Genomic DNA, 112876 nt, shown 5'->3' on the forward strand with positions numbered 1-112876 from the left:
CAGCATGGCCTTCTCTCCTGACGTGGCTCACGTGCCTTAACCAAACGCAAGAGCGCTACCTGGCATAAGGGACTTGACGCGGAAGATAACGGCGATCCCGTGCGCCATGCCGGTGTTCGCGTGCCCGCCCGGGAACTCGGCGGAGAGGCGTCCCGAGGGCGCGAGGGTGGTCCACCAGCCGGGCAGCGGCTCGTCGTGATCCTGGACGGGTTCCGTGAGCCGAACTAGGTAGGCCAAGGTCTCGGCGAGTAGCTGGCCGTTCGTATCGCGCTGCCGCAGGTACGCGCCGATACTGGTCAGACCACGGATGGCGTCGAATTCGGCCAAGGCGGGAAGCTGGCCGGCGTCCATGCGGGCGTGTGCGGCGTCCAGGCGGCGGCGCGTTTCAGCGGCGATGTGGCGGTCGAGGGTCTCCAGGGCGCGGGCATACCTGCCGAGTTCACAGCTGGCCGCGTGCAGGGCGAACGCGACCGCTGGTGCTCCGTAGTGCAGGTGGGAGCCATTGCCCGCATCGATACCGTCGACCGCCGCAGCGTCGAGCCACTCGTGGGCCCGCTGCCACGGTCCCAGCCCGGCGTAGGCACGTTCGATGTGCAGCAGCGCGACACCGGCTGCGCCGACCGCGAGGGACTGGGGCCACCACCCGCCACGCAGTCCCATGGAGCGGACGACGGAAGGTGAGGAGAGCCGCTCAGCGATGCCGTCGGCTGCGGCTTGGGCCGCCTCCCTAGTCAGCGGCGTCATGCTTGTCGCCTCAGGCGGCGAGCCGTCCACGCTTGGGCAGCAGCGCGGGCAAGCCGAAGAGAAGTGCGTTCATCGTCGGGATCGAGCCCAACAGCTCGCATGTGGTGGGCGTGCAGCAGTGAAGCAAGGACGGTGTCAGGATCGACGCTTTCGGTCTCGTGAAGAAGAGCGCGGTACGCCGCCAACGCCCGATCCCGAGTTCTCCATGCGTCGACGATGGCTCGGCCGCCGGCAAGCGCACGCAACCTTGCCCAGTCGTCCGTCGGGTCGGCCAGGCACACGGCTTCGTTCAGGACGTCGCGAGGTGTCGGCATGGGTGCCTTGGCCGTCGTGTGCCGCGCCACCCATGACGCCCCGAGTTCCGCACTGCCCGTGAAAGCGATGGCTATCGCCAGGAACTGGGCAGCCGCGAGGGCTTGAGGGTGGGCTCCGGACCGTTCGGTGAGCTGGGCTATTACAGCGTGCGAGTCGGCGCTGAACACGGCCTCTGCCGCCGCCATCAGCGGTCCGACTCCCCAGCGTCCGGTCTCGGGGTAGTAGGTGGCGAACTCGACGTCACGCAGAAGGCCAAGGCGTCGAAGTTGCTGCGCCCACGTGCCTACGCGGGCGGCAGCCGGCCCGAACTCCGACGCGTCGGACAAGGCGATCCGGAGGCGTACGTGCGGCTCAGGGGCGTGGTAGCGGATGAACCACCAGCCGGGCTCTTCATCCCACGCGGCAAGAAGGGCGGGAACATGCCGGGCCATCAGTTCCGATTGGTGCTCTGGAGACCCGTACAGCTTGGCGAGCAGCCAGGCCGATGCTCCGGGCACATGCCCATCGCCGCGTCCGGCCACCTGCACGCCGATGGGCTGGCGCGCCTTCGCGGCGCGGGTGGTTGTCAGCTGGACGACGATTTCGTGGGCGCGTCCGTCGCACCATCCGTGGGCATCGGATTCCGCGGCCTCTTCGAGGACCACCCTCCTCGCCGTCCGCAGGCTGGCACGGAGCAGCGCGAGTTGGCCTCGGTCAGCGAAATCCAGCGGCAGCCGACGATCCCCTTGCACCAGCAGACCCGCACGAGGAAGCCGCCGACGGACGCTCCACCGCTGGAAGGCGGCTCTCCACTGTGGCCACGGGACGTCTTCCGCAGGGAGATCCGCCGCATCGAGGGTCCAGCGCGCCGGCGAGAGAATCGTGCGTCGGTATCGAATCCGTGGCAGGAACGGCAGGCAACCGACCGAGCCCCAGTCGAACCCTGTGACCACGGCGGTCTGTGCTCTGCTGATCTCCGCAAGGAAACGGGCGATCGGTGGTGTGTGTGCCCGTAGGTCGAGAGCATGCGGCACCACCGGTTCAACACGCCGCCCCAGACTCCTGGAGGTCAGGTAGAGCCTTTCGCCGTCGCAGCCGACCGCAAGGTCGTCCAGCGGAACGTGCGTGCTGGCTCCCGTCGGGTGCTCGGCCAGGCTGACGACGTACGGCAGCAACTCGGGGACGCGGCTGACGTTTTCAGCGCTGTCGTTGAGCGGGGCGAACGAGAGCTGGACGGGCAGCGCATCGGCCTCTTGCGTTGAAAGCTTCTCGAACACGCGTCTCACAGGTGCTTGGTCGGCGTGGCTGAGCGTGCCGATGAACCGGCCGGTCATGGTGGCCGCGCCTCGGGAGACGCCGGTAACGGCGAGGGAGAAGTCACCGTCGTTAGCCGCCGTCACCGATGCCGCACGCAGCTGAAAGGACATCTCCAGGTGGGCCGGCCATTGAGGCGTTCCGTCCGACGCAAGCTGTTCGAGCGCCCCCTCGTCCAGGACGACCTCGTCATGTCCCTCGAGGACGGCGGCCTGCGCCAGCGCCATCATTCGCTCATCACGCTCGGACAAACGCGGACGAGGCTGGGTCGCAGCGCCCAGATATCCGGCCGGGAGCCCGAGCCCGACGTCCGGATTCACCAATTCCAGGACGGGCACGAGCGTGCCGATGCCATAACGCTCGAAGAAGCGGGTGTGGTACGTCTGCCATGCCCGTGTTCCGTGCGGATGGGCGGTCAACCGGGCGAGCGCGGAAGCTGCGGCTTCAGCCTCGCGTGCAACGTGGCGGGGGAGAACGAGGCGGCTGTCGAGATGCAGGTCCAAGACAATCAGCGGGGCGGGCTCGGCGCTGAGCTCCCTCATCCGGGACGTGACATCGGTCCGCATGCGTCGCCTGGTCGCAGGTTCGGCAGTGTCGTTGTGCCGCGTGAGTTCACCCTGGATTTGGCGTAGCGGAGCCAGTTGGTCCCTTGCCCGCGGAATGTCGTCCACCGGGGCGGCGTCGAGCTGCCCGATCACATGCCCGAGCACGTCGACGACCGTGGAAGCCGGACGGAAGCTGCTGATCAGGACGTGCTGTTTCGCCAGGTCAGCCAGCATCCCGGCGATCGATGGCAACGACACCGAAGGAAACTCCGCGGCGAGTTTCGCGGCGAGTTCGCCGCACCGAATCGGCGACCGGGCAGCTTCGACGGCCAACTGGACTGCCGTCGTGTGTCGAACCGAGACCTCGGCTGTAGGAGGGCGGTGCCGGTCATGGTTCCGAGACGGATACGGCACGATCAATCGATCACCGCGCTGAAAGCACAAGGCGTTGGTCACCAAGTGGAGTCGTAGGAAGAGTTCCGGACACGATTCCAACTGCATGATCACGTCCGCCAGCCAAGCCCCGCTGGGGCGCGCGACAACGCGGTGATGATCGCCCCAGCGGCAGGTCAGCCTCTTGCCGAACGATGCCGGGGCCACCCCGGCGAACAGGCCGAAGGGGGTGGCCCGGCCCGTCATCCGCAGGACGTATCGAGCCACAGACGACGCTGCCCGCCGTACCCGTCGAGCATCGGGAGCCTCCGCCGCGAATACCGTTCGCACTTCCTGCGCGAGCACAGGGCTGGCATGGCCGATCGCTTCGGTGACCGCGTCGATCGCCCAGACGTTCCGCAGCCACGTGAGCCACTGGGCAACATGTCTTGGAGAGTCCGCAGAGAGATCAGGGCACGCTGGCACCGGTAGTTCCGTCAACGCGGCGGCACGCAGGAACGCAGAGTCGTCGCATCGATACAACCGGCCGTCCACCGTGCCCCTTCCTCGTCCGAACATCCATGCCTTGGCCAGCCCGCCGAGAGCCTGAACTCTCCGGTGCCGGTGCGTCAGCGTCAGCCGACGTTGGTGGCGCAGGCCTTGGGGCACGAGCTGCCGCAGTTGTCGTCCGTCAGGTTGATCAGGGAGGCGGCGGCGTCGCTGGACTCGAGGATCCGGATGTCCAGGTCGAACGGGTCCTCGTGCGCCGTCTGCCCGGCGGACGGGAGGGGCTCCATCGTGCTGTGGCTCATCTGCTGGTCCTTCCGTTCGTTGGAACGCTCGGTAGGTACACGCCCCCGGTGCCGCTGACGGTCGGTGATGGCCGCTGTTCGGTCGCCGCTGGGCGATGCAGTGCGACGTTAAGAGCAGTGGAATCGGCGCGGCGATGAGTGTGACCAGATGTGACAGGTCACTTCTGGTCATCCAGGAATTCGACGGCGTCTTCGAGGAGCCTCCGGGCGTGTGCCCCGTAGACGGCTTCGTCCGCCAGCGAGCCGAAGACCTGCCCGTACATGGCGATCTCGCGCGGGTTGGTGATGGTCAGGTAGCCGGAGACGAGCTCGACGCTGACCTGCTCGCCGTCGTAGATCCAGAAGTCCTCGGCCGGGCGGATGTCGCGGTCAGGCCTCATCGGGACGATCCCCAGCGACACCGCCGGCTGGGAGGCCGCCTCAGCGAGGTAGGCGAGCTGCCCCCGCATCACATCCATGCCGCCGATCCCCGTCCGCAGAACCGACTCCTCGACCAGGAACGCGAATGTACGTCCTGGCCGGTGGAGAAGCTGCTTGCGTTCCATGCGGACGGCGACAGCGGCCTCGACATCGTCAATCAGCCCGCGGCGCCGCCGCACCGCCCGCAACACGGCCCGGGTGTAGTCCTCGGTCTGGAGGAGGCCAGGGAGCAACCACGACGAGTAAGACCGGAATACGCGGGTCCGCTCGAACAACGGGAGGACGGACTCCTGCGCCCGCTTCAGCCCGCTGCGCTCCATACGGCGCCACTCGACCCACATGCCCTCGGCGGTCCGCAACGACGCGACCAGGTCGCCGGCCTGGTCGTCGGCCCGGCACACGCGACACCACGTCCTGATGTCCTCGGCGGACGGCGGGCGGCGAGCGTGCTCGATCTGGGAGACCTTCGTCCGATCCCATCCGGCTTCCGCGGCGAGCGCCTTGGCGGTCAGCCCGGCATCGGTGCGGATCTCCTTCAGCTGATCGGCGAGCGCCTGCCGGGCGGCCTGTGCTGACGACGAGGGCGAGCTGGGCACGATGGCGGGTCCAGTGGTATCGGTCAGGCCGGCCTGTAGTCCTCGTGCGGGATCGCCCGTTCCCAGACGGCTTCGAACGCCGTCAAGCACAGCGACACCAGTGCCGGCTCGTCGCGATTCTCAGGCTGTTTCAGCGACGAGCCGTCCCCGGCGAAATGGTTGAACTGCACCACCCGGTCGTCGAACACCCAGTAGTCGTTCAGCGGCACGGCCAGATCGAGCGCCCGGCGGCGGGGTAGCCACCGCACCTGCTCACCGGCGGCCACGTTCATCGGCGTGACGCCGTGCTCGAACCAGATGTAGTCGGTGACCGGCTCGGAGACGATCCGGGCCCGACGAACAGACACGCCACGCGCGACCAACGGCGCCACGAGGTCGATCCAGTCGCGTCCCCACTCGATCGGGTCAAAGCGATCGCCGTCCCGCCACCTCAGGAAGTCGGGATTGGCCGGGGTGTAGACATCCCGCTGCTCCAAGTGCACGGCGGAGAACCGGCACCCGGTCAGCAGAGAGGTGAACGACTCGGGAACCGACGCTCCGGTCTCCTCATTCGCCGTGGCGGCCTGGCCCGCGCCTCCCTCGCTCGTAAGTGCCATTGATCGCCTCCAGGATGATGTCCTTCATCACCGGCGGCAGCTTCACCACCACCTCGTGCTCGCCGATCGGGCTGTGCCCAGCGACCTCGGCCAGCGCTCGCGGGTCGGTGACCTGCTCGCCCTGGAACCAGACGTCGCCGGTGTCCTCATCGACGTAGACGGCCGGGCACTCATTGGTCGGGGTGTCCGGCGTGATACCAACGAAACTTAGTCGCACGACAGCCTCCAGCGTCGCGAGTGTGACCAAGGGTGACGCCCGCCTGCTCGACTTTCACCCGCACCCCGGAACACCGTCAAGTTTCCAGACGGACGGACCCTGCAACCGTCGTGGAACACTCGTAAGGCAATCGGGTAGCGCGGAAGACGAGGTCTTCAAGCCACGTAACCCCAGGTCGGATGGACTGATTACGGCGAAAGATCGGGGACAAGGCGGACGGCCGCGATGAGATGCGAAGCGGCCCCCGGGATGTCAGCGACGGGGCACAGCGGCTCGAACCAACCGCCGACATCGACGCCGCCACGGGACGCCGTTCGCCTCCATTGCCAGTACAGGACGTGCCGGCCGGGCCACGGCAGGCACCAGACGGTCCGGTTGGAACGCGGATCGGTGCCGACGAGGCGGGCCGACACCGAGACGGTGGACGGCACCCATTCCCATGTGCTGGCCGCGCACAGGCCAGCATCGCTGAGGTTGTCGACGAGATCGCGCGCCAACTCGAAACGGTCGGGCGAACCGAACTGAGGCTCACAGATCGGCCACACGCCACCGGCTCCCAGGTCGTAACGCCTTCCCACAGCGCTCAACTCCCTGGCAGCGCGAAGGCCACGGCCTTGCCCGGTCGCCCGGTTGAGGAGACGACAGTGGGATACGCCTTGCACCGGCCGCCTGAAATCCGGTGGACGATGGCAAGGCCATGGCCGCTCTCCTGCGGCACCTCGTCCGGAACGCAGTCCGACGTCTCGGTTCGGCGCAGCTTCTCGAAGATCTCCGGAATGCCGAACAGTCCAGCATCACCATCAACGACCTCGCACCAGGCCGGACGTCCGGCGATGATCACGAAGCGGATCTCGTAAGGCCCGACGGCGTAGGAGACGGCGTTGGCGGCAAGCTCACCAACGGCCAGCTCGGCATCGTCGACATCGCCTTCGTCCGCACCGACGTTCCGCAGGACCTCCCGGACAGCCGCCCTAGCGTGACGCGCGGTCCGTTCGTCCGGAAGGCCATGGGCCTCCAGACGCAGACCGGCGCACTCCGTCCCTTCGATGACGAGTTCGTCGGTCTGTTCGGATATCACCTCCCGCTCGGACCCGGGGGACTCCGCCACAACCACACCTCCTGAACGGTTCTGGCTGCCTCGCAGCCCGCTGACCACGTCTGAGTGCCAGAACAGTGACGCAGAGTCAGCGGGCCGCCAATCGCGGGCAATCCACGAATCCGCAGAAACCGTGGAGCAAACACGGAAACCGACTTCGAACCCGTGGACAATCCGCCAGACCATCATGCGCGCCGGTCAGGCAGCGGTTCGGGCCGATCAGGGCCGTCTACGCTGAAGGCACTGGCACCCGGCCTCAGCGGAACAGCATGGGGAGAAGCGAATGGCGCGAGGAGAGCATGCACCGTCCTGCGCACGCCGGTGGCGCGAGCGGGCCCAGGCCGAGGAATGGCGAACGTGGGAACTGGTGCAGGCCATCCACCGCTGCTGCGGAGTGAGCCTGCTCAAGGCCCATCGCCTCGCCCATGGCTGGACGGCCCAAGCCGCCATCGACCACCTGACCGAACTGTGCGAACACGAGCACCTCGGAGAGCCGCACGCCAATATCGATCTGCTGAACGTGTGGGAGAACGGCCGAGGTCGTCCACGGCCCGACACTGTCGACCGGCTCTCTAGGCTGTACCGGGCGAACCCCATCCGCCTCGGCCTGGCCGCCGACTATTCAGACGATGCCGTCGCCGACGAGGCCGCAATCGTCCCCGGCCCACGCACTCCACCACCCTCGCTTCCCACCCCGCACGTGCCGGTGCTCACCCCCAGCGCCCTGCATAATCCCGGGCCGCTCCACGAACCCAAGGACGAGACCAGTCGTCGAGCTCTGTTCAACGACGTCATGATCGGGAACGCCCGGGTCTCCCGCGGGCGCCTGATGGCGGAAGTGGACACGCTTCGGCAGCAGATGGACCGGACCCTGGCTTCCGGCACGGTCACCGAGGAACAGATGGACCATCTTGAGCAGACGGTTCTGCGCTGCCGCCGTGACTACCTGACCACGCCGCCCTTGCCGATGCTGTGCCAGCTCATGCTGGAGTTCAGCGATGTCCGCAGCCTCGCCTCCCAGCGGCAATCGGGCCCGATCCAATGCCGGCTCTCGCGGGTCGCCGCCACATTGGCGATCCTCAGCGCAGACGCCCTGATGAAGCTGGGAGACATCCGCCAAGCGCGCGCCTGGTACGGGACCGCCAAGACGGCCGCCGACGACACCGGCGACCCTCAGCTCCGCGCCTTAGTCCGTGCGCAGGAGGCGATGCTGCCTTACTACTACGGCGATCCAGCCGAGACGGTGAGCCTCGCGAGAGAGGCCCAAGCCCTCGGCCGTGCCAAGCCCTCGTCGCCCACGGCACTCGCCGCAGCCGCCGAAGGGCGTGCTCTGGCCCGTATCGGCGACCAAAAGGGCGCCACCGCCGCGCTCGCCCAGGCCCAGCGGCTCTTCTCCCAGATCAAAGGCCGCAACACCGGGGCGCTGGCTTTCGACTTCACCGAGCAGCGCCTCTACCTGTACATGAGCGGCGCCCACGCGCACCTACCCGACCTGCAACGCGCTCAAGCAGTACACGACACGGCCTCGGCATTGTGCCGCCCGACCAGTCCGGGAATCGACCCCGCACTGATCAGACTCGACCGGGCGACGACACTCGCCCGCAGTGCGAGGGAGGCCGAGGCATGCGAACTCGCGACGCAGACCCTCCTGGCGCTGCCGCCGGAACAGCGAACGACCATCGTGTTCGTTCGCGCCCGAGACGTCCGCTCCGCCATCCCCTCCAGCCGCCGACGTGACAAGGCCCTGAACACCTTTGAAGAGGCATTGGCCCTGGACACCGCCGCGATCCCCGGTCACTGAGATGCCCAACCAACTCACCGGTGCGACCAACCTCCGCCAGCGCGCCCACCAGATACTCGACGACGCCTGCAACCGAGCCGGCCTCGACCCGACCGGCGCCGAACTCCTACGGCTGCGCAGCAACGCGGTATTCAAACTCCGCGCGCCGATCATCGCTCGGATCGCCACGGCCCCCACCGCTGCCGAGCGGCTCCCCACTGTCCTAGCGGTCACGCGCTGGCTCGCCGACCGCGGTTTCCCGACCGTACGGCCAGCCGACGGAATCATCGGTCAACCGATGAACGTCGACGGCGCCACCGTCACCTTCTGGCACTACGTCCCCACCGCACCGGCCCCCGCCACCACAACCGACCTCGGCCGACTACTCCGAGCCCTCCACACCGGCCCAACGCCACCATTTCAGCTCCGGAAACTGACAGATCCGCTGGCGAGCATCCGCACAACCGTCCAGCACCAACTCGGCGTCCTCAACGACGACGATCGAGCTTGGCTCACCGACCGCATCGCCGACCTCACCAACGCCTGGCTCGCCCTGCCGTTCCGCGAGCCCCCGGCACTTCTGCACGGCGACGCGTGGATAGACAACCTGCTCCGCCACGAGGACGGCCGCGTGATCCTCGGCGACTGGGACAGCGTCGCCCTCGGCCCCCGCGAGTGGGACCTGATCCACAGCTACCACGGCGAACGCCGCTTCGGCCTCTCACCCGCAGACGTCAACAACTTCGCCGCCGCCTACAGCGACGACCTCCGCGAATGGGCCGGCTACGAAACCCTCATGCAGATCCGCGACACCTACGCCATCGGCATCCACATCCGCAACGCCCCCGGCGACCCTTTTTCCCGCCAAGAACTAGCTCACCGCCTCAGTTGCCTAAGAGCCGGCGACACCCGCATCCACTGGCACATGAAAGATGACAGCAACTCGTGAAGCACTGGGGATTGTGCGAGCCTCGATGGTCGATGTCCGACCTCAGTAGTGCCCTCATGTGATCAACGCAGACATTTCCGCTGGAGCCGCGCCCTCTGATGGGGTCAAAGGTCATCGAGGCTGACTTCGTGCAACTTCCCGTCCGGCCCTACCTGGAAGGCCTGTAGCGGCCCCATGTTCTCGACTGCCTCGGCATAGGCGGCTTCACGTTCGGCCTGTTCACATCCGGTCGGGTCAGTCACTCGGAACCCGTGCATGGGGATCTCGTGGCGGATGATGTCGTCGGCTTCGGGATAACCTTCGATGACGAAACCGAACAGGGCGCGCAAGGAATCCTCTCCCAATTCCAGCGGATGGAACGGCAGCGGATACGGGTCCTCGTCCCACTCCGGATCCAGTTCGACGGCGCGTTCGCCCGCCCAGTAGGGCCGCTCGAACTCCAGCGGTTCGCCGATGTTCTCCATGATCCCGCTGTCCGGAGACAGGCTCAGCGACCGCACCAGGTTCCCGTTCTCCCAGATCGCGAACGCCAGCCAGTCGACGACCGAGTGCATCCCGTGCATGATGATCCGCCGGCCCTCACCGAGCTGGAATAGGTGCATGGGCAGCGCCGATGGGTTGTCGTGCACGAGCCTGCGGTCGATGATCAGATCGATTCCGGGCAGCGCGGCGGCGTAGGTCACGTCGTCGGGCGGGTAGGTGTTGTCGAGGGTGCTGTCCGCGATCGCCTCGACTGCGTAGTCCGGATGAACTTGCCGGACCAGGTTCTCGGCAGCGGCCCGGTCCGAGCGCGATGCTCCAGCCAGCACTGAACGGATGTCGCCTTCCGCGAATGCCAGTAGCGCCGTCTTGGCTCCCATGCCGCTGCTCCTCAGGACTCTTCATGTCGGAACGGGCCCGTACCTGCGCCCGCGCCGAGAACTCTAAGGAGTACCCCCGACATAGCTCATCGGCCGAGGGCTTGGCATAGGCGGGCGAGTTTCCACTGTTCCTCCCCCACCTCTCGAACCAGGTTTGCCAAGCCCATACCGAGGCCCCGATACCAGGAGGGCTGACCAGGTCAGGCGGCTTTTGAGCACGGAGGGTGGCTTTACCTTCGAAGCTGCAACTGAAGCTCGATCCGGAGTCTTCGCAGTTCAGGGCGATTCTGAGCAGTCCATGAGCACTCCGTAAGCACGCTCGGTGCCTACGAAGTGCTCATGAAGTGCTCATGGCGGGGCGGACAACTGACGCCATCGATCCGTCACGACCTTCGGGGGCGTCATGAACAACCACCAGAGCAACCACCAGCGTCCGATCCGCGCGACCGCCGGCGAGTACGGCCAGAACGCGCTGAGCATCGCCGAGCGATCCTTCCAGTTGCTGACCACCGGTCCGAGTCCGTTGGCGGTCGACGGAGAAGCCGTCGGACACGGCCTGCCCGATCGGGCCATCGACCTGAGGGAACTTCGCATGCTGCTGCTGGAGACGTCCGCATCGGACGAACTCAAGGACGCCGCGTGGCGGGAGCTCGTTCGCAGAGCGCGGGCCGGTGATCCTGCTTGGGTCGTGGGCTGTGTCGGTGTGGCGATGCCGGGTCTGAAGAGCACCGCCGCGCGGGTGATCCGGTCGAGCCCGAGCCGGCTCGTCGACGACATCGTGTCGGAGCTGCTCACGGAGTTCGTCGCGCAGCTGGCGCGCATCGACATCGACCGTCCGCACATCGCAGCGCGGCTGATGCTGTGGGCGCGCAAGGGAGCCCTGCGAGCTCGCGGACGGGACGCCCGCCAGGTCCCATGCGACCCGAGCGAGCTGCCCGCTCGCCCACCGGTCTCCGACATCGACCCGGTCGCCCTGTTGTTGGAAGCCGCGCGGCAGGAGATCGTCACCTCGGCCGCTGCCGAGCTCATCATCGCGACGCGACTGGACGGCCTGTCCGTCCAGTGCCTGGCCAAGGACAACGGGGTGCCGGCGAGCCGCTTGTACAAGCAGCGACAGGTTGCGGAGGACCGTCTCCTGGCTGCAATTCGGGATGGCCGAATCTCGGCGGTGTCCATCGCCCCTGACGCGGAAATGTGAGCTCCAAGGAGGACCTGTTCCGGTACCGGTCTGTTGGCGTACAGATCGCATTTCGACCATATGGGACAGATGGTCGAGCCGACCAATGTCTCTTGGCCTCGCCTGTGCGGGGATTTACCCTCATCGCGGCGTGACTCGGAGTCAAAATGCTTCGCTTGCGCCTACGATCGCTCGACGTCGTCTTGCCGGTGCTGTCGCTATGAAGATCGCGGCAGCACCGGCGGGTGACCCAAATCACGGAGGTGTGACGTTGACCGGAATCGACCGACAGGCAGCGCATCGGCTCTGCTGGATCGGTGCCGCATGCGCTGTGCTAGCGCTGGCGGGTTGTAAGAGCGATAGTCAGGCCGTCGCCCTGCCATCGCCGAGCAACGTGCCCGCCTCCCCGCAGTCTCCCGTTTCGGAAGACGAGGCGGTCAAGCGCGTCTACACGTCCTTCATCGCCATACTCGACCATGCCGACTCCCTTCCCGAGAGCTCTCGGAAGCAGCAATTGACCACACTGATGGTCGAGCCCCAGCTTTCGCGCGTTCTGAAACGAGCCGAGGAACTGGAAAGCAAGAACCTCACCTCATACGGGAAGGTCATCGTTCACATCACGAGCGTGGATGTCACCGGGAATGATGCGACCCTGCGTGACTGCCAGGACTCCAGCAAGGCCGGCATCATGAACAAGGGCACGCGCAAGAAGATCAACCGAGGGGTCGAGAAGGGGAACACCAAGGCGTACCTGGTTAGGTCCGCCGATGGGAAGTGGCGCGTCAGCAAGTACGTTGTCCTGGGCGAGGGCTGCTGACATGGTATCCGTCTCCTCTGCTGTGCTAACCAGTGGCGCACTCCTGATGCAGCCTATTTTGGCTCCTCCGCCCCGCGACCCGATTCCTCCTGAAGCCAACCTGAACGGATATGGCTTCGGAGCGAAGGATGATGGGCGCCCTGGGAGCAGCAAATCCGGCTCGCACCCGACCGGGGCAAGTGCCCCCGTCGACGAATCGCACGACATCGGACCGCACGATTGCCGGACGTTGAGCGATGACGTGGAGGTATGCACACCGGTCCGCAAGAAGTCCGCAAAGGTGTCCCCGGCAGAGTTGGCATTGAGCAGATGGACGCGGATGCCGATCCCCACACCGGTGGTGCGGACGGCACCACCTCGCCGATCAGCCGGACTCGTGGGTCTGCCGGAGTGGTTCTGGGTGACGAATTCCCGGCCGATCAGCGGCCGGACGACAGCGCGCGACGTGTGGGTGGAAGTGACGGCCAAGCCGCAGAGCCTGACGATCGATCCCGGCTACGGACATCGCGTCGTGCGCTGCGCCGGAGTGGGCACCGCGTACGACAAGTCTCGTCCGGCGTCAGCGCAGCGCACCGATTGCTCGTACACGTTCCAGCGGTCGTCGGCGCATGAGCCGGGTGGCGCGTATCGAGTGCGGGTGACGGTGACGTGGGGCGGTACGTGGCGGGGTTCCGACGGGTCGGGCGGGGCGCTGCCGCCGTTGACGCGTTCAACGAGTTTCCGGCTGCGAGTGGCCGAGGCACAGGGTCTATACGGATGAGGAGCACGATGAGATTCAGCGGCGGCACGCTGCCCAAGCCGGCGGTTCCGAAGCTGACCGGCGGACCGTTGCCCACGTCGTCGAAGCGACTGGCGCGGCAGCGGCGGCCCGGCTGGATCGCGTCCGGGGTGATGCTGCTGGTGTTCGCCATGGCGGCGAATGTCTACCTGTTCCGTTCAGCCGGAGAGCGGATGCCGGTGGTACGAGTGGCACGCGACGTTCCGGTAGGGCACAGCATCGTCCAAGCCGATCTGGACGTGGTACGGGTGGCGACGGATTCTCCCGGGGCGACGATTCCGCAGTCTCAGCTACGGGAGGTGATCGGGCAGCGCGCCGCCGTGGGGTTGCGGAAGGGGACGTTCCTGGCGGCTTCACAGCTGACAGCCCAGCAGAGTCCGCAGCGCGGGCAGGCGCTGGTGACGGTGCCGCTGAAGGCCGGCGCCGTACCGCCAGGCCTGGCGCCTGGGTGGCACGTCCGTGTGGTCTTCGCCTCCGGCGAGCAGAGCGCTGATGCCGGTTCGGTGCGGAGCCGCGCCCAGGCCGGTGTGCTGCAGGACGTCACGGGCGTGGTCGACCAGGTGGAGCGCCCGGACGCCGAGGGAGCGGTGGCGGTGTCGCTACTTGTGGCCGATTCGGACAGCAGCACGGTGGCTCGGCAGGCAGCGGCCGGATCGGTCGTGCTCGTGGTGACCGAAAGGAGAGGTTGAAGCGATGGGGCTGTGCTGCCTGATCTCTCCCGGTGGTGCTCCCGGGGTATCCACAACGGCCCTCGGTCTGTCGTTGCTGTGGCCGGGGCGGGTGCTGTTGGCCGAATGCGACCCGATGGGACGCCGCGTACTGCCGGGGTTCATGGCGGACCGTATGCGTGAATCAGCCGGTCCGGGGCTGCTCGGGCTGGCGATGGCGGTCGAAGCCGACCAAGAAGCGGCGATACCGCTGAAGGAGTACGTGGTGCCGATCGTGGACGACGGGCACGTGGAGCTGCTGCATGGTGTCCGTGATCCGCGGCATGGAACGCGGTTGGCTCCGGTGTGGCGCAGGCTGGCCGAGGCGCTGACGGCTTGGGACGGCGATGTGATCGCCGACCTGGGCCGAGTCGGCGGTGCTGACACGCCCACCGAGCTGCTGAAGGCGGCTGACGCCGTGGTCATGATCCTCAAGCCGACGTTGCCGCAGGTTGATGCTGCCAAACCGCGGCTGGACACGCTCAAGGGGTTGGTCGGTGAGCACGCGACACTCGGGTTGGGTCTGATCGTCGATGGGCCTTACAGGGCAGCCGAGGTCGAACGTGCCCTGGACGTCCCGGTACTGGCTGAGCTTCCATCCTCGCCGGTGGACGCCAAGGTGCTGTCGGATGGTGCGCGTCCTCGGCTGACGTTCAGAACTTCGCTGCTGATCCGTTCGCTAGAACACCTGGGACGACGACTCCACGCCGCCGTCGTCGCCTCGGACTCGATGGGCGCCCCTCCGAAGAACCGAGCAGCGCGGTCGGAGCCTCTAGCGACAGCGGGGGCTCACAAGTGACCGCCCCGGGCTGGAGCTCCACCGGTATGGACACCTCGGTACCGTTCGCGCTTCCTCTGCCGCGAAGCGGCGAAGCAAACATGTGGGCAGCGGTCCGTGACGTGTCGGCGCAGCTCGTTGACGTCCTGGGTGACGGAGTCGACCGGGTTCGATCGCGGCAGTTGATCGATACGCAAGTCCAGGCATGGGCCCATGAGCAGATGACCGCCGGGCGGGTCGTGTCGGCGTCCGAGCAGCAGCAGGTTGCGCGACTGGTGTTCGACCGCCGTTTCGGGCTCGGGGCCCTGCAGCCCTACCTGGAACGTTCCGACGTAGAGAACATCGTGGTCAACGGCTGCCGCCAGACCTGGATCAGCTACACCAACGGCGCGAAGGAGCCGGGCCCACCGGTCGCGGAAACCGACGAGGACCTGATCGAGTGGGTGCAGTTGCTGGCGCGGCGCGGCAACACCGGCCGCGAGTTCTCCCACGCATCCCCGCTGCTGGACGTCGCACTCAACGACGGGCTCCGGCTCGCCGTGGTCGGATGGGTGTCCCGGCAGCCGCATTTGGCGATCCGAGTGCACCGCCTCGTTGACATCTCCTTGCGGCAACTCACCGGACTCGGCACCCTCACACCGCCGCTGGAGCAGTTCCTGCGAGCCGCGATCGCCGCGCGCCGCAACATCATCGTGTGCGGAGAGGTCAACACCGGTAAGACCACCCTGGTCCGGGCTCTGGCCGGCGAGATCGCCCCGCAGGAGCGAATCATCACCCTGGAAAGCGACTTCGAGCTGTTCCTGGACGACCCGAGGCTGGCCCACCGGCATCACGACGTAGTCGCCCTCGAAGCGCGCCAGGCCAACTCCGAAGGCGCGGGCGAGGTGCGGTTGCAGGATCTTGTGCCGGCTTGCCTGCGTCTTAACCCCGACCGCGTCATCGTCGGTGAAGCCCGGCACGGGGAACTCGCTCCGATGCTGGAGGTGATGTACTCCGGGGCGCGCGGCTCCATGTGCACGCTGCACGTCCACCGCCCAGAGCACGTCTTCAGCCGCGTCATCCAGCTCGGCCGCCGCGCCGACCTCGGCTTGAGCGCTGACGACGTGCATCTGATGTTCGGACTGGCCGAACCCCTCATCGTCTACTTGGAGCGCGACCAAGCCAGCAACGGCAGATACGTGTCCCAGGTGATGGAGATCGGGCCGCCCGCGGACTCGGCCGAACCCACTCGCAACTTCGTGTTCACTCCTGGCCCGGACGGACGTGCCGCACCAGCAGGCGGGCACATCAGCCCCCGCTTGCTGGACGAACTCCTTGAGCACGGCTTCGACCCCGAGCTCCTGACACCCGCACCAGCGGATGGGGGTTGGGCATGACGGGGCTGCTGGCCGCATTCGCCGGCCTGTGCACCGCTGGAAGCGTCCTCGCGCTCGTGGGCGCAGTCCGGGGCGTCGGGTTCGGCGAACAGGACGACCGTCCGCCGTCCCGGTTCCAGACGATGCTGCGGTCACCGGCATGGCCTGGGCGTCGCAACCGGCTGCTCGGCGCTATCGCCGGCGCGGCAGCGGTCTTGCTGCTGTCGGGATGGCCGGTGGCGGCGCTGGCGGCCGGAGCCGCGGTGTACGCGCTGCCACCGATGCTGTCGGGCCGCGCGCCGCAGCGACGCATCGCGCGGCTGGAAGCCCTCGCGCAGTGGTCACGGCGGCTGGCGGAGATGATCGGGGCCAGCAGGGGCCTGGAGCAGGCATTGGCCGACAGCGCGCGAGTCGCCCCCGCCGCGATCCGCGAACCGGTCGCGCTGCTGGCCGGACGCCTGAACAACCACGCCAACACCGAGCAGGCGCTGCGGGCGTTCGCCGATCAGCTCGACGACCCCATTGCCGACCTGATTGCCTGTGCTCTGCTTCTGGCCACCCGCCGCCGTGGCCCAGGTACGCGGGAGGCGTTGGGGTTGCTAGCCGACGCGGTCGAGCACGAGGTGATCGTGCGCCGCGACGTCGAAGCCGAACGGGCCGGACTGCGGACGACCCTGATCGTGATCGTCGCCTCCGTCGAGGCGCTGAGCGTGCTGTTCGCGTCCTCGCAAACACTTGCCGGCCCCTACGACACCCCGCTCGGCCAGACCGTCCTGGCGGTCGTCGCCAGCATCTACGCGGCCGGGCTGTGGTGGATGCAGCGGCTGGCCGTCCTGTCGACCGGCTCCAGATTCCTGCACGTCACCCGCCGCACCGTCGAACAGGGGGCGGCACGGTGACGCTCATCGCCGCTTTCGCCGCATGCCTGGGCGCCACCGGACTCATCGTGCTCGTCCGGGAGTTGCGGCCTGCGCCGCCGCGCCTAGACACGGCGTTGGCCCGTCTCCAGGCCGTACCGCTCGCGCCTTCCGCTGTCTCGGCTGGCACCGCGACGCCGGGCGAGCGGGCGGGACGGTGGCTGGCCGAACGGGTCGCGCGGCCGACCGGCATGGTGGCCGTCCCCAGAGCCGATCTCGCCCTGCTGGGACGGTCGGTCGAGCGGTTCATGCTCGACAAACTGGCTCTGTTCATCACCGGTCTGACCGCCCCTGCGGTGCTCGGTGCACTCATGGCTCTCACCGGAGGTTCGCTGCCCTGGTCATTTCCGATGCTGGCCGGGCTGATGCTCGCGGCGGTGCTGTCCTTGATCCCGGACTGGAGCATTCGGTCCCAGGCCCGGCAGCGGCGCCGGGACTTCCGCTACGCCTTCACCTCCTACCTGCAACTGGTCGTCCTGGAACGGCAGGCAGGCGCCGCCCTCAACTCCGCCCTGGAGAACCCCGCGAAGATCACTGACGGGTGGCCGTTTCAGCGCATCCACCAAGCCCTTACCCGTGCTCGGCACGCGCAGCAGCAGCCCTGGCGTGCGCTCGCCGACCTCGGCGCCGACATCGACGTCCGGGACCTGATCGACCTGGCCCACACCGCCGAGATCGCCGGAGCCGAGGGCGCCAAGATGCACGACGTGCTCATCGCCAAGATCACTTCGATGCGGCATGAGGCGTCCGCCGCCGCGCGCTCCGAGGCCAACGCCCGCACCACTGCGATGTGGGTGCCGACCTCCCTGCTGATGCTCGGCTTCGTGATCCTGATCGGCTTCCCGTTCTTCTCCAAGCTTCTTTCATCTGGCTGAGGCCCACTTCGCATCATCGACTCGGGGGACCATGAACGCGCTCAACACCGCTGCAGCACGCTTGACGATCGCCCTTCTCAACCGACTCGCAGATCTCGATGTCCGGCGCGACAGGGGGTCGGGTGTGGTGGAGACGATCATCATCGTGGCCGGGTTCGCCGGCCTGGCCTTCACCGTCTACCTCGCCGTCGCCGGGAAGGTGAACGGCTGGATCAGCAAGATCCCCGGTTCCAGCGGCCCATGACCCGGCGCAACCTGGCCAAGGGCCCTGGACGGGACACCGGATCGGCGACCGTCACGGCCGCCATCGTCTTCCCCGCCGTCGGCGTGCTGTTCCTGGCACTGCTGCAGACGGTCATGATCTCGGTAGCCCGTGACGTGGCCCTGTCGTCCGCTGAGGAAGGACTTCGTGCGGCTCGCGCCCGTCATGGCAGCGCGGCCGACGGCCGATCCGCCGCCATGGCCTTCGCCCGTGCCGAACCTGTTCTGCGTGCACCGGAGGTGACCGTGTCCGGGAGTACGACCATCGCCGTCCAGGTGTCCGGAAGTGCTCCCTCGATTCTGCCCGGCGTTGACATCGCCATCAGCCGCACGGCACGGGGCGCAAGAGAACGCTTCACCACCGAGCAGCCATGAGGAAACGCCTCAGACGGAGGACGCTGCTGCGCACCGAGGACGAGGGGAACGCAGCCGTGGAGGTGGCGATCCTCGCCCCGTTGTTCATCACGTTCCTGGCCGGGTTGTTGTTGGTGATGCGCGTCCAGCACGGCAGCGCCGTCGTCGCCCAGGCCGCCGCCGACGCGGCCCGGCACGCCTCCATCGCCCGCACCGCCACCCAAGCCCGCGCGGACGCAACAGCCAGCGCCATGGCAACGTTGAGTGACCGCGGACTGCACTGCCGCCCGACCATCCAGCTCGACCTATCCGGCTTCCGCCGCCCGGTGGGTCAGGTCGGGACGGTATCGGCGCGGGTCACCTGTGTCATCCGGCTCGCCGACGTGGCGCTACCGGGCATGCCCGGATCACGAACCGTGACCAAGACTCACCGGTCTCCCATCGATCCCTACCGAGGAAGAGACCGGTGACCGGCTTGGGCTCAAGGACCGGCCGCCGCCGACAGCGCCTCACCGATGCGGGCAGCGTGAGCATATTCGCCGTCATCCTCACCCTGGTCGTGGTGGTGCTCTTCGGTGCCGTCGTTGATTTCGAGCAGAAACTCGAAGCCCGCCAGGACGCCAACACAGCGGCCCAAGAAGCCGCCCGCGCCGGAGCCGGACGTGTCGACCTCAACCGCGCCTACAGCGACGGCGAGTTCACCGTTGACCGCCGTGCCGCGATCGGCGCTGCGCGGGACTACCTGCGGGCGGGCGGTTACACCGGCACGGTGACGACGTCCGGAACGCGCGCCATACACGTCCACGTCACCATCACCCGGCCCGCACTGTTCCTGCCCGTCATCGGCATCAGCCACCTGCGCGCCAACGGCGACGCGACCGCGAACCTGACCACCGGAGTGGAAGGACCTCACCAGCCGTGACCTACACCGGACGCAGCCGCCTCGCCGACTTCGCGCGGGGGCTCACCGCTCTCGTGGTCTTCCTGTTCTTCCTGGTCGGATGTCCGGTCGCGATGTACGCCATGGGCGGCTCGCCCATTCCGGACCGGATTCCATCGTGGGAGGAGATCAGCGCGACCTTGATGCGGCAGGACACCGACCAGAGCCTGTTCCTGGCCACGATCTTCCTGATCGGCTGGGGCGCGTGGTGCCTGTTCATCATCACCGTCTGCTCCGAGGCGGTGAACTATCTGGCCGGACGATCCAGGTCCGCCGCGTCGCGCCCCGTCCGACCGCTCCAAGAACTGGTCCGAACCCTGGTCGCCACAGCCACCCTCACCTTCAGCGCCGCCGCTTCTCTGGCCAGTTCGGCCTCCGCCGCGACCACCATGCACGCTGTGACCGGAGTCCATGCCGCTGCCGACCCCGAATCCGGCGGACAAGGGCATCTATCTCCCGAGCAAGACGCACAACCGCAGGGGGCAGCCGAATACGAGTGGAATCCACTACTTGCCGACGAGCCCGCGGCCCGGCCGAGGTCTGACCATCACGAGCGAACCCACGTCGTCAAGCGAGGCGAAACCCTCTGGGGCCTCGCCCGCCGCACCTACGGCTCCGGCGACCGCTACTCCGAAATCTTCGAGAGCAGCCGAAACATCGACCAGCCCGATGGAATCCCCGCCCTCACCGACCCCGACATTATCCACCCGGGCCAGCGCGTCCGGCTTCCGCGCCTCAGCACGCCGGACAAGGCGTCTTCATCCTCGCCAGCAGTCTCACCGCGGCTGATGCCGCGCGAAGCTCCGCCTGAACAAGAGACGCAAAGCCGTACTCGCACACCCGCTCCGCCCGGCTCAACGACCAGCAGAGCGACCACGTCGCCGGTGCCGAGCCCCGTCGTGGCACCGCCCGCCGACCACTCCGCCAACCCGGCGCCCTCGCCACCGAACGACCAGGATGATGCGGACTCACCCCTGGCGATCTCCCTGCCATCCGGCTCGCTCATCGGCCTCGGTCTCGCCGCCGCGCTCAGCGTGGCCGTAGCCGCCACCCGCCTGCACCGACGCCGCCGGCATCCGCTGCAAACCGATCCCGAGGCCGCCGAATACGTTCCTGAATCCCCGATCCCGGCCCCGGTCCTCAAAGCCCACAAGGCGCACCTGGACACCTACACCGACCGTGAGGCGTCCGTCCCATCCGACCCGGAACTCGTCCGCAAGGACCTACTCACCCCGGAACCCGACCACCTCGTCGTAGGCACCCGCGACGGCCAGGCCGTCAGCATCCCACTGGCGGGTCTCAGCCTCGGCCTGACCGGAGACGGCGCGCACGCCGCCGCACGAGCCATCACCACCGAACTCCTGCCCAAGTCCCGCCGCTACCGCGCCGAGATCGTCATCCCCCGAGCTGACGCCGAAGCACTCTTCCCCGGCGCCGACATCACCGGCCTGGCCAGGGCAGTCGAGGGCCTGATCACCACGCCGTCCCTGAACGAAGCCGTCGAACACCTCGAGGCCGAACTCCTGCGCCGCAGCCGAATGCGCCAGACGGCCGAATTGCCGGACGTAGCCGCTCTGCGCATCGACGACCCCGCCGAACCGCTGCCGACGATGCTTCTGGTGGCAGCAGCCCCCACGCACGACGCGACGAAGGTGTACAACTCCGCCACCGTGCACGCCCTCGCCATGCTCGGCCGCCGCTACAGCATCGGCGCACTACTCCTCGGCACCTGGGAAGTCGGTACCGGCCTGGCACTCGCCGACGACGGAACCGTCACCGTAGCCAACGGCCCCTGCTCCGACCAGTTCACCGGAGCGCACCTGTTCCACCTGACCGCCGACGACGCCGCCGGCATGCTGCAGACCATTCAGACCGCCACCGGCAGCGAACCCATTATTCCCGCACCCGTAGGGAGCACCGGCACCCCGCATGAACCCGCCCCAGAGAGTGCTCACTCTCTTGTCCCGCCGCCCCGCTCCTCCACCGAAGGCCACCAGGCTCCAGCCCGACTTCAGGTACTCGGACCGATCCTCCTCCATACCGCGGACGGCCCCATCACTTCTGGCATGCGCACGTGCGCCAAACAACTGCTCGCCTACCTCGCCCTGCATCCCAAGGGCGCCACCCGCGACCAAGCCATCGGCGCCCTGTGGCCCGATCTCGTACCCGAGTCCGCGGTCATCCAGTTCAACACCGCCACCACCAACATCCGCAAAGCCCTGCGCGCCGCAACCGGGCTCGTCGAACCCAAGTACGTTCTCCACACCGCCGGCCACTACCGCATCGACCCCGACCTCATCGACGTCGACCTCTGGCAGCTGACCACCACCCTCACGGACGCCGAACAGGCCGACGACGACACCGAACGCATCGACGCTCTCGCGCCGGTCAGCGACCTCTACACCGGGGAGTTCGCCAGCGGTCTCGAGTACGAGTGGGCCAATGCCCACCGCGAATACCTTCGCCGCACCGTCATCGACGCCCTCGGATGCTTCGTCCAACTCACCCAGCTAGAGCAGCCGGACCGAGCACTCGCCACCCTCGAACGAGCACTCACTTACGACCCATACTCCGAGCCTCTTTACCGTGAGGTCATGCGCCTCCAAGCCCGGCTCGGCCGTCCAGACGCCGTCCGGCGCACCTACCAACTCCTGGGAAGCCGCCTCGACGAGATCGACGCAGAACCCAACGAAGACACCCACCAACTCATGACCAGCCTCAACCAACCGACGCGCCCGTCCGGAGGTCGCGACACCGGAAGTCGGTGAAGGGTCGGCTCGAATGCTTACGCGGCGCCGGACCGTCCGTCGACCAGGGCTTTGATGAGCTGGGTGGTGGGATGGCCGTCGGGCAGCCGGTCGGCGAGTCTGATGGCGGACGCAAGGGCCTGCTGAGCGGCATCGTGATCGTCGGCGCGACCGTGCAAGTCTGCCCGTAGGTACTGCAGGTAGGCGTCGTGGGCGGTCGATCTATGGGACACGATCTGCTCGGCCCGGTCCAGGTGAGCCAGCGCTTCGTCGACCAGGCCGGCTCTGGCGGCTGCTTCGGCGTAATTCACGGCGAGCCGGGACTGCGGGTAGGGCTCGTCGAGGGCGCGGAACACCGATGCGGCGGCGTCGAACTCGGCCTTGGCCTTGTCGTGGTCCCCGAGCTGACTCCACGTGATGCCGAGCTGGCGCCGCAGCAGTGCTTCACCTCGCGGATGTGACGGGACGGCCTGGTACAGGGCGAGCCCAGCCAGCAGAACCTGGTATGCCTCGTCGGGGCATCCCATTCGCAGCAGGGTTGCGCCGTGGTGCTCGGCGGAGGACGCCTCGGCCAGGGTGTCACCGGCCAGGTGGGACAGGCGTTTGGTCTCGATGTGGTGGCGCTCGGCGTCGTCGAGGTTGCCCAGCCAGCGTTCCAGCAGCCCGGTGAGAGAGTGCACGCGGGCCAAGGCGCCAGGGTCGCCGATGCGGGCTGCGGAGTCCAGCGCAATGTCGCAGACTTGCCTCCAGGCGGCGTAGTCCTGCCGCCGACTCACGTATCCCCAGAGGGCCTCGGCGTACTGCCAGGCCAGTTCGTCCAGTCCCGCGTCCGCAGCCGCCGCCTGGACCGCGAGGAGCGTCGGGACCCAGATCTGCATCAGAGCGAGCGCGTCCTGGGCCCCGGTAGCCGAGGGGGCACGTTCGGGAAGCCAGCCAAAGACGGCGGCGTGGCGGCGGCGGCCGGGCGTGATGAGGGTGTCGAGCCGGGCGGCCCACATCAGCCAGTGGCGGGTGAGGCGGGCTACAGCGGCGGTCCGTTCGTCAGCGGAAAGGTCGACTACCAGGCCGGTGGCGTGGGTGCGGACGCGGCTGGGCATCTCCCACTGGTCGTGCTCGTATTCCAGCAGGTGAGCCTGTTGGAGCCGGGCCAGTGCCGTGTCGGTGGCCTCGTCGTCGAGTTGCAAGAGTGCGGCAGCCGCGGCGGCGGTGAAGGCGGGATGGGGCATGAGCGCCAGGCTCCGGTAGGCATCCTGATGGCCGGGTGGCAGGTCGTTGTAGACGGTGTCGAGCGTGGTCACGATGATCTCCTCCTCGGTGATGGGGCGGGGCGCGCCCCGGGGCGACGGCCGGGTCAGGCGTTCGGCCAGCTCGGTGATCGGACGGTGCGGGCGGGCGGCCACGTAGGTCGCACCGGCGATGACCGCGCCGGGAAGCGCGTTGCACACGGCCACCAGTGCACGCACTCCGTCGGGGTCTTCGGAGGCGCGGGCGCCGATTAGGTCTACGGCCAGCTGCATCGCGGCGTCGTCTGGCAGCGGTGGCACGTCGAGGTGTTGGGCGCCGTCGGCCGCCAGCTCCGGGAGCTGGAGTCTGCTGGTCACCACGACCAGGCCCGTGGCAGGTAGCAGCGCCCGCACCTGAGCGGCCGTGGCAGCGTGCTCGATGACCGCGACGACCGGCCGGGACGCGGTCAGCGAGCGCAGCAGCGCGGTGGCTTGGTCGGGGCGGTCAGGTATCCAGGCCGCGCCTAGGACCCGCAGCCAGCACGTCACGGCGGCATCGACGCCGTTTCGGGCTTCGCGATCCGGGTCTTGGTCCTGCCCTGTGGTCGGGTCGCTCGCTAGGCCGGGGGTCAGGTCGGCCCACAGCGCGCCGCCCGGGGCGGTACCGGCATGTACCGCGCGGTGCGCGACGTCCAGCGCCAGCGCGGTCGCTCCGGCGCCGGACGGGCCGCTGATGACCAGCAGGTCCGGCCGCGCCGGGTGACGGCGCGTGGCGGCGATCCTGTTCAACCGCGTGCGTTCGGCGTCCCGGTCGCACATCCGGTGGGGCGGGGCGGGCAGCATCATCGGTGGCCCCGCCGAGACGGGCGCCGGAGGGTGCAGGTGCACGTCGCCGTGCACCTGGCCGGCCTGTACGACGGTGCCGATCCGGCCTTCACCCTCGACCTGGTTTCGGGTCAGCATCGCCCCTCGCTGGTGATGAGGGAAGTGAACGGGTCGACATTCAATGAATCCATCGCGATCACAGCGCAGGGCCCTTCACTAAGGGACTGGGCGGTGGGCGATGTAGTCGGCCAGGGCCGCGCGCAGCGCCATCGGTGGGTGGGTTGGTGCCAGGATGGCGGTGAGGGCGCCGGTGAGGCGGGCTCGGCCGGTACGGGTGGGGCGGGCGGCGCGCCGCATCGTCCAGAAGCTGCGGGCGGCATCGGGGCCGGTGGGGCGGGCGGCGATGTCGGCTGCGAGTTCGTTGACCCAGTTCAGGACGATGGTCGTTGCCCACACGGCCGGGGCGACGATGCCCAGGGTGGGCAGGGGAAGGAGCAGGCCCATTACCAGCCAGCCCGCCAGGGTGACCGCTTGCAGCAGGAGGCTGATGTGCAGCCAGGGGCGGCGGACGTGGTTGACCTCGTGCGCCAGGACGTAGGCCAGCGCGGCGGGGTGTTCCAGGAGGCGGTCGCCAACCAGGATGACCGGGTGCTGCAGACTGGGCAGCACCGCGGCGTTGAAGCGTATGCGGGCGCAGTCGCAGCCGGTGGTGTCCAGGGTGCACGCGTGTTCGGGCAGCCGGTCCGGGGAGTACAGGTGGACGCGGTCGGCGGCGGGGAACCGCTTGCGGACCGCATCTTGGATACGGGCCAGGGCGGCGCGGGTGTCGGGGTGCACGCCGGTGGTGAGCTGCTGCTCGTAGGTGTCGGCGGTGGCCCAGTCCACGTCCCGTAGCGGGCCGACGCGGAAGGTCACGCTGACGGCCAGGACAGTCCAGGCGCTGATCAGGGCGGCCAGGGTACCGGTCACCGCCGAGGCCAACGTCGGGGACAGACCGGCTCGGGCTGCGGCGCCCAGGCCGGCGCCGATGGTAAGGAGCATGAGGGGGACGATCAGGATCTTGTGCTTGCCGACCTTGTGGGCGTCCTTGGCGACGTAGTTGGCGTGCATCGCCTCAGCAAAGTCGCGCCGTTGCCGCGAACCCTTTACCGGGGCGCTTGGGGAAGTCGTATCGGCCACTTCTCGTCTTTTCCTGTCGGTTGTGTGGAGCGTGGTGCAGGAGGGGCGGGGCTCCCCGCCCAGGCACCGGGCGGGGAGGGGCGATCGGAGCCGGGTGGTCTGCGCAGCGCGCGGTCAGGCGGCGTGCTCTGGGGCCCGGGCTTGGGTGTCTGCGCGCGCCAGGGCGGTCACGTGGACGAGGCGCTGCGACCACTGGCCCCTGCCCTCACCGCGGGCGGACTCGGCCAGGCGGCGCAGTTGGACATCACCAGTGCCGGCGGGCGCGTCGATGTGGAAAGCGTCGCGGACGAGTCGTTCGAGGGGCCGGTCACGGCGGAGCCCGGCAGCCGCGTGGATCTTCATCGCGTCCAGGACCGATTCCATCAGCGATTCCACGCCCCGGTACTTGGCGCCGATCAGCTCGTCGTCGCAGGGCCGCCCGTGGTCGAGCATGTGAACGGCCTGATAGGCCAGCGCGCGGGCGGTCATCAGCCGCTCCTTGATCTGCCCGATCCGCCGCTCGATCGTGGGGAGTCGGGTAAGCGGCTGATCTCGGCGATGGCGTTGCCCGGCGAAGGCGATGGTCTCCTCCAGCAGGGCCTGATGGATGCCCAGCGCGACGGCCGTCAGGTTGGGGCGCCCGTACAGGACCGACGAGCTGTAGGCGACGTCCAGGCCGTCGCCCTGGGCGCCGATCATGTTGGCGGCCGGGATCCGCACGTCGTCCATGATCAGGTCTCCGAAGGAGAAGCCGTGCAGCCCCAGCGGCGGCCGGTAGGGCACGAGTGTCAGGCCAGGGCGGTCGTGCTCGACCAGGAACGCCGACAGGCTCTTGGACCTGCGGGTGCCGTCGCCGCCGGTACGGACGATGACGCCGTGGACATGCCCCACATGCGAATTGCCGACATAAAGCTTGCGGCCGTTCAGGACCCAGTCGCCTCCGTCGCGGTGGGCGCTGGCCACCATGTCCAGCACGTTCCCGCCCGATCCTTCCTCGGTCACCGCGATCGTCGGCAGGCATGCACCGGACGCGATCGGCGGCAGCCATCGCTGCTTTTGCTGCTCGGTCCCGTAGTGGAGGATCTTGGCGGCGCCCAGCTGGGACGCCTGCACCATGGCGCCCATAGCCCCCGACACACGCGCCAGCTCCTCGATCACGATCGTCTTGGCGAGATGCCCAGCGCCCATCCCCCCGTACTCGCGAGGGATGGTCACCCCGATCCACCCCTGCCGGGCGATCAGAGCCGAGGTCTCGACATCGACGGCTTGGGCGGACTCCATCCGGGCTACGCGCGGCGCGACCTCGGCGAGAGCGAACGCGCGAACGGCCTCGCGCAACTGCTGGTGGTCGTCGGTCTCGAACACGGACACTTCCCCTTTCACACGGTGGGGCTACTGCCGGACGGTCAGATCTGGCAGACGTCATCGCCGAGGGCTGGTCAACCGTGCCCGGAGTCGGGGTGGCCACCTGTGTCGGCTCGGTGGGCGAGTAGGTCCATGAGTGCGTCCCGGTGTCGTTTGATGAGGATGAGCGAGGTTTGGCCGGTGTCCTTGGGGAGGGGGTCGGTGCCGATGACGCACACGGTGCCCAGCACGGTGCCGGTTGGCTCGTGAATGAGCGGGGCGCCGGCGTAGGTGCGGACGCCGAGTTTGTCGACCACCGGGTTGGATGCGAAGTGCGGGTTGGCGCACACGTCGGCCAGGATGAGTGCCTTGGTGCGGTCGAGCATTTCGGGACAGAACCCGTGGTCGGGCCGCATGGTGCGATCTACTGCGCGCCTGCCCGGCGGGTTGTGCAGCCCGACGAAGGTCTGCTCCTGGCGCAGGAACAGGTTCACCATCGCGTACAGGTTCTGGGCGTGGTCGCCGAGTTCGGCGGCAAAGGTGCCGGAGATCTGTGCGGCGAACCGATCGAACTCGGCGTCCGGCTCACCCAGGCCGAGTTCGGCCAATAGCTTCAGGCGCTGCTCGGCGGTGTCTTGCCAGGTGGGGACGGGTAGGCCGGCGTCGGTGTCATACCTCATGCGGAAGCTCCCTGGGCGATGGGCTCATGTGGCTGCTCAGGCATGCGCGGATGGGTGAGCGCGTGGTCGACTAGGGCGAGCAGCACTGTGATAGCCGAGCGCGGCTCGCGGGCATCGCAGTGCACGACCGGCACCCGGTCAGGGATACCGAGGGCTTGGCGGATCTCGGTCCGGGTGTAGCGATATGGGGCGTCAGCGAACTCGTTGACCGCGACCACGAACGGGATGCCCCTCTGCTCGAAGTAGCCGACCGGCCCGAAGCTGTCGGGTAGCCGGCGAGTGTCGACAAGGACCACTGCGCCGACCGCCCCGACGACCAGGTCGTCCCAGGTGAACCAGTAGCGGTCTTGGCCGGGCGTGCCGAACAGGTACAAGATCATCTGCTGCTTGGCGAAAGTGAGGCGGCCGAAGTCCAGCGCCACGGTGGTCGTGGTCTTGTGTTCGACCCCGGCGAGGGAGTCGATGCCGTCGCTGACCACGGTCAGGCGTTCCTCGGTGGTCAGCGGGTCGATCTCGCTGACCGCGCCGATCATCGTGGTCTTCCCGACACCGAATCCGCCACTGACGATGATCTTCACGGCGAAGGGCACGGGTCCGCGCTCGCCGTGGGCGGCGGCCTGGGACCGGTCAGGCGACATCGGACAACCTCGTTTCCAGACCGGACCGCAGCGCCTCCAGCAACTGCAGATGGTCGGACGCTCCCGGCCCAGGCAGGGTCACGACGAGCGCGCCGCAGTCGATCAGATCCGACAGGACGACCTTGGCGGCCTGGACGGGAAGACCGAGGCGGGCAGCGATCTCGGCGACCGGGCACGGCTGATCGCGGCATAGCTCGACCGCATGGGCTGATTCGGGGCCGAGGCTTTTGGCGCGTGAGGGGTCCGCGGCCTCCAGCAGGGTCACCAGCCGCATCGAGTGCTGCGGTCTGGTCCGGCCACCGGTGATGGCGTAGGGGCGTACCTCCTCGACGTCGTAGGTCTCCCAAGCCTGGTCCCACTCGATCGCACCCGCCGGACCCGTCTTGGATGTCGTGATGGGCGTGGCTAGGGGATAGCGCTGATCGTGACCTGCTAGGTCGGACATGGTCACCGGCCCTCGCCGGTGTTCCGGCCATCGCGGGCGGGGGTGGTCAGGTGCTCGCCCACGCTGTTGACCAGCAGGGTTATTTCGTGGCCGACCACCCCGAGGTCGGCGTCGGGTTCGGCGAGGACGCCAAGCACACAGCCGACCAGGCCAGATTCGCTGCCTGGCTCGGTCGTGGCGGCGTGGTCGGCGCTCACGACGAACACCAGGACGCCGGCGTCCTCGATGACGACCTGCCGGAAACCGCCGTCCTGGGCCCCGGCGATGGTGGCGGCCGACCGGGCCAGTGAGTGCAGGCTGGACACCCATGCGGCCGCCCGGTCGGCCCGGTCGTCGTCCAGACCCGACACCGCCTTCGCCAGCCCGTCCCGCGACACCAGCAGGGCGCAGGTGACACCGGCAACCCGGCCGGTGAACTCCCGCAGAAGCCAGGTCAGGCCCCGGTCCGTCGAAGACGGCGCAGGATGGGCTCGTGGCGCATGAGGCGCTGTGGGTGTCGTCATGTGTTTCTCCGTCGGGGTGTGAAACGGCCGGGTCCCAGGGCGAGGTCAGCCGGTCTCCGGCTCGCCGGTGGGGTCGTGCCGCTGGTCGGCTTGGCCGCGTCGGCGGCCAGCAGCGAAGCGCGCCATCAGTTCGGGAGACGGTGGGCGCGCTGATACCGGTGTGGGGGTGGGGTCGGGGGAAGGCGGCGGTGTAACGCCTGGAGCAGGGCGTGCCTTGGGGCGCCGGGGAAGCGGAGGCCGACCGCCCGGCGGCTGCGCTGACGGGTCGGCGGACGGCGGATCGTCAGACGTCAGTGCAGCGGCACTGGGCAGAGCCGAACCTTGCGGGGATGAACTCAACGGCGGAGCCACTGGAGGCTTCGGGACGAGCGTGCGGCGACGGGTCGCCTGCGGGAACGCGGCGGTGGGGGTCGGGGCGGTCAACAGGGTGCGGGGCAGGACGACCAGGGCGTGCATCCCGGGCGACTGCGGATGCAGTTCGATCCGGATCCCGTGCCGGGCCGCCAGCCGAGCAGCCACCAGAAGACCGACCTGTCCCTGCCGGACCTGCTCACGCAAGCTGACCTGGAACGGCGCGGCCAGGATCCGCCGGAGGTCGACGAGTCGATCCGCCGACAGGGCCAGCTCGCCCTCGTCACGAACCTCCACGCCCAGCCCGCCGGGCATCTGTACCGTCAGCATCCGCACCGTGGTGCCCGAGAACCGGGTGGCGTTCTCCACCAGCTCCGCCAGGATGTGGATCACGTCCGGGCCCGCGTACCCCGGTATTTCCACATCGTCATCGGGCAAGGTCAGCCGGACGCGCTGGAACGCCTCGACCTCGGCCATCGCCTGGCGCAGTACCGTCGAGATCGGCATCGGAGCGGTGGCACGGCGGGCCGTGCGGCCTCCCAGCACCGCCGACCGTTCGGCCGCGCGGCGCAGTTGGGTCGCTAAATGGTCGACTCCGTACAGATCCGCAAGGAGATCGGGGTCTTCCAGGTCGTTCTCGATGGCCTTCAGGCGCTCCAGCATCCGGCTGACCAGCGCATGCACGCGGTGTCCGACGTAGACGAGGACCTCGCTGTCGGGTTCCTCCGCCGTATCCGGCCGGGCGGCCGATGCGTGCAGCAGGCGGGCGCGGGCACGCAGGGTGGCCGCGATCGCGGCGGCGATCCGGTCGGCGGTGTCGTCGTAGGCGTCGGCCGGGCTGAACGGCTGGAACCAACGGGCCCCGATCTGGGAATGATCGGTGAAGGGCCGCTGCCAATGCCAGTACAACTCGTTGGGGTCACGAGGATCCGGTAGAAGGACCACCAGCCGGCCCGCATAAGGGTGGACGTCCACACGTTGCACCGCGACCGTCATCGCGCCCGCAGGGCTTCCCACGAGCGGCCCCGCTGACGCGTGCAGCCCCCGCGAGCTGAGACGCCTGGTTAGTTCATATGCATGCTCCCGCGCGTGCTGAGACGGTTCCGTGGGCACGTGGCCGTTGCCTGGCTGGTCCCCCACAACGCCCTTCATCGGACTTTTCTCCCGACTCCGGCGCGGGCCTCGATGTTGATCACGGGCTCGTTGGAGGCGATCTCCGGGCGCCACAGGTGGGGGGCGACCATGCCAGGCCCGTGCTCGCCGGGGTCGACCATCTCAAGCCCGTCCAGGAATCCGGCGATCTGGTCGGGGGTGCGCAACGTGTAGGGGACGGCGCCGGACTCGTTGTAGACGTCGTGCGCCTGTGCCCGCGCGGCGCTGGTGGCGATGCCGTCGCAGACAGCCAGATAGGAACCGGGCACCAACGGTGCCATCGCCCGCCGCACGACCCGGTGGGCCTCACCGTCACCGATGTGACCCAAGATGCCCAGCATCCGCACCGCGACGGGCCGCCGCAGGTCCAGCAGCGTGACCGCAGCCTGCTCCACAATGACGTCCGGGTCGCAGACGTCGGCCTCGATGAAGTCGGTGGCCCCGTCCGGCATCGAGGTCAGGAGAGCCCGTCCATGCGCGAGGACGAGCGGGTCGTTATCGACATAGACCACCCGGGCATTCGGAGCGACCCGCTGGGCCACTTCGTGAGTGTTGTCGGAAACGGGCAACCCGGTGCCGATGTCCAGGAACTGCCGCACGCCCATCTCGCCGGCCAAGAACCGCACGACACGGCAGAGGAAAAGCCGCTGGGCACGAGCGATATCGACGATGCCGGGGAAGACCTTCTGGTAGGCGTCGCCGGCAACTCTGTCCACCTCGTAGTTGTCCTTGCCGCCCAGCCAGTAGTCCCAGATCCTGGCCGAATGGGGAACGGCAGTGTCGATCTGCGGGGATGCGACGTACGCGCGTGAGACGGTCATGCCGACCTCCGCCGCGCCATCAGGGTCGAACCGCCGTGGAACACGTCGAGCATGGCCGTTGCCGTCGCGACACCGAACCGAAGCTCTGGCAGAGTGCTCACCAGACCACCGCCAACTCTTCGAGCTTGCCGCGGAGTTGCTCAGCGGTGTCGGCCTCCACCGTGTCCACCTCGTTGATCTGCTCCGGAGGCATCGGTCCGCGCAGGGCCCACCAGCGACGCTGGTCGGTCACCAGAATCCGCCACGGCGGAAAGGCCTTCTCCAGCTCGGACTTGAGGGCGTCCACGCGCCGCGGAGTCGATGCGGACATGACGATGATGTTCGCCATTTGCGAGAGGCACGAGTGCCACATCTCGTGGCACCCGGCTGGGGTCGGCTAGATCGCGCGCGCCCACTCCGCGAACGCCACCAGCGCGTGCGGTGGCGAAGCATGGAGGCGCAGCAGCCTCACCAGCACGTCCCGCACGTAAGGATGCTCTCGGGTGTGCTGAGGAGCGATGCGCCTGGCCGCCTGCAACGACCGGAACGCCTCGTCCCGCCGTCCCAGCCACAACTGCGCCCGCGCCACATCGATGTAGTAGTGGGACCGCCGTTCCTCCGGCACCTTCTCCAAGGAGCCCGACAGCGCGGCCCCGCCTCCGGCGATCTCCACAGCACGCGACGCATCACCACGCTCCACCGAGAGCGCGACCTCGTGTACGTGCAGAGATACTGGGCCGAACGCGGTCCCGTTATAGACCCCCTCGGGCACTGTCTCCGCGAGCCGCCGAGCGTGCTGGAAGTGCTCGTCTGCCGCCGCTAAGTCCTTGGTCATCCTGGCGGCGACCACGGCAGCCCGCATGTGCAGCGCGCCCACGGCTGCCTGCAGCTCCGAAGTGTTCGGGTTTGGTGCGTCATCTAACGCCTTCTCCAGCAGGCGAAGGCCTGGCACAAGGTTGTTGCTGGCGAAGAACACCTCGGTCCGCACGTAAGCGGCCGTCGCGAGCAGCGTCGGGTCCTCCACCGTCTCGGCGGATGCCCGCATCAGCTCCACCAAGCGCGCCGATAAGTCGTAGTACCCGTACTTGTAGGCGACGGCGTCGGCCGCCCGGTACGCCGAGACCAGAAGCCGCGTCGCGGCCACCCGCTGGTCAGCGTCCTCGGCGAGCCGACAGCGCGTCAGCTCCCCCAACAGCTCGGGGAGCGACTCCGCCAGCCGCGTGTACTGCGACGATAACCGCCACCGAGTCATCTCACCGACCACCCGCTGCAACTGCATCAACGGCCGGATGGGCCCGTCCTCGGGGAGGTCGTAGGCGTCGATCGCCGTCCGGAGACTCGGTACCGCCGCGTGTACCCGGCTGTCGGTCGAGCGTCTCTGGCCCGCCAGAACCTCCGGCTCCGTACCAAGCGCTTCAGCAATCGCGCCCAACGCCCGATCGGTCACCGGCCGATCGCCCTGCTCGACCTTCCGCAGCAGACTCAACGACACGTGCGCCGCTGCGGCCAGCTGGCGCTGTGTAAGCCGCCGCGCCGTGCGGGAAGCGGCGATACGGTCGCCGACCGAGTTCTCCGGCCTCAATAGCGCTCCCCGACGGTCCATCGTGTCGGCACGGTAACCCGAGACCGTCGAGGAGCGCGGCCTTTAGGACGAAGTCAACAACCTTGGAAGCTCAGCCAGGTCATCCACAACCCAGTCCGCGACACCACGGAACTCGTCCGCCCACAGGTGCCCCCATGGCCCCCGCCTCACCAGCGCCGCCCGCAGCCCGGCAGCCCGCGCCGGCACCACATCGTTGGCGGGGTGGTCACCCACGTACGCGATCTCGTCCGGCTCCCCGGGAGCCCACTCGATCAGCCGGGCAAAGAACCTTGGATCCGGCTTCGCTACGCCCCACTCCTCCGACGTAGCAACCTCGTCCACCGGAAGGTCAAGCTCACGCAGCCGCGCCCCCACTCGCGCAGTCTGATTGCCCGCAATACCAACCCAGAGCCCGTGCCGCCGATGCTCCTCCAACGCCGTTCGGACATCCGGGTAGAGGTCAGTCTCCACCAACTCCAGGGCATGTCCGGACGCAACACGAGCCCGACGCTCCTCAACGACATCCAGCCCAGGCCGCACCAAGCGCAGCGCATCAGCGTTGTCGCGCCCCTGCGCCGTCACCGCACCCACCAGCGCTGACATCGTGTGCGGCGAAACTCCCAACCAGTCCGCCCACCCCCGCCACTCGCGAGTGTCATCCACCAACGTCTCGCCCACATCGAACACCACGCACCGGATCATCCGATCAGCGTACGTAGGGTCGTCACATCTTGGTGGTTGATCGGATCACTCAGTCGAAGGGGATTGCTCGGGGTGTTCGAAAGCATCAGCAATGGCGTTAAACTCGGCAAGAGCCGCTGTGAGATCCTCGACAATCTCGCGGGCGATGACTTCGGGTGGCAGCAGGCTGTCGGCGTCCTCCAGGCTCGGGTCTTTCAGCCAGGCAATGTCGAGGTTGACCTTGTCGCGAGCGACCAACTCTTCATAAGTGAACGCTTTGAACCGCTCGGTTTCGAGGCGATTCTCGTGGGGTTCACCGGGTCGGTAACACTTAACAAAATCATCCAGGTGCTCACGGGTGAGCCGGTGCTGCTTGAGGGTGAAGTGCTGGGCGGTGCGGAAGTCGTACACCCACAGCTTGGAGGTCCAAGGCACGTCCGGTCGGGCCGGCTTCTTGTCAAAGAACAGCACGTTGGCCTTGACACCGTGCGCGTAGAAAATTCCAGTTGGTAGCCGTAGTAGGGTGTGCACGTCGAACTGCTTAAGGAGCCGCCGCCGGATTGTCTCCCCCGATCCCCCCTCGAACAGCACGTTGTCCGGCAAGACGACGGCGGCGCGGCCAGGGATGCCGAGCATGGAGGCGATGTGCTGCACGAAGTTGAGTTGCTTGTTCTTGGTGGTAACCCAGAAGTCCTGCCGGGTGTACTCGATGTCCTCCCGGCTGGACCTCCCATCCTCACCGACGACGGTGATGGACGACTTGCGCCCGAACGGCGGATTGGCCAGAACCAGGCTCGGATAGACATGGGATGGCTCAGCTAGCGCATCACGGACCTCGATCAGCGAATGGCCCGTCGGCTTGCCGATACCATGCAACAGCATGTTCATCGCTGCCAACCTGGCCGTGCCGTCCACCAGTTCTACCCCGCTGATGCCGCCCCCGGCGAGATTGTCGCGCTGCTCGGGCGTCAGGCCGCTGCCGTGGTGGCGCTGGATGTAATCGTGCGCCGCCAACAGGAACCCGCCTGTCCCACATGACGGGTCGCAGACCACGTCGTCCGGGCCGGGCTGGACGCAGTCGACCATGGCGGCGATCAGTTCACGGGGCGTGAAGTACTGCCCGGCACCGGACTTGACGTCCTCGGCTCCCTTTGCCAGCAGTTCCTCGTAGGCGTCGCCCTTCACATCGACGCCCTGGCTGGACCACTGCTCCTTGTCGATCAGGTCCACGATCAGCTTCTTGAGCTTGGCCGGGTCCTGGATTCGGTTCTGCGCCTTGCGGAAGATGACTCCGAGCGTGTCCTTGCGCTGCCCAAAGTCCCGAAGGACGTGGTTGTAGGTGTCCTCCAGCGTCTGACCATCCGCGTCCAGTAGCGACTGCCAGGCGTCCCCCACCGGCTTGAGCGCCATATCGGGGAAGCTCTTCCGGTTGGCCCGCTCGTGCCCCATCTTCAAGAACAACAGGAAGGTGAGCTGCTCGACGTAGTCGATCGTAGAGACCCCGTCATCCCGCAGCACATCACAGTAGTTCCACAGCTTCGCGACAAGTCGCCGCGTCTCCACAGTGCTCATAGCAATGTCTCTTTCTGAGGAGCCTTCTCGCTCTTGCCTCGCCGCGCCCGTCGCACGGGCCCCCGCGCCGCCCGCTCTGCCCGGATTCGCTCTAGCAATACCGAGGCAGGCTCATCCGCCGGGTCCTGCTCCACCAACCGCCCCGCGAACGCCTCCTGCAAGATTGTTCGCCGAAGGGTTTCGCTCTTGCGCAGGCCCGCACCACAACTGCCAGCGATCCTAGAGGTCAGTGAGACCACGTTATCTACCGCGGTCAGAATCTTCTGCATCTCCCGCATCGGCGGAATAGGAATTGGCAGCGGAGCAAGTGTCCGCATACTCAGATTATATTGCCCCGCAGAGGAAGCCGATGATCGCTCGATATACTCACGCCATTGCGGGCTAGACAAGACCAGTTGCACCCACTCCGGGGGTACACAGGGAACGAGCCGATATCTAATCAAGTACGATGCATAGGCGGCGTTAACGTGCTCTCGCACGATCGCCGTCCGGCCAATCAATTCGCGACTGCCATTGGTGCGGACGAACAGCAGGTCTCCTGGCGCAACATATAGCTCATCCATTTTGACCGAAGTATCGACGGCGCACTTCAGGTCACTCATGTCGATCTCTCCATCGACGATGTTGGGAATACGAAGAACAGGTGCCCCTTGTGCGCCATATTCACACTTTGTAGAAGTTCCATACCCGCTGGAGTAGCTCAGTGAGGCCAAACTCACCATTCTCCAGTGGTTCGGCACCTGAAAGCCAGGGAGTGCAAGTGGGGGAACTGGCCGATATGGCCGTCCCGCTAGCACCTTACGCTCATCCGCGATCTGGCAGAGCCACTCCTTCGGCGACTCGCCGTAGTGTTCGACGAGATCTCCTCGGACAGCCTTGCGCAAAGTACTACTCCGCAGCGCGCGCAAACGGGTCACACTCCGAGCGAGGTCTGCAGTGGCGATATTCAGGCGGGAGATGCGGTCTTCGAGGGCCGCAACGATGCGGCGTTGCTCGGCAAGGGGTGGTACTTGCAGGGGTATCTTGGCAAGATTCTTGCGCGAAATTCTTTTTCTCGTGGTGCCGGTTTCGTACTTGCGTACCTGATCCCGAATCTGAGGAGAATTTATAGTCGACATCAACCATCGGGGGTCGACACCACCTCTTCCCGGTCGGATAATGCAGACATCCACGGCAGTTACTGCAGGTGAGTTGCCACCAGGATAGATACATGCCCTACCCAAAGGATCGGGCATGCGAGCGATCAACACGTCCTCCTGCCTAAGGAAGGTGCACTTTAGTTCATCGGCCTTCTCTGGAGTTAGCCAACGATTACTGCGATTCCTGAATGCACCCTCACCAATGTCTGCCAACTGGACTAGGCGAACGGTGCCGTTGGGATCCTGGTCCTTGCTTTCGATCCAGTCTCCATCGCTAAAGATCCCATCAACGCCTATGAGTTGGTCCAGCGTGGCGATAGCCCAGCCGTTTGGGAGGTCAATCATGCGGTGAGGTTCCGGTTCAGGTCGGTGAGGAGGGTTTCGGCGTTGGTGTCGCCGAAGGTGCTCAGGAAGCCGTCGATGCCGCCGCGGTCGGTGAAGGGGGGCTTATCGAGTTCGGTGTGGTCGATGGCGGCGTGGGTGATGACCACGTCGCAGATGTGGTCCAGCCACCATCGCTGGTCGGGAGTGAACCCGACTCCAGCTTGCTGTTGCTTCACAAGCCAGGCAGCGTACCGCTCCTCTACGACGCTGCGGTGCGGTTTGGGTTCAGTGTCGAGGCCGAGCTCGTAGCGAATGAGGCCGATGAGGTCGACGGGCCCGTGCTGGTTGCCGCGCTTGCCGGCGGCGAGGTCGAGTTGTTCGTAGGCCTTCCACAGCTCGTGGGGTGTCCACTCGTGCGGGGGGCGGGCGATGCGGGCGGCCAGTTCTTTGAGTTTGGCGTAGGCGGCGCGGCCGGGCTGTCCGCTGCGGTAGGCGGCCTCGATCGCGGTGATCTCGTCGCGATGTTCTTCGAGGTAGGAGCGCCAGGAGGTGACGACCTCCTGGGCACGCAGCTTCGGGTCCTGGGCGGCAGCTTCGATGAGGGTGTCGCGGTTGACCTCGTCCCAGACGATGTCGTGGGCGCGTCGGATCTCCAACAGCCGCTGGCGAAGTTCAGTGTTTTCGGCCAGTGGTCGCACGGCCTGGACAACGAGGGCGTGGACCGCAGCTTTGCCCTTCGGGCCGCCGTCGCCGTAGGCGGTTTGGAGGGTGTCGGGGTCGGCGCAGCTGGACACGGAGGTGATCACTTCGGCGAGCGGGCGGCCGGCCAGGTTCTCCAGTTCGGCTCGCTCGTCGGGGGTGATCTGCTTGTTCAGGCGGGCCAGTCGTCCGGCCAAGGTGGATGCCTCGTCCGGGTTGATGGTGAGGTTGCCCGCCTTGTTGAGTAGGGCCTCGAAGCTGATCTGCTTTTCGCTGTGCTGCACCAGCGGGGTGGCGTCCACCCGCGGGGAGTCGGTGACACCGACGGCGTCGACGATGACGAAGCGGGTCTTGGCCTGCACGTCGGGGGTGACCTGCTGGAGTTCGGCGGGATCGACGGTGCGGGCGCCGCGGCCTTTCATCTGCTCGAACAGGGCCCAGCTCTTGACCTCGTTGAGGAAGAACACGCACTCCAGCGGGCGGATGTCGGTGCCGGTGGCGATCATGTTGACGGTGACGGCGATCCGCAGGTCCGGGGAGTTGCGGAACTCGGCGATCAGCGCGTCGGGGTCGGCGGCCTTGTAGGTGATCTTCTTGCAGAAGTCGTTGCCCTTGCCGAACACCGTGCGGACCATGGTCACGATCTCCTCGGCGTGGTTGTCGTCCACGGCGAATACCAGTGTTTTGGGGACGTAGCTGCGGCCGGAGAAGATCTCGGTGAACAGCCGGTCGCGGAAGGTCTCCAGCACCAGGCGGAGCTGCCCGGTGCTGATCACTTTGCGGCCCAGTTGGGTGCCGGTCCAGGTGAGGTCGTCGTCGAGTTCCTCGTAGCGTTTGCGGCGGGTGGGGCGGCTCATGATGGGGACCACGGTGCCCCGGTCGATGGTGGCGCCCTGCTCGGCGTGCTGGGTGCGAATCCGGTAGACGTCGAAGTCGACATTGACGGCGTCGTTGACCGACTCGCGGTAGGTGTACTCGCTGACCAGGTTCTGGCCGAAGAATCCGAAGGTCTGCTTGACCGGGGTCGCGGTGAGGCCGACCAGGAAGGCGTCGAAGTACTCCAGTACCTGGCGCCACACGCCGTAGATCGACCGGTGGCACTCGTCGATGATGATCAGATCGAATGTCTCGGGGGGCAGGTCGGCGCTGTAGGCGACCTCGACGACGTCATCGGCGGTGTAGCTGTCGTAGCTCTCGTCCTCGACCTCGGGGTCCACCGGTTCGCCGCGCAGCCGGGCGTACAGGCGCTGGATGGTGGAGATGACGACCTTGGTCGAGTCCTTCATGGCCGCGCCGCCGAGCCGTTCGACGTTGTACAGCTCGGTGAACTTGCGGCCGTCGTCGGGGGTGATGAAGTTGTCGAACTCGGTGTAAGCCTGCTTTCCGAGGTTGTTGCGGTCGACCAGGAACAGCACCCGCCGCGCTTTGGCGTACTCAAGCAGCCGGTAGGTCTGGGTGACCGCCATGTAGGTCTTGCCCGCCCCGGTGGCCATCTGGACCAGCCCGCGCGGCTCATCACGCACCAGCGACTGCTCCAGGCCCGTGATGGCGCGGGCCTGTGCGGCGCGCAGTCCCCGGGTGTCCAGGGTCGGCAGTTCGCGGAGCCGGGCCCGCAGGGTGGGGGGCTCGTCCTCGGTGTCGGCTTCGCGCATCCAGCGGGCCAGCGTCTCGGGCCGGTGGAAGGAGAACACCGATCGGGCGCGCGGGGCGGGGTCGAGGGTGTTGGTGAAGTGCGTCTCTGCCGCGGTGGTCTCGTAGCGGAACGGCAGGGGGATCCGCCAGGCGGCGAACTGCTGGGAGGCGGTCAGGGTGTCGGCGTAGCGGGCTGACTGCGTCTCCACCGGTGTCAAGATCACGCCCTCGCGTTTGGCCTCGATCACCCCGACGAGCTTCTGGTCCACCCACAGCAGATAGTCGGCCACGCCCTTGGCCGTGGGCACCTCACGCACGGCCACGCCCTGGGCAGCGAACAGATTGGTGTCCTTGGCGTTCTGGACGTCCCAGCCGGCCAGCCGCAGCATCTCGTCCACCCGCTCGCGGACCTCGGCCTCAGTCAGCGGCTTGGCGGCCGCGTGCTGAGCCCGCGCGATGAACGCATCGCGGTCGACCGGCCGCACCTTCGGCGCGCTGGCGACCTGGGCGGCGAACCGTTCCCGAGCCTCGGCCAGCTGCTGCTGCGTCCGTTCAACCGACGCGCGCAGCGCTTCCTGGCCGGCCAGGGCCTGGGCAAGTTCGTCCTCGGCCTGCCGACGCGCGCGAGCCTCGGCCTCCAGCTTGGACATCTGCCCGTCCCGGCTGACCTTCACCGCGGTCAGCCGCTCCCGCAGACGCTCCAGCTCCTGCCGCAGCTCCTCCAGCTCGGCCCGTTCGGCCGCCGACTCCGGCGTCTCGGTAGCGGGGTCGGGCGGCGGAACAAACCCCAGGGGGGCGGGGGCGTCGCTGGCAGCTTTGTGGAACCACACCCCCAGCTCGAAGCAGTTCCGTACGCACGACAAGGCTGCTTGTACGTCTCCCCAGTGCGAATGGACCGCCCGATTACCGGAGATTCGGACTTCATCAAATGCCTGCCGGATGCTGGGTACCAGAACGCCCGCCGTGGCCAGCGCTGCGATCCTGGCGCTGTGTGTCGTTCCCTGCACCGGAGTCTGCGTGCGCGCTACCAGCAGCCTCGCCAGCGTCTCGGTGAACCGCCGTGCCTTCCCCATAGCCGCGTCCGGGTCGCTGTAGATGTAGGACTCGGCCGTGGCCCCGTCCGCCACCAGCAGCGGCTCATGCTGCAGCAGGAACCCGAAGTTCCGCGACCGCGCTGCTAGCTCCTCGAACGAGTCGGCCATGTCCCCTCACCCCGCACCTCTGGTATCGCGCAGAACGTTGCAGAATATCTCCTTCAATCGATTCTTCCCAGCGGGTTAGCAAAATCGATTACTACGGCCCTGACATCCGGGTTCGTTTGAGCGATGGCGCCACAAAGACATCCGCGTCTTCAGCGCAGTCACGGGGTCATGGGGTCACGGCCGAGAGAACCTGTTCTTGCTTGTACCCGTCGAGCAGGTGCTGGGCGTGGTCGTGCTGCCTCCGTACAGGAACTTGGACGCTGGGTTATCACCTGGTGAGGAGGTATCGGCGGCGAGTGTTGCGTGCGGAGGGACTGCGCTCGGTAATGTGCCGAGCCCCGGCTCTCGTCTGCCGCGTGATCTCTCGGGAGCCGGGGCGTGGGCAGAGCCTGATTCAGGCTCTGCCCACAGCCGCGGTGACCGCGGATGCGGCGGCGGCAGCGAGCACAGCCGCGACCACCCGGTCCAAGCCGAGTTGGACCATCTGATCGCGGACCCACTTGCCCACCAGACTTCCCGCGAACATCGCGAGGATCTGCTTGACCGTCATCTCCGCCCCTTCTCTCTGCAAGGTTGGGGGATCCGTGTTGATCCCATGTGAAGTCTCTGCTGGCCAGCCCCCTAATTCCATAACTGAGAGATGCGAATCTCGTGTAATCTCCAAAGAGTGGGGATCACCGAGCCGGGGACGATCGACGACCTCGTCGCCGATGCAGCAGCTGCGCATCACCAGGTGACGGCTCGCCTCGTTCGGGACTGGTCGCGGATCGGCCTGCTGGACTACCCGGTCAAGCGCTCTGCGGGGCGAGGCCAGGGTTCGCGTCCAGCGTTGTATCCGGTGACCCAGCGCATGTTGTTCCTGACCGAGTTGCACCACCGCCGAGCAGGTCAGGGAATCGCCGGCTTGGCCCGTATCCCGGTAGGGATCTGGATGTACTGGGGCGAGGAATATGTGCCGCTCAGCCAGGCCCGTCGTGCGTATCTGACGTGGCTGGGCGGCCCAGCAATCAGCAAGGCCAGCGCCCGAGCCGCGTCCCGTGCCATCGTTGAACAGGCCGGCCACCCCACGGCCGACCGGCGTGCCCGCGCAAACTTGGTGAACGTTCTTGCAGAGATTGCCTACAACGGACGGCTAGACGACGAACGCCTCGAACCGGCGTTCCGGGCAGTGTTCGAACCCGGCCACCAACAGATTCGCCGGGCCGTCGGCCATCCCGAAGCCCCCATGACCACCGACGCGTTCATCGATCTGGCCCGCGCGCGCATCCTGGCCGTTCGCCGGTTCAAGTCCGGCCAGGTCACAGATAAGGAATTCCTTCAGGCGCGCAGCGACCACCTCCTGCACTACGCCGACTACTCCCGCCGCCAACCGGTGTACGCCGCCGCACGCGGCCAAACCGACCCCGACATCTACGAGCCCGTCAGCCTGGAAACCGCCCTCAACGACTGCTGCAGCCACCTGCTAACCACCATCGGACTCGCCGTCGTACACCGCCAGCGTCCATAGCCCCTAAGCCCTGCTGGTCCGTTCCAGGTCACCCACGACGCTGCAGTGTCGGTCCCCTCGCCGAGCGAAACAGTACTCCGCAACGTCAGCAGCAAACCGTTGTGGACACATAAAGTTCACCGGCTGCCGCTACCTCTTAACCCGTCCCTTCCGGCGAACCGCTGGGGAACGCCGCGGACGCGAGAATTTCAACGGTGCGGCGCGACAATGCACTGGACGCGAGGCCAGACATCGTAATCTACCCCGACGCGTAAGCCGGACTTCGACACTCCCGCAGGGCCGCATGAACGCTTACTTAAAGGGGATGATCGCTAGGAAGGTGCCAGCCATCGAGCCGATCCCAACGGCTGCGGTGATGACGAACTGCCGATGCTTGGAAAGTCGTTCCCTGACCTCGGTTCGGGAGTTCAATAGTAGTTCTACACGGTACGGGTTAAGCGCCTTGGGCCTTAGTAGATAGGAGAACCGTCCAGGTGGTTCAAGGCGCTCAAAGTCCCTCACAACGTCAGCTACGTCACTAACACCCGAGTTCGTAGTGCTGAACGTAATGCGATTCTCCAGAATGTGGAAGGTAAGGCCCCCCGCACCGGTCGAACTACGCACGGTCAATGTACGCAGATCATCCGGCCGGTAGGACTTGACCTCATCGAGGCTGGAAAGCACATGCTCACGGGCAGCCGTCCGCAGATGGATGGCCACCTTGGGCTTCTGCCCAGCGGCCGTCTCCAGGACGTCATAGAGGCGTTTCAGGTCTTCGAAGTAGACGCGAACGCCCTGGATGGCGACGAAGGAGGTGCGGACGAGGATGGGCATATCGTCACTCCACTGAGCAGGCTCAATGCTTGGGTGCCTAGTAGCACTGAGACGAACGCAGAGCCAGCATGGATTACCTTGCGGCTCACACGGCCAGTTCACTCTCAGGGAGCTACGGGCATTCCTTGTTCCATGCGTCCTCGCCGAAACTGGGCGAAGACAGTATCATATCTCAGTGTACCGGAGCCATGACTGACCCATGAGATGCGTCGTCCGGTGGATGGGGCTGGGCCACATGTCGGGCCGGAACATCTCGAAGACGTAGCCCTCGGCGTCTGTGGTAGGGAGGCAGACGACGTGATGAGCCCGCTACTCGGCGAGCCTGGGGTCTCCCAGTAAAGCCTTCTCCCCGACCGGTATCTCGTCCTTGTGGACGTTGAACAGCTTGACCGCACGGTCCCGGTAGGCGATCGCTCTGTCCTTGGACATGTCAAGCCAGCCATGGCGGCGCCGACCGGTGCCCCTCAACCTCAACCAGGCGCAGAGCACTGGAGATCACGAACCGCTTGCAGTACTCGAAGTCTTCTTTGCTGGGCGCATAGTTTTGATGGTGCGCTACGCGCCTGTCGCCGGACATCATATAGGCCACATGCGGGGTCAGTACTTGGAAGCGGTCATACTGGGGATAGTCAATGCCGGATGCCAGTACCTGCATGGCACCCTGAAGCGCGATGACGACCTCGGTTATCGTCGCGATCTGGCCAGCTAGATCCCCCGCCTTCGCCGTTGGAATCGCCGACTTGCCCCGCCCATGCTCGAGGACTCTATGGATATCGGCTTCGCGCAAGGACCTGCGGATTCTAGGGCCGAACGTGTAGGCGCCTTCGGTATCCGACCATGGTTTCCCACGGAAGAGATCGTCGAAAGCATCCACGAGAAGTGCCATGGCTTCGATAGTGTCGTCTGAGCTCTCCTTCTCTTGTGCTTGCTTGACGATGTCACGAACGCGCTCTTGCGGGATCAGGTCTGCCATGTCGATAGCGTCGTAGGCAACGCCGAACACCCGCGGTGTGTTGTCTTCGAAGAACGCCATGGTGTCGGCGCGCGCGTCCTCAATCGCGTCTCGGCTAGGCCAGGCGTGCGCGTGCTTAAAGTTGTTGCGGTGGTCGTTGAGACGGCGAACGCCTTTCCTGCCGGACAGCTTGCCATCGGGGTGCTTGGCAAGGTTGTCGAAGTACCTGTTGTCGAACTTCCCGGTTTCAGGGATGTTGACAGCAAGGTGCTCACCGGCGAGAAGGAGGAAGAGCTCGACAGCGTCGTGGAACGCGAGGATGCACGTGCAGTTGAGGGGCTCTGCTTGGTGAGACTGCGCTGTGCCCTGCTGGTGCAGCATGCGGATAAATGCGAGGCGCTTCATGACCTCGGGCGTCATCGCTGGGGTCGGGGTCGTCATGGCTTCATCCTGCCGCACACAGGTTCTGACTTCCTGATATTTTCCAGTCCCTACATCACGTCACGGTTCGCCGGCCCCGGCCTCAGTACCCCACCCGCGGGCTGTTGGCGACCCGCACGCTCCAATTCAGCTTGTCCCTGGCATGGTTCATGTGGATGTGGCGTCCGGGCTTGGGGTCGGTGCCGCAGACCTCCCCGACGCAGTCGACCTCGAACATGGATCTGGCATAGCTGCGGGTGGGGGTCCTGTTGGCAAGGGCGATGCCAACGACATCCGGGACCAGCGGATCGTCGCGGCCCGCCTCGGATCCACCATGACATGCTGGGACTCCTCGACCGGCCAAGGTGGCGAAGATTCCGCTGACCGCAAGAAGAACGAACTCAAAGCACCCTGGTACACCATGACCGCCACCGAGATCCACTCCTTCGTGTTCAGACCGGGTATCGACGCCGAAGCCTTGGCCGTCGCCGCAGCCCGCCTCTGCCACCAGACAATCGCCTGATCTGACAGAGCCCGGTATCCCAGCACCTTGCATGCGGCCAAACAGATGGACCTCGACTACCCTGAATATCGCCGATCGGCGCCACCGGAAGACAGAGCTCGGCCCGACTAGGAAGAGGAATTGAAGACAAATAACGCGGAAATCTGCTGGCGACGGAAGAGTGCAACCTGTGCCTTCGACATCGTCGGGGCGGTCCAATTCTTGCCCCCGCCGGATGGTCTTCATCCGGCGGGGCCACGCAGCCAGGTATGCCTGTAGCCGAACCGCACGGCCCGCGTAGGCATCCCGTCCACAAGCTTGGGATCATCGCTACTCGTGGTCCTCGCGACGGAAGTTGATCCCAGACCGCCATCAGGGTTCTATGTAGAGTGGAATCTACGCTCTCCGCTCGAGAACCCGTCGGACGGCATGGCCTATTGGCTCCAGGTCTACTTATCACCTCCGATTTGGCGAGTGCATTCGACCCGGGCGATGGCGGACAACTCCACCAGCGTCAGTCCCAGTTTCTCGGCCTCGGCCACGGTCAGTGGCCGGTCGTTTCTGTCCGCTCGCGCGTCTCGGACCAGATCCACCACCAACTGCTCGCCAGGTCCGAATAGCCGGGCCAGGAAGGGCCCAGAGACGCGATCGGTGGAGATGTGGTTATCGTCCTCGTGATCGTGGCACCATGCGGGGCAGCCGGCCGCGGATCGGGCGACAGAGTGCCCGGCTCGGCCGGTAGCCACCAGCCGCAGGACCTGGCGGACGAAGTCCTCCGCTTCGTCGAGGGTCAGTTGCAGGTCCGTCGCCCGGCCGTCGCGAGTGATCTCAATGTGCGGTTCGACCTCGCGGAAGTGTTGGTAAAGCGAGGCGTCTAGAGTGCTCGGCGGTTCATCGACCGGGCTGTAAAGCTCCAGGTCCCGCGCCACCGTCATGATTACCGAGGCCCATCCCCCAGTGTGGATGCGGTCGTCGTAGTGGTCGTGCTCCCTGTGATCGTCCTGCCATCCGCACCAGGGCGGGCACCCTTCCGGCAGCCATGTGGGGCGGATGGACGTCTTGGCTTCCGATTGCACACCAGTGGACCCGCCGCTGGATCCGCAGGGGCTGCTGTTGCTCTGAGGGATTCGGGCGGGGATCATACGGCTGTTGCGCTGTATGTTGTTGCGGATGGCCGCTTCGGGTCGGTCGGCAGGTGTCGTGATCGAGCTTTTCTCGCCGCTCCGGGGTGCGGGACGGTTTTCGGTGATCGTCACGTCGTTCTCCTTCTGCGAGTCGCTCGTCCCCTCAGTGATAAATCTTTCCTGCCGCAACCCCGTCGACTCATGCCGCTTTGGTATGCCCGGAAAATGGCGTTCCAGGTCGTTCCGGCTCACCATCACGCCAGACGTAACAATTCGGCCCTGGCGCGCAAACTTGCGTGCCGCCTCGCGCTCTCTGGGGCAGGATGCACAGCACCTTTTGATAAGGTGAGTGATAGTCGTCATCAGACCCGGTACGGCGTTAGACAGCGCGAGGAGATATCACACCGACGACGATGATGTGGTGTGGGTTTACTGGGCAAGTCGCCCCTCGGACACGTACCGTTTCCCCAAATTCGGGGTCATGGGCATCACAACGCGATCCGGGTTGAGGTTAGCCTCGACCCGGATTTCTTGTTTGTCCGGGTGGTAGACGAGCCTGACGCCGAGTGCCTGGTAGACGGCCTGGCGGGCCTCCGGACTCGCGTCCTTGAGCATTCGGACGAGATCACCCAGTGCGGCAACGAGTGCGTCGATCTGCTGGGCAGTCAAGATCTGGTGTCTCTGGGCTCCGGCCGTGCGGAGTTCGGCCTGTGCGGCGACGAGCTTGGCCTCGGTCTCGGCCATCCACTGGGCGATCGTCACCGGGTTGGCTCCGGCCTCAAGCGCGGCGCGGTGGCGCGCGAGCTTGGTCTCGCAGTCGGCGATCTGGGCCTTGGCTCGTATCGCGGCGGTGTTGGTCGGCGGCTCCTGGGCGCCCTGGATGTCGGCGATCGTCTGCTTGATGCGGTGCGGTGCCAGGACCTTCGCAAGCCAGGGGTCGACCAGCGCCGTGACCTGGTGTTCACGGACGAAGATATTGCGCGGGTGCTTGACCTTGTTGGCCAGCGCGTACTCCTCGGGGTACCGGCACCGGAAGTAGACGTACGCCTTGTAGGTGTGGGCCTGCATCTTGCGATTGCAGAGCCCGCAGTAGATGACGCCGCGCAGCGAGTAGGCACGTTTGGTCTGCGCGCGGGCCTTGGTGCCGCCGGTCTGGCAGCGGCGGGCGGCAAGCTTGCCTTCGATGCGGTCGAAGATGTTCTTGTCGATGATGACCGGGTGGACGACCTTGGCGGAGTAGACCCACTGGTCGCGGTCGTTCCAGCGGAGTTTGGTGATGTGGCCGAGGGAGACGTCGTTGACGTCGATGAGAACCTCGTCTTTGCGCTGCCGGTTCCAGACTTGATGGCCCGTGTAGCGCGGGTTCGTCAGGATGGTCTTCACCGCGCTCTTGGCCCAGGCCAGTCCCTCCCTGTGCTGGTTGCGCGCCCGGTCATGGGCTGACGGGCAGGGGATGCCGTCGCGCGTCAGTCCTTCGGCGATGGCGAACAGTCCCTTCTCGGGTGAGCCATCGAGGCCGAGGTACTCGTAGTAGATGCGCTGGACGACCGGTGCCGCATCGGGGTCGATGTCCAGCTTGAACAGGCGCTTACCGTCGGCCGCCTTCCCCGGGTGTGGGTGCGGCCCGCCGTCCACGAGTCTGTAGCCGTAAGGAGGACGGCCGCCGAGGTAGCGGCCTTCGGTGGCGGCGATGGCGGCCATGCTGCTGCGGACTCGGGTCCGGACGCGGTTGCGCTCCCCCTTGGACAGGCCTCCGAACATGGACATGATCATGTCGTGGGCTTCGTTGGCGGGGTCGATAGCCCCGCCGATCTCCGGAACCCACAGCGGGACGCCGTAGTGGTCGAACAAGGGGAAGGTCGACCGTACTGCCCTCCGTAGAAGGCGCGATGCGGCTCCCCGATGACGACCGCGTCAAAGCCCCGGTTCGGGTTCTTCAGCGCATCCAGTAGCCGGCTGGCCTCCGGACGCCGTACCCAGGGGATCGAGCGAGAGCGATCGACGTCGAAGTACTCGACGACGATGCGCCCGCCGTTGCTCTCGATCAACGTCTCCGCGCGCCGGAGCTGCCATGCCTTGGATGCGGTCGGGTCCTGCTTGTCCTCGGTGGACACCCGCCCGTAGAAGGCGAACCGCAGGGGCGTCGGCGCCCCGGAACGTTGCTGGATCATCGGCCGGTCTCCTCGTCGCTGTGATCGGCGGCGCGGCGAGCACTGACTTCGAGCATGAGACTCAGAAGCGCGCGAGCTGCGTAGGGCGTGAGGCGTGGCGGCTCGGCCGGTGCGACGAGTCGCAACCGGCCAGGCTCCGCGCTTGCCGCTTCCCCGTTGTCCGGCTGGGTGCCGGATGACGGACGGTCCGCCCCTGTGGCGGGCCGGGGGTCATCAACGCTTGACTCGTCGGCCGAGTTCAAGTCCGAACTTGGCGGACGGCGATGGACGCGACGGGACGAGTGACGAGGCGATCTCCTTCGTGTTGCCGGCGAGCGATCACCTGTACGTGAAGGCGTGCGCGGGTGACTGGTCGTGGAATCGGGCTGGTTCGTGGTCATGCGCCGGGCCGCCTGGATCGGCAGGCGCCCGTTCCCCCTCTACATATAAAGCACCGCCGAGTCCCCTGTTTTTGGCCGCCTCGACCCGTCAAGAATTGATCAAGGTTCGCGGACTTCACACGAAAGAACCACAGGTCTTCCAACCCCCTCCTTTACGGACATAGAACTCATAGTCCGACAGAAGAGAACTCCCCCTTAAAAACATCGCGAAGACGACTGTTGGCCGCGTCCAATCTGCACCCCAGAGCGGTCCAGTTACTTAGCGAAGGGCCGATAGGCGGCCGACGACCTGCACGCGGCTCCATCCGAGGAGGCAAGCTAACGCGCGCACACCAGCGAGGACAACAAAGGCGCACACACATCAAGGCCAAGGAGGGTCAAAACCAACGCACGGTAGACACGATCCAGCCAGCGTGACCTTGGACATTTTATTCGGTCAGGTCTCAGTAATTTCTCTCGACATCGGGGTGAATTTCGTGCTCTACACCGGTGCTTCGTGCAACTACTACTGGTCGTCTGTAGGGACGAGTCGGGAGCGCTTCACACTGCACGGAAGCGACCCAACCTGCACTTACGCCTAAGCTCGGGGCTTCTCTTCATAACGTGAAGGTCCAGGAGAAGGGGCAAATGAAGGTCCAGCAGAAGGGGCCAGCAGCTCTCTGCCGTTGACGATCTTGCCACCCAGATAGAACGGCGGCCCGTCTCTGCCCGAAGCCGGGCAGAGACGGAGCCGCCTCACGCGAGCTGACTATCCTTGGCGCGAGGGTCCAGCCTGATAGCTGCAGGCTGGACTCTCCCTATGACACCAGGTGGACCGATGCCTGCGGGTCGGCCTCCAGCTTGCGGTTGAGGCCGATGTCGACCCAGACGGTGTGTCCGACGGTGCTGCTGCCGTGCATGCCGAACATGAGCGCGAGCTCGTACAGCATCCGAAGTCCCCGGCCTCCCTCGCTGTAGGAGCCGCCGTACCCCTCCGGCAGAACGGTCGGGATTCCGTGGCCTCCCATGTCGGTGACGGCGACGTAGACCGGGTTCTCGCAGACGATCTCGAGCCCGAACCAGCCGTCACCGCCCTCCCCGGAGCGCGTGTGCCGGACCGCGTTCGCGGCCAGTTCGCCGACGGCCAGCGCGACGATGTCCACGCAGGGCATGCCCACGAACAGAGCCTCGGCGAACGCCCTCGCCGCCCGGACCTGATCGGCACGGCCCGCGTACACCCGACGCCAGCGCATCCTTCCCGACGACCACAGCCATTCGTCGGCCGTCGAGCCGACCAGTTTCGTATTTTCCATCTCGTTTTCCTCCTTTGTTCGCCGTCCGCCGCCGAGGATCGGCGCGCATGTCACGGACGGCCGGACAGCAATTGACGCTCGCCTCGGCGGCCAAGGTCAAGTCGGGATTCTTCTTCCAAAAACTACGCCGGTTCGGTGTCGCAAAAATCCCCATGGGTTTCGTCCGGCCTGCACAAAACTCCCCGCGAGGATGCCGGCGCCATTAGGCTCCTTCGCACGCACTCGTCACGACCCGGGGGGACTGTGGAAGCTCAGGAGATCGAGGTCAAGTACCGCGTGATCGAGCAGGATGCGCTGCTTCACGCCTTGACCGATCAGGGAGTCTCGCTGTCCGCGCCAGTCCTCCAAGAGGACCAGGCGTACGCACCGACGTGGTGGGACTACGGCAAGCCCAAGACCGGTGTCCCGTTCGGACGTCTGCGGACCGTGCAGGGCAAGCACCTGTTCACCGTGAAGACCCCGCAGGACAACGAGATGGCCTGCCTGGAGGCCGAGACGATCGTGGCCGACGCCGAGCAGATGCACGACGCGCTACTGCAGATGGGGTTCCGTCCAACAGTCCGGATCGTCAAGGAGCGTCGGACCGGGCGGGCGGGGCGGTGGTCGTTGTGCGTGGACCAGGTCGAGGGCATAGGACCGTTCCTGGAGATCGAAACAGTGACGACCGCCGACGAGTCGGGCCTGGCCATTCAGGCACAGCTGGACGCATGGGCGAACGACCTGGGGGTCAAGCTGGAGCGGGTGACCGACACCTACGACTCGCTCGTCCGGCTTGCACAGCATCACAGCGTCTGAGCCAGTTCAGAACAGCGCGCCACTGGTGGCCGGGTCCGCCGTGGGCAACAAGTTGGGGACAACGTCCAGGGTCACGGTGAGCGCCGCATGGTCGGTGAGCTTGCTGGTACGGGTCTCGTGGAGGTACCGGCAGTCGGTGACCCGGTCGGCGAGGGCCGGTCCTGCGTGGATGTAGTCGTAGCGGTAGCCGTCGCCGGTCCGGCCGATCCAGGAGTGCGCCTGTTCGCCGGGGTACAGGCTCGCGTACGTGTCGACATAGCCGGTCGCCTCCAGCGTCTCCAGGAGGCCGTACTCGAACGGCAGGAAGCCGCGGTGCCGGGGCTCATGGTCACGGCCGATGACGTTGTAGTCACCTCCTATGAGGGCATTGGCCGCCAACTCCTGCGGCAAGGACGCCAGGGCCGTCTGGAAGGAGGTGATGAATTGCTGCTTGCGGGTGGTCTTGCTCTGGCTTCGGTCCCGGCTGGGCACGTAGACGGCGACGGCGAAGACCCGTGGCTCGCAGTCCAGGAGGCAGGCGGCGGTCCGTCCGGGAACTGTGACACCGTCGAGCTTCGCCGACGACTCCTCCAGAATTTTGACGCAGCTGACGATGGCCGCGCCCCGCTCGCCTTCGTCCGGGGTCTTGATGACGGTGTGTCCGGCCTCGCGGAAACGTTCGAGCAGGTAGGCCGTACCGGGCCCCGCGCTGGTCTCGGTGAGCAGCAGCACCTGTTCGGGGCGAGCGGCCAGCCAGTCCAGCATGGCTTCGGCACGTGGACGGGCCGCCGCGCCGAGGTTGACGGTCAGGACCGAGAGCACGACGAGGGGTTCCTTTCCCAGAGGTTCAACAGTTCGATGCGGCCGAGCATGGCCTTCACTACTTCATCGGGCGCCAGGCCACGGCAGTCGATACGCGCCTGCCGCCAGCGTCGCCGTCCCAGAAACGCGTACGCCTTGCGGTAGAGCGCCAACTCACGGCTGGGCGAGCCGGCCTGCTCAAGCCTGCTGAGAACCTGGCGCTCCTTCAAGCGGGCGGCGATGACCGCGGGATCCTCCTCAAGGTAGAGGGTGAGGAACGGGTGTGGCACGGAGGCGTTGTAACGCCAGATCTCCGCCAGAGGCAGCCCGTCGAGGCGTTGCAGAACCAGCGAGGAGGGCAGGTAGCGGTCGCTGATGACGACTTTTCCGGCGACCAGCGCGGGTTCGATCTCGTCAGCTACGTGAGCGGCGCGGTCGGCCGCGACCGCAAGTGCCAGTGCCCGGCCCGACAGTTCCGCCTCGGTCTGCCGGATCAGGGCCCCCAGGCGGGAGCGACTCGGCTCGGTGGTTAGGTGGACCGAGTGTCCGCGCATGGCCAGCCGCGTGGCCAGCAGACGCGCGCTGGTCGACTTCCCGACCCCGTTGGGCCCCTCGATCGCTATGAAGATTCCGGTCACGTCGGCCGCCGTCCTATCTGAAGCAGCGGCTTGCTGTCAGTCTGCGGGCACTGCTCGACGTCTACCTCGCCGATGCGTTGCCCGCGCGAGACCACCGCAGCCGGACAGCCCTTTCCGCACGTGCCGTTCAGCGTGCACGAACGGCACGTGTCGTTGTGTCCCATCGCAAGGTGCCCGGCTAGGTCGTAGCCGTCCAGTGCCTCGGTGACGTCGTCCACCAGGATGTTTCCGACCAGGAACTCGGTGTCGGCGTACTTGGACTGCGGCGTTCGGGCGGCGAAGACCAGGTAGGGACAGACCGCAGTGGCACCGTCGGCGAAGACGTAGATCAGCTTTCCGGCGTCACAGCCAGCGAGGGGTTTGTCCTCGTTGGGGAAGCGGATGTGGACCAGTTCCACGCCCTGTCCATCGAAGCGCCTGGTAGCCGCCTCGATGGCGCGCATCGTTTCGTCGGGGGCGGCCAGCCGACCCTGCGACTTGATCCCGCGTCCGAACGATGACAGCGGGTTCATCAGCACGTACTTGGCCCCGATCTCGACCGCGAACGCGCACAGGTCAGCGAACTCTTCCGGGTCGGTGAGCACGTTCGGAGTCGACAGCAGCCCTTGCAGCAGGCCGGCCGCAGCAAGCTTGCGGGTGGTCTCCACCGTCACCTCGAAGGAGGCGACATTGCCGCGGAACTTGCCGTGCGAGGTGGGCCGGAAGCCGTCGAGGCTGACGTTGACGTGTACATCGCCCAGGGCGACCAGCTCCGCGATCTGCTCGTCGGTGACGCGGGTGGCGTTGGTGCAGACACCCACCGGCAAGCCCGTCTCGATGACCGCCCGGCAGATCGGCAGCAGCTCGGGGTGGACGAACGGTTCCCCACCGGTCAGCGTGATGCGCTCGACCCGCGCGGCTCGCAGCCGGGGCAGCACCTTGCCGGTGAAGTCGGCCAGCGAGATGTCACCGCCCACCGCCGTCGAGGACACGAAGCAGTGCGCGCAGTGCAGGTTGCAGCGTTCGGTGATCTGCACGAGCGCCTTGCGCTCCCCCTCGCCCACCGACGTCCGGAAGTAGCAGGAGCTGGCATGGGTGTCGAGAATTAAGGACCGTCTCACTCTGGGCCTCCTGCCCGTCCAAGGTGCTGAAACATCTCTGAGCCCGGCCGTCTCGGATGGCCGCCGGGCCCGCCCAACCAGGCCGTCCAGATCTCACCCGTCTTTCCGCTGATCAGCGGAAGAACTGCAGGCGGGAAGACTCCGTGTTCTGTCCTCTGCCTCAGCCAGGTCAGTGCGAAGCTGCTCGACCTTCCCGCGGGCTACCGCCAACGTCTCTTCGACCGTGCCTCTGAAAAACCGCCCGGTCAGCGCTTCACGGATCGCTTCCTCGACCAGCGCTCCGCAGACTTCGAGCGGCACGCACCCGCCAGGCTTCACCGCCATGGCCGGCCCAGCGCCCGCAGGATCTCCTCGGACAATTGCTCTGGGCCGCCCGCCTCGATCAGCCTGCCGACTCCCGGCACGTACGCCCACCAACGCCGCGTATACGGCCCCCACCAGCACTGCACCCAGGGGAATCGTTCGCGCAGCCTCTGGGCAGCACGCTGCATCGAAACAGCCGAGTGGGCGGGTGATCTGTCGCCGTAGCTGGGGAGCAAAAGTCCGTAATGCCCGTCGGTCACCCTTACGGCCTGTTCGTCATCTTTCATCGGGAACGGCTCCTAAAGGTGGCGGTCAGTGATCGAAGCGCCGATAACGCAGTGCGTTCGCTCGGCTACCTGATCGTCACGTTCGGCAGACAATCGGGGAAGGCGCTACCACTACCCCGACTAGGAACGAGAGCCCGCCTATTCCAAACAGGACTCTCCGCCGCTCAGAGGCGATGCGTAGCCTAGATTCCATGAACGAGCCGCTCGATTTCTGGTCGACTCCGGCCGTGAGTCAGGCCCTCGCCACCTGCGACGTGCCGACCCTGATGGACGAGATCCGGAAGACGAGAGGCTGGAGCCAGACCGACCTCGCTGACGCGGTCGGCTACACACAGAGCTGGGCATCCAAGGTGCTCCGCAGGGAGACCTCGCTCACGCTCGCTCAGGTCCGCATCATCATCCGCCGACTCGGCATCCCCCCAGAACTCCTCCGGTTCGGCGATCACCAGATAGACGAGGAAGATCCCACGAATCGCAGGCAATTCGGCAAGCTCGCCGCCTTGGCCCTCTTGCCGTCACCCCGTACCGCGCTCACCACCGGTGAGAACACGGCCACCGATCTGACGGCCATCACCGGCTCGCAGCGCCGCCTGGACGCGTCCTTCTGCTCCCGCGACCTCATCGACGGCGTCCGCTCGCACCTGGAGCTGGCCGTCCGAGCCCACCGCACCGCAGGCCCACACGCCCCCGCCGTCGCGGCCGCCGTCAGCGAAGCCGCCGGTTTCGCGGCCTGGCTGTCGATGGACATGCTCGACCTCGGCAGCGCCCGCACCTACTACCGCCAGGCGATCACCGCGGCCAAGCTCGCCAAGAACGACGTCCTCGCCGTCTACATGACCGGAAGCCTCGCCGCCTTCGAGATCGACGCCGCCGGCGACCCGCTACTCGGCCTCGCCATGATCGACAAAGCCCGCAAGACGTTGCCGCTCTCCGCTGGAAGCACACCCACCGCCTGGCTGGCCTCCCTCGAAGCGCTCGCGCACGCCTCCAACCCCCACCCCGACGAGCACGCCGCAACCCAGGCAATCAGGACCGCTGAGCGCGCCATCGCCCGCACCGACGGCCCACCGCCCTGGCCTTGGGTCTACCCCTTCGACCTGACCAAGCTCGCACGCATCCGAGCCTCAATCGCCGTCCGCCTGGGCCAACCCTCCGAAGCGGCTCGCGCATTCGCCGAGTCGCTTCCGACCGCCCAACCGGCACCCAAACAGGCCGCACTGACCACCCTGGAAGTAGCGACCGCAGCCTGCCAACGCGGCGAAACCGACGAGGCGTTCACCCTCGCCCTCGACGCCCTCAACACCGGCATCACCTACGGCTCCGAACGCATCATCAGACAAGCCCGCCAGTTCCGCTACAGCAATGCCCCCGCGACCACACTCACCGTCGCCCGCTTCGACGACCGGCTTAGAACAACCCTGCTCGAGGAGAACCCGTTGCGCATCGCCATCTCCGGCCACCGCTCCCTACCACCCGCTACCGAAACCCTGGTCGCCGAAGCGCTCGACGAGACCCTCTCCCCCATCACCGACGACATCACCGGCCTGACCTGCCTCGCCGATGGCGCCGACACCCTGTTCGCCCGCGCCGTCCTTGCCCAAGGCGGCCAAATCGAGGTCATCGTCCCCGCAAAGCAATACCTCGCCGGCCTACCCGAAGAGCACCACCCCGAGTACCGCAAACTCCTCGCCCAAGCCGCCCAGGTCCACCGCATGGCCTTCACCGAATCCACCAGCGCAGCCCACATGGCCGCCAGCCAGCACATGCTGACCCTCGCCGACGAACTCTGGGCCGTCTGGGACGGCCAACCCGCACGCGGCTACGGCGGCACCGCCGACGTAGTCCAAGCCGCCCACGACCTCAACAAGTCCGTTCGCGTCATCTGGCCAAGTGGATCATCACGGGACTAGAAATCCTAGGCTCCACCAAACCGTGCAATCCCTCAAGATGACGTGTTCGCCTCCGCCAAGAACAAGCCGCATGTGATCAAAGCCAAGATGATCACCGCAGCCGCCGCCACCTACTGTTCTGCGGCACGACCCTGCCCGGAAGTTGCGCCAACATCACCCAGACTCATCAGTCGGGGTGGTACCCAACGCCAGCCCGGCGACGCAGAGCCTGGCCGACACCGGCCACCATGGCCTAACTGATCCAAGTAAGAGCATTGAAATGCGGCAGACGCACACAAAGCTGGCGAAGGCGGAGCGCACCCGAAGCACAGATAGGTTGTTAAGCAGGACAAACACCACCTTTGGACCAGCACAGCCTGGCACGGATGGATACCTGCAACTCACCGCGGACGCGCGGTGCCGGAAGTATGGTTGCAATCGATGTCAGCGCATCCACCGTACGATCCAGCATCTGAGCAGATCGGTATCGACTTCTCCGCGGTCCATGAGAGTGCCACGCCCCAGGAGCGCTTCAATCCGTTCGTCGCGCCTGTAGCGGCTGACGCAGGCGCGGTTACGAAAGATCCTCTGGCTCTTGAGATTGCCCACGCGGTGCATGCAGCATTCGGCGATCTCGACACCGGTGACGGTCTGACGCGCGGTGAGTTGATCGCGGCCTGCATACCGCGGTTCTCCACCGACGATGTTGCCAGCAGGATCAACGTGTTCATCGCGAACGACATGCTGCTGTCGAACGATGGTCCCGACCGTCCGCACCAGATGCGCTACCGCATCAACGACATGAGTGCGGTTGCTCTCCTTGTCTTCAGCAGACTCGACCGCGAGGGTGGAGTCCAAGAGATCGCGCTCCTACTCAGCCGCACCGCCCGCGAGGTCGAAGATGGGCTCCTGGATGAGGCCGAAGTCGGCGAGCGGATCACTCAGGCACGGCATGCGTTAGCAATCAGTACCGCCAATCTGCTGCGCCTGGTTCGCGGTCGGACGATCGAGGAACTCCTCAACGAACGAAGGAGCCAAAGATCGGCCACCGCCCTGCTCGCCGAGGCAAGGACCCTGGTCACCAGGGTCACGGAACGGTTCCACTCACTGATGGGCGCAGGGCAGAGGCTAATCAGGGCAGCTTTGCGTTATTGCGAGGCAGTCGGCGAACTATGGGACCGTTTGGTGGACCTCGCCGGAACCCGGAGGGACTTCTCAATGCTGTCGCCCGAGCAGTACCGGACGGCAGCACAGAGGTCGAGCATCGACCGGCTGTCCGACGTGTTCTCCATGACGGTTTTCGATCCTCCAAGCCTGGCCACAAACGCGGAGCGTCTGATCGACGCCGTCGATGAATACCGGCCAAGACCTCCCCGGCGGCGACCGCCGCCTTCCTCGGCCGTTTCGTCCAGCCGCGACCCGATTGGCGAGGCACAGCAGCGCTCAGATCGAGCCCGCGAGCGCCGGATCGCTACCATCGAGATTTCGCTCCAGGGGCAGGATGCAGCCGATCTCACCAGCGTGATCAGGGCGGCGGGCTGGCCCGGAGCAGCCAAGATCGTCGTCGATGTACTGCTGGCCTCTGCGGCACCCGCTGTTCCCCTGACCGCGACACTCTCAACGGCGATCCTGACTGACCTAGCCGGTGAGGTCACCTTTGTCACACCGATCGAGGTGCGCCGCGTCCACCCCCAACCTTCCTCCCAGGAAATGACCACCACAGACGATGCTGGAAGATGACTCTGCATACTTGCTCGCCAAACTGCGCGCGACGAGGACACAACCATTCCCTAGAAGCGCACGTGACCTAGTCGATCTCAAGGTCGCGGCCCAACGTGTCGGCCAGACGCTCACAGAGGTACACGACAGGCACGGTGGCCGCGCGCTGACGGCCTCTTGGCCGGCTTCGTCAGATCTCCTCGGACAGGAGGCCCACGAACCCTACTTCCGTCTGCCGACGTCAAGCCTCCTGTTCGTCCTTTCCGCGTGCATCCGATGGTGCTGGCCCGACCCAAACCAGACGCTTTACCCAGGCGTCCCCGTCTCCGAGGCGGAGATCCTCGACTCGCTGCAGGCGTTCTCCTCCAGTGCTGAAGGTGCTAGCCATCGAATGCGAGGTTCTCACCGCGCCGCATTGCGCAAGCTCATCGCCTGCGGAGTTCTCTCTCAATCTGAGAGCGGCAGCGTGATCAGGCTGGGGCCGGCCATCGCTCTGTGGTCTGACGACGAGGTGGCCGCGCTACGCGCGGAACACCATCGGCTGCCAGGCCCGGAGACCTCCTAATGCTGCCGTCTCTGACCGCTCTTTCGGAACGGCGCCGGGCCCAGGTCTACTCGGCCGTCGCGGCACTTGATCACGCCCGGAGCCCAGTACCCCCCCACCTCTTCGCTGCTTTGGCAGAGCCCGCCCTTCGCCGCGTGGTCGAGGACGTCCTGACTGCCTCCGGCCGGGTCCTGATCACCTGTCCGAATGGCCTGATCTCTGGCTATGGCGACGACATTGCCGCACGGCTTGCCGACGACGGCTTCGGCATCCTGCCCGAGGTCGACCGCGCTGTCCTCGCCCTGATATTGATCTTCAGTGTGGCTATTCCACGCGCCGAGGGCGAACTACCCGCTGAAGCCCCGTGGACGAACGGTCGCCCGGTACCCAACGAACAGTTCCGGGGGTGCTCCGTACCGCCCGGGCAGGTGCAGCAATCACTCCGGCGGCTAGCTGACGCTGATCTCGTACGCCGAGTGCCCGGTAAGGGTCTGGTCCCCGGTGCTCAGTTCCACCGGCTAACCAAGCATGCGACCACCTTCCTGTTCGAGCAACTCGTCCTGCTCGCCGACCCGCACGGGTCGCTGGCCGACTCGATCAGGCGCCGCCGCGCCCATCAACACCATCGGACGAATCCGGAGATCTCGCCGTGACCGCACCCACAAACTCGCAAGAGACCTTGGCTCGCGGCGTGGTGGGCACCCGCCATCTGGTCGGCGTCCAAACCTTCGACATTGCCCGGCTCACCAACCACGCCGTTCCTCTGATCCCCGGTGCCTTTGTCGCGGTTTCTGGCGCAGGCCCTCAGGGTGACTCCAACGGGTCGGGAAAAACCAGTTTCCTTGCCGCTGTATCCGTCCTCCTTGCCGATCCGCAGTGGCGACTGTCGATCAACGGCGGACGATTCGCCGCGAACCTGCTGTTCAAACCGGACGCCGCCGGTCTCGATCCCGCCCAGCGGTTCACCCCCGCACCCTATGGCTACATTGTCGGCGTGTTCGCGCAGGCAGCCGATCCCGGCCATGACCCGGTGACTGTCTGGATCCGTGTCTCGGCGAGCACCCCCTTTGTCGAGGCGCGCTGGTCACCCGGGCTGCAGGTCGCAGATGCGGACAACGAGGCAGAACGGATTCTGCAAGCCGACGGGCTCTGGCAGCGATGTGTGCCCAAGAAGCCAATCTCTGCTCGGAGGATGGCCGAAGTTCTGTACGGCGACGCACCGCGTTGTCTCACCTACTTGGACACCCAGATGAGGCCTCGTGCCCCATCGCTCCTCAGTCAACAGATGACCGAGATGGATCCCGAGACCATCGGCGACTCCTTGATTGCGCTTGCTGGCCTGGATACAGATATTGCTAGCGAGACCACTCAGCGCGGGAAATTCCTTGAGCATGAGGGCGAACTCGCCGCCGCGATAGCAAACGATTCCGCTGCCCATGCCGAGGAGGAAGCTGACCTAGCCGGGGTCGCCGCACGTCTGACAGCGCGGAAGGCCATCGAGCAGGCGCGGGGGTTCTGGCGACAGTACCTTGCTTGCAGGCTTCACCGGGCCCACGATGAGGACCAAGAGCTCGAGAGGAGCGCTAAGGAGATCCGGCAATTCGTCATCGATGCCGAGGCTCTGCGCGACGAACTCAGCGCCCGACTAGCTGAACTGCGGGTGCCGAAACGTCTCATCGAAACCGAGAAGCAGAAGCGCCGCGAACGAGATCAACTGAGGACATCGCTCGACGGCGTCCGTTCTGAGCGAGCGACCGTCACCGCACGCCAGGCTCTGTTGGCGACAGAACTCCCGGCGCTACGCTCGCTGGCAAAGAGCTGGTCTGGCGACAGTGTCGACATCGCCCAGCAGACAGTCGCGGAACGGCGGAACGACCTGGCTCACGCCCAGGTACTGGTTGAGCAGTCCACCACCTCGGTCGAGGAGGCCGAGAGTGGTCTACGCCTCACCGAAGCCGGGCTATCCGGAAAGCCCGGAGAGGCGATCCGGCTTCTGGATGAAATCGGCATTGAAGGCATCGGGCTCCTCGACATTGTCGAGCCGGATCCGGAGTCCCGTGATGCCTGGGAAGCCCGATTGTGGCCCTGGCGTGACGCTGTCGCTGTGCCCGAGGAACGCCTTTCGGAGGCCGGTGACCATCTCGCGTTCCGGCTGCCGGGAGCTCAGCTCGTCGGTGTGCCGTCGGATCCGTGGGGTCGTCCGCTCGCTACCCGCGGGCAAGAGTCAGTCACCGACTTCCTCGCCAGGCTCAGCCAACAAACGGACACGCATCCAGGCGGTGTCGCCTTCCCCGATCTAAACGCCGTCGTCGTCAGTGGTTTCGATCCACCGGTGGCGGGTCGGAACAGCCGCGTCAGAGCGGCTCGAGACCGGCTATCTCGGGCTCGTGAGCTTCTGAAGGATGCCCAGCGAGCCGTCCTTGTCGAGGAGAACCGCCTCAAGCTGGCTGAATCGAACCTGGAGACGGCTCACGCTGCAGCGCGTCTTGCAGAGGTTTCCGCTGAGGAAAAGGAGTTGGACGAGAAGCTGATTGATATCGACGGCCGGTTGGGCACCCTTTCCGAGCGGCAGGAACCGGTGGAACTAGCCTGGGAGGAGGCCCAGTTTGCCGTCAAGTCGATCCAGACCAGCATCGACACCACCCAGGTGCTCCTCAGTACAGCGCAGGGAGACGTCGCCCGCCAGAGTGCGGCGCTCGAGAGGGTCCGGAAACAGCGGGACGCTCTGGCGGTCACCACCTGGCTCCAACTCTGGGGCGAAGGCGTCGATGCTGCAGCCGAGGTGGCGTTGGCCGAGTCGGCTGTGACCAGAGGCCGTCCTGACAGTCTGAAACGCCGCAGTTCTGAACTCCTTAAGGAGGCGCTGCGAACCTTCGGCGTCGAGACAGGTCACATCGACGACGGCCTTCCCCCGGATCTCCAAGAGGCCGCAACTCTCAGAGAACGTTTCTCCGATGAGACGGACGCCCATGGGCCTGCCGTCATCTTCGACGACGTGAGCGCGCCCCTCCTCAGCAGGATTGCCGGTGCCGCGGACAACGACCGGGTGATCACAACGCGCGTCGCCGAGCAACGCCAGATCCGCGAGAACGTCATCGCCGAACTCAAGGCCGAAGCCGAGGCAAGCGCAGAAGTATTGCAAGGCCTACAGGAGATGCTGGAGCGCCACATCGAGGGAATTTTCAGCCTGATCAGCGAGGCATACCACCGCCTCGACGTCCACCGCGGCGGTTACGGTGCCGTCCTCGACTTCATCAGTGTTCGCCCCGAAGGCGCCGGCGAATGGAGGTGGCGGGTGACGCCGCGCTGGCGCCGGTCTCGGACGGGCACACCAATCTCCTACCAAGAGACAGCCAACGGCGCACAGGTGAAGGTCCAGGCAATCCAGTTGGTCCTCGCCGCGATGCTCGCCGACAGCGAGCCCCGCGGTCGCGTGCTGGTCCTCGACGAACTCGGCAACAGTCTCGGTGAGGTGAACCGGCGCGACACCTTGGCGGCACTCCGGAAGGTCGCCGACGAGCAGCAGGTGACGATACTCGGCACTTGCCAGGACAGCGTCCTAGTCGACGCCGCTGACTACTGCGGCGAGCTTCTCTGGTTTGAGCACACGACCACGTCGGAGCCCTACAACCAGCCCACGCGCGCTTGGGGCTTCGATGAAGATCGCGCCCGCGCCGCTCTCACCGCAGATTGGATCAGGCATGGACGGCCGCCCATCTGAATCGTCGACGGCGCCCCGTCGGGGTGTGCCTCTCCTGGTCAGTGCAGCCGAGGGCCGTACCGAGGTGTTCCTCCGTGGCCTGCCCGCCGGCGCGAAGGCGGTGACTGTCCCGCGGACCGGCGTCGACGGTCCGCGTATTCCCCGCGACAGAAAACGGCGTATCAATCCGAACAAGGTGGACCTGGTCGCGAAGGCACCTGTCCCTGCCTTCGCCCCACCGTCCGAGCTGACGCAGACCGAGCTGGCAAAGGTTCTCCGAACGAAATCCTTCCGCCAGTGGAGTTCGACTCGGAAGGAATTCGGCGAACGTGCCTGGACCATTGTTGTTGCGCTCATCCAGGCTGGTGGCATTGCTCTCCGCTGCGACGTCATCAACGGGCTCGACTATGTCCCGAAGTCCTGGCGGCTGACTCAACCCTGGGCCGACCTCGCCGAGGACCAGCTCGACGAGTTGCTCGGCAGACCCGATCCTGACGCGATCCGCGTGGAGTTGGTCCGTGTCATGGAATCGGTACCGAAACTCGCGCACGAACGCGATCTGCTGCTGGCGCTGCCAAAAGGATCAAAACTCACCGTGCCCTCTGGCTCTTCCGCGGGAACCGATCGATGGACCGTCTACGAAGCTGCGGTTCGCGCAGCCTCCGTATGGTGGTCGCGTACATCCTCGGGCGAGCGAATGACCGCCAAGGAGCTCGCAGCCATCGCGCTGCGGGGCTCGAAGAAGTGGAGCACCGCCCGTAGGCAGTCCTTCGCCAACCTGATCGGTACCCCCTTTGATCGGGCGGTCGACCAGACCGACACCGAGGTGAGACTACGGGGACCGCTGGTATGGAGCGTCGGCGGTGTGGCCGCAGACGCGACACGCGGACGCCCCTGGATCAGCCTTCCCGTCAACGGCGTCCGCCTGCTCGGGTTGGTGGAGTGCGAGGCCGTAGGCATCCTCCTGATCGAGAACGAGGACACCTTCGAGCGGATCTGTACACAGACCGATTTGAGTGATGACTGGCTGTTGATCTGGGGGGCGGGCTACGCCAGCACCGGTCTGGCTGTACTCCTAAGGTCCTTTCCTGATCTTCCCCTCGCGGCTTGGTGTGACCTCGACGCCCACGGCATCCAAATCCTGACCGAATTGACCGACCGGGTAGGTCGCCCCATTCGTCCCGTCGCTATGGACCAGAATCTCTTCGACAGGGGGGTCAAGTACCAACAGGAGCCTGAGAAGCAAAAGGCCAACCTGGACCTGGCTGAGCGTCTAACTGCTTCGGCCCCCGCTTCCCTGCTCCCCCTAGCGAAGGCGATCGTTCGAGCCAAAGGCGCCGGCTGCGAACAAGAGTCCCTATACCTTGAGGTTATCCCCCACCTCCGTGACCTCCTTGGAGGCGACGGAGAGACCGCCAGCCCACCAAACCTGCGATCATGACCTGGAGAGGAAAACCCCCGGCCCCGTCCAGGCAGGTAAAGCTCCGGCTTGGTGTCGCACCTCTTGTCCGCTCGCATGCTCGGACACCATCGGTGTAGGTCCCCGACCGACCTGGCTGCTGGCATGGCCGTACAGTATGACCAAAGAGCCCCTCGGCAGGCTAATCAGACTCGAGCCGCCGGGAACGGCAAGGTGGCGCGTAGGGGGTAGCTGATTTGGGGGGACGGGCTTGATCCGTCCTCGGACACAGGATTACCCCATGGGTGACGCGAAGAGTTCGATCTGGGAGGTCGCTCCTGGAGCGGGCTCTTTTTCGTTGTTGCCGACCACGGTGCAGGATGACCCGTGGCAGACGATGGCGAGACCGTTGTGCTTGAGGTGTGCGACGAGTTCATGCGGTGAGCGGGCTTCGCCTCGTCGTGGTGAAAGCTGCCGCATCAACTCGTCGAGCAGGTGGTCCTCTCGAAGGTAGAGGTTCTTCGGCGCGTCGCGAGAGCGCGGCTTGGTGCTGTTGTAGCCGTGGCGGCAGCGATAGCCGCTGCGTCCGTTGACCCAATGGGAGTCCATCCGCCGCCGGCAGAGGCCGCATAGGAGCATGCCGGCCAGGAGGTATATACGGACGCTCCCATCGCGGGTGGGTTTGGCGGCGCGGATCGTCTGCGCGGCGACGAAGTCGGCGTCGGAGACGAGCTCTGGATGGGCGGGCTTCTTGGAAATCGCCCATCCCGCAGTCGTGTCGTCGAACCCGGCTTGCCGGTTCCAGACTTGACGGCCGGTGTAGCGGGGGTTCTCCAGGATCGTGGCGACCGTGTTCAGCGTCCAGCCCTGCCCCGACCGGTGGGGATTTCGCTTTCGATCGACACGGGACGGGCAGGGGACGCCGCGTTCGTTGAGTTCGCGGGCGATTCCGGCCACGCTCACGCCGGAGAGGCGGCGCGCGAAGATCCATCTCACGTGTGGAGCGGTCAGCGGATCGGGATCGAGGCGTCGCAGGCGACGTCCCCATTGGGCGTGCGCCTGGTTCGGGTGCGGCCCAGTGTCCACGAGCCGGTACCCGTAAGGGGGCCGGCCGCCGAGGTAGCGGCCCTGCCCGCAGGCTTGGATCCGCCTCGCGGCCAGGACACGGTGCCGTGCACGCAGGACCTCGCGCCGCGACTGCGCGCCCAGCATCATCATGAGCGCACGGTGCGCCGGCTCGTTCATGTCGACGGGACCGAACGCCTCCGGCAGCCACAGCCGGATGCCGTGGGCGTCCAGGAGGGGGCGAGCGCGGCGAACCGATTTCCGGAGAACGCACGTTCGTACTCCCCGACCACGATGGCATCGAAGGTGCGGGCCGTCAGGTCTTCGAGCAGTGCCGCCGCCTGTGGACGTCGTGACCAAGTTTACGATCGGCGGTCGTGGCGACGAAGCGGATGAACAAGGACAAGTTCGACAAGGAACTGGCCGGGCTCGACGAAGACGCGTTGAGGAAGCTGCTGTGGACGTTGTACTGGCGGGGCACCAAGCAGTTCCGGGAGCGCATCGAGACCGAACCCCAGCCCGCCGACACCAAGCGGCCGTTTCCGACAAGGAGCGGATCGGCCCCCAAGAGGTCCTGCGCGACGTCACCGACTTCGTGTCACTCGCCCGCGCGGGCGCCTACATGGCCGGGGATCGGCGCGTATCCCGCAAAGAAAGCAGTCGATGGCGCTTCACCTTCCAGCGTCTGGCCAAGGACACACGCGCTCCCCGCTCGCTCTCGACGTCCCGACCGGCGCCGCCGCACTTGAGCAGCTCATCGACCCTGGCCCGCGAGATCAAGGGCTACGATCTGTTCCATTCTGAGGATCCCGTGGAGGCCGCCGGCTTCGTCGTCTCCGATGCCGCCGCCGCACTGTGGCAAGGTCTGCGCGACCACCACGGGTTCACCGGTTTCGCGCGGCTGGCCGCGCCGCAACTCATCCGCTGGGAGCGGGAGCACGGATGGACCCGTTCCGGATGGGGCCGCCTCAGCGAGAAGGAAACCACCCTCGCCACCGTTCTGGCCGGGATGCTACGTGGCCACGACGCCTGGGCCGACTTCGCCGACCACTACCTGACAGCACTCGACCAGACCCGAACCGCCGCCCCCAGGATCTACGGCGTCAACGCCGACTACTCCCGCAGAGAACGCACCGGTGATCTCGCGGACTGGCATCTGCTTCTGCTCTAACGCCTGGAAGGCACCGACGCCGACCATCTGCTCGACCGGCTCGTCACCCATCCCCAGCTCACCGGTCCCGAACTCACTTACCTCCAAGCCCACCGCGCAATCCAGACCGGCGCTCCAGACAAAGCTCGTGCCCTGATGCGCGACTGCCTGAAGACGTTGCCCGGCCATGAGGGGCTTCCTCGCGTTCGCGAAAAGGACCAGCACCCAGTGAAGCCCACGCACGTCGCCGGCGCGCAGCTGAGCGGACGACCGACGACGGCCGCGTCGCAGCAGGCATCGGCGGCCGGGAGACGGTCGGCGGCTCCGTCTGTCACCTCGGCGTGGACGGGCGCACGCTCGGCGACGGTCTCGGCCAGGGGGTTGCCTTAGCCCCCTCACCCCTCCAGGTTTCTGGTCCTCCACCCCGACCCGGAGCGTTCCAGTAGCCACCGCCCCGCCGCCCCCGGAGTACTGGCTCACACAGCTCAAACCTCCGTCATGCCGGCGCAGGGACCGCAATTGACCGATTCCGTGTGTCTGAAACTCCGGATGCGGCGGGCAAGCGGGGGGGTAACGCCCCGCATTCCCGCGATCATTCGGTTGTGAACCGGGACGGGATCGTTAGTGGGTGGCGGGATTGTGGGTGCAGCCAGCGCGCGGTTTTCCGTCGGGGGTACTTCACAGATGGGTGGGCCCGTCGGGACTGCCACCGGTCAGCTGGCGATCAGGGGCGCGTTCCCGTTCGGGTCCTGAGCCCGTCGAACCGGCCCATCACACGCCTGGGTTCCGTCAGCGTTGCCGGTGCGGACAACAGGAGTCCCCGTCGCCTGATGGTGCGACCATGCCCAGCTCCGCCCTGCTCGTCACCAACCCGGGGCGCATCCGCGTTCAGGGGACTTTGCAGGTCGTTGCCCTCGATCAGGCGGTATGCGGCGTAGCGTGGTTTGCAGCGCGTCCGCTGGTCAGCGCGCTACCGACCCGCCCCGCGCGATCCGCTGCGCGATCGGAGCGACATCATGAACACCACGTATACGACTCAAGGCCATACCGACATCCATCCGCGGGTTGTGCTGTCGGTCGTGCGTCGGCCTTCGTTCACCGTCGCCGCCCTGCAAGGCGATCTTGACCTGGTGACCGCGCCCGCGCTTCGCGACAGGCTGCTGGCGCTGCTTCACCCAGGGCAGCGGATGCTGGTACTGGACCTGTCACAGCTGTGGTTCTGTGACGCGGCAGGGATCTCCGCTCTGATCAGTGCGTGGCACCGTGCTCTGGCTCTGGGCGTCTCGATGCGTCTGGCCTCCCCCCGCTCGCACGTGGCGAGGATCCTGGTAGATGCCGTCCTTGAGCACGGCCTCCGGACCTACTCGACCCTGCCCCGAGCGCTCCAGCAACCGCTGCCTCCGGCGCTGGAACCCGCCGCGGCCTGACGACCGGGCCACGATGGCGCCGTCGCCGCGCTGGTGCCGACGTGGACCGATTCCAGGGTGCCGACCTTGTGGCCGCCGGAACCGAGGACGGCGCGGGTGCGCCGTTCCCGGATGTCGGCCATCTGGATCATCGGGACTCCTTCATCTTCCGGTGGAATCAGGCCCCCCAGGCCTCGTCGTCCAATTCGTCCCAGGTCGGTTGGTCCGTGGGCCGTACTCCGGGGCGGCGGGAGGATCCGCCGGAGGCTCCGGCGCGGGGCGGCGGTGCCGGGGACGGTGCGGCGGCGGGTTCGTCCAGGCGGGGTTTGAGTTGCCGATAGCGCTCCTCGGCCTCCTCGACGCCGAGGTCGAGAACGGCGGCGATCTGTTCGAAGCCCATGCCGGCGGCCTGCGCGATGTTGAGCAGGCGCGCCTCGGTCTTGTCCACGTTCAGGCGGACCGCGCTGAGCACCAGCAGGGCCGCGGCGACCTCGACCGGCTCGGGACTGTCGCCGGTCCCGTGCTGGGCCCGGTCGCCGGCGTCGATGACCGCGTCGATGGCGTCGCGGTCGGGCATCGGCCGTTCTCTGGACCGCCAGAGGAACTCGTCCACGCCGGTCGCGTGGCGGGGGGTCAGGTAGGCCCGCGCCTGCACGACGATCCCGGGTTCCGGTGCGGGCAGGCAAACGGACACGACCACCGGCGGGCAGGAGAGGGCGTCCGGGATCGACGGCTGCTGTTCACGCTCAACCCGGTCCGGGGCGGCGGGAGGGGGGCGGCATTTCGAGTTTCGGATCGCGGGGCCCCGGTCTGGAATGGACATGTGGCTCACTTCCGGCTCACCATCCCTGCGGATGTTCGCCTCTGCAACGGCTGGCTGCGATCCAGGGCGCCCGGCTCGGGGAGGAGCGGACGACCCTGGACCAGCCGGCGCAGCCCCCAGCAGCGACTGCCCGCTACTGATTCAAGCCGGACGGCCTCATGGCGGAAACAGGCAATGCGTGCATACGCCATCACTTGTGCCGATGACCGCCGCTCGGACGGCAATGAATGCCAGTATCGCACCCATGGAGACCCGTCGGAAATGATTGTTATAATCTGCGAGTATTGATGAACAGTCGAGCACAGCCGCCGGTATGAGCGGTGTCCCACCGCTGGCGGTTGCGCTCCCGCCTACGACTGCTCACCGCGATCCGTGCCGACGGGCGGCACGTTGACCTGCTCACCGTGCCGGCACCCGGAACGGCTCGGAGGGCGCCCGGGAATCCGAGGGCGGACGACCTCGAAGGGACCTCGCGACGCCTTGATCCGTACCCGGTGCCCGGCCGGCCGTCATGCGGCCGTAGCACCCGCCCACCAGCGTCCCGGCGGCCGATCGCCCGGACCTCTTCGGCAACCGGCGGGGCGATGAGCCGGGGCGGCATCCCGGTAACTCCAGGTAACGGCAGTGTCAGACACGACGTTCGTGGACGTAGCACCATCTCCACGTCGATCCCGGCTCCATCGCGGCGGCGAGCGGATGGTCGGTCTCCTGGTAGTGCGCTCGCGCGTGCCGATGCGGCGAGTCGTCGGAGCAGCCCACCCAGCCGCAGGTGAGGCAGATACGCAGTGCGGTCCACCCGTGGCCCTGTGCCTCGCATGCCGTGCAGCCGCGCGAGAGCGGCGTGACGGGTGTCAGACCGTCCACGTGGCCGCAGCGCGGTGCCGAACCGTTCGTGCTGAACGGCACGCCCGAGCTCATGGCGTGGAATGTCGTCGTGCGCTTCATCGAAGCCTCCCTTCCTGAGCACTGCGATGTGCTGCCGCCAGGTCACTGGTCCAGTTCGGTGCGCTGCCGCTGGCGTCACCCGCGGTCACCATCGTGGTCATGGTCCTCGATTCCGCGTAGACGCCATCCGGCAGGGGAGGACCGGCTCGGACGCCTCCGGCGGGCTCAGGCGTGTGGAAGCGCCCATCACCAGTTGAGCCCGGCCTTCAGGAAGACCGAACCGGGCAATACGGATAAGAGTCATCAGCGGCGGCGATAACCGTCGGTCGGCGACGCGGAACTCCAGCGCGGACCGCGCTGTACGCTGCTGGGGGGTCCAGCTGTTCCGGCCCGGAAGGCGGGAGACGTGGAACTGCGCCAACTCCGCTACTTCGTCGCCGTCTGCGAGGAGCTCAACTTCGGCCGCGCGGCGGCCCGCGAGCACATCGTGCAGTCGGCGCTGAGCCAGCAGATCCAGCGGCTGGAGCGGGAACTGGGCGTGCGCCTGCTGGATCGCACCACCCACTACGTCGCCCTGACGGCGGCGGGGGCGGCGTTCCTGGTCGAGGCGCGGCAGATCCTCGCCCACGTGGAGCGCGCCGCCCAGGTCGCCCGGACCGCGCAGGGCACCTCGCCGGCGTTGCGGGTGGGCATCATCGACGCCAGTTACGACTCGATGCCGCAGATCCTGCACGAGGCCCAGGCGCTCTATCCGGATCTGGTGATCCACCAGGTGGAGGCCGGCGTCCCCGAGCAGTACCAGCAACTCAGCGACGGACGCCTGGACGTGGGCATCGGCCGCGCCGCGCTGGCCCCGAGCGGGGTCGCCTCGCACCTGTTCCGCCGCGACCGCCTCGGCGTCCTGGTCCCGCGTGGGCACCGGTTCGCCGGCCTGGACGCCGTCCCGGTCGAGGCCCTCGCCCGCGAGCCGCTGCTGCTGGCCGAGGAGATGAAGGCCCCGGAGTTCAACCAGTTCACCGTCGAGATGTGCCGCGCCGCCGGCTTCACGCCCACGGTGCACCAGGGCACCGTCGACAGCATCCGCGCCGCGTCCGCCCTGGTCGCCCAGGGCCGCTGCCTGTACTGCGTCCCCTCCTCCTGCATCTCCGCACTCCCGGGACGATCTGGCGGCCCCTCACCGACCCCGCCTCCCACTACCCCTGGTCGATCCTGTGGCGCGCCGCCGACGAATCCGACCACGTCCGCGCGGTCGTCGCCTGCGCCCGCAGCATGTCCCAACGACTCGGCTGGCTGGACGCCGCGGACCAGGCGACCGGCTGACCGCCGAAGTGCCTGGCCCCTCCGGGAACGCTGCGCGGGCGGCCATGACGCCGTCCAGCCGGGCCAGCACGGTGCTGGGCGGCGCGGTCGTGTCCCATGCCAGGGCCCGGAGCATGTTGCGGACCTGGGCCATGCGGGCCGCGGCCTGCAGGTCGTGGCCCACGATGTCGCCGATGACCACTCCGATGTTGGCCAGGACCAGGCCGGTGCGGCGCGCGACGTCCTCGGCTACGAGCCGGTCGTCCGGCCCGTAGCCGTGCCCCGGGCGGGAGTAGCCCAGCGTCAGCGCGCCGTAGGTCTCGCCTCGGGCGGCCAGGGGGGGATGATCGCGCTCTGGGCGTCCATGACCTGGAAGAGTTGGCGCTGGGCGGCGTCCAGCGGTTCGTCGGAACGCACGTCGGCCGCACCGCCGACCACGACGGCCGCGCCGCCGCGCAGCACCTGGGCCAGCGGTCCCCGCGGTGCGCGCGGGAGCGGCGGGAGCTGCCCCTCGAGCCGGGCGATGTCGGCGGCGGAGAGTTCGTGGTGCGTCGCGGCCACCCGCTCGACGCGGCCGTCGCGGACCAGCAGATCGACCTCGGCCCAGTCCCCCAGCGCGGGCACCACGAGCCGGACCAGCCGCCGCAGCGCCTCCTGCTCGAACGCCCGGCCGAGCATGGACCGCGCGCGCCGGACCGTCAGCCCGCGTATCCGGTCGCTGCCGACACCGACCGCGACATCGATCCGCAGGGTGTGGGCCTCTTCGGCGGGCAGGGCGATGAATGCCAGTGGAACGCCTGCCATGGAGCGGGCCCGGTCGGTCGCGCCCCGGGACATGCCCGCTGGGCCCCAGGCGGACTCCGGTAGTTCGTCGCCGGTCATGTCGTCATCCGCAGCTCCCGCCGGGCCCTGTCGGCGCGGATCGTCACCGATCAGACGCTCAGCGCTCTACCGGCCGGGCCGATCCTGATCCTGCCGCTGGACAACGACGAGGCCACCCGCGGAGTCCTCGCCGTCCTCGCGAGGCCGAACGCTGAGCCGTTCAGCCCCTCCACCGCCCGCCAACTACTGCTGTTCGCCGACACCGCCGCCCGCCTGGTCCAACTCGCCGCAGACCGACGCACAACCACCCGGCCAGACAGCCCGTGCGCACCCATCATCGCCCTCCGCTCCCACCCGCGCGAAGATGACACGACCAGGCGGACCTTCATCTCCTCGGCCGGCAGCGGCGGCTCGCGGGCGAGGGCCTCGACCGGGACGGCGTCCAGGCCGGCGACCCGGTGCCCGCGCGGCATGCCTCTAGAGGGGTTCGCTGGTCCAGCTCCAGACGCCTCCTTCATGTCGCGGGCGGACGAGTTGCCCGCCGCTGGAGTCGGCGAGCTGGGCGACGGTTTGGATCAGCCGACGGTGGAAGTCGTCGGGCGGGCGGGCGTCGGACGAGCCGTCCAGCAGGGTCACACTGACCTTGGCGTCGTCGCGCAGCTGCGCGGTCAGCCGTCCGGTCCCATCCAGCCGGAGCATCACGATCGCATCGGCGCGGACCATGTCATGCCCCCCGTCGGCCTCGATCCAGACCTGGTGCATCGTCCCGCTCACCGGCCCCATCTCCTCGGCTCAGGCTGTCCGTCAGACCCCTACCACCCACCATAAAGGGCCCGGGATCACGTCGTCACAGGCTGACGTCCCTCCCGCCACGATCGCGCGGCCGCCCCGGCCCCCCACGTCTCCGCACATTGTCAGGCACTTAGAGTTACCATCGGTGCCGGAGGGCACATAGACGGCTGTGGGAGAACTGAGCGGACCCGGGGACGCGGTCGACCGCAGCGAAGGTTTCGGCGAGCGGCTGCTGGGCCAGTTGCTGGACCGGGCGCACGAGATGCCACCGCAACTCATCGCCCCCCTGGTGGCCGAGGAGATACGCGCGATCGGCGGCCGGGACGTCTCGATCCTGCTGCAGGACTACGCCCAGCTCTCCCTGGTGCCGCTGCCGGGCAGGGGCCTCACCGACGGCGAGCCACTGCCGTTGGAGGGGTCTCCGGCCGGGCGCGCGTTCCTGTCGGAGACCACCGTCGAGCAGCCGCAGGACGACGGAGTGCGGATGTTCCTGCCGCTGCTGGACGGCAGCGACGAGATCGGCGTGATGGCCCTGACCCTCGACGGCGTCGACGACGACGACCGCCGGCTGCTGCGGCGGCTCGCGGGCCTGGTCGCCGACATGCTGGTCACCAAGAACAACTACACCGACCAGTTCCTGCGGGTGCGACGGCGCGAGCCGATGAGCGTGGCCGCGGAGATCCAGTGGTCGCTGCTGCCCCCGCTGACCATGACCACGCCGCAGGTCGCCGTCGCCGGAATCCTGGAACCCGCCTACAACGTCGCGGGCGACAGCCTCGACTACGCCCTCAACGACGACGTCCTGCACCTTGCCATGATCGACGCGATGGGCCACGGCCTCAACGCGGCGGTGCTGGCCACCGTCGCCGTGGGCGCCTACCGGCACGCCAGACGCGCCCAGCCCGGCCTCGCCGAACTGTACGCGTTCATGGACACCGCCATCGACGACCAGTTCGGCCCCGACCACTTCGTCACCGCGCAGATGATGCGCCTCAACATCGGCACCGGCCACCTGGAATGGGTCAACGCCGGCCACCCCGCCCCGATGCTGATCCGCGACCACCGCGTCATCGGCGCCCTGGAAGGCCCCGGCACCCTGCCCGTCGGCTTCGGCGGCTCGAAACCCCAGATCAACACCCGGCAACTGCGCCGCGGCGACCGCGTCCTGGCCTACACCGACGGCCTCGTCGAAGAGCACACCGCCGGCGGGACGCTGTTCGGCGAGGACCGGCTGATCGCCACCATCGAACGCGTCGGACCGGCCAGCGCGAGCGTCCAGCAGATGGCGCGGAGCCTCTCCCACACCCTCATGCGCGAACGAGGCGGGATCACCAGCGACGACGCCACACTCTTCCTCATCGAATGGCGCGGCGGAAACGCCGACCACCTCACCCGACCACTCCTGTGACCGAACGCGGGCCGGCCGGGTCGACCGAGCGCCCGGCACGATGTGGGTTCCTTGCCCTCGGCCGCGTCAGGAGAGGAAGGCGACCGCCGCGATGAGCGCGCAGACGAGGGCGACCGCAATGGCCATGCCGCCGACGAGACCCCTCATCAGCCGCAGATACTCGTCCTTCATGGTCATCGGGCAGGCGCTTCCGAGAGCGAATCCGGCTCGGGGTAGACGGGGAGTGCGCGGTCGAGCGCGGTGGCGCGGAGCAGCGCGGCGACCTGAGGGCGGGGGGCGACGAGCCGGAGGGTGACGTCGAGTACGGCGGCGCGTCGCCGGGTGCCGACCAGCACGGCCAGTCCGGCCGCGTCGGCGGACGCCACCTCCCCCAGATCGAGGATCAGCAGGCGGCCGCTGTGCCGCAACGCGCCGATCAGGTGCTCACGCAACGCTGGAGCCGCGGCGCCGTCCAGGGCGCCCGACAACGCGACGATGGTGTGGCCGGGGCGCCGGCGGGCGGGCGTCCTCACCTCATCGGGGGCCCGGACCAGAGCTCGGGCGGGACGCGGGATGGTGATGAGAGCGGTCATGGCGATCTCCGATCGCAGAGCGTCGATGGTGCCGGGCGGCCCGGGGTGCCGGCCCGGTCCGTCCGGCCGGGTGGTGAGGCGAGGGCGGCCGGCAGGTCAGGGGTGTGCAGGACGTTGTGAGGGGCGGACGCCAGCTCCATCGACGCCTCGGCCTCGTCCCGGGGCGTGGCGGCCGGGACGGTGAACAGGTCCACGCGCCGGCCGTCGGCGTAGATCGCGGTCAGCAGCCCCGAGGTCAGGGAGTCGAACCAGCTCAGCCGCACCACCCGGGTGTCGGCCGGGCCGTCGATGCGCAACCGGCGGGGACGGCTGTCCCAGTCGTCCACCCGGAGCAGGACGTGGGTGACGGGACGCTGGTCGTCGATGGGGCCGTGGTCCTGGAGGGCCAGGATCAGGCCGGGCAGCTCCGCGACCGGGTCGGCCGATCGGGGCCACCAGCCGCCGTCCAGCACGGTCCGCGCCGAGCCGGGAGGGGCCGCGGGGCGCAGCAGCAGCCGCGGCGTCGAGGGCGGTGACAGGCTGATCGTGGTGCGGCGTTCGGTGGTGGTCCACATGGCGGGCGCCTTCCTCGGCTTCCGATCGGTGCGGCGGCTGGGGGCGTTCAGCGGAGGCGCTTGCGGGTCAGCGGGCGCAGGTGCGTGAGGCGGGCGGATCCCAGGATCAGGGTGACCGCGATACCGGCGGCCATGGCGGCCATCAGTACGACGGCCAGTGGCAGGGCGCCGCTCAGCCCGGCGAACGAGACCCGCACATCGCCGGTGTTGCTCACCACGAGCACCATGAAGAGGACCGAGATGGCCGCGACGGCCCACAACTCGGACCACACCACGCTGGTGCGGACCGCCGCCACCGTTCGCTGCGCAGGCGGCGGCTTGCGCCGATCGGGGAAGACTCCGGGGTCGGGTGGGTTGAGCCGGGTCGCTGAACCGGTCTGCCCGGTGCGCCCGTTGACGTGCGGCCTGTGCGAGATCTGCGTGACTCCCCCTCTCAGGGGGCGGCCGGCGTGGCAGATCAACCCTCAGAACAGGATGTCGCCGTTTGCCGGATACTTTTATCCTACTCGACTAATTGCCGATATACGGAAAATGAGGAGACGGGTCATCAGCTCGAGTGATGGGGTATGCATAAATTGACTGTGTCCGTCCCCGGGGCGTCGCGCTTTGCTGGACATGGCCGGCCCGCACTGGCCGTGGAGCCCAGTGAAAGGAGTCATGATGATCCGACTGGCCGACATCCGGGAATGGCGTACCCAGACCGTCCTCGACTCCGGCGGACACAAGATCGGCACACTGGAGTCCATCTACGTCGACACCGGCATCGACGACGTCCTGCCCGCCGAGGACGAGGAGGCCGTCTTCCGGCACTACGGGCTGGACTACCGGCCCGGCACCGGCGGCGAACGCCGGCTCGCCCGCCGCTGACGCGGCCCGGGGACGGGGGCGGCCCGGGTGTCAGTCGTCCCGCCGAGGCGGGTCGAACTCCACGTCGACGTTCTCGAAGCCTTTGTGACGTTCGGTCTCGGCGTAGGAGGTGTAGGCGCGCCGGTCCCCAGCGGTCAGCTCGACGTTGTCGGTGAAGGGCGTCAGCAGGCCGAGGACGATGCCGAACATGCCGTAGGTGGCGCTGGCGTCCTTGAGCACGTGGCCGAGCAGGAACGCGCCGGCCCACTGAATGATCTGCCGTACCAGCGCCGCGGTGACCGCCCCCGTCCGGACCTGCGCGAGCCCGGTCCTCGGGGACCAGATCGGCGTGAACATCCATTCCTTCCACGGCAGCATCCTGGCTCTGGCCACGGGTGTCGTATGCGCAAGCGCCGAATCCAGTACGCGCTGCTGCAGCTCCGGGTTTCCCTGCAGCGCGCACCCCAGCACGGTGACCAGCAGCAGTAGCAGCGGGAACAGTGACACGAACCCGTAATAGGTGATCAACGCCGTGAGATACGCGCCCTGGTCGTCCACGAACTTGTACACCACCGCCAGCGGCAGACCCGCCCAGTGATGCCGCCTCTGATAGGCGTCCACGCGGCCGACCACTCCCACACGGCACTTCTTCCCTCATGAGCGCGCCCAACGTCGACCGTCGCTCCGGGCGAGCGGCCGCCTCCTGTCCCTCACCGGCCTCGCCGAGATCCCGGCGCTGCCGACCGGCGGCATCCGGCGTGATGTCCGGCATCGCGGTCACCCGCGTCCCCCTTCCTCGGCGTGCGCGGACGAGTTCAGGCACGAGCAGGGCTGCCGGTCGACCGCCGTGCGCGAGTACGCGCTTTCTCCGGTCCCGGCGCGGTCCTCCCACCGCCTCCCCGTACCGTCCACGGGCCGGAGAGGTGCGGACACGACCACGGGGTTAGACCGCACCTCGTGGGCGGCCTATGCTGCGTGTGACGGCGGCAGTCGTCTGTCGGGCCGCTCCAGACCCTGGCGGCGTAGGTGCGTACGCTCCAGGGAGGGCTGTCATGACGGTATTCGAATCCTCGCCTCCATCCCCCGTTCCACAGGAAACGCGGGCGCGTCTGGACACTGCGGCCGGCGACTGCGGCCGAGTCGGGACGCGGGTCGGTCTCCGGCGGGCTGCCGTCGAGTGCGGTGCCGGGTCGACCGCGATGCTGCTGGCCCTCGTCGGCGAGATCGACGCTTCCAACAGCGACTGGCTGGCCGTCCGGCTCAGCACCATCATCACCAGCGCGTCCGCCGGCCACACCGGCACCGCCCCGAGCAGCGGTGTGGTCATCGACCTCACGCGCCTCAGGTTCTGCGACGCCAGCGGCATCACGGCCCTGGTCAAGGCTTTCAAGCACGCCCGCGATCAGCGGCTGGTCCTGAGCCTGGCCGGAGCCACAGGGCGGGTCGACCGCGTCCTCCGCATTACCGGCATCGACGACGTCATCGCCCTGCATCCGGAGCCGGCGGACGCGTTGGCGGCGCTGCGCCGACGTGTCGACCGCACAGCGCCGCGCCCGGAAGGCGTCCCCGACGGCTGACCTGCCCAGCGCTCCGTCCGTGTGGAGGCATCCGCCGCGTTGGCCGCCGAGCGGGCCGGCGTTCCGCGTGCTCGTCGCCGCTTTGCCGTCACCGTTCCGTGGTCAGCCGTGGTCGGCGGGGCGGTCGGTATCCTGCTGCGGGTGCAGGAAGCCCGCCACGGTGGGGTCGTCGTCGATGACGGCCTGTGCGAGGTCGGCGAGTTTGCGGTTGGTGTCGCGGGCCTGGGCGCGCAGAGTGGCGAAGGCCTGATCGAGTGAGGTCTGGTGGCGTTCGGCGAGCATGCCCTTGGCCTGCTCGATGATCACACGGCTGTTGAGCGCGATCTGCAGTTGCTGGGACAGCAGTTGATGTTCGCGGGCCGCGCGTTCGCCCAGGATGCCGATGGTGGCCACGTCGGCCATCGCCTGCCCCAGCGACTGGACCGTGGTCGCCTCGTCGACGGCCAAAACCGTAGAGGGGGCGGTGAAGAGGTTCATCGCGCCGATGATCCGTTCTCGCATCCGCATCGGCAGCGCCACCACCCCGCCGTAACCGGCGTCGAGGGCCGCGGCGCTGAACAGCGGCCACCGGGAGGCCTCGGCGGCCAGGTCGGCGACCCTGACGGGCCGGCCGGTGGCGAAGCAGTCCAGGCAGGGGCCCTGCCGGGACTGGAGCTGGAACAACTCCAGCAGCCGGGTCTGTTCGCTGGAGGCCGCGATCACCTGCAGCTCGTCGGCCTGGTCGGTGAGCAGGATCCCGGCCGCCTCGACCTCCAGCAGTTCCACGCAGCGCTCGGCCAGCCGGTGCAGGAACTCGATGAGATCGAAATCGACCACCAGGGTGTCGGCCAGCTCGACGAACACCTCAGCGAGTCGTTGTTGCTGTGGCATGGCTGCTCAATCCATTTCCTCGGCCCAGTGGCTGGGGGTCCTGTCGTGTGACGTCGTCTCTTGCAGACCGCGGTGGTCATCGTGTCGATCCATCGTGTCGTCAGCCGTCGGGAAGATCGTCGGGGTGGAACCGCAGCCGCCGGTCCACCACCTGGCGGGCCAGCCCGGCCAGCGGGACGCCTTCGGTGAAGGCGCGGGCGCGCAGCGCCGCGAACGCGTCCTGCAGACCGACGCCGAGCTGGACGGCGACCATCCCGGTCGCCTGGTACACCTCGATCCTGCCCTCGCCCGGCCCGCCCAGCGGCCACGCCCCCTGGTCCGAGGCCGCACCGTCCGGCGAGGTCCGGCCCGCGGTCAGCATCACCGCCACCGCCGTCCGGCACAGCGTCACGGCGTCGGCGACCTGCTCCGCGGTCAGCGGTCCCGGCCTGACCCGGTACAGGGTGAGGGTGCCCAGCCGGATCGCCCCCACCTGCAGCGGGAAGGCGAACATCGCCCGTACCCCGGCCGCCGTGGCCACCGGCGCGAACACCGGCCACCGGGAGGCGACGGCCGGCGAGGAGACATCGGCGACCAGCACCTGGCCTCCGGAGGCACCGGCCTCGATGCCCGGACCTTCCCCCAGGGTGAACTGCTGCTCCTCCAAGAGCGCGGCCACCGCGTCGGTGGCGTACGCCTGCTGCCGCCGGTCCGGCCGGGTCGCCACCGACACCGCCGCCCCTTCCGCCCCTACCACCGCCACGGCCGCCTGGCACACGTGCGCGGGGGACACCGTCTCTCCGTCCGCGCACCCGGCGACCAACGCCCACAACCGGGCCACCCGCGCCTCGCCCGCAGTCGGTATCGCCGCTCACCGCCCCACTGTCCGAAGCGACCGGATGGCCACACCCCGGCCCCAGCGTCCCACAGCCTCCCGAACAGCGTCGACGGGCGCCGAACACCGGCAGCCATCGTGGTTCACGCCGGTGACGGCCGACGGCACCCGGGCTTACCGGCCCACGGCCGCCCGGCGATCAGCTCTGCCGATAAGCCCTGCCCAGATCGCCTGTGTCGGCATCCCAGGCCAGGAGGTTCCACTAGAAGTGACAGGCGTGCCCTCTCGGGAATGCTCGCCCGAATGGAAGAAGACAGTGTGACCACAAGCGCGACCACGGACGCTCCGACCCCCGGCGGTGCCCCCGCCCAGGGCCGTGGCGAAGCGGTTCCGCGGGGCAGCGACTACGCGCTGCTGTCCCGCGAGGTGAAGCGGGCCGGGCTGCTGACCCGGCGGCCGGGCTACTACACAGTCAAGATCGTCTCAAATCTCGTCCTCCTGGCGGCCGGTTGGGCGGCCTTCGCGCTGATCGGGCCGTCCTGGTGGCAACTGGCAGTGGCGGCGTTCCTGGCAGTCGCCTTCACGCAGACCGCCTTCCTCGGGCACGACGCGGGCCACCAGCAGATATCCGGCTCCAAGCGGGTGAACGAGCTCCTGGGGCGGCTGCACGGCAACCTGCTGGTCGGGCTCAGCTACGAGTGGTGGATCTCCAAGCACAACCGGCATCACGCCCACCCCAATCAGATCGACCGCGATCCCGACATCGCGACCGGAGCACTCACCTTCACCCGCGAGAGCGCTCGGGCCCGACACGGCCCCGGCGCCTGGCTGGCCCGGCACCAGGCATGGCTGTTCTTCCCGATGCTGCTGCTGGAAGGATTCCACCTGCATCTCTCGGGGGTCCGCGCCCTGCTCGGCGGCAGGACCACCGCACACAGGCCCGGCAGGGCCCGCCTGGCCGAAGGCGGTCTGCTGCTCGCCCACACGGGCGGATATCTCACCGCCCTGTTCTGGGTACTTCCTCCACTGCAGGCCGTGGGCTTCCTCCTCCTCCAGCAGGGCCTGTTCGGCCTATACCTGGGCTGTTCGTTCGCCCCCAACCACAAGGGCATGCCGATACTCAGCAGCAACGACAAGACCGACTTCCTGCGCCGGCAGATCCTGACCGCGCGCAACATCCGCGGCGGCCGGATCACCGATCTCGCGCTCGGCGGGCTGAACTACCAGATCGAGCACCACCTGTTCCCGTCCATGCCGCGGCCCAACCTGCGCCGCGCGCAGACGCTGGTGCGCACCTTCAGCGAACGCCACGGCATCACCTATTGCGAGACCGGTCTCCTCCGGTCCTACGCGCAGGCGCTCCGCCATCTCCATGCGGTCGGCGGGCCGTTGCGTCCCGAACTCGAGTACTGACCCCGCCCGCCGGTCACCGGAACCTTGCGTGACCGGACCCGGTCACTCCATCGACACGCGGTCACGGGATCGGGAAGCGGGATGGAATTGTTAGGCGAGACTCGACATACGGCGCCTGCATCTGCCGCGCCGGTATCGCCCGGTCCAAAGCCCGCCGATCAGTCGCCATGCCGCCGCACCCCAGTCCCTGCCCCGAACGAGCCGAGGGCCGCCGGCGTCAACGGCCGATGACCTCGATGACGGTTCGGGTGGCGGTGGCGAGGTCCCGGCCGGACGGTGCCGCGTCCGGGTCGACGAGCCATTGCGCGGCCATGCCGGCGAGCAGGGCCTGGTAGTACGTGCCGACCTGCTCGGCCCGCCGCTCCCCGAGCGCGCCGGCCCCGTGGCCGAACAGTTCCGCCAGCCCGAACCGGGCCTGCCGGTTGGCCTCGGCGAACGTCGCGCGCAGTTCGGGGGTCCGCTCGATGTGCGCGATGACCTCGAACTGGAGCGCCCACAGCGCCCGGGTGTCGGCGAACGACCGCACCACCCGGTCCCAGGTCGCCTCGAACCGGGCGTCGGGGGACGCGTCCGGGTCGGTCTCGGCGGCGAGGACGGACGCGATCTCCTCCCCCCACTCCTCCAGCGCGTCCTGGAGCGCCTCCTGGAGCAGCACGTCCTTCGAGCCGAAGTGGTAGCCGATCGCGGCGAGGCTGACGCCCGACTCGGTCGCGATGTCGCGGGCGGTCGTGCGCGTGTAGCCCTTGGCGAGCAGGCAGCGCTTCGCGCCGGCGAGCAGATCTTCACGGTTGCCCATGGACGCACCCTAGCCGAACTCTCAGACGGTCGTCTCAAACATATGTCTTGCACGAATGTCTGAAACCTTTGTACCATCTGCGGCATGAACACGAACGCGAACGTCCTCATCTCGGGCGCCGGCATCGCGGGCCTCGCCCTCGCCCACTGGCTGACCGGGCGCGGCTGCACCGTCACCGTCGTGGAGCGCGCCCCCGAGATCCGCGCCGGCGGCTACAAGGTCGACATCCGGGGCGCGGCGCTGCAGGTCGTCGAGCGCATGGGGCTGCTGGAGGAGATCCGCGCGCTGCGCACCGACGTGCGGAGCGGCACGATCGTGGACTCGGCCGGCCGGCGGGTCGCGAGCATGGACGGCGACGCGTTCGGCGGACGCGTCCGGGACGACGTCGAGATCCTGCGCGGCGACCTGCACCGGCTGCTGTTCGAGCAGGTGCGGGGGAAGACCGAGTTCCTGTTCGGCGACTCGATCGCGGCGCTGGACGAGACGTCCACCGGGGTCGAGGCCGAGTTCACCAGTGGCGGCACCCGGACGTTCGACCTGGTGGTGGGCGCGGACGGCCTGCACTCGGTGACCCGGGCGCTGACATTCGGGCCGGAGGAGCGGTTCGTGCACGACCTCGGGCACCGCATCTCGATCTTCAGCGTGCCGAACCACCTGGGCCTGGACCGCGAAGAGGTCACCTACGTCGGCGCCGGCCGCAGCGCCCTGTCCTACAGCGCGGCACGCGGCGGCGCGAAGGCGATGTTCCTGTTCCGCTCCGCCGAGGAGGTCCCGCGCGAAAGGGCCGCGCAGGTGCGGGCGCTCGCCGCCAACTACGCGGGCGAGGGCTGGGAGGTCCCGCGGTTCCTGGACGCGGCGGACGGGGCGGCCGACTTCTACTTCGACTCGATAAGCCAGGTCCGCATGGACCGCTGGTCGCGGGGCAGGGTCGTGCTGCTCGGGGACGCCGCGTACTGCGCGTCCCCCGCGTCCGGCCAGGGCACGAGCCTCGCCCTCGTCGGCGCCTACGTCCTCGCCGGCGAACTGGCCGGTGAGTCGAGCAGGGCGAACGGAGACCACGAGGCCGCGTTCGCCGCCTACGAGCGGGAGATGCGCCCGTTCGCCGAGCGGAACCAGAAGCTCGGCCCGGCCAACCTCAGGCGCATGGTGCTGCGGACCCGGCGCGGGGTCCGGCTCGCGATGACGATGATGCGGCTGATGGCGCGCATGCCGGGCCGGGAACGAATGGTGGAGAGGGTCGTCGCACCGATCCACGCGGCCGCCACCTCGATCACCCTCAAGGAGTACGCGCCGCGCGGTTGATGTGCGGGTGCCTCCGTGGGGAGCGGTCTACGGGATCAGCGGAGAGAGTTGCCGCCGTCGGCGGTCAGGGAGCGGCCTGTGATCCATGCGGCCTTGCCGTCGCACAGGAACGAGATGACGCCGGCCAGGTCTTCGGGGGTGCCGGCGCGGCCCAGGGGGGTGGCGCGGGCGGCGGCGGACAGGAGCCGCTCCGGGTCGGGGGTGATGTCGCGCAGCGCGTCGGTGGCGACCACGCCCCCGCTCACCAGGTTGACCGTGATGCCGTCGCGGCCGAGTTCCACCGCGAGGTAGCGGACGACGGACTCGGCCGCGGCCATGGCGGCGGCGATCGCGGCGTAGCCGGGGACGTGCCGGCTCGTCCCGGTACTCACGGTCGTCACGACCCGGCCTCCGTCGGCCAACTGCGGGCGCGCCGCCGCCACCAGGGCGAGGAGTGCGCCGACGCGGGTCGCGAACATCTGCTCGTAGGTGTGCCAGGGGGTGTCGAGGGCCTTTCCGAATGCCGGTGAGGTGGCGCCGAAGCCCGTGGCGTTGGAGATGACGGCGCGCACGGGGCCGAGGCGTTCGCTCGCGGCGCGCACGAACTCCGCGCATTGGTCCCGGTCCGCGACGTCCAGCGCGAAGGCCGCGGCGTGCCCGCCGTTGCGGTGGATCTCGTCGACGACTCCGGCGGCGGACACGGCGTTCCGGTGGTAGCCGACCGCCACGGCGTAGCCGTCCCGCGCGAGCGCGAGCGCGGCGGCCCGGCCGATGCCGCGGCCGGCGCCGGTGATGACGGCGGTCCTCATCGGCGGTCCCCGAACGTGACGCGCTCGTCGTCGGCCGCCTCGGCGTAGCGGTGCCGGGCGTCCCGCTGGAGTTCCCGGGACTCGGGGCCGGCGAGCCGCTCCGCGAAGAGCCCGGCCTCCATGCGGAGACCTTCGGCGAGCGGCAGCCGGGAGCCCTCGACCAGGGCGCGTTTCGCCGCGGCGAGCGCGGCGGCGGGACGGGACGCCATGCTGCGGGCCAGGCGCAACGCCTCCACGTGGAAGGAGGGGGCGGGGAGCACCCGCTCGACGATCCCGGCCGTCCCGGCCTGCTCGGCGGTGAGGATGTCACCGGACAGGACGATGTCGGCGGCCCGCCCGGGGCCGATCAGCCGGGCCAGGCGCTGGGTGCCGCCGGCCCCCGGGATGATGCCGAGGGAGGTCTCCAGAAGGCTGAAGTGGGCGTCGGCCGAGGCCCAGCGCAGCGTGCAGGCCAGGGACAGTTCGAGGCCGCCGCCCCACGCCTGGCCGTCGATCGCGGCGATCACCGGCTGCGGGAGTCGCTCGATGCGCCGCATCGCGGTGTACCAGATCTTGGCCCGCGGCACCGGTCCCCGGGACAGTTCGGCGAGTTCGTCCAGGTCCGCGTGTGCGGCGAAGTAGCCGGGGACGCCGCTGGTGAGCATCACGACGCCGATGTCCGGGTCGGTCTCCAGCCGGGCGAGTTCCGCGTCCAGTTCTTCGAGCGCACCGAAGGTGAGGAAGTTGCGCGGCGGGTTGCGGTAGGTGAGGACGGCGACGCCGCCGCTGTCTTCTCGGGTCCACATCGTCATGTCAGTCCTTGGGTGAGTCGGGTCCGTGCTCGGTCCGGGGTCCGGTGCCGCGGCGTCACGGCTCGGCCTCGTCGCCCAGGAGGAGGACCGACGCGCCGTAGTGGACGCTCTGTGTGGACGGCGTGCCCAGTCCGGCCGTGGCGATCGGCTCCCCGGCGCCCTGGTTGCGGTCGAAGTGCGGGAAGTTGCTGCTCGACAGCATCAGGCCGATGCGGTGACCCGCCCGGAACCGCTGGGCCGTGTACCCGAGGTCGATCTCCAGCTGGACGGGTTCTCCGCGCGGCACGGTGGTTTCCGGGCCATCGCGGTGGCTCAACCTGACCACTCCTTCACAGACCGGCAGCAGCCGCCCGTCCGGGAGCCGGTCCACCAGGCGGGCCATCACGTCGGCGTCCGCGGCGTCGGTGGCGAAGGCGAGTCGCAGCCGGACCGGGCCGGTGGCGTCGATGTCCTCGTCGAGCACGTCGCCGAGGTAGAGCAGGACGTCGGGTCTCGTGGCGATTCGCGCGAGGTCCAGCGGCCCGGGGGCGAGCCGGCCGAGGTGCAGGACGCGCCCGCCGCGGCTCGGGACCGGGTCGGCCGGGTCGTGGACGTAGGCGTCGGGTTCCGCCGGGGCGGGCGCGGCGGTCAGCCCGCCGGGCGTTCCGCCCGCGACCGCCGGCCCGGTCAGGTGCAGGGCATGGCCGGCGGCGTCCGCCGGGGGCCACCGCTCGGCGGTCCGCCATTGGTCCGCGCCCATCAGGAAGTACAGGACGGGGGCGGATTCGCCCGGCCCGTCCAGGCAGCGGCGGAAGAAGTCCAGGTGCCGGGCGGGGAGCCGGGCCGCGGCCGCCGAGGCCGCGACGCCGAAGTTCACCTCGCCCTGCACGTGGGTCAGGGCGCCGGTGTGCGCCCAGGGCCCGACGATCAGCTCGTGCCGCAGGTCGGGGCGCAGCCGCCGCATCTCCAGGTGGCCGCGGACGGTCGCCGTGGCGTAGACGTCGTACCAGCCGGTCACCGACAGGACCGGCACCTCCACCGCCGCGTGGTCCCAGTCGGGCAGGGCCCCGACGCGGCCGTCCAGCAGGTCGCCGATGCGGATCGGGAATCCGGGCAGGTCCAGTTCCGGCATGCCGGCGAGCGGCAGCCGTCGCATCGCCCGCTCCGGGTCGTGGATCAGCGCCGCGACCTTGGCGACGAGCGCCGGGTCCGCGTCGGGCCCCTGCCGGCCCAGCCAGTCCGCGGCCATGTAGGCCAGCCACCCGACCAGGTGGTCCAGCCGGAGCACTCCGCCGGTGTCGCGGGCGTCCGCCGCCGCGCCGGTCGTCATGGCCGGGGCGATGCCCCGCAGGTGCGGCGGCCGCAGCGCCGCGCCGAGCCAGGCGACGATGCCGAGGTAGGACGTGCCCGCGAGGAACACGTTGCCGTCGCACCAGGGCTGCGCCGCCGCCCATTCCACGGTGTCGTAGGTGTCCTCGGCCTCCTGCTCCCACATGACGGCCTGCCACTCGCCGCCGGAGTCGAAGCGGCCGCGGGTGTCCTGGACCAGGGCGGCGAACCCGCCGGCGAGGCAGTGCTGCGGGTGCAGGGCGTCGGAGCTGATCCGCCGCCGGCCGTACGGCGTCCGGAAGATCACGGCCGGGGACGGGGACGGGGGCCGCCACAGGTCGCCGCGTAGCGGCACGCCGTCCCGCATCGGGGTTTCGACGCCGCCTTCGATGCGTCCCAGTTCCATCGTCACACCGCCTTGAGGGCGAGCATCGTGCGGGCCATCTCGTTCCAGCCGGCGGTCGCGCCGCCGTCCACGGTGAGGGCGCAGCCGGTGAGGAAGGAACTGCCGGGCAGCGCGGCGAACACGGCGGCACGGGCCTGCTCCTCGGGGGTGGCGAGCCGTCCGACGGACGTGGTCGCGGCGAGGGAGTCGCGCAGCGGGCCGGGCGGCCACAACTCGTCCACCATCCCGGTGTGCGTCGGCCCCGTGACCAGCGCCACCGCACGGATTCCCTGCGCACCGTAGTCGACGGCCACCGACTGGGCGAGGCCGATGAGGGCGTGCTTGGCCATGTTGTAGACGGGAGAGCGCGGCGTCGCCGCGACCCCGCACATCGAGGACGTGAACACGAACACTCCACCGTCCGCGCGCATGTGCCCGACGGCGGAGCGCACCAGGTAGAAGTTGGCGTCGCAGCACACGCCCATCACCTTGCGGTAGTCGCCGTCGGTGAGGCTGTGCGGGCGTCCGGGGACGTTGACGCCGGCGTTGCCGTGGACGACGTCGAGCCGGCCGTGCCGGGCGACCACCGCCTCGACGACCTCGGCGACCTGGGCCGGGTCGGAGACGTCCGCCTGGACGATCCCCTCCCCCGGCGTCAGGTCCACGCCGACGACCTCGGCGCCCACGGCCCGGAAGAGCCTCATCGAGGCCGCGCCGATGCCGCTCGCCGCGCCGGTGATCAGGACGACCCTGCCGTCGAGGCGGCCGAAGACGTCGCCGTCTGTCATGGTCATGCGTTTCTCCTCAGCGGCCGGTGAACTCGGGGCTGCGCTTCTCGACGAAGGCCCGCGCGCCTTCGACCGCGTCGTGCACTTCCCGGTTGTTGCGGATGTGGAAGGTGTTCTGGATGCGGAGCGCCTGTTCGAGCGGCTGCCCGTAGACCCTCTCGCGCAGTTGCTTGTAGAGGCCGATCGCCCGGGTCGGGCCGGCCGCGAGGCGCCGGGCCTCGGCGAGCGCCGCCTCCGGCAGGTCCGCCGGCGGGACGACCCGGGTGTAGATGCCCAGGCGTTCGGCGTCGGCGGCGTCGAGCAGCCCTCCGGACAGGTAGATCTCCGTCGCCTTCGCGGTCCCGACGATGCGGGCCAGCATGACGGCGGTGCCGGTCTGCGCCACGTTGACCAGGCAGCTGCCGATCCGGGCCGTGTCCGCGGCGATCCGCAGGTCGGCGGCGCAGGCCAGCTCGGTGCCGGCCCCGGCGGCGGCGCCGTTGACCGCCGCGATGACCGGCTGCGGCGCCGTGACGATCGCCTCGACGATCCGCAGGTACACCGGGTCGGCGGTGTCGCCGAGGACCGGCGAGTGCCTGCGCTCTCCGGCGAGGTGCTCGTCCACCGCGCCGAGGTCGTCCCCGCCGCAGAAGGCGCTGCCCGCGCCGGTCAGCACCACGACCCGGGCCTGCGGATCGGTCTCGGCGCGCTCCAGCGCGCGCAGCAGTTCCTCGCCGAGCGCGCGGTCGAGCGCGTTGCGCCGGTCCGGGCGGTTCATGGTCAGCCACAGGACCCCCGGCGCCGGCCGCGAGACCAGCAGGACCCCGCCGCCTCCGGACGCCGTGCTCCCCTGCCCCTGCGTCATGCTCGGACCATCCCTCCATCGACGAACAGTGCTTGGCCGGTGACGTAACCGGCGCTCGTTCCCAGCAGCCAGACGACCGCGGCGGCGACCTCCTCCGGGTACCCGCAGCGGCCGAGCGGCAGCCGCGCGGCGACCTTCTCGGCCAGCCCGCGCAGCCCGCTCTCATCGAGCATCGGAGTGTCGATGAAGCCGGGGCACACGGCGTTCGCGCGGACGCCGAGCGGGCCCAGTTCGACGGCGAGCGACCGGGTCAGGCTGAGCAGCCCGCCCTTGCTCGCGTCGTAGGCGGCCTGCCCGGCGAACCCGGTCACCGCGATCGAGCAGACGTTGACGACGGCGGCGCCCGGCAGCCCGGCGAGGGCGGGGGCCGCCTCGCGGGCCAGCCGGAACGGCGCCGACAGGTTGACCTCCAGCACGCGCGTCCAGTCGGCGGTGCGGTGCTCGCCGAGCGGTGCGCGGTGCTCGACGCCCGCGTTGTTGACCAGGCCGTCGAGGCCGCCGAGCCGCTCGACCGCGCGGGCGACGAGCCGCTGCGGCGCACCGCCTCCGGTCAGGTCGAGCGGCATGGTGTGCAGCCGGTCGTCGGCGACCTCGGTTCCGAAGCGGCGTTCCAGGCGGCGGCACCCGGCCTCGTCGATGTCGGTCGCCAGCACCCGCGCGCCGTGCAGCAGCAGTTCGGCGACGAGCGAGGTGCCGATGCCTCCGGCCGCGCCGGTGACCAGGACCCGGCGGCCGTTCACGCCGCCGCCCCGGAACGGGCCCGGCGCAGCAGCACCTCGGCGTTGCCGTGCAGCCAGGCCCGGACGGTGCCGTCCGGCAGGCCGAGCCCGGCGACCTCGGCGGCGAGCGCGGCCGCCGGCCGGGCCTGCGTCCAGCTGGTCGACCCGAACATGACCCGGTCCCGGACGGGTCCGGCGCCGAGCGTCAGCAGCGCCTCCCAGCCCGATCCGGGGGCCGCCATCCTGGACGGGCGGTGCGAGGAGAACTCCAGGTGGACGTTGGCGTGCCGCTGCGCCACGGCCAGCATCTCGGTGACCCAGGGCCAGCCTCCATGGCCGGCGACCAGGACGAGGCCGGGATGGGCGCCGGCGATCCGGTCGAGCACGCGCGGCGCCGAGACGTCGATCGGGACGTCGGAGCGGAAGTGCTGCCCGCAGTGCAGCCACACCGGGACGCCGACGGCGGCGGCGAACCGCCAGAACTCGGCGTGCTCGGGCCCGGAGGGGTCGCCGCCGTCGAGGAAGGGGATCACCGACAGGCCCGTCGCGCCGAGGTCGTCGAGCGCACGGCGCGCCTCGGCGAGCCCGGACCGCGGATCGGCGAGGCTGACGCCCGCCCACACGCTGAGCCGGCCGGGGTGCCGGGCGGCGTAGCCGGCGACCCGGTCGTTGACGGTGCCGTCCCCGATGGGCCACGGCCCCCCGTGCAGGACCTGATGGACGACCCCCGTCTCGGCGAGCGCGGCGACATGGCGGTCGATGTCGAAGCCGTCCCCGAGGACGCCGGCCAGCCGCTCCGCCGTGCCGGCCGGGTCGCGCGCCGCGTCCGCCGCGACCTCGGCGTGCGGCCGTCCGGTCAGGGCCGCGAACCGCCCGGCGAACAGGACGATGTAGCGCGGCGCGGCGGTGGCCAGCGCACGCAGATAGGCCGTCCAGCACTCGGTGTCATAGGCGACCTCACAGACGTCGATCACCGGTTCACGCATCACGCCCCCTCTTCTATACAAACGTTTGTTTACCAGATTCGGCGCAGCCAGGTCAATGAACGTTCATGTGGTGATAGCGTCGAGGTGTGGCTACGACACGCTCCCGGACGACCGGCGCCGCCGCACCGGCCGCGGCCTCGATGAGCCGGCGGATCCTTGACGAGGCGGCCCGCCTGTTCTACGAGGACGGGTTCCCCGCCACCAGCGTCCGCAAGATCACCGCCGCGTGCGGGGTCACCGCGGGCTCGCTCTACAACCACTACGGATCCAAGGAGGACGTCCTCTACGCGATCCTCAAGCGGGCCCACGAGGACTCCGAGGCGTTGCTGGAGGAGGGCCTCCTGCACGGCGGCGACCGGCCCGACCGGCAGCTGGCGGAGCTGGTGCGGGAGCTGACGCTGTTCCACACCGAGCGGCGTATCGAGGGCCTCGTCGCCCGGACCGAATGGCGCCACCTCCCGGCCGAGCAGGCCCGCGAGGTCCTGGACGCCCAGCGACGCGTCCGCCGGATCTTCGAGCGGACGCTGGAGCGGGGCCTGGCCGCCGGCCGGTTCCGGCTGAGCGACCCGCGGTCGCAGCGCCCGGCCCAGGTGGACGTGGTCGCCAAGGCCGTCCTGGACATGTGCATCAACGCCGGGCAGTGGTTCCGGCCGGAGGGGTCGCTGACGGCCCGGGAACTCGCCGACCAGTACGCCTTCCTCACCCTGCAGCTCGTCGGGGCCGACCCCGAGCAGACCTGACGCCCGGCGGTCCCGGCGCCCGGCGGTCCGCCGGGTGGACGGTCCGCCCGCGAGGCGGCCGGAGGGGACACCGGACGTGCCGGTGCCCCCTCCGGGCCGGGCGGTTCCGCCGCCGGTTCAGCGGGTGGCGGACGTCCCGCCGATGCGGTCCCGCCGGACGACCACGCCCAGCAGCTCGCGGTCGGCCGTGTCCGGCGTGACTCCCGCGGAGCGCAGCCGGTGCTTCTCGATCTTGTTCGTCGGCGTGTGCGGCAGCGCGTCGACCACCCGCACGTAGCGGGGCACCATGAAGTGCGCCATCCGCGGGACGAGGAAGCGCAGCAGCTCGGCGGGGTCGACCACCTCGCCGTCCACGGGCGCGACGACCGCGAGCACGTCGTCCTCGCCGTGCGGGCTCGGCACCGCGACCACCGCGGCCTCCCGGACCGCCGGATGCGCCAGCAGCTCGGCCTCCACCTCGGCCGAGGAGATGTTCTCGCCGCGCCGCCGGATCGTGTCGCCCATCCGGTCCACGAAGAAGTACTCGCCGTCCACCGTGCGGAAGGCGTCGCCGGTGTGCAACCAGCCGTTGCGCCAGGCCCGCGCCGTCGCCTCGGGCATCCCGAGGTAGCCGGAGGTCATCGCCCAGGGCTGCGCGGTGCGCAGCACCAGCTCGCCGACCTCCCCGTCCGGGACCGCCCGGTCGTGCTCGTCGACGACCCGGGCCTCGACGCCCGGCCGCAGCCGCCCGGACGTGCCCGGCACCTCCGGATCGGCCCCGGAGATGATCGGGATCGAGACCTCCGTCATGTTGAACATGGCGACCACGTCGACGCCGAAGCGCTCGGCGAAGGCCGCGCTGTCCTCGATGAGCGGGATCATGAAGACGCGCCGGAGCGGATGCGCGCGGTCCCGCGGGGACGGCGGGCGCTTGCCGAGGAACGCCGCCATCACGCCGAGCAGCGTGACGTGCGTGGTCTCCGTCGCGCGGACGGCCGGCCAGAACGACTCGGTGTCGAACGCGTCCACGAGGCTGATCCCCCCGCCGAACAGCAGCGCGGCGTAGGTGCCGATGGTGCCGCCCGCGTGGAACAGCGGCAGGTTCACCATGTAGCGGTCGGCCGCCCCGAAACCCGTGAACGCGGCGCGCGCACACGCCGCGAGCTGCACGTACGAGCACAGGACGCCCTTCGACGGCCCGGTCGTCCCGGACGTCAGGACCACCGCGTACGGGTCCCACGGCCGGGCCGGCGCCGCCGGCCGGAAACCGGGAGCCGGCGCGGCCAGCGCCTCCGGCCCGAACATCTCCAGCCCCGGTGCCGTCTCCGGCCGGGCATCGCCCGATCCGAGCACCACCACGCGTTCCAGCCCGCCGGTGTCGATGGCGGCCAGCCGCCCCGCCAGTTCGGCGTGGACGACCGCCGCCCGCGCTCCCGACAGCCGGACCGCATGTTCGAGCAGCCCACCGCGGTAGGCGGTGTTGAGCGGGACGAGGGTGCAGCCGAGCAGGTTCACGCCGAACCAGACGCGCAGCGCGTCCGGCCCGTTCGGCAGCCAGGAGAGGACCATGTCGCCTGGACGGGCACCGAGGCCGTGCAGCCCGGCGGCGACCCGCTCGGCCTCGGCCAGGGTCTCGGCGTACGTCCACCGCGTCCCGTCCTGGAAGACCGCGTACACCCGGTCGGGGTGCTCGGCGGCACGGCGGACGAGGAGCTCCCCGACCACGCAGTCCTCGGCCTCGGGCACCGCCGGGCCCCACCATTCGTCGGTCATGTCACTCCTCGTTCCGCTGTCCGCCGGCCGCCGCGCCCAGGTAGGCGACCCGCAGCGCCGGGTCCGCCGCCAGCTCGGCGGCGTCCCCGAACGCCTCCACCGCACCATGCCGCATGACGAGCCCCCGGTCGGCGAGCGCCAGCGCCTCGCCGACGCGCTGCTCGACGAGGACCACCGTCAGGCCCTGCTCGCGGAGCCGGTCCACCACCGCGAACACCCGCTTGATGATCACGGGCGCGAGGCCGATGGACGGCTCGTCCAGCAGCAGTGCCCGGGGTTCGCGCATCAGCGCCTGGCCGATGGCGAGCATCTGCTGCTCCCCGCCGCTGAGCACCTCCGCGTAGGCGTCCATCCGCTCGCCCAGGACCGGGAACAGGTCGACGACCCGTTCCGTCCGCTCCCGCTCGACCCTGCGCCGGTTCGGGACGTTCCAGAGACCGAGGCGCAGGTGCTCGGCGACCGTGAGCCCGGTGAACAGGCGCCTGCCCTCGGGGATGTGGACGAGGCCGTGCGCCACGATCCGCTCCGGACTCCACCCGGTGATGTCGGTACCGCCGAGGCGCACCGATCCGGACGTGGGGCGCAGCAGCCCCGAGATCGTGCTGAGCAGGGTGGTCTTCCCGGCGCCGTTGCCGCCGACCACCGCGAAGACCTCGCCCGTCCGGACCGCGAGGTCCACCGAGCGGACCACCGGCACCGCCCCGTACCCGGAGCTCAGCCCGGACACGGTGATAAGTTCCTCGCCCTGCGCCGTCATGCCGGTGCCCCCAAGTACAGTTCGACGACCCGCGCGTCGCCGAGGGCGTCCTGCGGCGCCCCCGACGTCACCAGTTCGCCCCGGTCCAGGACCGTCACCACGTCGGCGACGTTCGCGACGAGTTCGATGTGGTGCTCCACCAGGACGACGGTGGTGCCGGCGTCGCGGATCGCGCGGATCAGGCGTCCCAGCGCCTCCAGCTCGCGCGGGGTGAGCCCGGCGGCCGGCTCGTCCATCAGCAGCAGCCGCGGGCGCGCCATCAGGGCCCGCGCCACCTCCAGCAACCGCTGCTCGCCGTGCGGCAGCGCGGCGGCCTCCTCGTCCGCCCGCCCGGCCAGGCCGTGCGCGGCCAGCAGGCGGTCGGCCTCCACCGCCAGCGCGGCCCGTTCGCGCCGGGCCCGGGGCAGCCGCAGGACGGTCGCCGGCCCGCCCGCCCGTTCGCGCGCGTAGGCGCCGAGCAGGACGTTGTCGCGCAGGCTCGACGCTCCGAGCAGCCGCGGCGTCTGGAAGACGCGCGCGACACCGCGCCGGGCGAGCCGCTCGGCGGTGGCCCGGCTGACGTCCTCGGCGCCGAACAGGATCCGGCCCTCGTCCTGCCGCAGCAGGCGGCTGATCACGTTGAGCAGGGTCGTCTTCCCCGACCCGTTCGGTCCGACGATCGCGTGCACCCTGCCGGGCTCGATGGTGAGGTCGACGCCGCGCAGAGCGTGCACGCCGCCGAAGGACTTGCGGACGCCGGACAGTTCGACGCCGATCGGTTCGCCGCGCGGCGGCCCCACCTCCGCGGTCCCCGCCACGCCGGCGGCGTCCGCGGCGGCGTCCGCCACGGGATCGGCGGTGGAAGCGGCGGCGGGCACCCGGCCCTTCCGGTAACGCGCCCGCAGCTTGTCCCACGCCCCCGCGATGCCCTGCGGCGCGTACACCATCAGCGCGAGCAGCGCCGCGCCGTAGATGAGGCCGCGCCACTCCGCCAGGCCCGTCAGCAGTTCCGGCAGCGCGAAGAACAGCAGCGTGCCGATGATCGGGCCCGCCAGGCGCGCCGCGCCGCCGATGATGACCACCAGCAGGAAGAGGATCGAGAAGTCGAGCGTGAAGTCGTCGGGCGTCACCAGCCCGTGGTGGACGGCCAGCAGCGCCCCGCCCATCCCGGCGGTGGCGCCGCCGCACGCGAACGCGAACAGCTTCGTCCGTGCGGGGCCGACGCCGACGCTCTGCGCCATCTCCGGCGCGTCCCGGACGGCCATCATGCCCCGGCCCAAGCGGGAGTCGACGATGTTGCGGACCATGACGAACAGTACGACGTTCACGGCGATGACCAGCCAGAGGACGTCCCGCTCCCCCAGCTCCCACGACCCGAGTGCGGGCCGCGGGATGCCGACCAGGCCGGACCAGCCCCCGGTCAGCCCCTCGAACTCGACGAGCAGGCTGCGCACCGCCATCGCCGCGCCGAGCGTCACCAGCGCGATGTACCAGGACGACAGCCGGAACGCGGGAAGTGCCATCAGCGTCCCGGCGGCCGTGGTGACCAGCACCGCCGCGGGGGCGGCCGCCCAGAACGTCCAGCCGTGGCCGGCCATGAGGGCACCGGTCGTGTACGCGCCCACGGCGACCAGCGCGCCCTGGCCGAGCGAGACCTGGCCGGTGTAGCCGAACATGATGTTCAGGCCCGTGCCCACCACCACGTAGATCGCGGCCGTGGTGGCGAGGTAGGTGATCGTGGGATCGCCGCTCACCAGCGGCAGCACGGCCGCCGCCGCCAGGAGGACGAGCCAGGGGACGGCACGCCGCACGGCGCCCGGCCGTGTCCGGATGACCTCAGACATGGCGCTGCACCGCCAGACCGCGCAGGCCGTTGGGCCGGACCAGCAGGATGAGCAGCATCGCCGCGAACAGCACGACCGACTGCGAGCCGGGCGAGGCGTAGGCGGCGCCCGCGGCCTCGACGGTGCCGAGCACCCACCCGGCCACCAGCACACCGCGGTTGTCGCCGATCCCGCCGACCGCCAGGGCGGCGAACCCCTTGATCAGCAGGCCGAGGCCCATCGTCACCGAGGCCAGCAGCAGTGGTGCCGCCAGCACTCCGGTGAGTCCCGCCAGGGCACCGCCGAGCAGGAACGAACGCCGGGTCAGCGACCTCGGGTCGATGCCGCGCAGCCGGGCGCCGTCGCGGTCGGCGGCCACCGCGCGCAGCGCCGTGCCGAGCCGGGAGCGGTCGAGCAGGCCGAGCAGCAGCACCACGGCGACGGCGGCCGCCACCACCGCGACCTGGTAGCTGGAGAACCGGAACCCCGCCACGTGGTTGACGTCCATGGACAGCGGCCACGGCGGCGCGACGGTGCTCGGCTGGTCCGTCCAGAGCCGTCCGGCGGCCTCCGCGATCAGCAGCGAGAACGCCAGCGTGGTGATCACCCAGCCGGCGGCGTGGGACGACCTGCGCAGCACCGGGGTGACGGCCACCCGCTCCTCGGCCAGCGTGACGACCGCGACGACGGCCATCACGCAGAGCACGGCGATCCCCCAGGGCAGCCCGCCGATCGGCGTGGCGGCCATCAGCATCGCGCCGATCATGATGAGCTCGCCCTGCGCGAAGTTCACCACGTTCGTCGGCCGGTGCAGCACGTTGAAGCCCATCGCGACGAGGCCGTACAGGCTGCCGAAGACCAGCCCCGCGACCAGGATGTCGGCGATCATCGAGCGGTCACATCCCGTCCGCGCGGCGCCGCAGGACCCCGCCGAGGCTCTCCGGGTCCTTCGCCGACATCAGGGTGCCGATGGTGATGTCCTCGTCGGCGATGCCGGAGTGCCGCTTCGCGGTGAACGAGACCTTCGCCCGGATGCCCGGGTAGCCGCTCAGCTTGTCGAGGGCGGCCTTGAGCTTCGCCGGGTCGGTGCTCTTGGTGTCCTCGACGACCTTGGCCATCAGCATCATGTAGTCGTAGTAGGGGCTCGTCACCGCCGAGTACCCGAGGCCGGCGGTGTCCGGGTGCCCGTTGATGCGCTCCACCAGTTCGCGCACCTCCGCGGACGGCTTCTCCTGACCGGTGTAGGTGAGCCCGCGGTAGGTGGTGCCGAAGAACCCGTCGAGCAGCGGGCGCGGGAACTCCCCGAGCGCGTCGATGTAGTTGAGGTCGTGCGACACGATCACCGGCTGGAAGCCGCTCGCCGCCATCGCCCGCAGGATGAGGACCGTCGCCTGCGGCTGGCCGGTGAACAGCCCCAGCCCGTCCACGCCGGCGCGTTCCAGGTTGCGGACGAACGGCGTCATGTCGGACGCGTCCACCTCGAACACCTCGACGGCCACCGGCTTGGTGGAGTAGTCGTCGCGGAGCGTCGCCACGACGGCGTCCCTGATCGAGGTGCCGAACTCCGAGTTCTCCGCGATGATGCCGATCTTGCGCAGCCCCCGGACCTCGTGCAGGAAGCGCGCGGCGACCCTGGCCTGCTGGGTGGTGTTGTAGACCAGCTGGTAGTGGTGCGGGAAGCGGTCGCCGTCACCGAGCAGCTCCGCGCCGCCCCACGCCGACTGGATCAGCTTCGCGCGGGCGAGCGCCGACACCGACGCCAGCACCTGCGAGCTCCCGGTGGGGCCGACCACGAAGGTGGGCTCGTCCCGGATCAGCCGCTGCGCCACGGCGGGCTGGCTGGCCGGGCTCCCCTTGTCGTCGTGCTCGCTGACCTGGACGGCCTCCCCGAGCAGCCCGCCGGCCGCCTTGATGTCCTCCAGGGCGAGCCGCGCGCCGACGTAGATGGGCTTGTAGGCGGCGGCGAGCCGGCCGGTCTTCGGCTCCACCCACCCAATTCGGGCGGCCTTCGTCCCGCCACCGCCCGAGCCGCCGCACGCCGCCGTTCCCAGGCCGAGCACGCCGAGCGCGGTGGCGGACGCGGCGCCCGCCAGGAACCCGCGCCGGGACATCCCGTCCGTCCGGTAAGTGACCAAGGCCGCCTCCTCGATTTGGTGTATGAACGTTTGTATACTTCACCTTGGTACACGTCAAGGGACGTCCAACACTTCCCCAGGGGCGGGGTGCGGTTTACCGGCGGCGGCGCGCTCGCCCGGCCGGCGCCTGCGGGCTCTGCGGTGTGGGGGCGACCTCTGGGTTGTGCTGTCCTATCGCCGGTGCCGGGGCGGGGGCTGTGCGGGGGTGTCGGGAGAAGCGCGGTGCCGGCATGGACTGCAGGACGCCGTCGACCTCGACCAGGGAGCGGCGGTCCGCGAGGTGCGGATGCCCGGCGGCCTCGCGCAGCGACAGCACCGGTGCCACGCACGCGTCGCTGCCCGCGAAGACCTCCGTCCACTCGTGCCGTGTACGGGTGGCGAAGGCCGCGGCGAACGTCGCGCGCATGCCGTCCCAGCGGGCGCGGTCCGACTGGTCGGCGGGGTCGACATCCACGCCGAGCAGGTGGACGAAGGTCGCGAAGAACTGCGGCTCCAGGGCGCCGACGGCCATGTGCTCCCCGTCCAGCGTCCGGTACGCGGCGTAGAAGGGCGCGCCGCCGTCGAGCAGGTTGGTCCCGCGCTCGTCGCTCCACCTGCCGTCGGCCAGCAGGCTGTGCACGATCCCGAGCAGGTGGACGGTCCCGTCGACGATGGCCGCGTCCACCACCTGGCCGCGGCCGGTGGAGCGCGCTTCGTGCAGGGCCGCCAGCACGCCCATCACCAGGTAGGCGGCGCCGCCGCCGAGGTCGCCGACGAGGTTGAGGGGGACGGCGGGGGCGCCGGACGCGCCGATCGCGTGCAGTGCGCCGGTCGGGGCGATGTAGGTGATGTCGTGGCCGGCGGTCGCCGCGTCGGGGCCGATCTGGCCCCAGCCGGTCATCCGGCCGTAGACGAGGCGGGGGTTGCGGGCCTGGACGGGCTCCGGTCCGAGGCCGAGGCGCTCGGCAACCCCGGGTCGAAAGCCCTCCAGCAGCACGTCGGCCGTGTCGCAGAGGTCCAGCAAGGCCGCGACGGCCTCCGGGCGCTTCAGATCGAGCACGATCGACCGCTTGCCCCGGCCGAGGAGGTCGGCGGCCGGATCGAGCACGTCCATGACGCCCCGGACGGGACGGTCGACGCGGAGCACGTCGGCGCCCATCTCGGCCAGGATCATCCCGGCGAACGGGCACGGCCCGATGCCGGCCAGTTCGACCACCCGGACCCCGGCCAGCGGGCCGCTCGGCCCGTCCCCCGTCACAGGCTCAGCCCGCCGCCGCAGACGAGGGTCTGGGCGCTGACGTAGTCCGACTCGGGCATGCAGAGCAGGTACACCGCGCCGGCGGCCTCCTCGGGCGTGCCGGTGCGGCCGAGGGGGATCATCTGCTCCGCCGTCGCCAGCAGCGAAGGGTTGACTCCGACCTTGATGCTGCGGCCCTCGACCTCGATGGTGCCGCCCCGGCCGGCCGCCGCCTCGGTCAGCCGGGTGCGGATGAAGCCGAACGCCACCGTGTTGACCGTGACGTTGTACCGGCCCCACTCCTTGGCGAGCGTCTTGGTCATCCCGGTGATGCCGGCCTTCGCCGCCGCGTAGTTGACCTGCCCGGCGTTGCCGCCGAGGCCGGCGACCGACGAGACGTTGACGACCTTGCGGCAGGCGACCGGTCCGCCGGCCTTGCGCTCCCGGCGCACCGCCTCCGCGATGACCGGCTGCGCCGCGCGCAGGATGCGGAAGGGCGCGGTCAGGTGGACGCCGAGGATGGCTTCCCACTGCTCGTCGGACATCTTCTGGATGACCGAGTCCCACGTGTAGCCGGCGTTGTTGACGATGATGTCGACCCCGCCGAAGGTGTCGACGGCCGTGGCCACGAACCGCTCGGCGAAGGCGGCGTCGGTGACGCTGCCGGGGCAGGCGACCGCGGCGCCGCCGCGCGACTCCACCGCCTTGACCGTGCCCGCGGCCGGTTCGTCGTCCAGGTCGTTGACGACGACGCCGGCCCCGTCGGCGGCGAGCTTGAGCGCGATCTCCCGGCCGATCCCGCGTCCGGCGCCGGTCACCAGCGCGGTGCGTCCGTCCAGCTTTCCCATGGGTCTCCTTGGAAGGTGAGGGGTGTTCGCGGCGTCAGCCGCGCGACCGTGAGCGGCGGACGGCGAATCCGATGGCGGCGAGGGTCGCCGCGGCGCACAGCCAGGCGAAGACGTCGCCGGTCAGGCGGTACAGGGTCGTCGTGCCGCGCGTGGGGACGTCCACGATCCACGGCTCGTTGTCGCCGGGCGTGGTGTCCTGCTGTGCCAGGACGTTGCCCTGGTGGTCGAATGCCTGGGACGAGCCGTTGAAGTCCTGCCGCACCAGGGCGTAGCCGTTCTCGATGGCCCGCAGGCTCGCCATCTGGGTGTGGATGCGGCCCATCTCCGGCCAGTCGCCACCGGGGACGAGCATGATGTCGGCGTCGACGTGCATCATGGCGGGGAAGTCCGCGTCGTAGCAGATGACGTTGGAGATGCGGCCGTACGGCGTCTCCACCACGGGCGCCGGGCCCTGGCCCGGCTTGTAGCTTTCCAGCCCGGGGATGGGGTGGCGCTTCTGGTACGTCCACAGCACCTTGCCGTCCGGTCCGAGGAGCACCGTCTGGTCCCGGCCGTAGGGGGCGTCGGGCAGGTAGACGTTCGCGGCGACATTGAGGTAGACGCCCTCCTGCCGGGCGAGCTCGCCGGCCTTGGCGAGGAACGCCGGCTCGTCGGCGGACCGCAGCCGCTGCGCGTTCTCCGACCAGAGGACGATCTTCGCGCCCGACCGGGCCGCCTTCCGCGTGTCGGCGAACAGCTGCGCGGAGATCGCGTCGGCGGCGGCGCGCACCTTCGCCGGATCCACGCGGGATACGGCCTCGTGGTCGCCGATGTCCGTGCCGAGCAGCCGCTCGGCCTCCGCGAGCGTCGCCTCGGTCGGGTTGATGCCCGCCACGCGGACGGTCGGCGCCGTCGCGGCGGGAGCGAACGCGAGCCGCGCCTGTCCGCCCACGATCACCAGGCCGAGCAGGGCGGCCACCGCGAAGGCTGGCCTCGCGCCGCGCCACGAGGCGCCGCGCTCCCACAGGTGGTTGGCGGCGGTCGCGACGAGGCCGATGAGGAACGTGACCGCGTACGGCCCGGCGGCCGACAGCACCTGGAGCAGCGCCAGGTTCGCGTGCTGGGTGACCGCGAGCAGCCCGTAGGCCGTACCGAACGGGTTGTAGGTGCCGAGCAGCAGCGCGGTGGCGGTCAGCGCGGCCGGGAACGTGAGCAGCCGTCCGAGCGGGCCCAGCCGCGGCGAGACGAAGCGGTCCACCGCGAAGGGCACGAGGCAGCCGGACGCGAGGCTCAGCACGCCGATGACCGTCAGGAAGGTCAGCGGCACCGCGAGCTGCACCACCCAGAACAGCCCGCCGGCGACGCCCACCAGCCAGACCAGCGGCAGGCCCGTCAACGGCCGGCCGGTGCGCAGGAACCTCAGCAGGAAGATCTGGAAGCCCCACGCGGTCAGCGCCAGATCCCAGCGGCCGCCGACGGCGAAGAGCTGCAGGAGCAGGCCGAGGGCCAGCCAGAGGTACCGGCGGCGTTCGGGTGAGAGGCGGTGCCCGGCGTCCCCGTCACCGTGCCGGGACGTGGGCTCCGGATGCTCGCCGGCATCGGTCTCGGGTTTGATCGTGCTGTCGCTCATGAGTCCTCCTGGTCACCGCTCGGCGGGTCGGTAGGCCGTGACGACGGCGGCGCCGCCGAGGCCGATGTTGTGCGCGAGCGCGACACCCGACCGGGACGCGGCCGCGGGGACCTGCCGGTCGCCGGCGGTACCGCGCAGCTGCCAGGTCAGCTCCGCGCACTGCGCGAGTCCCGTCGCGCCCAGCGGATGGCCCTTGGAGATCAGGCCGCCGGACGGGTTGACCACCCAGGTGCCGCCGTAGGTCGTCTCCCCGGCGTCGACGAGCGCGCCGCCCTCGCCGGGTGCGCACAGCCCGAGGGCCTCGTAGCTGAGCAGCTCGTTGGTGGAGAAGCAGTCGTGCAGCTCGATGACGTCCAGGTCGTCCGGGCCGACCCCCGCCTGCTCGTACACCTGCCTGGCCGCCGCGCGGCTCATGTGCGCCCCGACGATCGCGGCGGCGGTGCCGTCGAAGGTGCTGTCCAGGTCGGTCACGACGGACTGCCCCACGATCTCGACCGCCTGACCGGCGAGACCGTGGCGGTCGACGAACTCCTCGCCGGCCAGGACCGCCGCCGCCGAGCCGTCCGAGGTCGGGGAGCACTGCAGCTTGGTGAGCGGCTCCACGATGGTCGGCGCGCCGAGGATCTCGTCGAGGGGGAACTCCCGCTGAAACTGGGCGTAGGGGTTGTTCACCGAGTGTTTGTGGTTCTTGTGGGCGATCCGCGCGAACTGCTCGGCGGTCGTGCCGTACCGCTCCATGTGCTCCCGGCCGGCCGCGGCGAACATCCACGGCGCCATCGGCGCGCCCGGCCCGCGCAGTTCGGTGAGGGCGCCGATGTGCCGCTCCAGCGGGCCGGCCCGGTCGGACCACACCTCCGACAGCGACCCCGGCGACATCTTCTCGAACCCGACCGCGAGCACGCAGCCGGCGAACCCGCCGGCGACGGCGCGGGCCGCCAGCCACAGCGCCGACGATCCGGTGGCGCAGTTGTTGTTCACGTTGACGACGGGCACGCCGGTCATGCCCAGCTCGTAGACGGCCCGCTGGCCGCTGGTGGAGTCGCCGTAGACGTATCCGGCGTACACCTCCCCGACGTCGGCGAACGCGACGCCGGCGTCCGCCAGCGCCGCCGACCCGGACTCGGCGACCATCGCCGGGTAGTCCCAGCCCTCGCGGCGACCCGGCTTCTCGAACTTCGTCATGCCGACTCCGATGACGAAGACCCTGCGTGACATGGTGATCTCCTTCTGCGTGCGGCCGTCAGGCGGTGAATTCGGCGAGGCCGTCAGTGATCACCGGGACGCCTCCGTCGCCGGCCGTCTCGAAGGCGTACCGGCCGGGCCCGGACGCCCACACGGTCGTGGTGATCGTCTGGCCGGGGCGCGCGGGAGCGCTGAACCGCACGGCCAGGCGCCGCAGCCGGGCCGGGTCGCCGGGCGCGGCGTGCCCGATCAGCGCGTGGGACGTGAAGGCCATCGTGCAGAGGCCGTGGACGATGATCCCCGGCAGGCCCGCCCGGCGGGCGAAGTCCTCGTCGAGGTGCACGGGCATGGTGTCCCCGGACGCCTCCGCGTAGCGAAAGGTCTGGTCGTCGTCGAACTTCTGCACCACGACGGCGTCGGGCGCCCGGCCGCGCACGTCGTCGGCCGCTCCGTGGTCGGGAGCCGTGCGACCGGCGGCCTCACCGGTGTGCCGCGCGCCGCGGAAGAAGCCGGTGAAGTACTGCTCGTTGACCGGTTCGGCCGCAGCGTCACGCGTCTCCACCAGCGTGGTCACCACGACACCGGAGCTGCGGGCGTGGACGCCGACGACCTGCGCGCGCGTGCTCAGCACGTCTCCGGGCACGACCGGACGCCGGACCAGCAGATCGTGCCGGCCGTGCAGGATCCGGCCGGCCGCCGACTCCGGCGCCGCCGCGAGCGTCCGCCGCGCCATCACCGAGAAGCCCGGGACGACCGCGAACACGGGAGGCGCCAGCGTGCCGGCGCGATGGGCGGCGATGGGGTCGTTGGTGGCCTCGGCGTAGGCGACCGCGCGATCCGCGGTCACCGCGAACTCGACGGGGTCGCTCCAGACCCCGACCTGCTGCGTGCTGAACATACCGGCGAAGCTACGGATCTCCGCCCGCCCGGCCGAGCACCGTGCCTCGCACATTCCATGACCGCCGCGCGCAGGCGGCCCGCGGCCCGCCGGGCGCCGCCGCGCGCAGGCGGCCCGCGGCCCGCCGGGCACTCGGCCGAGCGTTATGGTGCGTTCGTGAGCAGGTCGGCGCTGCTGGCGGGGGACGTCGCCCGGCGGCTGGTGCGCATCGGTGAGCAGCAGGGTCTGGACGCGGCGTCACTGCTGCGGCGCGCGGGTCTGCCCGCGAGCGCCGCGGACCCGTCCGGTGGTGCCGCCGTGACGGTCGCCCAGGTGTCGGAGCTGACCCAGGAGCTGTGGATCCTGACCGGAGACGAGCTCTTCGGGTTGGGACCGCCCGTCCGCCTGGGCGCGTTCCAGCTCATGATGCGCTCGGTGATCCACGTCCCGGACCTGCGGGCGGCGCTGCAACGGCTGGCCGAGGCCGGCGAGGTGCTGGGCACGCCCCGGCTGCGCGTGACGGCCGGGGACGCGCTCGTCGAAGTGGAGATCGACGTCAGCCGGCTGGACGATCCGGACCATCTGGGCGGCGAGCTCCTCGCCACGCTGATCCACCGGGTCCTGGGCTGGCTCATCGGCCGGCGGATCGCCCTGCGCGAGCTGCGCCTGCCCTGGCCGTCCACCGGGTCCGCGGCGGACTACGAGATCGTCTTCGGCCGGCATCCGGTGTTCGACGCCGGCGGGCTGGTGCTGGCCTTCGACCGCGGCCTGCTGACCGCGCCGCTGGTGCGGGACGAGCGGCAGCTCGCCGACTACCTCGCCGACCAGCCGAACGTGTGGTTCGCGACCCGCGACTACGGGTCGTCCACCGCGGACCAGGTGCGCAGGATCCTCGCGCGCGGGTTGAACGGGCACTGGCCGGTGCCGGGCGACATCGCCGCGCGGCTCAACATGAGCACGCAGCACCTGCGCAGGCTCCTGCGGGCCGAGCACACCTCGATCGGCCAGCTCAAGGAGGATCTGCTGCGGGAGGCCGCCGTCGCCAGCCTGGCCCGCGGCGAGGAGTCCGTCGAGGAGCTGGCGAGGCGGCTGGGGTTCTCCGAGGCGAGCGCGTTCCGGCGCGCGTTCCGCCGGTGGACCGGGCAGCCGCCCGGGGCCTATCGCCGGTAGAGGGCCTCGATCTCCGCCGCGTACCGCTCGGCGACCGCCCGCCGCCGCACCTTGTTCGTCGGGGTCAGCTCCGCGCCGCCCGGGGCCCACGGGCCCGGCAGGATCCGGAACGTCTTGATCTGCTCGACCCGCGACAGCGTCGCGTTCGCCCGCGCGACGCCCGCCTCGACCGCCGCGCGCACCTCGGGCAGCCGCGCGAGCACGGCGGTGTCCGCGTCGCCGGCGGCGTCCGCGTCGCCGGGCGCGAGGGCCCGCACGGCGACGGGGTCGAGGACGATCAGCGCGACCACGTAGGGCCGGCGGTCGCCCACCGCGACCACGGATCCGGCGAGCGGACAGGAGACGAGCACGGCGTTCTCGATGTTGGCCGGCGACATGTTCTTGCCCGAGGAGTTGACGATCAGGTCCTTCTTGCGGTCGACGATCGTGACGTACCCGTCGGCGTCGACCGTGGCGACGTCACCGGTGTGCAGCCAGCCGTCCGCGTCGATCGCCTCGGCCGTCCGCTCCTTGTCCCCGCGGTAGCCGCGCATCAGCGTCGGCCCGCGCAGCAGCAGCTCCCCGTCGGCCGCCACCCGCACCTCGACGTCCCGCATCGGCCGGCCGACCGTCCCCGGCCGGATCTCGCCCGGACGGTTGATCGCCCCGCCGGCCGACGACTCCGACATCGCCCACCCCTCGCACAGCTCGACGCCGAGCGACTGGAAGAACCGGACGGCGTCCGCGGCGATCGGGGCGGAACCGGTGATGACCGCGTCCGCCTCGTCCAGGCCGACGCGGGCCCGGAGCCGCCGCAGCACCAGCCGGTCCGCCGCGGCCAGCCGGACCGCCAGGTGGGCCGGGACCGCCCGGCCGGAGGCCCGCCGGTCCGCGGCGGCGCGGGCGACACCCATGGCCCGGGTGGCGAGACGCCGGCGCACGCCGCTCTGCGCGGTGATCGCCTGGGTGAGCGCGGCCTGCACCTTGTACCAGAAGGCCGGAACGCCGAGGAAGACGGTCGGCCGGACGGAGGGCAGCACCTGCGCCACGGTCTTCAGGTCGGCCACCGTGGTGATCGAGGCGCCTGCGGCCATCGCGAGGTAATGGCTGAAGTACCGGTTGGCCACGTGCGCGTCCGGGAGGTAGGAGATCAGCCGCCCGCCCCGCGCACCCGCGCCCAGATAGGGGAGGTCGAGGCCGCTGCGCAGGCACGCGAGGATCGCGCGGTGCTCCACCTCGACGCCCTTCGGCGGCCCCGTCGTCCCCGACGTGTAGATCAGGGTGGCCAGGTCCTCGGGGCCGACCGCGCGCCAGGCGGCCTCGAAGTCGAACCCCTCCGGCCACCGGGCCTCAAGGTCGGCAAGCGTCACCGCGCCTTCGGCCTGGCCGTCGACGCAGACGATGTGCTCCACCGCCCCGCCGGCGGCGCCGACCGTCGTCACCCACTGCCGCTCGGTCACCACGACCCGGTTGCCGGCGTTGCGGAACAGGTGCGCGATCTGCGTTGACGGGCTCGTGTTGTAGACCGAGAACGGCGTGGCGCCGAGATGCAGCACCGCCGTGTCCACGAGATGGAACTCCGGCCTGTTGGTGAGCATGAGCGCCACGGTGTCCCCGCGGCGGACGCCGAGCGAGGCGAGGCCGCCGGCGATCCGCCGCACGCGCTCGGCGTACTCGCGCCAGGTGAGCTCCGCGGCGCCGTCCGAATCGCGCAGGGCGATCTGACCGGCCCGCGCCGCGGCCGTGCGCTGGAAGAGTTCGGCGAGGCTCCGCGCCGACTGCGGTACGTCTCTGGCGTCCATGGGTGACCTGGCTCCTCGTCCCCGGGCTGTCCTGGCTCCCTGCCGGGGCCCGCCTTCGACCCACCCGGACGCCCGCCATCGTCGGCCGACCACCCCCGGCCTGCACAGGACCGCCGCGCGCCCATTGCGGGACCCGCGCGCTCAACTCGCGCCCGAGCCTTGACCCGCCGGAGCCTCCCGGCCGCTCTCCGGGCGCCGGGTCAGTCTCCGCCGCGCAGTTCCGCGAGCACGCCCGGAAGGTCGTCCCGCTTGGTCAGCACGTCCCGCGGCTTGGAGCCCCTGCTCGGCCCGACGATGCCGCGGCTCTCCATCAGGTCCATCAGCTGCCCGGTCTTGGGGTACCCGATGCGGAGCTTGCGCTGCAGCATCGACCTCGACCCGAACTGGCTGGACACGACCAGCTCGACCGCCTGGACGAACAGATTCGTCTGGCCCTTCCAGTGGGCGAGGTTGCGGCGAGTGTTCAGGGTGTCGGGGTGTTCGGGACCCATGACGCGTTCGTAGTCGGGTACCAGGCTTTGCAGGATGCTGACGGCGACGCTGTAGCGACCGGCCATGCCATGCTCCCCGGCTTGGACGGCACGGGCCCGCAGGGCGTTGATGGGGTGGCGTGGATCGGTGCGCTGTCTCCACAGGTCGTCCAGGTATTCGGCGACGGCGGCCGCGTCCGGTGGTCGCTGGTCGGGTTCTTTGGCCAGCAACGTCTGCAGAAAGGCATCCAGCTCCTGCGGGGTGTCGGCTCTGAGGGGGCCGGCCGGTGGTGGTGGTGCCGCAAGGTGCTGGGCGACCACCGCGCGGGCGTCTTCGCCGGTGAAGACAGGGCGGCCGGTCAGCAACTGGAAGATGGTCGCCCCCAGGGCGTACAGGTCGGCGCGATGGTCGATGGGCTGCCCCATCAGCTGCTCGGGCGCCATGTAGGCGATGGTGCCGATCGTGGCGCCGCCGGTCAGGCCACTGGTGGCACCCTGCAGCCGGGCGATCCCGAAATCACAGACTTTCACCGTGCCGTCGGCGGCGAGCATCAGGTTGTGGGGTTTGACGTCGCGGTGGACGATCCCGGCGGCGTGCGCGGCGGCCAGGCCCTCGGCCGCCTGCGCCCCGAACCTGAGGACCTGCTCGACCCGGAGCCCGCCGGGGTGCCGGTCCAGCAGGCCCTTCAGGTCCGGGCCGTGCAGGTATTCCAGCACCAGATAGGGCAGCCCGTCGTGCTCGCCGACGTCGTGGACCGCGGCGATGTTGCGGTGTACCAGCCGCGCGGCCGCACGTCCCTCCCGCTCGAACCGCGATAGTGCCCGCTCCCGGACGGAACCGTGCATCAGATGAGGCTGCAGCACCTTGACCGCCACGGGTCGCTCCAGCCGGAGGTCCTCGCCCCGCCACACCTGGCCCATGCCGCCCTCACCCAGCAGCTCGGAAACCCGGTAGCGACCCGCGACCAACGCACCCTCGACCAGCAACCCTGCACCACCCGCCGTATCGACCGGCACCGAGCCGGAACCCGCCAAGGTCCAATTTCAACCTACGGGCGGCAACCCTCGCCACAACGGCGAACCAGCACACTCTCGGTTCAGGACGACGTGGTGTTGGCCAGTGGGATGCGTTGGACGGCTTCGGCGAGTTCTTCGGCGTCCATCGTGGCGAAGAGCGCGGTCATGTTGAGGGGTTGCGTGGCGCTGGCCCGGTCGAAGCGCGGCTCGGGGACGATGCTGGCCAGCAGCCGACTCGATCCGTTCTCGACCGGAGAGCGTCCGCGGACGGCCACCTTGAGTGAGTCATGTTCGCGGGCGGCGAGTTCGCAGAGGCGCTCGGCGTGCCGCTGGTAGTGGCCGGCCAGTTCCCCTTGGCCCATGCCGATCAGCAGGGTGGCCAGCATGAGCGCCGACTCGGTGTGGTCGTTGCGGGCGCCGATCACGCAGTAGGACACCGCGGCGAGGAGTTCGTTGTCGGTGTGGGCGTCGCGGGCGAAACCGTACACGGCGTCCAGAGCACGCTGGCGGAGCCGATCGCGGTCCAGCACCCGTCCCAGCGCCGCGGCGCCGGCGTGGCGCTGGTCCTTGGCCTGATCGAGGTAGAACGCGCCCTCGGCCGGCGACTGGTTCGCGCACAGCAGTGCGCCCACGCGGAAGGCCGCTTCGACGTGGCCTTCTTCCGCCCGGTCGTACAGTTGCTGCCCCAACAGGCCGAACTCCTGCCGGAAGCGGGCCTGGGATGCGTCCAGCACCGGCTGCGCCGGCTCCGCGGCCGGGTCGGGTACGGGGTCGGGCCGGGCCTGCTGCACGCCGGCCGGTGCGAGCTCGGTCGTCGGGACGCAGTGTCCCGTCAGGATGACGTAGTGCGGCAGGGTCGGCGGGGGCGTCGGAAGTGCGGGAACGCGAGCGGTGGGCGGCGAGCGCGGCCTGGTGCTCCTCGATCCACGACGCCAGGACGCGGTCGGGGTCGGGAGGCTCGGTGCGCTTGGTCCCGGGGGCGCCCCATTCGGTGGGGACGCCGGCCTCGTCCCAGGCGAACCACTCGCAGGCCAGCACGAAGGCCACCAGCCATGCCCGCTTGGGCGGTTTCTTGCGCTTGCAGCCCAGCACCGCGCTCACCGTGGGCTGGGTCAGCGTCATCTTGCCGTAGCGGCGGTCGCCGTAGTGCTTGGCGAGCTGCGCGGAGATCCGCTCGATGTCACCCAGGCTCGGCCCTCCACAGAATTCCCGAAAATTGTTCAGGTTCTCGATCAGGGGCCCGTGGGTCAGGTCATGCTGAAACGGCGCCTTGTCGGCCATGGTCGGTTGCTTTCAGAGCGTCACAACACGTCGGGATGCGCCGGGGGAAGAATCACGACTCGGCGCCAAGTGTCAGCATTCTTCCACCGCGGCCGATCACTCATGGTCAACATGCGCCACACGGGCCTTCCGCTTCCTCTCGTTTCCCTGAACGCCCAGGTCGGAACGAGCGGGCACGGTTTCGCAGAGCGAAAACGGAAGGACCCGAGAGGATCGGAGAGGACGCAAGAGCAGCTGGCGGAGCGCGCCGACCCGGGCGCCAGGTCTACCCGATTACCAGGGGTGGTACGGGCGACTCTTGCCGCGTCCTCTCGCTTCGCTCCGCAACGGCGCTTCCGGGCTCGGGCACTCCTGATGGTGTGGCGAACTGGGGTCTATCCACGTCACGCCCCCGTGCGGACGGCCCCGGGCCCAAAGGAGCGCCTATTCATGCAAGACCCGCTGACTGCCGGAGTTGTGGTGATTCTGGCCCTTTTCGTCCTTGTCGGATTCGTGGTGTGGGTGCTGCGCTCCACACCGCGTCTCCCCGCGGTCATCACGGCGATCGCGGTGCTCCTGGGCGCGGTCCCCGCCGTGATCTCTGCCCTGTTCTGGTTCACGTGACCGACCGCTCCGAGGGACGGGACGCCCCAGGGCGGTCGAGTGCCGTGGCGACCCAGTGCGCGTGGCCGTCGGGGCGGATGAGGGCCGCGCGGACGTCGCGCCATTCCAGCGGTGCATCGTCGCCCAGCGCCCCTTCATGCGTGACCGCTTCCAGCGCACGGGCGGATTCCGCGACTGCCACGGGAATGCCGTCGACTCCCCCGCCCAGGTCGAGCAGTACGGGGCGAGCCTCATGGAGGAGTTCGTAGAGCGTGCGGCCGTCGCGCAACGGAAGGTCGGGGAGGCGGGCACCGGTGAGCGGATGGGCAGCGGGGTCGCTCGGAGGGTAGGCGACGTTCAGCGCGGCCAGGCGGGAGGCGAGGTCCAGCGAGACGTCGGGATGTGCGGCGATGAGTTCGCCGAGTACGGCCCGCAGCGCTCGTCCTTCGGGTGTGAAGGCCGTGACCAGCGCGGTTTGGGCCTTGCTCTTTTCCAGCAGGTCCGCGCCCACCGGGTGGCGTTCGGTCTGGTACTCGTCGAGCAGGCCGTCGGGGGCGCGGCCCCGGGCCACTGCGGCGAGCCGCCAGCCGAGGTTCATCGCGTCCTGGACGCCCACGTTGAGCCCCACCCCGCCGGTGGGGAAGTGCATGTGCGCGGCGTCGCCGGCGACCATGATCCGGCCCGTCCGGTACTCGGCGGCCTGCCGTGAGGCGTTGCCGAACGTGGAGAGCCAGATCGGATCGCGCATGCCGAGGTCGTGGCCGAGAACCCGTGCCACGTTGCCGCGCAGTTCGTCGAGGGTGAGCTCGCCGCCGGAACCGCCGGGCATGACACCGACGATGCGGTGGAGTCCGCCCGCCATGGGGACGACTATCAAGGCACCGTCGGGCGTGTGGGCCGATAGCGCGGGGCTTCGCGGCGGATCGTCCAGGCGGACGTCGCCGAGGAAGCCGTACACCGTGGCATCGGTGCCAGGGAAGGCGATCCCGGCGGCCCGCCGCACCGTGCTGCCCGGCCCGTCGCACCCGACGACGTAGCGTGCGCCGATCGCGTACCGCCGCCCGTCCGGGCCTTCGACGTCGAGTTCGACGCTCTCGTCGTCATGTGCCAGTCCGGTGACGGTGTGCCCCCGCAGGAGGCGGGCGCCGAGTTCGACCGCGTGCCTCTCCAGCAGTTCTTCGGTGCGCGCCTGCGGGAGGAACAGCGTGTACGGATGGCGCGTCGGCAGAGGCCGGAAGTCGAGCCGGTCCTCCAGCATTCCGAAGTGCCCGTCCGGCAGCGTGACGCCCTCGTCCAGGAACTCCTTCTCGATCCCGCGCATGGCCAGTACCTCGATCGTCCGCGGGTGCATGGTCAGCGCCTTGGAATGCGGGCTCCGCTGTTCGGCCTGTTCGAGGACGAGGACGGGCACGCCCCCGCGGCGCAGTTCGGCCGCCAGCCACAGCCCCACCGGTCCCGCGCCGACGACGATCACGTCTTCCATGTCGAGCCCCTCATCTTCTTGGTCAGTGAACAAGATGGTGTCCCAGATATTCTTGGTCGTCAACCAAGAGGGACGGGAAGGGCTTCGGTGGCGAACACCAGACGGCAGCACGAGATCGTGGTCGTGGCGCTCGAACTGCTCGACGAGGGGGGTGTGGACGTGGTCAGCCTCCGCGCGGTCGCCGAACGGATGGGCGTCCGGATGAACACCATCTCGTGGCACGTCAAGACCAAGGCGCGGCTGCTAGAGCTGATGGCCGAGGCGATCGTCGCACGCGTGTCGGCAGAGGAGCTGCCGTCCGGGCCGGCCGATCGGTTCCGCGAGCTGATGCGCCGCTACCGGCGGGCACTGCTGTCCGTTCGCGATGGCGCGAGGGTGGTGGCCGGGACGTACGCCGCCGAGGAGCACACGCTGCGCGTCGCGGAGGCCCTGGTGAGTGCGCTGCTGGACTGTGGAACGGGTGAGCGGGAAGCGGCCTGGACGGCGTGGACGGCGGTGTACTTCGCGCTCGGCCTCACCCAGGAGGAGCAGGCCGCCCCGGCGTCCGTCGGCGAGACCCTGCGCACGGCGGTGGCGCAGGACGCGCATCCCGCGCTGACCCGGGTGCTCGGCCATCTTGCCGACGGGTCGTTCGAGGACCGCTTCGACTTCGGCCTCGCCCTGCTCACCCGCGGGCTGTGAGAACGGCCGCCGCGACCGGTCGGCCGCCTACGCGGGCCCCGGTCCCGCACTGTGCGGAGCGCGCACGGCCGCGGGGGGCGCGGAGACGATGATGACGGTGGCGGGGCCGTCGTTCGACCAGAGCGAGTGGCGGGCGGCCGCGTCGAAGTGCAGCGCGTCCCCGGTCGCGAGCGTGACGTCTTCCCCGCCGACACGTGCGATGACCTGGCCGCGCACCACGTACACCCATTCCTCGCCCGCATGGGTGACGGTGCGCTGGGGGCGGCCACCCGCCAGCTCCAGCCGTACGGCCTCCAGGGCGGAGCGGGGGCCGAGGCCGGTCATCGTCGCGAAGGGTCCATCGGGGCCCTGATGCACGGGTGCGGTGTCGCCCCGCACGACATGGTGCTCCTGCGGTCGCTCGTCACCGACCAGTTCCCCCAGCGATACGCCGTACGCCCGGGCGAGCTGGATCAGCGACCCGATGGACGGCTGGCGCCCGCCCTTCTCTATCCGGGAGAGATGTGCCGCGGAGATCCCGGTCCACTCGGCGAGCGTGGTCAGTGTCAGCCCGCGCTCGCGCCGCAGCTCCCGGAGCCTGGCCGAGACCCGCTTCTCCGGATCGTCATCGTCGTTTCCGAGGCCGCCGTCCGCGTGAGAGGTCACGGTCGAGAGCCTACCGCTCTTGCCTCTCAGGCAAATTATTGTGCCTCCGAGGTTGACACGTCGTGGTGTGGGCCACATCCTGTGCGGACGTCGAAGGGAGTGACGACACGATGACGACCCACGCACCGGGCCCGCCGCCCGAACTCGATCTCGACGAGGCCCCGACGTTCACCTCGGCCTCCGTCGAAGAGCAGCGGCTGCACCGCAAGCGCCAGCTCGCCGCCGCGTTCCGGATCTTCGCCCGGTACGGGTACGACGAGGGGGTCGCCGGGCACATCACGGCCCGCGACCCGGAACTGGCCGACCACTTCTGGGTGAACCCCTACTCGGTGCACTTCTCCAAGATCAAGGTGAGCGATCTGCTGCTCGTCGACGCCCAGGGCCGGATCGTCCACGGCACGAGGCGCACGAACAAGGCCGCGTTCTGGATCCACTCGTCCATTCACGATGCCCGTCCCGACGTCGTGGCCGTCGCTCATGCGCACACCCTCCACGGCCGCGCCTGGGCGGCCCTGGACCGCCTGCTCGATCCGATCGTCCAGGAGTCATGCGCGTTCTGGGGCGACCACGTGCTCTTCGACGAGTACCGGGGGCTGGTCCTGGAACAGGACGAAGGCCGGAGGATCGCCGCCCGGCTCGGGGGGACGCGTGCCGCGATCCTGCGGCATCACGGCCTGCTGACGGTCGGCCGCACCGTGGAGGAGGCCGCCTGGTGGTTCATCAGCATGAACCGCGCCTGCGAAATGCAACTCCTGGCCGAGGCGGCCGGTACACCGCGGATCATGACGGACGACGAGGCCGCGGTGGCGCACCGCCAGTTCGGCAACGCGAACATGGCCCGCAACAACTTCCGGCTCCTGTCGGCGCTGATCTTCGAGGAGGAGCCCGATGTCCTCGGCTGACCCGGGCCGGACGTACGTCCTGGTGCACGGCTCGTGGGCCGGCGGCTGGATCTGGTCCCGGCTGACCCCCTTGCTGGAAGCGGCCGGCCACCGCGTGCACGCACCCACCCTGCCCGGCCTCGCCGAGCGCGGTGACGACCCGCGCGGTGCCGGGATCGGCCTTCACGCGCACATCGACGACCTGCTCGGCTACCTGGAACGCGAGGAATTGGAACGCGTGACGCTGGTCGGCCACAGTTACGGCGGCATGGTGATCACCGGGGCCGCCGGACGCGCCTCCCACCGGGTGTCCGCGCTCGTCTACATCGACGCCTTCGTGCCCGAGCCCGGGCAGTCCTGCTTCGACATCGTGCCCTGGCTGGCCGACGTGTTCGCCGATCTGGCCGCGGGCGGGGAGATCGCCCGACCGCTCGATCCGGCCGCCATCGGCGTGGACGATCCAGGCGACGCCGCATGGCTGCGCGCCGGCTCGACCCCGATGCCGGTGCGGACGCACCGGGAGCCGCTGCCCGGCCCGCCGCCGGCCGCGGATCTGCCCCGCATGTTCGTCCGCTGCCTGCGCTTCGACGCCTTCGCCGAGGCCGCCGCCCGTTTCCACGCCCGCGGCCTCCCGACCGCGGAGCTGGACTCCCACCACTACGTCCAGGCGAGCCGCCCCACCGACCTCGCGGACCTGCTGCTCGCCGGCGTCCCCACCTGAACGGAGAGCACCCCATGACCCCCTCCCTGGCACGGATCGACCCGCCCGCCCTCTGTCCGCCGGTGCAGAACCTGTACGCCCACGTCGTGATCGCTCCGGCCGCCCGTACCGCATACCTCGCCGGCCAGGTCCCGCTCGACGCGTCCGGCGAGCTGGTGGGTCCCGGCGATCACGCTGCGCAGGCCCGGCAGGCGTTCCGCAACGTCAAACTGGCTCTGGAAGGCGTAGGCGCCGCTCCCGTGGACATGGTCCGGCACAACATCTACGTCGTCGACCATCGGCCAGAACTGGTGCCGATCATCTTCGGGGCGGCCAAAGAGGTCTACGGCGACCCATGGCCGCTCGCCGCCAGCACCCTCCTCGGCGTGCAGGCCCTCGGCCTTCCGGGCTGGCTGATCGAGGTGGAGGCGACCGCCCTCTTGCCCTGACGCCCGTGCCGGAGTAAGCGGCGGTGACCGTCACAAGGACGGCCGTGTTCAAGGTGCTCAACGACGGATACGGCGTCAGCCGCGCGTCGCCGCGCGCCATTCGTCGAGGGCACCGGCACGGTCGCCCTGGGCGTCCTGCGCGCGGCACACGAACTCGGCCTGCGCATCCCCGGCGACCTGTCCGTCGCCGGAGCGGACAACATCCGGCGCATGGCTTCAATGGCTCAGGCGGCGTCGATGCCGTCGATGAAGCCGAGGACTGCCCTCGCCAGTTCCTCAGGGGCCTCCATGGCGGCGTAGTGGCCGACGCCGTCGAGCTGGACGGAACTGATCTCCGACGACGCGGCCCGGGACATGGTGCCGGCCGTGAACGGGCCGCCGCCGGCCCCGACCGCCAGCACGGGCACGGTCAGTCCGGGGGACTCGGCGAGGGCCTTGAGCTCGGGTCCCTCCCGCAGCATCGACCGGTAGAGGCCGATCGCGCCGCGCCAGCCGTCCGGGCGCGAGTAGGTCCGGGCGAAGTCGTCGATGTCGGCATCGGTGACCGCGCCGGCGACGGCGGTCATGGAGGGGAACGCGTACTGCCCGAGGAACTCGCGCTCGCGGCCGGCCAGGAGCATCTCGGGAATGCCGGGCGCGGCCAGGACCCCGATGTGCCAGGCCCCGCCGCGGGTGACGTCGGCCCGTACCTCGAGGCCGAAGCCGGCCAATCCCATCTCGATGGCGGTCAGGCTGAGCACGTCCCGCGGGTGGGTGGCGGCCAACCGGAAGACCGTCCCCCCGCTGATGTCCTGCCCGGTCAGGTGGACCGGGCCGAGGCCGAGGTGCGCGATCAGCTCATGCAGGTCCTCGGCCGAGGACCTGCTGTCGTAGTCGGCCGGCGCGGTGTCGGAGTCACCGAAGCCGCGCAGGTCCACGGCGAAGACCCGGTGGCCGGCGGCGAGCAGGGGGATGAGCTTGCGGAAGGCCCTCCAGGTCTCGGGGAACCCGTGGACCAGCAGGACCGGGGACCCGGTGGTCCCGGCGGCGACGTAGTGCAGGGTCGTTCCGTTGACGTGCGCGCGGTGGTGGGTGATCCCGGGGACGGCGGGGCTCGCTGGTGCGGCGGCCATGCCTCTCTCCTTATTTCGACAGTCAGGCTGTCGAAATAATAGACAGCCAGGCTGTCTTTTGTCGAGGACCGTATCCTCCTTGCATGTCTCGCTCTGGCGCCGATCTCGCGCTGCTGCTGCTCGGGGGCTTCCGCACG

109 protein-coding genes and 2 pseudogenes (1 of these 111 cut by a window edge) are annotated in these 112876 nt (G+C 69.0%); 39 read left to right on the forward strand and 72 right to left on the reverse strand.

Annotated elements, in window-relative coordinates:
• Positions 1-36: 36 nt before the first annotated feature.
• The 8 genes from ABZ806_RS15240 to ABZ806_RS15275 form a co-directional block, all read right to left on the reverse strand.
• Positions 37-744, reverse strand: coding sequence for a lanthionine synthetase LanC family protein (locus ABZ806_RS15240; RefSeq protein ID WP_500217891.1), 708 nt, complete (start codon positions 742-744; stop codon positions 37-39).
• A complete protein-coding gene (locus ABZ806_RS15245; RefSeq protein WP_500217892.1) occupies positions 741-3824 on the reverse strand; it encodes a lantibiotic dehydratase in 3084 nt (1027 codons plus the stop codon). The genes ABZ806_RS15240 and ABZ806_RS15245 overlap by 4 nt, the downstream gene beginning before the upstream one ends.
• Positions 3825-3904: 80 nt before the next feature.
• Positions 3905-4081 carry an FxLD family lanthipeptide gene (locus tag ABZ806_RS15250; RefSeq protein WP_364545425.1) on the reverse strand — a complete coding sequence of 59 codons (177 nt, stop codon included), beginning with the start codon at positions 4079-4081 and terminating at the stop codon, positions 3905-3907.
• A gap of 158 nt (positions 4082-4239) precedes the next feature.
• Positions 4240-5097 (reverse strand): helix-turn-helix domain-containing protein, encoded by an 858-nt coding sequence (locus ABZ806_RS15255; RefSeq protein WP_500217893.1) that lies wholly within the window; start codon positions 5095-5097, stop codon positions 4240-4242.
• Positions 5098-5120: 23 nt separating this feature from the next.
• Positions 5121-5693 (reverse strand): DUF6879 family protein, encoded by a 573-nt coding sequence (locus tag ABZ806_RS15260; RefSeq protein WP_500217894.1) that lies wholly within the window; start codon positions 5691-5693, stop codon positions 5121-5123.
• Positions 5644-5940, reverse strand: coding sequence for a hypothetical protein (locus ABZ806_RS15265; protein ID WP_239067770.1), 297 nt, complete (start codon positions 5938-5940; stop codon positions 5644-5646). The genes ABZ806_RS15260 and ABZ806_RS15265 overlap by 50 nt, the downstream gene beginning before the upstream one ends.
• 158 nt (positions 5941-6098) lie before the next feature.
• A complete protein-coding gene (locus tag ABZ806_RS15270; protein ID WP_500217895.1) occupies positions 6099-6488 on the reverse strand; it encodes a hypothetical protein in 390 nt (129 codons plus the stop codon).
• A 5-nt stretch (positions 6489-6493) separates the two neighbouring features.
• Entirely contained in the window at positions 6494-7018 is a 525-nt protein-coding gene (locus tag ABZ806_RS15275) for an ATP-binding protein (protein WP_500217896.1), read from the reverse strand.
• A gap of 271 nt (positions 7019-7289) precedes the next feature.
• Here ABZ806_RS15275 and ABZ806_RS15280 point away from each other — a divergent pair, with 271 nt between their 5' ends.
• On the forward strand, positions 7290-8807 hold the full coding sequence (locus ABZ806_RS15280) for an NsdA family TPR-like regulatory protein (RefSeq protein ID WP_500217897.1): 1518 nt from the start codon (positions 7290-7292) through the stop codon (positions 8805-8807).
• A 1-nt stretch (position 8808) separates the two neighbouring features.
• Entirely contained in the window at positions 8809-9735 is a 927-nt protein-coding gene (locus ABZ806_RS15285) for a phosphotransferase (protein ID WP_500217898.1), read from the forward strand.
• Positions 9736-9839: 104 nt separating this feature from the next.
• On the opposite strand, the gene ABZ806_RS15290 is transcribed toward ABZ806_RS15285, so the two are convergent.
• Complete coding sequence (locus ABZ806_RS15290; protein ID WP_500217899.1) at positions 9840-10595, reverse strand: DUF6928 family protein; 756 nt, start codon at positions 10593-10595, stop codon at positions 9840-9842.
• 403 nt (positions 10596-10998) lie between these two features.
• Here ABZ806_RS15290 and ABZ806_RS15295 point away from each other — a divergent pair, with 403 nt between their 5' ends.
• From ABZ806_RS15295 to ABZ806_RS15350, 12 genes are all read left to right on the forward strand, one after another.
• Positions 10999-11793, forward strand: coding sequence for a hypothetical protein (locus ABZ806_RS15295; protein ID WP_500217900.1), 795 nt, complete (start codon positions 10999-11001; stop codon positions 11791-11793).
• A gap of 250 nt (positions 11794-12043) precedes the next feature.
• Positions 12044-12589, forward strand: coding sequence for a hypothetical protein (locus ABZ806_RS15300; protein ID WP_500217901.1), 546 nt, complete (start codon positions 12044-12046; stop codon positions 12587-12589).
• A gap of 376 nt (positions 12590-12965) precedes the next feature.
• Positions 12966-13349: a hypothetical protein gene (locus ABZ806_RS15305; RefSeq protein WP_500217902.1), complete on the forward strand. Its 384-nt coding sequence runs from the start codon at positions 12966-12968 to the stop codon at positions 13347-13349.
• Positions 13350-13357: 8 nt separating this feature from the next.
• Positions 13358-14056, forward strand: coding sequence for an SAF domain-containing protein (locus ABZ806_RS15310; RefSeq protein WP_500217903.1), 699 nt, complete (start codon positions 13358-13360; stop codon positions 14054-14056).
• A 4-nt stretch (positions 14057-14060) separates the two neighbouring features.
• A complete protein-coding gene (locus tag ABZ806_RS15315; protein ID WP_500217904.1) occupies positions 14061-14873 on the forward strand; it encodes a hypothetical protein in 813 nt (270 codons plus the stop codon).
• A gap of 26 nt (positions 14874-14899) precedes the next feature.
• Positions 14900-16228, forward strand: coding sequence for a TadA family conjugal transfer-associated ATPase (locus tag ABZ806_RS15320; RefSeq protein ID WP_500217905.1), 1329 nt, complete (start codon positions 14900-14902; stop codon positions 16226-16228).
• Entirely contained in the window at positions 16225-17106 is an 882-nt protein-coding gene (locus ABZ806_RS15325; RefSeq protein WP_500217906.1) for a type II secretion system F family protein, read from the forward strand. Before ABZ806_RS15320 ends, ABZ806_RS15325 begins: the two co-directional genes overlap by 4 nt.
• A complete protein-coding gene (locus ABZ806_RS15330) occupies positions 17103-17999 on the forward strand; it encodes a hypothetical protein (protein WP_500217907.1) in 897 nt (298 codons plus the stop codon). The genes ABZ806_RS15325 and ABZ806_RS15330 overlap by 4 nt, the downstream gene beginning before the upstream one ends.
• A gap of 240 nt (positions 18000-18239) precedes the next feature.
• Entirely contained in the window at positions 18240-18635 is a 396-nt protein-coding gene (locus tag ABZ806_RS15335) for a pilus assembly protein (protein ID WP_500217908.1), read from the forward strand.
• The gene (locus ABZ806_RS15340) at positions 18632-19084 is read left to right on the forward strand and encodes a TadE/TadG family type IV pilus assembly protein (protein WP_500217909.1); all 453 of its coding nucleotides are present in this window, start codon (positions 18632-18634) and stop codon (positions 19082-19084) included. The genes ABZ806_RS15335 and ABZ806_RS15340 overlap by 4 nt, the downstream gene beginning before the upstream one ends.
• A complete protein-coding gene (locus tag ABZ806_RS15345) occupies positions 19081-19536 on the forward strand; it encodes a pilus assembly protein TadG-related protein (protein ID WP_500217910.1) in 456 nt (151 codons plus the stop codon). Before ABZ806_RS15340 ends, ABZ806_RS15345 begins: the two co-directional genes overlap by 4 nt.
• On the forward strand, positions 19533-22322 hold the full coding sequence (locus ABZ806_RS15350; protein ID WP_500217911.1) for an AfsR/SARP family transcriptional regulator: 2790 nt from the start codon (positions 19533-19535) through the stop codon (positions 22320-22322). The genes ABZ806_RS15345 and ABZ806_RS15350 overlap by 4 nt, the downstream gene beginning before the upstream one ends.
• Before the next feature lie 17 nt (positions 22323-22339).
• On the opposite strand, the gene ABZ806_RS15355 is transcribed toward ABZ806_RS15350, so the two are convergent.
• From ABZ806_RS15355 to ABZ806_RS15430, 16 genes are all read right to left on the reverse strand, one after another.
• Positions 22340-24487 (reverse strand): hypothetical protein, encoded by a 2148-nt coding sequence (locus ABZ806_RS15355; protein WP_500217912.1) that lies wholly within the window; start codon positions 24485-24487, stop codon positions 22340-22342.
• Positions 24488-24565: 78 nt separating this feature from the next.
• Complete coding sequence (locus tag ABZ806_RS15360) at positions 24566-25459, reverse strand: hypothetical protein (protein ID WP_500217913.1); 894 nt, start codon at positions 25457-25459, stop codon at positions 24566-24568.
• 183 nt (positions 25460-25642) lie between these two features.
• Positions 25643-26872, reverse strand: coding sequence for an acyl-CoA dehydrogenase family protein (locus ABZ806_RS15365; protein WP_500217914.1), 1230 nt, complete (start codon positions 26870-26872; stop codon positions 25643-25645).
• Between the two features lie 74 nt (positions 26873-26946).
• Complete coding sequence (locus ABZ806_RS15370; protein WP_500217915.1) at positions 26947-27531, reverse strand: GAF domain-containing protein; 585 nt, start codon at positions 27529-27531, stop codon at positions 26947-26949.
• Positions 27528-28169 carry a GTP-binding protein gene (locus ABZ806_RS15375; RefSeq protein WP_500217916.1) on the reverse strand — a complete coding sequence of 214 codons (642 nt, stop codon included), beginning with the start codon at positions 28167-28169 and terminating at the stop codon, positions 27528-27530. The genes ABZ806_RS15370 and ABZ806_RS15375 overlap by 4 nt, the downstream gene beginning before the upstream one ends.
• Positions 28159-28614, reverse strand: a complete 456-nt coding sequence (locus ABZ806_RS15380; RefSeq protein ID WP_500218001.1) for a DUF742 domain-containing protein — start codon at positions 28612-28614, stop codon at positions 28159-28161. The genes ABZ806_RS15375 and ABZ806_RS15380 overlap by 11 nt, the downstream gene beginning before the upstream one ends.
• 2 nt (positions 28615-28616) lie before the next feature.
• Positions 28617-29117, reverse strand: coding sequence for a roadblock/LC7 domain-containing protein (locus tag ABZ806_RS15385; protein WP_500217917.1), 501 nt, complete (start codon positions 29115-29117; stop codon positions 28617-28619).
• A gap of 45 nt (positions 29118-29162) precedes the next feature.
• Positions 29163-30464, reverse strand: a complete 1302-nt coding sequence (locus ABZ806_RS15390) for a histidine kinase (protein ID WP_500217918.1) — start codon at positions 30462-30464, stop codon at positions 29163-29165.
• Positions 30465-30616: 152 nt separating this feature from the next.
• Positions 30617-31441, reverse strand: a complete 825-nt coding sequence (locus ABZ806_RS15395) for an SAM-dependent methyltransferase (RefSeq protein WP_500217919.1) — start codon at positions 31439-31441, stop codon at positions 30617-30619.
• A 97-nt stretch (positions 31442-31538) separates the two neighbouring features.
• Positions 31539-31769: a hypothetical protein gene (locus ABZ806_RS15400; RefSeq protein WP_500217920.1), complete on the reverse strand. Its 231-nt coding sequence runs from the start codon at positions 31767-31769 to the stop codon at positions 31539-31541.
• Positions 31770-31817: 48 nt separating this feature from the next.
• The gene (locus ABZ806_RS15405) at positions 31818-33023 is read right to left on the reverse strand and encodes a helix-turn-helix domain-containing protein (RefSeq protein WP_500217921.1); all 1206 of its coding nucleotides are present in this window, start codon (positions 33021-33023) and stop codon (positions 31818-31820) included.
• A gap of 42 nt (positions 33024-33065) precedes the next feature.
• Positions 33066-33692 (reverse strand): HAD family hydrolase, encoded by a 627-nt coding sequence (locus ABZ806_RS15410; protein WP_500217922.1) that lies wholly within the window; start codon positions 33690-33692, stop codon positions 33066-33068.
• 57 nt (positions 33693-33749) lie between these two features.
• On the reverse strand, positions 33750-35255 hold the full coding sequence (locus ABZ806_RS15415) for a class I SAM-dependent DNA methyltransferase (protein ID WP_500217923.1): 1506 nt from the start codon (positions 35253-35255) through the stop codon (positions 33750-33752).
• Entirely contained in the window at positions 35252-36739 is a 1488-nt protein-coding gene (locus ABZ806_RS15420) for a restriction endonuclease subunit S (RefSeq protein WP_500217924.1), read from the reverse strand. Before ABZ806_RS15420 ends, ABZ806_RS15415 begins: the two co-directional genes overlap by 4 nt.
• Positions 36736-40251: a DEAD/DEAH box helicase family protein gene (locus ABZ806_RS15425; protein ID WP_500217925.1), complete on the reverse strand. Its 3516-nt coding sequence runs from the start codon at positions 40249-40251 to the stop codon at positions 36736-36738. Before ABZ806_RS15425 ends, ABZ806_RS15420 begins: the two co-directional genes overlap by 4 nt.
• Before the next feature lie 394 nt (positions 40252-40645).
• On the reverse strand, positions 40646-40801 hold the full coding sequence (locus ABZ806_RS15430) for a hypothetical protein (protein ID WP_500217926.1): 156 nt from the start codon (positions 40799-40801) through the stop codon (positions 40646-40648).
• 117 nt (positions 40802-40918) lie between these two features.
• Here ABZ806_RS15430 and ABZ806_RS15435 point away from each other — a divergent pair, with 117 nt between their 5' ends.
• A complete protein-coding gene (locus ABZ806_RS15435; protein ID WP_500217927.1) occupies positions 40919-41758 on the forward strand; it encodes a hypothetical protein in 840 nt (279 codons plus the stop codon).
• Positions 41759-42049: 291 nt separating this feature from the next.
• Here the strand turns inward: ABZ806_RS15435 and ABZ806_RS15440 are convergent, their stop codons facing one another.
• The 3 genes from ABZ806_RS15440 to ABZ806_RS15450 all read right to left on the reverse strand — a co-directional run bounded on the left by ABZ806_RS15440 (position 42050) and on the right by ABZ806_RS15450 (position 44181).
• Positions 42050-42571: a hypothetical protein gene (locus ABZ806_RS15440; protein ID WP_500217928.1), complete on the reverse strand. Its 522-nt coding sequence runs from the start codon at positions 42569-42571 to the stop codon at positions 42050-42052.
• A gap of 430 nt (positions 42572-43001) precedes the next feature.
• The gene (locus tag ABZ806_RS15445) at positions 43002-43964 is read right to left on the reverse strand and encodes a hypothetical protein (protein ID WP_500217929.1); all 963 of its coding nucleotides are present in this window, start codon (positions 43962-43964) and stop codon (positions 43002-43004) included.
• A gap of 82 nt (positions 43965-44046) precedes the next feature.
• Positions 44047-44181: a hypothetical protein gene (locus ABZ806_RS15450; RefSeq protein WP_500217930.1), complete on the reverse strand. Its 135-nt coding sequence runs from the start codon at positions 44179-44181 to the stop codon at positions 44047-44049.
• A gap of 96 nt (positions 44182-44277) precedes the next feature.
• Here ABZ806_RS15450 and ABZ806_RS15455 point away from each other — a divergent pair, with 96 nt between their 5' ends.
• The gene (locus tag ABZ806_RS15455) at positions 44278-44466 is read left to right on the forward strand and encodes an RNaseH domain-containing protein (RefSeq protein WP_500217931.1); all 189 of its coding nucleotides are present in this window, start codon (positions 44278-44280) and stop codon (positions 44464-44466) included.
• Between the two features lie 428 nt (positions 44467-44894).
• Here ABZ806_RS15455 and ABZ806_RS15460 read toward each other — a convergent pair whose 3' ends face one another.
• From ABZ806_RS15460 to ABZ806_RS15475, 4 genes are all read right to left on the reverse strand, one after another.
• Positions 44895-45701 carry a DUF6907 domain-containing protein gene (locus ABZ806_RS15460; RefSeq protein ID WP_500217932.1) on the reverse strand — a complete coding sequence of 269 codons (807 nt, stop codon included), beginning with the start codon at positions 45699-45701 and terminating at the stop codon, positions 44895-44897.
• Positions 45702-45998: 297 nt separating this feature from the next.
• Positions 45999-47420, reverse strand: a complete 1422-nt coding sequence (locus ABZ806_RS15465) for a recombinase family protein (RefSeq protein WP_500217933.1) — start codon at positions 47418-47420, stop codon at positions 45999-46001.
• Positions 47339-47740, reverse strand: coding sequence for a recombinase family protein (locus tag ABZ806_RS15470; RefSeq protein WP_500217934.1), 402 nt, complete (start codon positions 47738-47740; stop codon positions 47339-47341). Before ABZ806_RS15470 ends, ABZ806_RS15465 begins: the two co-directional genes overlap by 82 nt.
• Positions 47741-48917: 1177 nt before the next feature.
• Positions 48918-49412, reverse strand: coding sequence for an ATP-binding protein (locus ABZ806_RS15475; protein WP_500217935.1), 495 nt, complete (start codon positions 49410-49412; stop codon positions 48918-48920).
• 243 nt (positions 49413-49655) lie between these two features.
• Here ABZ806_RS15475 and ABZ806_RS15480 point away from each other — a divergent pair, with 243 nt between their 5' ends.
• Positions 49656-50207 carry a class IV adenylate cyclase gene (locus ABZ806_RS15480; RefSeq protein WP_500217936.1) on the forward strand — a complete coding sequence of 184 codons (552 nt, stop codon included), beginning with the start codon at positions 49656-49658 and terminating at the stop codon, positions 50205-50207.
• 6 nt (positions 50208-50213) lie between these two features.
• Here the strand turns inward: ABZ806_RS15480 and ABZ806_RS15485 are convergent, their stop codons facing one another.
• The 4 genes from ABZ806_RS15485 to ABZ806_RS15500 form a co-directional block, all read right to left on the reverse strand.
• Entirely contained in the window at positions 50214-51008 is a 795-nt protein-coding gene (locus ABZ806_RS15485) for an endonuclease/exonuclease/phosphatase family protein (protein ID WP_500217937.1), read from the reverse strand.
• A complete protein-coding gene (gene tmk, locus ABZ806_RS15490) occupies positions 50993-51625 on the reverse strand; it encodes a dTMP kinase (RefSeq protein WP_500217938.1) in 633 nt (210 codons plus the stop codon). The genes ABZ806_RS15485 and tmk overlap by 16 nt, the downstream gene beginning before the upstream one ends.
• Positions 51622-52725: a radical SAM protein gene (locus tag ABZ806_RS15495; protein ID WP_500217939.1), complete on the reverse strand. Its 1104-nt coding sequence runs from the start codon at positions 52723-52725 to the stop codon at positions 51622-51624. The genes tmk and ABZ806_RS15495 overlap by 4 nt, the downstream gene beginning before the upstream one ends.
• A 314-nt stretch (positions 52726-53039) precedes the next feature.
• Positions 53040-53315: a hypothetical protein gene (locus ABZ806_RS15500; protein WP_500217940.1), complete on the reverse strand. Its 276-nt coding sequence runs from the start codon at positions 53313-53315 to the stop codon at positions 53040-53042.
• A gap of 191 nt (positions 53316-53506) precedes the next feature.
• Between ABZ806_RS15500 and ABZ806_RS15505 the strand changes: the two genes are divergently transcribed.
• The 5 genes from ABZ806_RS15505 to ABZ806_RS15525 all read left to right on the forward strand — a co-directional run bounded on the left by ABZ806_RS15505 (position 53507) and on the right by ABZ806_RS15525 (position 62608).
• A complete protein-coding gene (locus ABZ806_RS15505; protein ID WP_500217941.1) occupies positions 53507-55225 on the forward strand; it encodes a helix-turn-helix domain-containing protein in 1719 nt (572 codons plus the stop codon).
• A 420-nt stretch (positions 55226-55645) separates the two neighbouring features.
• Complete coding sequence (locus ABZ806_RS15510) at positions 55646-56944, forward strand: hypothetical protein (protein ID WP_500217942.1); 1299 nt, start codon at positions 55646-55648, stop codon at positions 56942-56944.
• A gap of 678 nt (positions 56945-57622) precedes the next feature.
• The gene (locus ABZ806_RS15515) at positions 57623-58120 is read left to right on the forward strand and encodes a hypothetical protein (protein ID WP_500217943.1); all 498 of its coding nucleotides are present in this window, start codon (positions 57623-57625) and stop codon (positions 58118-58120) included.
• A complete protein-coding gene (locus ABZ806_RS15520; RefSeq protein ID WP_500217944.1) occupies positions 58117-61188 on the forward strand; it encodes a coiled-coil domain-containing protein in 3072 nt (1023 codons plus the stop codon). Before ABZ806_RS15515 ends, ABZ806_RS15520 begins: the two co-directional genes overlap by 4 nt.
• Before the next feature lie 25 nt (positions 61189-61213).
• Complete coding sequence (locus ABZ806_RS15525) at positions 61214-62608, forward strand: Wadjet anti-phage system protein JetD domain-containing protein (protein WP_500217945.1); 1395 nt, start codon at positions 61214-61216, stop codon at positions 62606-62608.
• A gap of 252 nt (positions 62609-62860) precedes the next feature.
• Here ABZ806_RS15525 and ABZ806_RS15530 read toward each other — a convergent pair whose 3' ends face one another.
• Positions 62861-63784 (reverse strand): recombinase family protein, encoded by a 924-nt coding sequence (locus ABZ806_RS15530; RefSeq protein ID WP_500217946.1) that lies wholly within the window; start codon positions 63782-63784, stop codon positions 62861-62863.
• A gap of 304 nt (positions 63785-64088) precedes the next feature.
• On the opposite strand from ABZ806_RS15530, the gene ABZ806_RS15535 reads away from it, so the two are divergent.
• On the forward strand, positions 64089-64802 hold the full coding sequence (locus ABZ806_RS15535) for a hypothetical protein (protein WP_500217947.1): 714 nt from the start codon (positions 64089-64091) through the stop codon (positions 64800-64802).
• 995 nt (positions 64803-65797) lie between these two features.
• Complete coding sequence (locus tag ABZ806_RS15540) at positions 65798-66208, forward strand: STAS domain-containing protein (protein WP_500217948.1); 411 nt, start codon at positions 65798-65800, stop codon at positions 66206-66208.
• A gap of 157 nt (positions 66209-66365) precedes the next feature.
• Here ABZ806_RS15540 and ABZ806_RS15545 read toward each other — a convergent pair whose 3' ends face one another.
• Both ABZ806_RS15545 and ABZ806_RS15550 read right to left on the reverse strand, forming a co-directional pair.
• Entirely contained in the window at positions 66366-66887 is a 522-nt protein-coding gene (locus ABZ806_RS15545; RefSeq protein WP_500217949.1) for a hypothetical protein, read from the reverse strand.
• A 750-nt stretch (positions 66888-67637) separates the two neighbouring features.
• Entirely contained in the window at positions 67638-67955 is a 318-nt protein-coding gene (locus tag ABZ806_RS15550) for a UBP-type zinc finger domain-containing protein (RefSeq protein ID WP_500217950.1), read from the reverse strand.
• A 346-nt stretch (positions 67956-68301) separates the two neighbouring features.
• Between ABZ806_RS15550 and ABZ806_RS15555 the strand changes: the two are divergent.
• Positions 68302-68994: pseudogene (locus ABZ806_RS15555) on the forward strand (LysR family transcriptional regulator); the annotation flags it as partial.
• Positions 68995-69069: 75 nt separating this feature from the next.
• Here ABZ806_RS15555 and ABZ806_RS15560 read toward each other — a convergent pair.
• The 3 genes from ABZ806_RS15560 to ABZ806_RS15570 all read right to left on the reverse strand — a co-directional run bounded on the left by ABZ806_RS15560 (position 69070) and on the right by ABZ806_RS15570 (position 70790).
• A complete protein-coding gene (locus ABZ806_RS15560) occupies positions 69070-69396 on the reverse strand; it encodes a SpoIIE family protein phosphatase (RefSeq protein ID WP_500218002.1) in 327 nt (108 codons plus the stop codon).
• A gap of 101 nt (positions 69397-69497) precedes the next feature.
• Complete coding sequence (locus ABZ806_RS15565; RefSeq protein ID WP_500218003.1) at positions 69498-70076, reverse strand: hypothetical protein; 579 nt, start codon at positions 70074-70076, stop codon at positions 69498-69500.
• A 417-nt stretch (positions 70077-70493) separates the two neighbouring features.
• On the reverse strand, positions 70494-70790 hold the full coding sequence (locus ABZ806_RS15570; RefSeq protein ID WP_500217951.1) for a hypothetical protein: 297 nt from the start codon (positions 70788-70790) through the stop codon (positions 70494-70496).
• 187 nt (positions 70791-70977) lie between these two features.
• On the opposite strand from ABZ806_RS15570, the gene ABZ806_RS15575 reads away from it, so the two are divergent.
• Positions 70978-72216, forward strand: coding sequence for a PP2C family protein-serine/threonine phosphatase (locus ABZ806_RS15575; RefSeq protein WP_500217952.1), 1239 nt, complete (start codon positions 70978-70980; stop codon positions 72214-72216).
• A 173-nt stretch (positions 72217-72389) separates the two neighbouring features.
• Here ABZ806_RS15575 and ABZ806_RS15580 read toward each other — a convergent pair whose 3' ends face one another.
• From ABZ806_RS15580 to ABZ806_RS15590, 3 genes are read right to left on the reverse strand one after another with little or no spacing between them, the layout of a single operon-like run.
• Positions 72390-72788: an STAS domain-containing protein gene (locus tag ABZ806_RS15580; protein ID WP_500217953.1), complete on the reverse strand. Its 399-nt coding sequence runs from the start codon at positions 72786-72788 to the stop codon at positions 72390-72392.
• On the reverse strand, positions 72785-73342 hold the full coding sequence (locus tag ABZ806_RS15585) for a DUF5994 family protein (protein ID WP_500217954.1): 558 nt from the start codon (positions 73340-73342) through the stop codon (positions 72785-72787). Before ABZ806_RS15585 ends, ABZ806_RS15580 begins: the two co-directional genes overlap by 4 nt.
• A gap of 47 nt (positions 73343-73389) precedes the next feature.
• Complete coding sequence (locus ABZ806_RS15590; RefSeq protein ID WP_500217955.1) at positions 73390-73638, reverse strand: hypothetical protein; 249 nt, start codon at positions 73636-73638, stop codon at positions 73390-73392.
• Positions 73639-73999: 361 nt separating this feature from the next.
• Here ABZ806_RS15590 and ABZ806_RS15595 point away from each other — a divergent pair, with 361 nt between their 5' ends.
• Entirely contained in the window at positions 74000-74209 is a 210-nt protein-coding gene (locus ABZ806_RS15595) for a hypothetical protein (RefSeq protein WP_500217956.1), read from the forward strand.
• A gap of 30 nt (positions 74210-74239) precedes the next feature.
• On the opposite strand, the gene ABZ806_RS15600 is transcribed toward ABZ806_RS15595, so the two are convergent.
• Positions 74240-74827 (reverse strand): hypothetical protein, encoded by a 588-nt coding sequence (locus ABZ806_RS15600; RefSeq protein WP_500217957.1) that lies wholly within the window; start codon positions 74825-74827, stop codon positions 74240-74242.
• A 560-nt stretch (positions 74828-75387) separates the two neighbouring features.
• On the opposite strand from ABZ806_RS15600, the gene ABZ806_RS15605 reads away from it, so the two are divergent.
• Positions 75388-75765, forward strand: a complete 378-nt coding sequence (locus ABZ806_RS15605; protein WP_500217958.1) for an STAS domain-containing protein — start codon at positions 75388-75390, stop codon at positions 75763-75765.
• Between the two features lie 102 nt (positions 75766-75867).
• Here the strand turns inward: ABZ806_RS15605 and ABZ806_RS15610 are convergent, their stop codons facing one another.
• Positions 75868-76635, reverse strand: a complete 768-nt coding sequence (locus ABZ806_RS15610; protein ID WP_500217959.1) for a GAF and ANTAR domain-containing protein — start codon at positions 76633-76635, stop codon at positions 75868-75870.
• Positions 76636-76735: 100 nt separating this feature from the next.
• Positions 76736-77407, reverse strand: a complete 672-nt coding sequence (locus ABZ806_RS15615) for a GAF domain-containing protein (protein ID WP_500217960.1) — start codon at positions 77405-77407, stop codon at positions 76736-76738.
• A 360-nt stretch (positions 77408-77767) separates the two neighbouring features.
• Between ABZ806_RS15615 and ABZ806_RS15620 the strand changes: the two genes are divergently transcribed.
• Positions 77768-78862 carry a fatty acid desaturase family protein gene (locus ABZ806_RS15620; protein WP_500217961.1) on the forward strand — a complete coding sequence of 365 codons (1095 nt, stop codon included), beginning with the start codon at positions 77768-77770 and terminating at the stop codon, positions 78860-78862.
• 217 nt (positions 78863-79079) lie between these two features.
• Here ABZ806_RS15620 and ABZ806_RS15625 read toward each other — a convergent pair whose 3' ends face one another.
• Positions 79080-79658, reverse strand: coding sequence for a TetR/AcrR family transcriptional regulator (locus ABZ806_RS15625; RefSeq protein ID WP_500217962.1), 579 nt, complete (start codon positions 79656-79658; stop codon positions 79080-79082).
• Positions 79659-79742: 84 nt separating this feature from the next.
• Here ABZ806_RS15625 and ABZ806_RS15630 point away from each other — a divergent pair, with 84 nt between their 5' ends.
• Positions 79743-80960: an FAD-dependent monooxygenase gene (locus ABZ806_RS15630; protein ID WP_500217963.1), complete on the forward strand. Its 1218-nt coding sequence runs from the start codon at positions 79743-79745 to the stop codon at positions 80958-80960.
• Between the two features lie 35 nt (positions 80961-80995).
• On the opposite strand, the gene ABZ806_RS15635 is transcribed toward ABZ806_RS15630, so the two are convergent.
• From ABZ806_RS15635 to ABZ806_RS15665, 7 genes are read right to left on the reverse strand one after another with little or no spacing between them, the layout of a single operon-like run.
• Positions 80996-81748, reverse strand: a complete 753-nt coding sequence (locus ABZ806_RS15635) for an SDR family oxidoreductase (protein ID WP_500217964.1) — start codon at positions 81746-81748, stop codon at positions 80996-80998.
• Positions 81745-82539: an enoyl-CoA hydratase/isomerase family protein gene (locus ABZ806_RS15640; RefSeq protein WP_500217965.1), complete on the reverse strand. Its 795-nt coding sequence runs from the start codon at positions 82537-82539 to the stop codon at positions 81745-81747. Before ABZ806_RS15640 ends, ABZ806_RS15635 begins: the two co-directional genes overlap by 4 nt.
• A 55-nt stretch (positions 82540-82594) precedes the next feature.
• Positions 82595-84253 (reverse strand): CocE/NonD family hydrolase, encoded by a 1659-nt coding sequence (locus ABZ806_RS15645; protein ID WP_500217966.1) that lies wholly within the window; start codon positions 84251-84253, stop codon positions 82595-82597.
• 2 nt (positions 84254-84255) lie between these two features.
• Entirely contained in the window at positions 84256-85026 is a 771-nt protein-coding gene (locus ABZ806_RS15650; RefSeq protein ID WP_500217967.1) for an SDR family NAD(P)-dependent oxidoreductase, read from the reverse strand.
• 10 nt (positions 85027-85036) lie between these two features.
• Complete coding sequence (locus tag ABZ806_RS15655; RefSeq protein WP_500217968.1) at positions 85037-85864, reverse strand: enoyl-CoA hydratase-related protein; 828 nt, start codon at positions 85862-85864, stop codon at positions 85037-85039.
• On the reverse strand, positions 85861-86604 hold the full coding sequence (locus ABZ806_RS15660) for an SDR family NAD(P)-dependent oxidoreductase (RefSeq protein WP_500217969.1): 744 nt from the start codon (positions 86602-86604) through the stop codon (positions 85861-85863). Before ABZ806_RS15660 ends, ABZ806_RS15655 begins: the two co-directional genes overlap by 4 nt.
• Positions 86601-87569 carry an amidohydrolase family protein gene (locus ABZ806_RS15665; RefSeq protein ID WP_500217970.1) on the reverse strand — a complete coding sequence of 323 codons (969 nt, stop codon included), beginning with the start codon at positions 87567-87569 and terminating at the stop codon, positions 86601-86603. Before ABZ806_RS15665 ends, ABZ806_RS15660 begins: the two co-directional genes overlap by 4 nt.
• 86 nt (positions 87570-87655) lie before the next feature.
• Here ABZ806_RS15665 and ABZ806_RS15670 point away from each other — a divergent pair, with 86 nt between their 5' ends.
• Positions 87656-88309, forward strand: a complete 654-nt coding sequence (locus ABZ806_RS15670) for a TetR/AcrR family transcriptional regulator (RefSeq protein ID WP_500217971.1) — start codon at positions 87656-87658, stop codon at positions 88307-88309.
• Positions 88310-88426: 117 nt separating this feature from the next.
• On the opposite strand, the gene ABZ806_RS15675 is transcribed toward ABZ806_RS15670, so the two are convergent.
• The 10 genes from ABZ806_RS15675 to ABZ806_RS15720 all read right to left on the reverse strand — a co-directional run bounded on the left by ABZ806_RS15675 (position 88427) and on the right by ABZ806_RS15720 (position 100508).
• Positions 88427-90061, reverse strand: coding sequence for an AMP-binding protein (locus ABZ806_RS15675; protein WP_500217972.1), 1635 nt, complete (start codon positions 90059-90061; stop codon positions 88427-88429).
• A gap of 1 nt (position 90062) precedes the next feature.
• Positions 90063-90818 carry an ABC transporter ATP-binding protein gene (locus tag ABZ806_RS15680; protein WP_500217973.1) on the reverse strand — a complete coding sequence of 252 codons (756 nt, stop codon included), beginning with the start codon at positions 90816-90818 and terminating at the stop codon, positions 90063-90065.
• Positions 90815-92641 (reverse strand): branched-chain amino acid ABC transporter ATP-binding protein/permease, encoded by a 1827-nt coding sequence (locus tag ABZ806_RS15685; protein ID WP_500217974.1) that lies wholly within the window; start codon positions 92639-92641, stop codon positions 90815-90817. The genes ABZ806_RS15680 and ABZ806_RS15685 overlap by 4 nt, the downstream gene beginning before the upstream one ends.
• Positions 92634-93509 (reverse strand): branched-chain amino acid ABC transporter permease, encoded by an 876-nt coding sequence (locus tag ABZ806_RS15690; RefSeq protein WP_500217975.1) that lies wholly within the window; start codon positions 93507-93509, stop codon positions 92634-92636. The genes ABZ806_RS15685 and ABZ806_RS15690 overlap by 8 nt, the downstream gene beginning before the upstream one ends.
• A 7-nt stretch (positions 93510-93516) precedes the next feature.
• Entirely contained in the window at positions 93517-94755 is a 1239-nt protein-coding gene (locus tag ABZ806_RS15695; protein WP_500217976.1) for an ABC transporter substrate-binding protein, read from the reverse strand.
• Between the two features lie 94 nt (positions 94756-94849).
• On the reverse strand, positions 94850-95992 hold the full coding sequence (locus tag ABZ806_RS15700) for a CaiB/BaiF CoA transferase family protein (RefSeq protein ID WP_500217977.1): 1143 nt from the start codon (positions 95990-95992) through the stop codon (positions 94850-94852).
• On the reverse strand, positions 95989-96819 hold the full coding sequence (locus ABZ806_RS15705; protein ID WP_500217978.1) for an SDR family NAD(P)-dependent oxidoreductase: 831 nt from the start codon (positions 96817-96819) through the stop codon (positions 95989-95991). The genes ABZ806_RS15700 and ABZ806_RS15705 overlap by 4 nt, the downstream gene beginning before the upstream one ends.
• Before the next feature lie 34 nt (positions 96820-96853).
• Positions 96854-98428, reverse strand: coding sequence for a nitrilase-related carbon-nitrogen hydrolase (locus ABZ806_RS15710; protein ID WP_500217979.1), 1575 nt, complete (start codon positions 98426-98428; stop codon positions 96854-96856).
• 12 nt (positions 98429-98440) lie between these two features.
• Positions 98441-99643, reverse strand: a complete 1203-nt coding sequence (locus tag ABZ806_RS15715) for a lipid-transfer protein (protein ID WP_500217980.1) — start codon at positions 99641-99643, stop codon at positions 98441-98443.
• Between the two features lie 25 nt (positions 99644-99668).
• Complete coding sequence (locus ABZ806_RS15720) at positions 99669-100508, reverse strand: MaoC/PaaZ C-terminal domain-containing protein (protein ID WP_500217981.1); 840 nt, start codon at positions 100506-100508, stop codon at positions 99669-99671.
• Positions 100509-100664: 156 nt separating this feature from the next.
• On the opposite strand from ABZ806_RS15720, the gene ABZ806_RS15725 reads away from it, so the two are divergent.
• Positions 100665-101657, forward strand: coding sequence for an AraC family transcriptional regulator (locus tag ABZ806_RS15725; protein WP_500217982.1), 993 nt, complete (start codon positions 100665-100667; stop codon positions 101655-101657).
• Here ABZ806_RS15725 and ABZ806_RS15730 read toward each other — a convergent pair.
• The 3 genes from ABZ806_RS15730 to ABZ806_RS15740 all read right to left on the reverse strand — a co-directional run bounded on the left by ABZ806_RS15730 (position 101645) and on the right by ABZ806_RS15740 (position 105716).
• Positions 101645-103438 (reverse strand): AMP-dependent synthetase/ligase, encoded by a 1794-nt coding sequence (locus ABZ806_RS15730; protein ID WP_500217983.1) that lies wholly within the window; start codon positions 103436-103438, stop codon positions 101645-101647. The genes ABZ806_RS15725 and ABZ806_RS15730 overlap by 13 nt on opposite strands.
• A 200-nt stretch (positions 103439-103638) precedes the next feature.
• Positions 103639-104895: a serine/threonine-protein kinase gene (locus ABZ806_RS15735; RefSeq protein WP_500217984.1), complete on the reverse strand. Its 1257-nt coding sequence runs from the start codon at positions 104893-104895 to the stop codon at positions 103639-103641.
• A gap of 110 nt (positions 104896-105005) precedes the next feature.
• Positions 105006-105716 (reverse strand): hypothetical protein, encoded by a 711-nt coding sequence (locus ABZ806_RS15740; protein ID WP_500217985.1) that lies wholly within the window; start codon positions 105714-105716, stop codon positions 105006-105008.
• A gap of 919 nt (positions 105717-106635) precedes the next feature.
• On the opposite strand from ABZ806_RS15740, the gene ABZ806_RS15745 reads away from it, so the two are divergent.
• The gene (locus tag ABZ806_RS15745) at positions 106636-106809 is read left to right on the forward strand and encodes a hypothetical protein (protein WP_500217986.1); all 174 of its coding nucleotides are present in this window, start codon (positions 106636-106638) and stop codon (positions 106807-106809) included.
• Here ABZ806_RS15745 and ABZ806_RS15750 read toward each other — a convergent pair.
• Positions 106802-108271 (reverse strand): FAD-dependent monooxygenase, encoded by a 1470-nt coding sequence (locus ABZ806_RS15750; RefSeq protein ID WP_500217987.1) that lies wholly within the window; start codon positions 108269-108271, stop codon positions 106802-106804. The genes ABZ806_RS15745 and ABZ806_RS15750 overlap by 8 nt on opposite strands.
• A gap of 87 nt (positions 108272-108358) precedes the next feature.
• Between ABZ806_RS15750 and ABZ806_RS15755 the strand changes: the two genes are divergently transcribed.
• Complete coding sequence (locus tag ABZ806_RS15755) at positions 108359-108952, forward strand: TetR/AcrR family transcriptional regulator C-terminal domain-containing protein (RefSeq protein WP_500217988.1); 594 nt, start codon at positions 108359-108361, stop codon at positions 108950-108952.
• 27 nt (positions 108953-108979) lie between these two features.
• Here ABZ806_RS15755 and ABZ806_RS15760 read toward each other — a convergent pair whose 3' ends face one another.
• Positions 108980-109597 (reverse strand): helix-turn-helix domain-containing protein, encoded by a 618-nt coding sequence (locus ABZ806_RS15760; RefSeq protein ID WP_500217989.1) that lies wholly within the window; start codon positions 109595-109597, stop codon positions 108980-108982.
• 110 nt (positions 109598-109707) lie between these two features.
• Between ABZ806_RS15760 and ABZ806_RS15765 the strand changes: the two genes are divergently transcribed.
• The 4 genes and pseudogenes from ABZ806_RS15765 to ABZ806_RS15780 all read left to right on the forward strand — a co-directional run.
• Entirely contained in the window at positions 109708-110499 is a 792-nt protein-coding gene (locus tag ABZ806_RS15765) for a class II aldolase/adducin family protein (RefSeq protein WP_500217990.1), read from the forward strand.
• On the forward strand, positions 110486-111199 hold the full coding sequence (locus ABZ806_RS15770; protein WP_500217991.1) for an alpha/beta fold hydrolase: 714 nt from the start codon (positions 110486-110488) through the stop codon (positions 111197-111199). Before ABZ806_RS15765 ends, ABZ806_RS15770 begins: the two co-directional genes overlap by 14 nt.
• A 14-nt stretch (positions 111200-111213) precedes the next feature.
• Positions 111214-111627, forward strand: a complete 414-nt coding sequence (locus ABZ806_RS15775) for a RidA family protein (RefSeq protein WP_500217992.1) — start codon at positions 111214-111216, stop codon at positions 111625-111627.
• A gap of 120 nt (positions 111628-111747) precedes the next feature.
• A pseudogene (locus ABZ806_RS15780) lies at positions 111748-111927 on the forward strand (substrate-binding domain-containing protein); the annotation flags it as partial.
• Here ABZ806_RS15780 and ABZ806_RS15785 read toward each other — a convergent pair.
• Positions 111852-112739, reverse strand: a complete 888-nt coding sequence (locus tag ABZ806_RS15785; RefSeq protein ID WP_500217993.1) for an alpha/beta fold hydrolase — start codon at positions 112737-112739, stop codon at positions 111852-111854. The pseudogene ABZ806_RS15780 and the gene ABZ806_RS15785 overlap by 76 nt on opposite strands.
• A gap of 83 nt (positions 112740-112822) precedes the next feature.
• On the opposite strand from ABZ806_RS15785, the gene ABZ806_RS15790 reads away from it, so the two are divergent.
• Positions 112823-112876: the beginning of a MarR family winged helix-turn-helix transcriptional regulator gene (locus ABZ806_RS15790; protein ID WP_500217994.1), read on the forward strand. It continues 426 nt past the right edge of the window; 54 of the gene's 480 nt are visible here — the first part of the coding sequence; its start codon is at positions 112823-112825; its stop codon lies off the right edge, out of view.

It is taken from the genome of Spirillospora sp. NPDC047418, from assembly GCF_040643275.1.
Lineage (GTDB): Bacteria > Actinomycetota > Actinomycetes > Streptosporangiales > Streptosporangiaceae > Spirillospora.

Bases quoted from the DNA above. Each gene is read 5' to 3' on its own strand.
- ABZ806_RS15580 (WP_500217953.1), bottom strand. From the start codon at position 72,788: ATGACCGCTCTCATCACCATCCCGCGTCCCGCCCGAGCTCTGGTCCGG.
- ABZ806_RS15385 (WP_500217917.1), bottom strand. From the start codon at position 29,117: ATGACGACACCCACAGCGCCTCATGCGCCACGAGCCCATCCTGCGCCG.
- ABZ806_RS15425 (WP_500217925.1), bottom strand. From the start codon at position 40,251: ATGGCCGACTCGTTCGAGGAGCTAGCAGCGCGGTCGCGGAACTTCGGG.
- ABZ806_RS15705 (WP_500217978.1), bottom strand. From the start codon at position 96,819: ATGGGAAAGCTGGACGGACGCACCGCGCTGGTGACCGGCGCCGGACGC.
- ABZ806_RS15420 (WP_500217924.1), bottom strand. From the start codon at position 36,739: ATGATTGACCTCCCAAACGGCTGGGCTATCGCCACGCTGGACCAACTC.
- ABZ806_RS15610 (WP_500217959.1), bottom strand. From the start codon at position 76,635: ATGCCACAGCAACAACGACTCGCTGAGGTGTTCGTCGAGCTGGCCGAC.
- ABZ806_RS15405 (WP_500217921.1), bottom strand. From the start codon at position 33,023: ATGGACCGTCGGGGAGCGCTATTGAGGCCGGAGAACTCGGTCGGCGAC.
- ABZ806_RS15335 (WP_500217908.1), top strand. From the start codon at position 18,240: ATGACCCGGCGCAACCTGGCCAAGGGCCCTGGACGGGACACCGGATCG.
- ABZ806_RS15655 (WP_500217968.1), bottom strand. From the start codon at position 85,864: ATGACGCAGGGGCAGGGGAGCACGGCGTCCGGAGGCGGCGGGGTCCTG.
- ABZ806_RS15360 (WP_500217913.1), bottom strand. From the start codon at position 25,459: ATGCACGCCAACTACGTCGCCAAGGACGCCCACAAGGTCGGCAAGCAC.
- ABZ806_RS15635 (WP_500217964.1), bottom strand. From the start codon at position 81,748: ATGAGGACCGCCGTCATCACCGGCGCCGGCCGCGGCATCGGCCGGGCC.
- ABZ806_RS15375 (WP_500217916.1), bottom strand. From the start codon at position 28,169: ATGTCGCCTGACCGGTCCCAGGCCGCCGCCCACGGCGAGCGCGGACCC.
- ABZ806_RS15510 (WP_500217942.1), top strand. From the start codon at position 55,646: ATGTCAGCGCATCCACCGTACGATCCAGCATCTGAGCAGATCGGTATC.
- ABZ806_RS15540 (WP_500217948.1), top strand. From the start codon at position 65,798: ATGAACACCACGTATACGACTCAAGGCCATACCGACATCCATCCGCGG.
- ABZ806_RS15625 (WP_500217962.1), bottom strand. From the start codon at position 79,658: ATGGGCAACCGTGAAGATCTGCTCGCCGGCGCGAAGCGCTGCCTGCTC.
- ABZ806_RS15295 (WP_500217900.1), top strand. From the start codon at position 10,999: ATGAACAACCACCAGAGCAACCACCAGCGTCCGATCCGCGCGACCGCC.
- ABZ806_RS15280 (WP_500217897.1), top strand. From the start codon at position 7,290: ATGGCGCGAGGAGAGCATGCACCGTCCTGCGCACGCCGGTGGCGCGAG.
- ABZ806_RS15730 (WP_500217983.1), bottom strand. From the start codon at position 103,438: ATGGACGCCAGAGACGTACCGCAGTCGGCGCGGAGCCTCGCCGAACTC.
- ABZ806_RS15250 (WP_364545425.1), bottom strand. From the start codon at position 4,081: ATGAGCCACAGCACGATGGAGCCCCTCCCGTCCGCCGGGCAGACGGCG.
- ABZ806_RS15370 (WP_500217915.1), bottom strand. From the start codon at position 27,531: ATGAGGTATGACACCGACGCCGGCCTACCCGTCCCCACCTGGCAAGAC.
- ABZ806_RS15395 (WP_500217919.1), bottom strand. From the start codon at position 31,441: ATGACCGTCTCACGCGCGTACGTCGCATCCCCGCAGATCGACACTGCC.
- ABZ806_RS15710 (WP_500217979.1), bottom strand. From the start codon at position 98,428: ATGAGCGACAGCACGATCAAACCCGAGACCGATGCCGGCGAGCATCCG.
- ABZ806_RS15315 (WP_500217904.1), top strand. From the start codon at position 14,061: ATGGGGCTGTGCTGCCTGATCTCTCCCGGTGGTGCTCCCGGGGTATCC.
- ABZ806_RS15690 (WP_500217975.1), bottom strand. From the start codon at position 93,509: ATGATCGCCGACATCCTGGTCGCGGGGCTGGTCTTCGGCAGCCTGTAC.
- ABZ806_RS15685 (WP_500217974.1), bottom strand. From the start codon at position 92,641: ATGTCTGAGGTCATCCGGACACGGCCGGGCGCCGTGCGGCGTGCCGTC.
- ABZ806_RS15415 (WP_500217923.1), bottom strand. From the start codon at position 35,255: ATGAGCACTGTGGAGACGCGGCGACTTGTCGCGAAGCTGTGGAACTAC.
- ABZ806_RS15630 (WP_500217963.1), top strand. From the start codon at position 79,743: ATGAACACGAACGCGAACGTCCTCATCTCGGGCGCCGGCATCGCGGGC.
- ABZ806_RS15765 (WP_500217990.1), top strand. From the start codon at position 109,708: ATGACGACCCACGCACCGGGCCCGCCGCCCGAACTCGATCTCGACGAG.
- ABZ806_RS15720 (WP_500217981.1), bottom strand. From the start codon at position 100,508: ATGTTCAGCACGCAGCAGGTCGGGGTCTGGAGCGACCCCGTCGAGTTC.
- ABZ806_RS15715 (WP_500217980.1), bottom strand. From the start codon at position 99,643: ATGTCACGCAGGGTCTTCGTCATCGGAGTCGGCATGACGAAGTTCGAG.
- ABZ806_RS15475 (WP_500217935.1), bottom strand. From the start codon at position 49,412: ATGGAAAATACGAAACTGGTCGGCTCGACGGCCGACGAATGGCTGTGG.
- ABZ806_RS15430 (WP_500217926.1), bottom strand. From the start codon at position 40,801: ATGACGGTCAAGCAGATCCTCGCGATGTTCGCGGGAAGTCTGGTGGGC.
- ABZ806_RS15645 (WP_500217966.1), bottom strand. From the start codon at position 84,253: ATGGAACTGGGACGCATCGAAGGCGGCGTCGAAACCCCGATGCGGGAC.
- ABZ806_RS15390 (WP_500217918.1), bottom strand. From the start codon at position 30,464: ATGACGGTCGCGGTGCAACGTGTGGACGTCCACCCTTATGCGGGCCGG.
- ABZ806_RS15240 (WP_500217891.1), bottom strand. From the start codon at position 744: ATGACGCCGCTGACTAGGGAGGCGGCCCAAGCCGCAGCCGACGGCATC.
- ABZ806_RS15605 (WP_500217958.1), top strand. From the start codon at position 75,388: ATGCTGCTGGCCCTCGTCGGCGAGATCGACGCTTCCAACAGCGACTGG.
- ABZ806_RS15400 (WP_500217920.1), bottom strand. From the start codon at position 31,769: ATGGCGAACATCATCGTCATGTCCGCATCGACTCCGCGGCGCGTGGAC.
- ABZ806_RS15445 (WP_500217929.1), bottom strand. From the start codon at position 43,964: ATGACGACCCCGACCCCAGCGATGACGCCCGAGGTCATGAAGCGCCTC.
- ABZ806_RS15285 (WP_500217898.1), top strand. From the start codon at position 8,809: ATGCCCAACCAACTCACCGGTGCGACCAACCTCCGCCAGCGCGCCCAC.
- ABZ806_RS15770 (WP_500217991.1), top strand. From the start codon at position 110,486: ATGTCCTCGGCTGACCCGGGCCGGACGTACGTCCTGGTGCACGGCTCG.
- ABZ806_RS15325 (WP_500217906.1), top strand. From the start codon at position 16,225: ATGACGGGGCTGCTGGCCGCATTCGCCGGCCTGTGCACCGCTGGAAGC.
- ABZ806_RS15290 (WP_500217899.1), bottom strand. From the start codon at position 10,595: ATGGGAGCCAAGACGGCGCTACTGGCATTCGCGGAAGGCGACATCCGT.
- ABZ806_RS15745 (WP_500217986.1), top strand. From the start codon at position 106,636: ATGCAAGACCCGCTGACTGCCGGAGTTGTGGTGATTCTGGCCCTTTTC.
- ABZ806_RS15595 (WP_500217956.1), top strand. From the start codon at position 74,000: ATGATGATCCGACTGGCCGACATCCGGGAATGGCGTACCCAGACCGTC.
- ABZ806_RS15775 (WP_500217992.1), top strand. From the start codon at position 111,214: ATGACCCCCTCCCTGGCACGGATCGACCCGCCCGCCCTCTGTCCGCCG.
- ABZ806_RS15785 (WP_500217993.1), bottom strand. From the start codon at position 112,739: ATGGCCGCCGCACCAGCGAGCCCCGCCGTCCCCGGGATCACCCACCAC.
- ABZ806_RS15380 (WP_500218001.1), bottom strand. From the start codon at position 28,614: ATGTCCGACCTAGCAGGTCACGATCAGCGCTATCCCCTAGCCACGCCC.
- ABZ806_RS15450 (WP_500217930.1), bottom strand. From the start codon at position 44,181: ATGTTCGAGGTCGACTGCGTCGGGGAGGTCTGCGGCACCGACCCCAAG.
- ABZ806_RS15650 (WP_500217967.1), bottom strand. From the start codon at position 85,026: ATGACCATGACAGACGGCGACGTCTTCGGCCGCCTCGACGGCAGGGTC.
- ABZ806_RS15340 (WP_500217909.1), top strand. From the start codon at position 18,632: ATGAGGAAACGCCTCAGACGGAGGACGCTGCTGCGCACCGAGGACGAG.
- ABZ806_RS15680 (WP_500217973.1), bottom strand. From the start codon at position 90,818: ATGACGGCGCAGGGCGAGGAACTTATCACCGTGTCCGGGCTGAGCTCC.
- ABZ806_RS15440 (WP_500217928.1), bottom strand. From the start codon at position 42,571: ATGCCCATCCTCGTCCGCACCTCCTTCGTCGCCATCCAGGGCGTTCGC.
- ABZ806_RS15310 (WP_500217903.1), top strand. From the start codon at position 13,358: ATGAGATTCAGCGGCGGCACGCTGCCCAAGCCGGCGGTTCCGAAGCTG.
- ABZ806_RS15550 (WP_500217950.1), bottom strand. From the start codon at position 67,955: ATGAAGCGCACGACGACATTCCACGCCATGAGCTCGGGCGTGCCGTTC.
- ABZ806_RS15355 (WP_500217912.1), bottom strand. From the start codon at position 24,487: ATGCTGACCCGAAACCAGGTCGAGGGTGAAGGCCGGATCGGCACCGTC.
- ABZ806_RS15750 (WP_500217987.1), bottom strand. From the start codon at position 108,271: ATGGAAGACGTGATCGTCGTCGGCGCGGGACCGGTGGGGCTGTGGCTG.
- ABZ806_RS15320 (WP_500217905.1), top strand. From the start codon at position 14,900: ATGGACACCTCGGTACCGTTCGCGCTTCCTCTGCCGCGAAGCGGCGAA.
- ABZ806_RS15665 (WP_500217970.1), bottom strand. From the start codon at position 87,569: ATGCGTGAACCGGTGATCGACGTCTGTGAGGTCGCCTATGACACCGAG.
- ABZ806_RS15675 (WP_500217972.1), bottom strand. From the start codon at position 90,061: ATGACCGACGAATGGTGGGGCCCGGCGGTGCCCGAGGCCGAGGACTGC.
- ABZ806_RS15585 (WP_500217954.1), bottom strand. From the start codon at position 73,342: ATGTGGACCACCACCGAACGCCGCACCACGATCAGCCTGTCACCGCCC.
- ABZ806_RS15505 (WP_500217941.1), top strand. From the start codon at position 53,507: ATGAACGAGCCGCTCGATTTCTGGTCGACTCCGGCCGTGAGTCAGGCC.
- ABZ806_RS15565 (WP_500218003.1), bottom strand. From the start codon at position 70,076: ATGACCGGCGACGAACTACCGGAGTCCGCCTGGGGCCCAGCGGGCATG.
- ABZ806_RS15500 (WP_500217940.1), bottom strand. From the start codon at position 53,315: ATGAAAGATGACGAACAGGCCGTAAGGGTGACCGACGGGCATTACGGA.
- ABZ806_RS15455 (WP_500217931.1), top strand. From the start codon at position 44,278: ATGACATGCTGGGACTCCTCGACCGGCCAAGGTGGCGAAGATTCCGCT.
- ABZ806_RS15260 (WP_500217894.1), bottom strand. From the start codon at position 5,693: ATGGCACTTACGAGCGAGGGAGGCGCGGGCCAGGCCGCCACGGCGAAT.
- ABZ806_RS15470 (WP_500217934.1), bottom strand. From the start codon at position 47,740: ATGATCCAGCAACGTTCCGGGGCGCCGACGCCCCTGCGGTTCGCCTTC.
- ABZ806_RS15640 (WP_500217965.1), bottom strand. From the start codon at position 82,539: ATGACGATGTGGACCCGAGAAGACAGCGGCGGCGTCGCCGTCCTCACC.
- ABZ806_RS15530 (WP_500217946.1), bottom strand. From the start codon at position 63,784: ATGATGATGCTGGGCGCGCAGTCGCGGCGCGAGGTCCTGCGTGCACGG.